106 protein-coding genes, 1 tRNA gene, 1 other RNA gene and 1 riboswitch (2 of these 109 only partly in view) are annotated in these 112,358 nt (G+C 66.8%); of the genes, 48 read left to right on the top strand and 60 right to left on the bottom strand.

Annotation, left to right across the window (positions count from 1 at the left end; genetic code table 11):
- The 3 genes in view from KPB06_RS11960 to hemC are tightly spaced (at most 2 nt apart) and all read right to left on the bottom strand, a layout consistent with a single transcriptional unit that may run on beyond the window.
- A protein-coding gene (locus tag KPB06_RS11960) for a heme biosynthesis protein HemY (protein ID WP_275905604.1) crosses the window boundary here: on the bottom strand, positions 1–622 show its 5' portion. Its footprint begins 566 nt before the window's first position; only the first 622 of its 1,188 coding nucleotides appear in the window; its start codon is at positions 620–622; its stop codon lies beyond the left edge, outside the window.
- 2 nt (positions 623–624) lie between these two features.
- Entirely contained in the window at positions 625–2,595 is a 1,971-nt protein-coding gene (hemDX, locus tag KPB06_RS11955) for a fused uroporphyrinogen-III synthase HemD/membrane protein HemX (RefSeq protein ID WP_059576648.1), read from the bottom strand.
- Positions 2,595–3,599, bottom strand: a complete 1,005-nt coding sequence (gene hemC / locus KPB06_RS11950; protein ID WP_059576651.1) for a hydroxymethylbilane synthase — start codon at positions 3,597–3,599, stop codon at positions 2,595–2,597. Before hemC ends, hemDX begins: the two co-directional genes overlap by 1 nt.
- Before the next feature lie 208 nt (positions 3,600–3,807).
- On the opposite strand from hemC, the gene ppc reads away from it, so the two are divergent.
- Positions 3,808–6,837, top strand: a complete 3,030-nt coding sequence (ppc, locus tag KPB06_RS11945) for a phosphoenolpyruvate carboxylase (RefSeq protein ID WP_059576653.1) — start codon at positions 3,808–3,810, stop codon at positions 6,835–6,837.
- A gap of 120 nt (positions 6,838–6,957) precedes the next feature.
- On the opposite strand, the gene KPB06_RS11940 is transcribed toward ppc, so the two are convergent.
- Positions 6,958–7,710 (bottom strand): class I SAM-dependent methyltransferase, encoded by a 753-nt coding sequence (locus KPB06_RS11940; protein ID WP_059576656.1) that lies wholly within the window; start codon positions 7,708–7,710, stop codon positions 6,958–6,960.
- Positions 7,711–7,936: 226 nt separating this feature from the next.
- Here KPB06_RS11940 and KPB06_RS11935 point away from each other — a divergent pair, with 226 nt between their 5' ends.
- The gene (locus KPB06_RS11935; protein ID WP_059576659.1) at positions 7,937–8,746 is read left to right on the top strand and encodes a helix-turn-helix transcriptional regulator; all 810 of its coding nucleotides are present in this window, start codon (positions 7,937–7,939) and stop codon (positions 8,744–8,746) included.
- A gap of 7 nt (positions 8,747–8,753) precedes the next feature.
- Here KPB06_RS11935 and KPB06_RS11930 read toward each other — a convergent pair whose 3' ends face one another.
- On the bottom strand, positions 8,754–9,749 hold the full coding sequence (locus KPB06_RS11930; protein WP_059576663.1) for a Csu type fimbrial protein: 996 nt from the start codon (positions 9,747–9,749) through the stop codon (positions 8,754–8,756).
- A gap of 296 nt (positions 9,750–10,045) precedes the next feature.
- On the opposite strand from KPB06_RS11930, the gene KPB06_RS11925 reads away from it, so the two are divergent.
- From KPB06_RS11925 to KPB06_RS11905, 5 genes are all read left to right on the top strand, one after another.
- A complete protein-coding gene (locus KPB06_RS11925; protein WP_059576666.1) occupies positions 10,046–10,582 on the top strand; it encodes a Csu type fimbrial protein in 537 nt (178 codons plus the stop codon).
- A gap of 6 nt (positions 10,583–10,588) precedes the next feature.
- Complete coding sequence (locus tag KPB06_RS11920) at positions 10,589–11,299, top strand: fimbrial biogenesis chaperone (RefSeq protein WP_059576669.1); 711 nt, start codon at positions 10,589–10,591, stop codon at positions 11,297–11,299.
- 70 nt (positions 11,300–11,369) lie between these two features.
- Positions 11,370–13,712, top strand: coding sequence for a fimbria/pilus outer membrane usher protein (locus KPB06_RS11915; RefSeq protein WP_059576908.1), 2,343 nt, complete (start codon positions 11,370–11,372; stop codon positions 13,710–13,712).
- A gap of 89 nt (positions 13,713–13,801) precedes the next feature.
- Positions 13,802–15,211 carry an argininosuccinate lyase gene (gene argH, locus KPB06_RS11910; protein WP_059576672.1) on the top strand — a complete coding sequence of 470 codons (1,410 nt, stop codon included), beginning with the start codon at positions 13,802–13,804 and terminating at the stop codon, positions 15,209–15,211.
- A gap of 104 nt (positions 15,212–15,315) precedes the next feature.
- Entirely contained in the window at positions 15,316–15,999 is a 684-nt protein-coding gene (locus tag KPB06_RS11905) for an HAD family hydrolase (protein WP_059576911.1), read from the top strand.
- An 82-nt stretch (positions 16,000–16,081) separates the two neighbouring features.
- On the opposite strand, the gene KPB06_RS11900 is transcribed toward KPB06_RS11905, so the two are convergent.
- The 5 genes from KPB06_RS11900 to apbC form a co-directional block, all read right to left on the bottom strand.
- On the bottom strand, positions 16,082–16,876 hold the full coding sequence (locus KPB06_RS11900; protein ID WP_059576675.1) for a lysozyme inhibitor LprI family protein: 795 nt from the start codon (positions 16,874–16,876) through the stop codon (positions 16,082–16,084).
- Positions 16,876–19,155 (bottom strand): arginine/lysine/ornithine decarboxylase, encoded by a 2,280-nt coding sequence (locus KPB06_RS11895; RefSeq protein WP_059576678.1) that lies wholly within the window; start codon positions 19,153–19,155, stop codon positions 16,876–16,878. Before KPB06_RS11895 ends, KPB06_RS11900 begins: the two co-directional genes overlap by 1 nt.
- Positions 19,156–19,236: 81 nt before the next feature.
- Positions 19,237–19,806 carry a dCTP deaminase gene (dcd, locus tag KPB06_RS11890; RefSeq protein WP_006398615.1) on the bottom strand — a complete coding sequence of 190 codons (570 nt, stop codon included), beginning with the start codon at positions 19,804–19,806 and terminating at the stop codon, positions 19,237–19,239.
- A 268-nt stretch (positions 19,807–20,074) separates the two neighbouring features.
- The gene (gene sodC, locus KPB06_RS11885) at positions 20,075–20,611 is read right to left on the bottom strand and encodes a superoxide dismutase [Cu-Zn] (RefSeq protein WP_059576681.1); all 537 of its coding nucleotides are present in this window, start codon (positions 20,609–20,611) and stop codon (positions 20,075–20,077) included.
- 133 nt (positions 20,612–20,744) lie between these two features.
- On the bottom strand, positions 20,745–21,836 hold the full coding sequence (apbC, locus tag KPB06_RS11880) for an iron-sulfur cluster carrier protein ApbC (protein ID WP_275905603.1): 1,092 nt from the start codon (positions 21,834–21,836) through the stop codon (positions 20,745–20,747).
- Positions 21,837–22,188: 352 nt separating this feature from the next.
- Between apbC and KPB06_RS11875 the strand changes: the two genes are divergently transcribed.
- Both KPB06_RS11875 and metG read left to right on the top strand, forming a co-directional pair.
- On the top strand, positions 22,189–22,836 hold the full coding sequence (locus tag KPB06_RS11875) for a YiaD family glycine zipper/OmpA-like lipoprotein (protein WP_059576687.1): 648 nt from the start codon (positions 22,189–22,191) through the stop codon (positions 22,834–22,836).
- Between the two features lie 379 nt (positions 22,837–23,215).
- Entirely contained in the window at positions 23,216–25,372 is a 2,157-nt protein-coding gene (gene metG, locus KPB06_RS11870) for a methionine--tRNA ligase (protein WP_059576690.1), read from the top strand.
- A gap of 91 nt (positions 25,373–25,463) precedes the next feature.
- Here the strand turns inward: metG and KPB06_RS11865 are convergent, their stop codons facing one another.
- Positions 25,464–29,516, bottom strand: a complete 4,053-nt coding sequence (locus KPB06_RS11865) for a translocation/assembly module TamB domain-containing protein (protein WP_060010235.1) — start codon at positions 29,514–29,516, stop codon at positions 25,464–25,466.
- Positions 29,517–29,556: 40 nt separating this feature from the next.
- Positions 29,557–31,371 (bottom strand): autotransporter assembly complex protein TamA, encoded by a 1,815-nt coding sequence (locus KPB06_RS11860; protein ID WP_059576695.1) that lies wholly within the window; start codon positions 31,369–31,371, stop codon positions 29,557–29,559.
- A gap of 248 nt (positions 31,372–31,619) precedes the next feature.
- Between KPB06_RS11860 and KPB06_RS11855 the strand changes: the two genes are divergently transcribed.
- The 4 genes from KPB06_RS11855 (at position 31,620) to panD (ending at position 34,215) form a co-directional block, all read left to right on the top strand.
- Positions 31,620–31,808 (top strand): DUF3460 family protein, encoded by a 189-nt coding sequence (locus KPB06_RS11855; protein ID WP_006484044.1) that lies wholly within the window; start codon positions 31,620–31,622, stop codon positions 31,806–31,808.
- 4 nt (positions 31,809–31,812) lie between these two features.
- Complete coding sequence (locus KPB06_RS11850; protein ID WP_012329011.1) at positions 31,813–32,685, top strand: segregation and condensation protein A; 873 nt, start codon at positions 31,813–31,815, stop codon at positions 32,683–32,685.
- 259 nt (positions 32,686–32,944) lie between these two features.
- The gene (gene panC / locus KPB06_RS11845) at positions 32,945–33,784 is read left to right on the top strand and encodes a pantoate--beta-alanine ligase (protein WP_059576698.1); all 840 of its coding nucleotides are present in this window, start codon (positions 32,945–32,947) and stop codon (positions 33,782–33,784) included.
- Between the two features lie 44 nt (positions 33,785–33,828).
- The gene (gene panD, locus KPB06_RS11840) at positions 33,829–34,215 is read left to right on the top strand and encodes an aspartate 1-decarboxylase (protein WP_006484038.1); all 387 of its coding nucleotides are present in this window, start codon (positions 33,829–33,831) and stop codon (positions 34,213–34,215) included.
- 134 nt (positions 34,216–34,349) lie between these two features.
- On the opposite strand, the gene KPB06_RS11835 is transcribed toward panD, so the two are convergent.
- The 4 genes from KPB06_RS11835 to KPB06_RS11820 all read right to left on the bottom strand — a co-directional run bounded on the left by KPB06_RS11835 (position 34,350) and on the right by KPB06_RS11820 (position 37,443).
- Complete coding sequence (locus tag KPB06_RS11835) at positions 34,350–35,009, bottom strand: ParA family protein (RefSeq protein ID WP_059576701.1); 660 nt, start codon at positions 35,007–35,009, stop codon at positions 34,350–34,352.
- Between the two features lie 147 nt (positions 35,010–35,156).
- Complete coding sequence (locus tag KPB06_RS11830; RefSeq protein WP_059576705.1) at positions 35,157–35,570, bottom strand: DoxX family protein; 414 nt, start codon at positions 35,568–35,570, stop codon at positions 35,157–35,159.
- Between the two features lie 150 nt (positions 35,571–35,720).
- Entirely contained in the window at positions 35,721–35,858 is a 138-nt protein-coding gene (locus KPB06_RS11825) for a hypothetical protein (RefSeq protein ID WP_180278209.1), read from the bottom strand.
- Positions 35,859–35,940: 82 nt separating this feature from the next.
- Positions 35,941–37,443: a cobyric acid synthase gene (locus KPB06_RS11820; protein ID WP_060010234.1), complete on the bottom strand. Its 1,503-nt coding sequence runs from the start codon at positions 37,441–37,443 to the stop codon at positions 35,941–35,943.
- Positions 37,444–37,518: 75 nt separating this feature from the next.
- Between KPB06_RS11820 and cobU the strand changes: the two genes are divergently transcribed.
- Genes cobU through KPB06_RS11800 form a run of 4 tightly spaced genes read left to right on the top strand, consistent with a single transcriptional unit; the run spans position 37,519 to position 40,964 of the window.
- Positions 37,519–38,073, top strand: a complete 555-nt coding sequence (gene cobU, locus KPB06_RS11815) for a bifunctional adenosylcobinamide kinase/adenosylcobinamide-phosphate guanylyltransferase (RefSeq protein WP_059576711.1) — start codon at positions 37,519–37,521, stop codon at positions 38,071–38,073.
- Positions 38,067–39,011 (top strand): adenosylcobinamide-phosphate synthase CbiB, encoded by a 945-nt coding sequence (gene cbiB, locus KPB06_RS11810; protein ID WP_059576714.1) that lies wholly within the window; start codon positions 38,067–38,069, stop codon positions 39,009–39,011. Before cobU ends, cbiB begins: the two co-directional genes overlap by 7 nt.
- A complete protein-coding gene (cobD, locus tag KPB06_RS11805; RefSeq protein ID WP_059576717.1) occupies positions 39,004–40,023 on the top strand; it encodes a threonine-phosphate decarboxylase CobD in 1,020 nt (339 codons plus the stop codon). The genes cbiB and cobD overlap by 8 nt, the downstream gene beginning before the upstream one ends.
- Positions 40,020–40,964 (top strand): cobalamin-binding protein, encoded by a 945-nt coding sequence (locus KPB06_RS11800; RefSeq protein WP_059576720.1) that lies wholly within the window; start codon positions 40,020–40,022, stop codon positions 40,962–40,964. Before cobD ends, KPB06_RS11800 begins: the two co-directional genes overlap by 4 nt.
- A gap of 92 nt (positions 40,965–41,056) precedes the next feature.
- On the opposite strand, the gene cobC is transcribed toward KPB06_RS11800, so the two are convergent.
- The 5 genes from cobC to KPB06_RS11775 form a co-directional block, all read right to left on the bottom strand.
- A complete protein-coding gene (gene cobC / locus KPB06_RS11795; RefSeq protein ID WP_059576723.1) occupies positions 41,057–41,641 on the bottom strand; it encodes an alpha-ribazole phosphatase in 585 nt (194 codons plus the stop codon).
- Positions 41,626–42,378: an adenosylcobinamide-GDP ribazoletransferase gene (locus KPB06_RS11790; protein ID WP_089465281.1), complete on the bottom strand. Its 753-nt coding sequence runs from the start codon at positions 42,376–42,378 to the stop codon at positions 41,626–41,628. The genes cobC and KPB06_RS11790 overlap by 16 nt, the downstream gene beginning before the upstream one ends.
- 13 nt (positions 42,379–42,391) lie before the next feature.
- Positions 42,392–43,447, bottom strand: coding sequence for a nicotinate-nucleotide--dimethylbenzimidazole phosphoribosyltransferase (gene cobT, locus KPB06_RS11785; RefSeq protein WP_275905602.1), 1,056 nt, complete (start codon positions 43,445–43,447; stop codon positions 42,392–42,394).
- Between the two features lie 61 nt (positions 43,448–43,508).
- Positions 43,509–44,324, bottom strand: coding sequence for an ABC transporter ATP-binding protein (locus KPB06_RS11780; protein WP_089465060.1), 816 nt, complete (start codon positions 44,322–44,324; stop codon positions 43,509–43,511).
- Positions 44,321–45,436 carry a FecCD family ABC transporter permease gene (locus KPB06_RS11775; RefSeq protein WP_124861238.1) on the bottom strand — a complete coding sequence of 372 codons (1,116 nt, stop codon included), beginning with the start codon at positions 45,434–45,436 and terminating at the stop codon, positions 44,321–44,323. Before KPB06_RS11775 ends, KPB06_RS11780 begins: the two co-directional genes overlap by 4 nt.
- A 42-nt stretch (positions 45,437–45,478) precedes the next feature.
- Positions 45,479–45,725, bottom strand: a riboswitch (cobalamin riboswitch).
- 154 nt (positions 45,726–45,879) lie between these two features.
- On the opposite strand from KPB06_RS11775, the gene KPB06_RS11770 reads away from it, so the two are divergent.
- The 5 genes from KPB06_RS11770 to KPB06_RS11750 all read left to right on the top strand — a co-directional run bounded on the left by KPB06_RS11770 (position 45,880) and on the right by KPB06_RS11750 (position 48,295).
- A complete protein-coding gene (locus KPB06_RS11770) occupies positions 45,880–46,230 on the top strand; it encodes an ATPase (RefSeq protein WP_006478092.1) in 351 nt (116 codons plus the stop codon).
- Positions 46,227–46,541: a cell division protein ZapA gene (locus KPB06_RS11765; protein WP_011352906.1), complete on the top strand. Its 315-nt coding sequence runs from the start codon at positions 46,227–46,229 to the stop codon at positions 46,539–46,541. Before KPB06_RS11770 ends, KPB06_RS11765 begins: the two co-directional genes overlap by 4 nt.
- Positions 46,542–46,622: 81 nt before the next feature.
- Positions 46,623–46,804: non-coding RNA, 6S RNA (gene ssrS, locus KPB06_RS11760), on the top strand.
- 108 nt (positions 46,805–46,912) lie between these two features.
- Entirely contained in the window at positions 46,913–47,374 is a 462-nt protein-coding gene (locus tag KPB06_RS11755) for an EVE domain-containing protein (RefSeq protein WP_059576737.1), read from the top strand.
- A gap of 180 nt (positions 47,375–47,554) precedes the next feature.
- Positions 47,555–48,295 carry an SIMPL domain-containing protein gene (locus KPB06_RS11750; RefSeq protein ID WP_059576741.1) on the top strand — a complete coding sequence of 247 codons (741 nt, stop codon included), beginning with the start codon at positions 47,555–47,557 and terminating at the stop codon, positions 48,293–48,295.
- 134 nt (positions 48,296–48,429) lie between these two features.
- On the opposite strand, the gene lgt is transcribed toward KPB06_RS11750, so the two are convergent.
- Positions 48,430–49,326 (bottom strand): prolipoprotein diacylglyceryl transferase, encoded by an 897-nt coding sequence (gene lgt, locus KPB06_RS11745; protein ID WP_059576743.1) that lies wholly within the window; start codon positions 49,324–49,326, stop codon positions 48,430–48,432.
- 89 nt (positions 49,327–49,415) lie between these two features.
- Positions 49,416–50,330, bottom strand: a complete 915-nt coding sequence (locus KPB06_RS11740) for a LysR family transcriptional regulator (RefSeq protein ID WP_059646287.1) — start codon at positions 50,328–50,330, stop codon at positions 49,416–49,418.
- A 137-nt stretch (positions 50,331–50,467) separates the two neighbouring features.
- Between KPB06_RS11740 and ilvD the strand changes: the two genes are divergently transcribed.
- Together ilvD and KPB06_RS11730 are read left to right on the top strand one after the other, a co-directional pair.
- Positions 50,468–52,141 (top strand): dihydroxy-acid dehydratase, encoded by a 1,674-nt coding sequence (ilvD, locus tag KPB06_RS11735; RefSeq protein WP_089465062.1) that lies wholly within the window; start codon positions 50,468–50,470, stop codon positions 52,139–52,141.
- A gap of 126 nt (positions 52,142–52,267) precedes the next feature.
- Positions 52,268–52,594: a c-type cytochrome gene (locus KPB06_RS11730; protein WP_059576751.1), complete on the top strand. Its 327-nt coding sequence runs from the start codon at positions 52,268–52,270 to the stop codon at positions 52,592–52,594.
- 142 nt (positions 52,595–52,736) lie between these two features.
- Here KPB06_RS11730 and KPB06_RS11725 read toward each other — a convergent pair whose 3' ends face one another.
- From KPB06_RS11725 to KPB06_RS11715, 3 genes are read right to left on the bottom strand one after another with little or no spacing between them, the layout of a single operon-like run.
- Positions 52,737–53,504 carry a DUF2486 family protein gene (locus KPB06_RS11725; protein ID WP_089465063.1) on the bottom strand — a complete coding sequence of 256 codons (768 nt, stop codon included), beginning with the start codon at positions 53,502–53,504 and terminating at the stop codon, positions 52,737–52,739.
- A 25-nt stretch (positions 53,505–53,529) separates the two neighbouring features.
- Positions 53,530–53,946, bottom strand: a complete 417-nt coding sequence (locus KPB06_RS11720) for a DNA polymerase III subunit chi (protein ID WP_006484796.1) — start codon at positions 53,944–53,946, stop codon at positions 53,530–53,532.
- Between the two features lie 34 nt (positions 53,947–53,980).
- Positions 53,981–55,492: a leucyl aminopeptidase gene (locus KPB06_RS11715; RefSeq protein WP_060010213.1), complete on the bottom strand. Its 1,512-nt coding sequence runs from the start codon at positions 55,490–55,492 to the stop codon at positions 53,981–53,983.
- A 122-nt stretch (positions 55,493–55,614) separates the two neighbouring features.
- Here KPB06_RS11715 and lptF point away from each other — a divergent pair, with 122 nt between their 5' ends.
- From lptF to KPB06_RS11700, 3 genes are read left to right on the top strand one after another with little or no spacing between them, the layout of a single operon-like run.
- A complete protein-coding gene (gene lptF, locus KPB06_RS11710) occupies positions 55,615–56,709 on the top strand; it encodes an LPS export ABC transporter permease LptF (protein WP_059576759.1) in 1,095 nt (364 codons plus the stop codon).
- Between the two features lie 3 nt (positions 56,710–56,712).
- Positions 56,713–57,861 carry an LPS export ABC transporter permease LptG gene (gene lptG, locus KPB06_RS11705; RefSeq protein WP_059576762.1) on the top strand — a complete coding sequence of 383 codons (1,149 nt, stop codon included), beginning with the start codon at positions 56,713–56,715 and terminating at the stop codon, positions 57,859–57,861.
- A 27-nt stretch (positions 57,862–57,888) separates the two neighbouring features.
- Entirely contained in the window at positions 57,889–58,272 is a 384-nt protein-coding gene (locus tag KPB06_RS11700) for a sirohydrochlorin chelatase (protein WP_059576764.1), read from the top strand.
- Between the two features lie 135 nt (positions 58,273–58,407).
- Here KPB06_RS11700 and cobA read toward each other — a convergent pair whose 3' ends face one another.
- From cobA to KPB06_RS11670, 6 genes are all read right to left on the bottom strand, one after another.
- Entirely contained in the window at positions 58,408–59,157 is a 750-nt protein-coding gene (gene cobA, locus KPB06_RS11695) for a uroporphyrinogen-III C-methyltransferase (protein ID WP_059576768.1), read from the bottom strand.
- Between the two features lie 94 nt (positions 59,158–59,251).
- The gene (locus KPB06_RS11690) at positions 59,252–60,568 is read right to left on the bottom strand and encodes a sulfate adenylyltransferase subunit 1 (protein WP_059576771.1); all 1,317 of its coding nucleotides are present in this window, start codon (positions 60,566–60,568) and stop codon (positions 59,252–59,254) included.
- Positions 60,569–60,590: 22 nt separating this feature from the next.
- Complete coding sequence (gene cysD, locus KPB06_RS11685) at positions 60,591–61,553, bottom strand: sulfate adenylyltransferase subunit CysD (protein ID WP_059576774.1); 963 nt, start codon at positions 61,551–61,553, stop codon at positions 60,591–60,593.
- A gap of 75 nt (positions 61,554–61,628) precedes the next feature.
- Complete coding sequence (locus KPB06_RS11680; protein WP_059646263.1) at positions 61,629–62,381, bottom strand: phosphoadenylyl-sulfate reductase; 753 nt, start codon at positions 62,379–62,381, stop codon at positions 61,629–61,631.
- On the bottom strand, positions 62,378–62,920 hold the full coding sequence (locus KPB06_RS11675; protein WP_059576779.1) for a DUF934 domain-containing protein: 543 nt from the start codon (positions 62,918–62,920) through the stop codon (positions 62,378–62,380). The genes KPB06_RS11680 and KPB06_RS11675 overlap by 4 nt, the downstream gene beginning before the upstream one ends.
- 25 nt (positions 62,921–62,945) lie before the next feature.
- On the bottom strand, positions 62,946–64,625 hold the full coding sequence (locus KPB06_RS11670) for a nitrite/sulfite reductase (RefSeq protein ID WP_059576781.1): 1,680 nt from the start codon (positions 64,623–64,625) through the stop codon (positions 62,946–62,948).
- A 214-nt stretch (positions 64,626–64,839) separates the two neighbouring features.
- Here KPB06_RS11670 and KPB06_RS11665 point away from each other — a divergent pair, with 214 nt between their 5' ends.
- From KPB06_RS11665 to KPB06_RS11650, 4 genes are all read left to right on the top strand, one after another.
- A complete protein-coding gene (locus KPB06_RS11665) occupies positions 64,840–65,781 on the top strand; it encodes a CysB family HTH-type transcriptional regulator (RefSeq protein ID WP_027785173.1) in 942 nt (313 codons plus the stop codon).
- Positions 65,782–65,903: 122 nt separating this feature from the next.
- Positions 65,904–67,079: an ABC transporter substrate-binding protein gene (locus KPB06_RS11660; protein WP_089465065.1), complete on the top strand. Its 1,176-nt coding sequence runs from the start codon at positions 65,904–65,906 to the stop codon at positions 67,077–67,079.
- 92 nt (positions 67,080–67,171) lie between these two features.
- A tRNA-Leu gene (locus KPB06_RS11655) sits at positions 67,172–67,256 on the top strand.
- Positions 67,257–67,429: 173 nt separating this feature from the next.
- Positions 67,430–68,644, top strand: a complete 1,215-nt coding sequence (locus KPB06_RS11650) for a tyrosine-type recombinase/integrase (protein WP_089446242.1) — start codon at positions 67,430–67,432, stop codon at positions 68,642–68,644.
- Between the two features lie 615 nt (positions 68,645–69,259).
- On the opposite strand, the gene KPB06_RS11645 is transcribed toward KPB06_RS11650, so the two are convergent.
- The 9 genes from KPB06_RS11645 to KPB06_RS11605 all read right to left on the bottom strand — a co-directional run bounded on the left by KPB06_RS11645 (position 69,260) and on the right by KPB06_RS11605 (position 76,248).
- Positions 69,260–72,121, bottom strand: coding sequence for a DUF927 domain-containing protein (locus KPB06_RS11645; RefSeq protein ID WP_179231739.1), 2,862 nt, complete (start codon positions 72,119–72,121; stop codon positions 69,260–69,262).
- A 127-nt stretch (positions 72,122–72,248) separates the two neighbouring features.
- Positions 72,249–72,575, bottom strand: coding sequence for a hypothetical protein (locus KPB06_RS11640; protein ID WP_013699103.1), 327 nt, complete (start codon positions 72,573–72,575; stop codon positions 72,249–72,251).
- A 10-nt stretch (positions 72,576–72,585) separates the two neighbouring features.
- Positions 72,586–72,933 (bottom strand): hypothetical protein, encoded by a 348-nt coding sequence (locus tag KPB06_RS11635; protein WP_009908645.1) that lies wholly within the window; start codon positions 72,931–72,933, stop codon positions 72,586–72,588.
- On the bottom strand, positions 72,926–73,138 hold the full coding sequence (locus KPB06_RS11630) for a hypothetical protein (protein ID WP_089465282.1): 213 nt from the start codon (positions 73,136–73,138) through the stop codon (positions 72,926–72,928). Before KPB06_RS11630 ends, KPB06_RS11635 begins: the two co-directional genes overlap by 8 nt.
- On the bottom strand, positions 73,131–73,433 hold the full coding sequence (locus tag KPB06_RS11625; protein ID WP_077188936.1) for a hypothetical protein: 303 nt from the start codon (positions 73,431–73,433) through the stop codon (positions 73,131–73,133). Before KPB06_RS11625 ends, KPB06_RS11630 begins: the two co-directional genes overlap by 8 nt.
- Positions 73,426–73,602, bottom strand: a complete 177-nt coding sequence (locus KPB06_RS11620) for a hypothetical protein (RefSeq protein ID WP_088510010.1) — start codon at positions 73,600–73,602, stop codon at positions 73,426–73,428. The genes KPB06_RS11625 and KPB06_RS11620 overlap by 8 nt, the downstream gene beginning before the upstream one ends.
- A 327-nt stretch (positions 73,603–73,929) precedes the next feature.
- Positions 73,930–74,454 carry a hypothetical protein gene (locus KPB06_RS11615; RefSeq protein ID WP_089465067.1) on the bottom strand — a complete coding sequence of 175 codons (525 nt, stop codon included), beginning with the start codon at positions 74,452–74,454 and terminating at the stop codon, positions 73,930–73,932.
- Positions 74,451–74,642, bottom strand: coding sequence for a helix-turn-helix transcriptional regulator (locus KPB06_RS11610; protein ID WP_089465283.1), 192 nt, complete (start codon positions 74,640–74,642; stop codon positions 74,451–74,453). The genes KPB06_RS11615 and KPB06_RS11610 overlap by 4 nt, the downstream gene beginning before the upstream one ends.
- 661 nt (positions 74,643–75,303) lie before the next feature.
- A complete protein-coding gene (locus tag KPB06_RS11605; protein ID WP_143328718.1) occupies positions 75,304–76,248 on the bottom strand; it encodes a hypothetical protein in 945 nt (314 codons plus the stop codon).
- Between the two features lie 679 nt (positions 76,249–76,927).
- Between KPB06_RS11605 and KPB06_RS11600 the strand changes: the two genes are divergently transcribed.
- Entirely contained in the window at positions 76,928–77,896 is a 969-nt protein-coding gene (locus KPB06_RS11600) for a reverse transcriptase domain-containing protein (RefSeq protein ID WP_069224411.1), read from the top strand.
- Positions 77,893–79,236 carry an AAA family ATPase gene (locus tag KPB06_RS11595; RefSeq protein ID WP_069224286.1) on the top strand — a complete coding sequence of 448 codons (1,344 nt, stop codon included), beginning with the start codon at positions 77,893–77,895 and terminating at the stop codon, positions 79,234–79,236. Before KPB06_RS11600 ends, KPB06_RS11595 begins: the two co-directional genes overlap by 4 nt.
- A 409-nt stretch (positions 79,237–79,645) precedes the next feature.
- Here the strand turns inward: KPB06_RS11595 and KPB06_RS11590 are convergent, their stop codons facing one another.
- The gene (locus KPB06_RS11590; protein ID WP_143328719.1) at positions 79,646–80,995 is read right to left on the bottom strand and encodes a hypothetical protein; all 1,350 of its coding nucleotides are present in this window, start codon (positions 80,993–80,995) and stop codon (positions 79,646–79,648) included.
- Between the two features lie 394 nt (positions 80,996–81,389).
- Between KPB06_RS11590 and KPB06_RS11585 the strand changes: the two genes are divergently transcribed.
- Positions 81,390–81,965 carry a recombinase family protein gene (locus tag KPB06_RS11585; RefSeq protein ID WP_060010189.1) on the top strand — a complete coding sequence of 192 codons (576 nt, stop codon included), beginning with the start codon at positions 81,390–81,392 and terminating at the stop codon, positions 81,963–81,965.
- Between the two features lie 369 nt (positions 81,966–82,334).
- Here KPB06_RS11585 and KPB06_RS11580 read toward each other — a convergent pair whose 3' ends face one another.
- Together KPB06_RS11580 and KPB06_RS11575 are read right to left on the bottom strand one after the other, a co-directional pair.
- Positions 82,335–83,429, bottom strand: coding sequence for an NmrA family NAD(P)-binding protein (locus tag KPB06_RS11580; protein WP_060010187.1), 1,095 nt, complete (start codon positions 83,427–83,429; stop codon positions 82,335–82,337).
- 185 nt (positions 83,430–83,614) lie between these two features.
- On the bottom strand, positions 83,615–84,532 hold the full coding sequence (locus tag KPB06_RS11575; protein WP_275905601.1) for a DMT family transporter: 918 nt from the start codon (positions 84,530–84,532) through the stop codon (positions 83,615–83,617).
- A 99-nt stretch (positions 84,533–84,631) separates the two neighbouring features.
- Between KPB06_RS11575 and KPB06_RS11570 the strand changes: the two genes are divergently transcribed.
- Together KPB06_RS11570 and KPB06_RS11565 are read left to right on the top strand one after the other, a co-directional pair.
- A complete protein-coding gene (locus KPB06_RS11570; protein ID WP_060010182.1) occupies positions 84,632–85,540 on the top strand; it encodes a LysR substrate-binding domain-containing protein in 909 nt (302 codons plus the stop codon).
- A gap of 672 nt (positions 85,541–86,212) precedes the next feature.
- Entirely contained in the window at positions 86,213–87,115 is a 903-nt protein-coding gene (locus tag KPB06_RS11565) for an SDR family oxidoreductase (protein ID WP_226094011.1), read from the top strand.
- 710 nt (positions 87,116–87,825) lie between these two features.
- Here KPB06_RS11565 and KPB06_RS11560 read toward each other — a convergent pair.
- Positions 87,826–88,728, bottom strand: coding sequence for a LysR family transcriptional regulator (locus tag KPB06_RS11560; RefSeq protein WP_089465069.1), 903 nt, complete (start codon positions 88,726–88,728; stop codon positions 87,826–87,828).
- A 120-nt stretch (positions 88,729–88,848) separates the two neighbouring features.
- Here KPB06_RS11560 and KPB06_RS11555 point away from each other — a divergent pair, with 120 nt between their 5' ends.
- Positions 88,849–89,586, top strand: coding sequence for an SDR family oxidoreductase (locus KPB06_RS11555; RefSeq protein WP_089465070.1), 738 nt, complete (start codon positions 88,849–88,851; stop codon positions 89,584–89,586).
- 43 nt (positions 89,587–89,629) lie between these two features.
- Complete coding sequence (locus tag KPB06_RS11550) at positions 89,630–90,529, top strand: SDR family oxidoreductase (protein ID WP_089465071.1); 900 nt, start codon at positions 89,630–89,632, stop codon at positions 90,527–90,529.
- 30 nt (positions 90,530–90,559) lie between these two features.
- On the opposite strand, the gene KPB06_RS11545 is transcribed toward KPB06_RS11550, so the two are convergent.
- Entirely contained in the window at positions 90,560–91,450 is an 891-nt protein-coding gene (locus tag KPB06_RS11545) for an alpha/beta fold hydrolase (RefSeq protein ID WP_275905600.1), read from the bottom strand.
- 106 nt (positions 91,451–91,556) lie between these two features.
- Here KPB06_RS11545 and KPB06_RS11540 point away from each other — a divergent pair, with 106 nt between their 5' ends.
- The gene (locus tag KPB06_RS11540; protein WP_089465073.1) at positions 91,557–92,444 is read left to right on the top strand and encodes a LysR family transcriptional regulator; all 888 of its coding nucleotides are present in this window, start codon (positions 91,557–91,559) and stop codon (positions 92,442–92,444) included.
- A 73-nt stretch (positions 92,445–92,517) separates the two neighbouring features.
- Here KPB06_RS11540 and KPB06_RS11535 read toward each other — a convergent pair whose 3' ends face one another.
- The 4 genes from KPB06_RS11535 to copC form a co-directional block, all read right to left on the bottom strand.
- A complete protein-coding gene (locus tag KPB06_RS11535; RefSeq protein WP_275905599.1) occupies positions 92,518–93,441 on the bottom strand; it encodes a LysR family transcriptional regulator in 924 nt (307 codons plus the stop codon).
- Positions 93,442–93,609: 168 nt separating this feature from the next.
- Positions 93,610–94,383: an SDR family oxidoreductase gene (locus KPB06_RS11530; RefSeq protein WP_089465075.1), complete on the bottom strand. Its 774-nt coding sequence runs from the start codon at positions 94,381–94,383 to the stop codon at positions 93,610–93,612.
- A 179-nt stretch (positions 94,384–94,562) separates the two neighbouring features.
- Positions 94,563–95,063: a DinB family protein gene (locus tag KPB06_RS11525; RefSeq protein ID WP_059576802.1), complete on the bottom strand. Its 501-nt coding sequence runs from the start codon at positions 95,061–95,063 to the stop codon at positions 94,563–94,565.
- A gap of 66 nt (positions 95,064–95,129) precedes the next feature.
- The gene (gene copC, locus KPB06_RS11520; RefSeq protein ID WP_275905598.1) at positions 95,130–95,504 is read right to left on the bottom strand and encodes a copper homeostasis periplasmic binding protein CopC; all 375 of its coding nucleotides are present in this window, start codon (positions 95,502–95,504) and stop codon (positions 95,130–95,132) included.
- 114 nt (positions 95,505–95,618) lie between these two features.
- On the opposite strand from copC, the gene KPB06_RS11515 reads away from it, so the two are divergent.
- The gene (locus KPB06_RS11515) at positions 95,619–96,335 is read left to right on the top strand and encodes a 16S rRNA pseudouridine(516) synthase (protein WP_275905597.1); all 717 of its coding nucleotides are present in this window, start codon (positions 95,619–95,621) and stop codon (positions 96,333–96,335) included.
- A gap of 107 nt (positions 96,336–96,442) precedes the next feature.
- Positions 96,443–96,631, top strand: a complete 189-nt coding sequence (locus KPB06_RS11510; protein WP_275905596.1) for a hypothetical protein — start codon at positions 96,443–96,445, stop codon at positions 96,629–96,631.
- Here KPB06_RS11510 and KPB06_RS11505 read toward each other — a convergent pair.
- Entirely contained in the window at positions 96,614–97,648 is a 1,035-nt protein-coding gene (locus tag KPB06_RS11505; RefSeq protein WP_059646655.1) for an NAD-dependent epimerase/dehydratase family protein, read from the bottom strand. The genes KPB06_RS11510 and KPB06_RS11505 overlap by 18 nt on opposite strands.
- 108 nt (positions 97,649–97,756) lie before the next feature.
- On the opposite strand from KPB06_RS11505, the gene KPB06_RS11500 reads away from it, so the two are divergent.
- The 3 genes from KPB06_RS11500 to KPB06_RS11490 all read left to right on the top strand — a co-directional run bounded on the left by KPB06_RS11500 (position 97,757) and on the right by KPB06_RS11490 (position 100,737).
- A complete protein-coding gene (locus KPB06_RS11500) occupies positions 97,757–98,788 on the top strand; it encodes a CDP-6-deoxy-delta-3,4-glucoseen reductase (RefSeq protein WP_006478058.1) in 1,032 nt (343 codons plus the stop codon).
- 295 nt (positions 98,789–99,083) lie between these two features.
- Positions 99,084–100,268, top strand: coding sequence for an acetylornithine transaminase (locus KPB06_RS11495; protein ID WP_275905595.1), 1,185 nt, complete (start codon positions 99,084–99,086; stop codon positions 100,266–100,268).
- Between the two features lie 13 nt (positions 100,269–100,281).
- Positions 100,282–100,737, top strand: coding sequence for a GNAT family acetyltransferase (locus KPB06_RS11490; RefSeq protein ID WP_059646226.1), 456 nt, complete (start codon positions 100,282–100,284; stop codon positions 100,735–100,737).
- Positions 100,738–100,922: 185 nt separating this feature from the next.
- Here the strand turns inward: KPB06_RS11490 and KPB06_RS11485 are convergent, their stop codons facing one another.
- The 7 genes from KPB06_RS11485 to KPB06_RS11455 all read right to left on the bottom strand — a co-directional run bounded on the left by KPB06_RS11485 (position 100,923) and on the right by KPB06_RS11455 (position 107,141).
- On the bottom strand, positions 100,923–101,639 hold the full coding sequence (locus tag KPB06_RS11485; protein WP_059576820.1) for an ABC transporter ATP-binding protein: 717 nt from the start codon (positions 101,637–101,639) through the stop codon (positions 100,923–100,925).
- Entirely contained in the window at positions 101,639–102,415 is a 777-nt protein-coding gene (locus KPB06_RS11480; protein ID WP_059576822.1) for an ABC transporter ATP-binding protein, read from the bottom strand. Before KPB06_RS11480 ends, KPB06_RS11485 begins: the two co-directional genes overlap by 1 nt.
- A 23-nt stretch (positions 102,416–102,438) precedes the next feature.
- Positions 102,439–103,608 carry an ABC transporter permease subunit gene (locus KPB06_RS11475; RefSeq protein ID WP_059576825.1) on the bottom strand — a complete coding sequence of 390 codons (1,170 nt, stop codon included), beginning with the start codon at positions 103,606–103,608 and terminating at the stop codon, positions 102,439–102,441.
- A gap of 19 nt (positions 103,609–103,627) precedes the next feature.
- Entirely contained in the window at positions 103,628–104,578 is a 951-nt protein-coding gene (locus KPB06_RS11470; protein ID WP_006478051.1) for a branched-chain amino acid ABC transporter permease, read from the bottom strand.
- 211 nt (positions 104,579–104,789) lie between these two features.
- Positions 104,790–105,434, bottom strand: a complete 645-nt coding sequence (locus KPB06_RS11465) for an amino acid-binding protein (RefSeq protein WP_089465076.1) — start codon at positions 105,432–105,434, stop codon at positions 104,790–104,792.
- A 268-nt stretch (positions 105,435–105,702) separates the two neighbouring features.
- Entirely contained in the window at positions 105,703–106,683 is a 981-nt protein-coding gene (gene ispH / locus KPB06_RS11460) for a 4-hydroxy-3-methylbut-2-enyl diphosphate reductase (protein WP_059576830.1), read from the bottom strand.
- Between the two features lie 2 nt (positions 106,684–106,685).
- Positions 106,686–107,141 (bottom strand): FKBP-type peptidyl-prolyl cis-trans isomerase, encoded by a 456-nt coding sequence (locus KPB06_RS11455; protein WP_275905594.1) that lies wholly within the window; start codon positions 107,139–107,141, stop codon positions 106,686–106,688.
- A 135-nt stretch (positions 107,142–107,276) separates the two neighbouring features.
- Here KPB06_RS11455 and radC point away from each other — a divergent pair, with 135 nt between their 5' ends.
- From radC to nadB, 4 genes are all read left to right on the top strand, one after another.
- Positions 107,277–108,050, top strand: coding sequence for a RadC family protein (radC, locus tag KPB06_RS11450; protein WP_059646221.1), 774 nt, complete (start codon positions 107,277–107,279; stop codon positions 108,048–108,050).
- Between the two features lie 237 nt (positions 108,051–108,287).
- On the top strand, positions 108,288–108,521 hold the full coding sequence (gene rpmB, locus KPB06_RS11445; protein WP_004186391.1) for a 50S ribosomal protein L28: 234 nt from the start codon (positions 108,288–108,290) through the stop codon (positions 108,519–108,521).
- Between the two features lie 17 nt (positions 108,522–108,538).
- Complete coding sequence (rpmG, locus tag KPB06_RS11440; RefSeq protein WP_006478046.1) at positions 108,539–108,706, top strand: 50S ribosomal protein L33; 168 nt, start codon at positions 108,539–108,541, stop codon at positions 108,704–108,706.
- 161 nt (positions 108,707–108,867) lie between these two features.
- Positions 108,868–110,454 carry an L-aspartate oxidase gene (gene nadB, locus KPB06_RS11435; RefSeq protein WP_059576836.1) on the top strand — a complete coding sequence of 529 codons (1,587 nt, stop codon included), beginning with the start codon at positions 108,868–108,870 and terminating at the stop codon, positions 110,452–110,454.
- 95 nt (positions 110,455–110,549) lie between these two features.
- Here the strand turns inward: nadB and nadC are convergent, their stop codons facing one another.
- A complete protein-coding gene (nadC, locus tag KPB06_RS11430; RefSeq protein ID WP_059576839.1) occupies positions 110,550–111,431 on the bottom strand; it encodes a carboxylating nicotinate-nucleotide diphosphorylase in 882 nt (293 codons plus the stop codon).
- Positions 111,428–112,358, bottom strand: partial view of a quinolinate synthase NadA gene (gene nadA / locus KPB06_RS11425; RefSeq protein WP_059576914.1) — the 3' portion only. It continues 206 nt past the right edge of the window; 931 of the gene's 1,137 nt are visible here — the last part of the coding sequence; its start codon lies off the right edge, out of view — the gene reads right to left on this strand; its stop codon occupies positions 111,428–111,430. The genes nadC and nadA overlap by 4 nt, the downstream gene beginning before the upstream one ends.

Below are 112,358 nucleotides of genomic sequence, written 5' to 3'. Positions count from 1 at the left end.
GCTTCAGCACCTCGGCCCAGTTCTTCAGTTGCTGCTGCGCCCGCAGCGCGACCTGCTGCGCATGAATGCGCTTGCCGCCGGCCTGCATGTCGGCCAGCGCGGCAAGCGCGCCGTCCGCGTCGCGGGCGTCCGCGCGCATGTCGGCCGCGGCGAGCAGCCGTGCATCCTGCCATTCGGGCGCGTCGACCTTCGACAGCCACTCGTCGCGGCGCGTGTACTCGTGCATGCGGTGCGCGGCCGTGGCCCCGACGAGACTCGCGGCGCCCAGGTTCGCGTCGACCGCCAGCGCTTCGCGCGCGGCCTTCTCCGCACGCGAGAAGCGGCCCGCGTACAGGTTCGAGATTGCATCGCGCAGCGACGCCTGCGCCTTCTCGTTGCGCGAACGCGCCCGATACGCGGCGACCCGCTGCGGCATGCGCCAGACGTTGCGCACGATGCGCAGCAGCGCGTACACGACGATGAACAGCACGACGATGGCGATCACGAACAGGTTCAGCGACACGTCGACCCGGTACGGCGGATAGACGAGCAGCACCTGCCCCGCGTCGAAACGGCCGACGGTGGCGAGCGCCGCGGCGATCGCGAACAGGATCGCGAGCCAGACGATTCCTCGAAGCGTCATCGTTACCCCCGGCTCTTGAACTGCTGAACGGCGTTCAGGCTCGTGTTCAGGTTCGGCACCGCGACCGTCAGCGCTGCGCCGTCAACCTGCTTGAGCAGATCCTCGACGGTCTGCGTGTCCTTCGACGCCTGATCGAAATACTTCGCGAGCGACGCCTGCGCGGCGTGCAGGTCGGCCTTCATCGCGCCGTCGTTGCGCGCGAGCAGCGACAGCCGCGCGGTGAGCAGGCGCAGCTTCACGTTCTCGCGCACGAAGTAGCCCTGGTCGGGCGACGCGAGCATCGCGTCCGCGTTGTCGATCCGGCGCACCTGCACGAGGCCCTTCAATTGCTGGCCGAGGCTGGCCGAGAAGCCGTGCCACCACACCTTCCAGCGCGGCTCGCCGGCGGCGGCCGACGACGCGGCGTCGGCCGGCGCGGCCTTCGGCGCCGCGTGCGGCACGATCGCCTCGCCGGACAGCGGCAGCGCGTCGATCCTGGCGATCGCATCGTCGAGCTTGATCGCGAGCCCGGTGAGATCGGCCGCCGGCGCGGCCTTCAGCTTCTCGATGTCCTGCGCGAGCGCCTTGCGCACCGTGACGGCCTGCGCGCTCTGCGACGTCGCGAGACGCGCGTCGGCGTTCTGCAGCGCGATCAGCGCGAGCTGCGTGTTGCCGGTCAGTTGAAGCTGCTGGCTCGCGCTCGACAGCATCTGGTCGACTTCCTCGAGCATCCACGCATCGCGGTTGCGCGACAGGTCCTGGTATTGCTGCTGCAGCGCCTGCTGCGCGCTCTGCGCATCGGCGAGCTTGCCGTCGAGCTGCGCGAGCTGCGTGTCGACCTGGTGCGTGCTGGCGAGCGCCTGCTCGGTCTTCGTCCGCGTTTCGGCCGCTTGCGCGTCGAGCGCCTTCTGACGGGCGACGAACGTGCCGTCGAGCCGGTCGATCTTGCGGTTCAGCGCGTAGCCGCCGACACCCGCCGCGCAGCCGAGCACGACGACGACGAGCCACAGCACCGCGCTGCCGCCGCGGCGCGCACGCGGCTCGGACGCGAGATAAGGAGGGCTGGACGGCGGTGCGGATGCAGCGGCCGGCTGGGAAGCGACGCTTTTGGAATCGTTGGTATCTGTCATGCGTTTAGTCACCGGTACGGCTGTCGCCGGTTGGACGGCCTCGTCGGCCATCGTTCGAAACGCGCGGACGATGCGCTCATCGCCCGCGCCGGTCAGCGTAATCCTATCAAAACCCAATGCGCGCGCGGTCTGCTCGATCCGCGGGTGCGGCGTCACGAGCGGCGCATGCTTCAGCGCGTCGATCTCGGCATCGTTCAGATGGGCCCGCGCGAGCTCGTGCAGGTTGCGCACGCCTTCCGAGCTCGTGACGAGCCATGCGTGCGGCTGGCCGTCGAGCAGCGCGTGCACGCGCTCCCACGCGCCGACGCGCGGCTCCGGCACGACGCGCCGGTAGGCCGCGACGAGCGTGACGTCCGCACCGGCCTCGCGCAGGCGCTCGGCGAGCCATTCGCGCCCGCCGTCGCCGCGCACGATCAGCACGCGCTTGCCCGCCAGCGCCTGCGCGCCGCCGAACGCGGCCTCGATGCTCGCGAACAGGCTCTCCGAATCGTAATGGGGCACGCCGCCGTCGGCCGGCGCTTGCGGCGCGATCACGCGATGCGCGGGCGCCGCGATGCCGTGACGCGCGAGCGCCGCGACGCTGCCGGGCCCGACCACGCCGACCGGCAGCGCGTTCGGCCAGATCGTGTCGTACCGCGCGAGCGCGCGGTCGATCGCGTTCGGCGACACGAAAATCACCAGCGCGTAGTCGGCCAGCGCCGCGAATGCGGCGTCGAGCGGCGCCGGATCGTCGACCGGCGCGATATCGATCAGCGGGAATTCGAGCACGTCGCAGCCGGCGTCGGCCAGTTGCGACGCAAGCGCATCGGACTGTCCGTCCGGACGCGTCAGGACAGCGGTGAACGCGCGCGCGCCGCCCGCCATCAGGCGTCGCCCTTGCCCGCGGCCTGCGAGCTCGCGAGCAGCGCCTGGACGATGTCGAGCGCGCCTTGCGCCTCGAGTTCGTCGGACACCGCGCGGCCGAGCGCGAGCGCATCGGCGACGGTCACGACCGCGCCGCACTCCTCGGCCGTCAGCACGCGCTTGCCGTCGGTGGTCGACACGCGGCCCGTCAGGTACAGCTCGCCCGCGCGCCACACCGCGTGCGCGGCGAGCGGCACCTCGCAACTGCCGCCGAGCGCGCGCGACACCATCCGCTCGGCCTCGACCGCGAGCGCGGTCTGCGTGTCGTGCAGCGGCGCGAGCCACGCGGCGACGTCGTCGCGATGCGCGGCGATCTCGATGCCGAGCGCGCCCTGGCCGGCCGCGGGCGGGCTCGCCTCGACGTCGAGCAGCGCGCGGATCCGCGCTTCGAGGCCGAGGCGCTTCAGGCCGGCGGCCGCGAGGATGATCGCCGCGTAGTCGCCGCGGTCGAGCTTCGCGAGGCGCGTGTCGAGGTTGCCGCGCAACGGCAGGACCTCGAGATGCGGATAACGCGAACGCAGCATCGCTTCGCGGCGCAGGCTCGACGTGCCGACGACCGCGCCGGCCGGCAGCGCGTCGAGCGACGCGTAGTCGTTCGACACGAAGGCGTCGCGCGGGTCTTCGCGCGCCATGATCGCGGCGAGCGAGAAGCCGTCGGGCAGCGCCATCGGCACGTCCTTCAGCGAATGCACGGCGAGATCGGCGCGGCCGTCGGCCAGCGCGGCTTCCAGTTCCTTCACGAACAGGCCCTTGCCGCCGACCTTCGACAGCGTGCGATCGAGAATCTGATCGCCGCGCGTCGTCATCCCGAGGATTTTCACGTCACAAGCTGGATATAATTTGCGCAGCGCATCACGCACATGTTCGGCTTGCCACATCGCCAGGCGGCTCTCGCGCGAAGCAATCGTCAACGTCGCGGGCGGTCGTGCCTGTTGCGGCCCGGCCGCGGGGGTCTCGGAATTCATTGCTGGAACATCGAAGGACGGGATTGAAGATCGAACAATGGTAGCACGCACGCTCCGGCCCGCCCGGGCCCGGAGCCTGCGCCCGGCCTGCTTCCGTGCGGGTCGCGGCGCCGTTGTGCGGATGTGCCGCACGTAGCTGGTTGCTTGACCGCAGTTCCCGCAGTTTCCGCAGTTCCTTTTGACTCGAGCTTTCCCAAGGAAACCCATCGTGAAGTCTTCCGGATCGGCGCGTACGGCGCGCCGCAATGCTGCCCTGTCCTCCTCCGACGCCTCGACGGACACCGTCGCCACCGCCGCGAACGGCCGTGCGAAAGCGGCAACGAAACCAACGGCAACGAAACCGAAAGACGCGATACGTCAGACAAAACGCACGACGAAAACCGCCGGCCCCGCGGCCCGCGACGCCGTCGCGCCGAAGGCCGGCACCCGCGCGCGCGACGACAAGGACCGCCCGCTGTTCGAGGACATCCGCTTCCTCGGCCGCCTGCTCGGCGACGTCGTGCGCGAACAGGAAGGCGATACGGTGTTCGACGTCGTCGAGACGATCCGCCAGACCGCGGTCAAGTTCCGCCGCGAGGACGACAGCGAAGCCGCGCAGACGCTCGAGAAGAAGCTGCGCAAGCTGACGCCGGAGCAGACGGTGAGCGTCGTACGCGCGTTCAGCTATTTCTCGCACCTCGCGAACATCGCGGAAGACCGCCACCACAACCGCCGCCGCCGCATCCACGCGCTGGCCGGCTCCGCGCCGCAGCCCGGCACGGTCGCATACGCGCTCGACCAGCTGAAAACCACCGGCAACGCGTCGAAGCGCCTGCTGCAGCGCTTCTTCGACGATGCGCTGATCGTGCCGGTGTTGACCGCGCATCCGACCGAAGTGCAGCGCAAGAGCATCCTCGACGCGCAGCACGACATCGCGCGCCTGCTCGCCGAGCGCGACCAGGAGCTGACCGCGCGCGAGCGCCAGTACAACGAAGCGATGCTGCGCGCGCGCGTGACCGCGCTGTGGCAGACGCGCATGCTGCGCGACGCGCGCCTGACGGTCGGCGACGAGATCGAGAACGCGCTGTCGTACTACCGCGCGACGTTCCTCGACGAACTGCCCGCGCTGTACGGCGACATCGAGGCCGCGCTCGCCGAGCACGGCCTGTCGGCCCGCGTGCCCGCGTTCTTCCAGATGGGCAGCTGGATCGGCGGCGACCGCGACGGCAACCCGAACGTGACCGCCGCGACGCTCGACGAGGCGATCAACCGTCAGGCCGCGGTGATCCTCGAACACTATCTGGAACAGGTGCACAAGCTGGGCGCCGAGCTGTCGGTGTCGAACCTGCTGGTCGGCGCGAACGACGCGGTGAAGGCGCTCGCGGCCGCGTCGCCCGACCAGTCGCCGCACCGCGTCGACGAACCGTATCGCCGCGCGCTGATCGGCATCTATACGCGGCTCGCCGCGAGCGCGCGCGTGCGTCTCGGCGAAGGTACGGTGCCGGTGCGCAGCGCCGGCCGCGGCGCGCCGCCCGTGCGTGCGGTCCCGTATGAAGATTCGGAAGCGTTCGTCGCCGACCTGAAGGTGCTGACCGCGTCGCTCGAGGAACACCACGGCGCGTCGCTCGCCGCGCCGCGCCTCGCGCCGCTCGTGCGCGCGGCCGAAGTGTTCGGCTTCCATCTCGCGAGCATCGACCTGCGCCAAAGTTCCGACATCCACGAGGCGGTGGTCGCCGAGCTGTTCGCGCGCGCGGGCGTCGAGGCCGACTATGCGGCGCTCGCCGAGGAAGACAAGCTGCGCGTGCTGCTCGCCGCGCTCGCCGATCCGCGCCCGCTGCGCTCGCCGTACATCGAATACTCGGCGCTCGCGCAAAGCGAGCTCGGCGTGTTCGAGAAGGCGCGCGAGGTCCGCGCGCAATTCGGCGCGCGTGCGGTGCGCAACTACATCATTTCGCATACGGAAACCGTCAGCGACCTCGTCGAAGTCCTGCTGCTGCAGAAGGAGACAGGCCTGCTCGAAGGCACGCTCGGCGTGCCGGGCAGCGACGCGAAGAACAGCCTGATGGTGATCCCGCTGTTCGAGACGATCCCCGACCTGCGCGACGCGTCGCGCATCATGCGCGACTACTTTGCACTGCCGGGCATCGACGCGCTGATCGCGCACCAGGGCGCCGAGCAGGAAGTGATGCTCGGCTACTCGGACAGCAACAAGGACGGCGGCTTCCTCACGTCGAACTGGGAGCTGTATCGCGCGGAACTCGCGCTCGTCGACCTGTTCCGCGAGCGCAAGATCACGCTGCGGCTGTTCCACGGGCGCGGCGGTACGGTCGGCCGCGGAGGCGGCCCGACCTACCAGGCGATCCTGTCGCAGCCGCCGGGCACCGTCAACGGCCAGATCCGCCTGACCGAACAGGGCGAGGTGATCGCGAGCAAGTTCTCGAACCCGTCGATCGGCCGGCGCAACCTCGAGACGGTCGTCGCCGCGACGCTCGAGGCGTCGCTGCTGCCGCAGTCGAACGCACCGGCGCAACTGCCGGCGTTCGAGGCCGCGATGCAGACGCTGTCCGACTCGGCGATGGCCGCGTACCGCGCGCTCGTCTATGAAACGCCGGGCTTCACCGATTACTTCTTCGCGTCGACGCCGATCACCGAGATCGCCGAGCTGAATATCGGCAGCCGCCCGGCGTCGCGCAAGCTGCAGGACCCGAAGCAGCGCAAGATCGAGGATCTGCGCGCGATTCCGTGGGGCTTCTCGTGGGGCCAGTGCCGGCTGCTGCTGACCGGCTGGTACGGCTTCGGCAGCGCGGTGAGCGCGTATCTCGACGGCGCCGGGGACGACGCCGAACGCGCGAAACGCGTCACGCTGCTGAAGAAGATGAACAAGACCTGGCCGTTCTTCTCGAACCTGCTGTCGAACATGGACATGGTGCTCGCGAAGACGGATCTCGCGGTCGCGTCGCGCTATGCGCAGCTCGTGCCCGATCGCAAGCTGCGCAAGCACGTGTTCGAGCGGATCGTCGCGGAATGGGAGCGCACGTCGCGGGCGCTCGCTGAGATCACCGGGCACGAAGGCCGCCTCGCGACCAACCCGCTGCTCGCGCGCTCGATCAAGAACCGCTTCCCGTATCTCGATCCGCTGAACCACCTGCAGGTCGAGCTGATCAAGCGTCACCGCGCGGGCGACACGAACGCGCGGCTGCGCCGCGGGATTCACCTGACGATCAACGGGATCGCGGCCGGCCTGCGCAACACCGGCTGATCCGCGGGCGGCGCGGGCGCGGTTTCGCGCCGGCCGGGATAACGAAAGCCGCGATACGCGTTCGTGCGTATCGCGGCTTTTTTCATGCGATCGCGAAACGGCGCGGCGCGCGCCGCCCGCTCAGTGCGCGTCGATCAGCAACGCGTCGTGCTCGAACGACCCGTCGGCCTGCACCGCGTAGTAGCCGCGCACCTCGTCCGGCGCATGCGCCCACAGCGCGCGAATGCCGGCAACGCTGTCGGCCGGCGTGCGGATGCGCGCGACCCACGTGTCGAAATCGATCGGCAGACGCCAGCGGCTGTGCACCCGCACGTCGAAACCGGCGGCGCGGAACATCGCGAGCCATTCGTCCGCGCGGTAGTCGCGCACGTGCGACGCGTCGCGCAGCACTTCCGCGGCCTGCAGGTACGTATCGAGGAGCGGATGGTCGTTGCCCGCGATGTCGATCATCAGCACGCGGCCGCCCGGCTTCAGCACGCGGCGCACCTCGGCGAGCGCCGCGCGCAGGTCGTGCCAGTGGTGCGCGCTCATCCGGCTCACGACCCAGTCGAACGTCGCGGTGTCGAACGGCAGCCGCTCGGCCGGGCCCTGCTGCGTGCGGATGTTCGCGAGCCCGCGCTCGCGCGCGGCCGCATTGACGGTCGCAAGCATCGGCGCGGCGAGATCGTACGCGACCACCTCGCGCACGTGCGGCGCGACCGCGAAGCTCGCGTGGCCGGCACCGCAACCGAGGTCGAGCACCGCGGCGTCGGGCGTCGCGCTCACCGCGTCGGCGAGCGCCCGCAGGTCGGCGCCCGTCGCATGGACCGTGCTCGTCAGATAGGCGGCGGCCGTCGTGCCGAACGCGTCGGCGACCTGCTCGTGGTGTTTCATCGTTCGCTCCTTTCCTTGATGCCGTCGGCCGAACCCCACGCTTGCGCGCGCGATCCGGCCCCGTGCAACGTATTGTGGGGGACGCCCGCTGCCCTGCCAGCGCGCGAGCCGCTACAATAGGCCTGCATTTGTACCAGTACAAGTTAAGCAGTTATTCTGGTATTCGATCCACCTGTCTGATCGTTCGATCGTTGCCGCGTCTTCGCTTCCACTTCGCCGTTTCCGCATGAACCAGCCGTCCTCCGCCCTCGTCCCGCCGCTCGACGCCACGCCCGCCCGCGCGCTCGGCGAATTCATCCGCGCCCATCGCGAGCGGCTGTCGCCACAGGCCGTCGGCCTGCCGCCCGGCCCGCGCCGCCGCACGCCGGGGCTGCGGCGCGAGGAAGTCGCGCAACTGTGCGGCGTAAGCCCGACCTGGTACACGTGGATCGAACAGGGCCGGCCCGTGTCGGCCTCCGCCGACGCGCTCGCCCGGATCGCCGTCGCGCTGCAGTTGTCGAAGGCGGAACGCGCGTACCTGTTCGAGCTGGCCGCGCAGCGCGACCCGGCCGAGCCCGACGTCGCGGGCGGCGACCTGCCGCCGACGCTCGCCGCGACCGTCGCCGCGATCGCGACGCCCGCCTACGTGCTCGACCGCCAATGGAACGCGCTCGCGTGGAACCCGCCGGCCGCCGCGCTCTTTTCCGGCTGGCTCGATGGCGAGCACGACCGCAACCTGCTGCGCTTCACGTTCATGTCGCCGGCTGCACGCACGCTGATCGTCGACTGGGAAACCCGCGCGCGGCGGCTCGCGGCCGAATTCCGCGCCGACGCGATCCGCCACCTGACCGACGCGCCGACGCGCGCGCTGATCGACGCGCTGACGGCCGGCAGCGACGCGTTCGCGCAGTACTGGGCGTCGCAGGACGTGTTCGAGCGCGAAGGCGGGCGGCGCGAATTCGACCATCCGGCCGACGGCCGCCTCGTGTACCAGCAGATCACGCTGAAACCCGCGCACCGCGAGGACCTGAAGCTCGTCGTGCTGGTGCGCGACTGAGCGCGGCTCAGAAGCTGATCGTCGCGGTAATCGTGTCGCTGTAGTTGCCGGGCGCCGGCGTCGCTTGCGCGGGCACGCGGCCGTACACGGTGATCGCCTGCGCGAACCCGCTGCCGGTGCCGGTCGCCATCGACGTGCCGGCGGTGCCGTCGCCCCATGGTTGCGTGAAGCCGCTGTCCTGATAGAGCTGGTAGCTGACCGACCCGCCGCCCGCGCGCTGCATCGTGCGTGCGGCGACGTTGCCGCTGCCGCCGCCGTTCAACGCGATCCGGAATGCGTCGCCGTTCGTGCAGCGCGCGCTGATCGAGCCGCTGGCGGTCAGCGCGGACGCCAGCACGCCTGCGGGCGGAAACGCGACGCCGGTCGCGCTGATGATGCAGTTGTTGATGACGGTGGCGGTCGTGGTAACCGTCATCGTGCCGGCCGTCGACTGCGACACACACGGTGTCGGCAGCACGCCAAGCAGCGAAAAACTGTAGCTGTATGCGGCCTGGTTGCCGCTGAAACTCTGTGTATAGACGGTGCTGCCGTTGTTCACGGTCGGCACGGTTGGCTGGTTCGGCGCGATGCGGCCATAGATGGTCACGTTCGCACTCGCGGACGTGCCGAGCGCCGGTTTCGTCAACGTCAGCGATATCGGCGTCGTGCCGCTGCTCACGGCGCCCCAGGCCTGCGAATAGCCGGCGTCCTGATACAGGTCGTACTGCATCTGGTTCGCCCCGTTGCTCAGGTAGCGCGGGCTGGTGCCGCCGAGGTTCACGCACACGAGCACGCCGGTGTTCAGGCTCAGCGCGTCCCACGTGCAGTTCACGGTCATCGTGGCGGTCGTCGTGTAGGCCTGTTGCGTGATCGGACTGACCGAGCCGAAGCTCGGCACCGGCGGCGTCACCGTGCACGTATCCGCACGCGCCGGCATCCAGGGCATGCCGAGCAGCGCCGCCAGCAGCAGGGACGCGAGCGCGCGCATCCAGCGGCGCGCCAGATCGAAGCCGTCAGCCTCCATGCATCTCCCCCGAAAAAAACGTCCGGACGATCGGGTTCGCGGATCCGGCCGCGCCCTCATCGTATCCATCCGCGCATCGATCGTTCGCACTGTTACTTGATCCGTGTCAAATAGGCCGATGGAATCCGTCCGCCCCCCGGGCAATGCATGCCAGGTCGGCGTTTTCTCCATTGCGCGCGACCAAAGCCGTGGAGTAGTCTTCCACCAACGACAGAGCGGTAACGGCGACCGGCAACAGACCACGCGGCAGGCACTCCGCGGCCGGGCGACCCCTTGAACGGCAGGAGACAATCATAATGATAGATTCCCGACGTCGTGTTTTTTCAGCCATGCTCGCAGCCACGTTCGCATTCGCGCCGGTGCTGCAGCCCGTCACCGTTGCCGCAGTCTATTCGAACGGCACGGCCACCGCGCAATTCAACGTCACGCTCACGATCCAGGCGAACTGCACGATCGCCGCGAACCCGCTTGCATTCGGCACCACCGGCGTGCTCGCGTCGACGGTCAACCAGCAGACGACGGTCTCCGTCACCTGCACGAACTCGACACCCTACAACATCGGACTCGACGCCGGCGCGGTAACCGGCTCGACCGTCGCCAGCCGGCTGATGGGCGGCACCACGACGGGCAATACCGGCACGACGGTCGGCTACCAGCTCTACCAGGACTCCGGCCACTCGACGATCTGGGGCAACACGCAAGGCACCGACACGGTCGGCGGCACCGGCACCGGTTCCGCGCAGGTGCTGAACGTGTACGGCCAGGTACCCGCGCAAGCGACGCCGAAGCCCGACACCTACCAGGCCTCGGTCACCGCCACCGTCTATTTCTGACGGGCCGTGCGATTGTTCCCGCGCGCCTTTGCCGCGCTGTGCGTCGGGTGGGCGGCGGCGGTTTCGCATGCCGCCACGCTGCAGATCACGCCCGTGACGATCGAGCTGCCGCCTTCGGCGGCAGCCGCGAGCATGACGCTCAGCAACCCGGGCGGGCGGCCGATCTACGGCCAGGTCCGCACCTATCGCTGGACGCAGGAAAACGGCACCGACGTGATGACGCCGACCGACGCGCTCGCCGCGTCGCCGCCGCTGCTGCAGATCGACGCGAACGCCGAGCAGTTGATCCGGCTCGTGCGCACGAGCCGCGGCACGCCGGCCGCAGAAGAGAGCTATCGCGTGCTGATCGACGAACTGCCCGCGCCGGGCGCGCCGGTCGACAACGGCGTGACGATCCGGCTGCGCTATTCCGTGCCCGTATTCGTCGAGCCCGACGCCGCGCAAGCGTCCCCGCGCCTCGACTGGCGCATCGAATCCGACGGGACCGGCATGCGGCTCGCGGTCGACAATCGCGGCGGACGGCGGGCGCAGATTTCCGCGGTCCGGCTGGTCGATGCGCGAGGCGGCGTCCACGAGATCACGCGCGGGCTACTCGGCTATGCGCTCGCGGGCAGCACGCGACGCTGGCCGCTCAAGCTCGACGCCGGCGCGCCCTTCGTCAAGATCCAGGCGACCGTCAACGCGCAGCCGGTCGAAGCCCGGCTGCCGGTGCCCTGAGCCACCCGGGCAGGATCGCACGACGTTGCCCGTGCCGACGCCGAGCAAGATCCTCCGGGCCGACTGCCCCGTGCGACACGCCGGGCCGGCCCGACCCACCGCCGCGCTGCTCGCGCTGGCGCTGATACTCGCGCTGCGCGCGCCCGCCGTATGCGCGCAGCCGGCGCCGATGCCGGCCGCCGCCGTGTCCGAAGCCGCGGCGCAAGCCGACGGGCTGTATCTCGACGTGTCGCTCAACGGCGAACCGACGCACCGGATCGCCCGGTTCCGGCAGATCGACGGGCGGCTGTACGCGGGCTCCGCCGACCTGAACGATCTGGGCATCGCGACCGGCGGCCCCGCGAACGCACCGTCGAACACGCTCGTCGCGCTCGATACGCTCGCGGGGCTGCACTACGATTACGACGCCGGGCGGCAGACGCTCGACCTGCGCGTGCCCGATGCACTGCGCATTCCGCACACGTTCGATACGCGCGCGCTCGCCGCCGCGCCGCCGGCGACGTCCGGCCGCGGCTTCGTGCTGAACTACGATGCCTACGCGCAAACCGTCGCACGCGCGCCGCTCGCGGTCTGGAGCGAGGCGCGCTATTTCGATCCGGCCGGCGTACTCAGCAGCACCGGCATCGCGTACCTGTACGACGACCGCCGGCGCTACGTGCGCTACGACACGTCCTGGACCCGCTCGAATCCCCGCACGCTCACGACGACCCAGGTCGGCGACACGATTTCGTCGTCGCTGTCCTGGACGCGCTCGCTGCGCCTGGGCGGCGTGCAGTGGCGCAGCAATTTCGGCCTGCGCCCCGACCTCGTCACGTTTCCGGTGCCCGCGCTGTCCGGCAGCGCGGTCGTGCCGACGTCGGTCGACCTGTACGTCAACAACGTGCGCCAGTTCAGCGGCGACGTGCCGAGCGGGCCATTCGTGATCAACAGCGTGCCGGGCATCACCGGCGCGGGCAACGCGACGGTCGTCACGCGCGACGCGCTCGGCCGCTCGATCGCGACGTCGATTCCGCTGTACGTCGATACGCGCCTGCTGGCCCCCGGCCTCGCCAGCTATTCGGTCGAAGCCGGTTTCCTGCGCCGCGCGTACGGCACCGATTCGTTCGACTACGCGCGCACGCCGGCGGCGAGCGGCTCGCTGCGCTACGGGATCAGCGAGCGGCTGACCGTCGAAGCGCACGGGGAAGCGACGGCCGGCGTCTACAACGCCGGCGCCGGCGTGCTCGCACGCCTCGGCGAGCGCGGCGTGGCGAACGCGTCGCTGGCGCTCAGCGCGCCGGGCAGCACCGGCGTGCAGGCGGGCGTCGGCTACCAGTACGTGACGCCGCGCTTCTCGATCGACGCGCAGACCCTGCGCGCATTCGGCGACTACATCGACCTGGGCAGCCGCGAAGGCGTGCCGGTCTCGCGCGCCACCGATCGCGTGACGGTGTCGTTCCCGTTCCTGCGCGCGCAAACGCTGTCGTTCAGCTATCTGGCCCTCGAGTATCCGGGCGTCGCCGCGTCGCGGATCGGCTCGATCGCTTACCTCGTCAATCTGGGCGGGCTGACCTCGATCACGTTCAGCGGCTTCCAGGACTTCCGGCAACGCGATGCGCGCGGCTTCTTCGTGAGCCTGAGCATCGGGCTGGGCGGCAACACGTCTGTCTCCGCGAACGCCGGGCGGCAGAACGGCGAATCGACCTACACGCTCAATGCATCGCGGCCGCCCGACTACGGCGGCGGCTTCGGCTGGAACGTGCAGGCCGGCACCCAAGCGGGCACGCGCTACGGGCAGGGCCAGCTGCAGTATCTCGGCCGCGCCGGCCAGCTCACGCTGCTCGCGCAATCGTTCGACGGGCGCGCCAACGCGGCGGTCGACGTCACCGGCGCGTTCGTGCTGATGGATGGCCGGGTGATGACGGCGCGCCGCGTCGACGACGGCTTCGCGCTCGTCTCGACCGACACGGGGCGCGTGCCCGTGCTACACCAGAACCGGCTGATCGGCGCGACGGACCACGCCGGCTACCTGCTGGTGCCCGACCTGAATGCGTACCAGAACAATCGCATCGCGATCGACGGCAGCGCGCTGCCGGCCGACGCGCGGATCGCCGACACGACGCTCGACGTCGTGCCGCAGGCCCGCTCCGGCGTGCTCGCGCACTTCGCCATCACGCGCTACAGCGCCGCGTCGATCGCGCTGCGCGCGTCGGACGGCACGCCGCTTCCGCCGGGGCTCGAGGTCCGCCACGTCGAAAGCGGCCAGCGCACGATCGTCGGCTACGACGGCCTGACCTTCGTCGACGGCCTCGTCGCGAACAACCACCTGGAGATCTCCGGCGGCGGCCGCGACTGCACCGTCGAATTCGCGTACCGGCGGCCGGACGACGGCACGCTGCCGCGCATCGGCCCGCTGACCTGCAGCCCGCGCTAGCGCGCGCCGGCCGCCCGCTTCGCGAATGTTAGAATCGCGGGATTCCCTCGGCGGCGCACGGCCGCCCAACTCCCCTTCGAAGAATCGCCATGACGTCCCAACTGCACAAAAAGGGCGAGGCCTGGTCGGCCCGCTTCTCGGAACCGATGTCGGAGCTGGTCAAGCGCTACACGTCGTCGGTGTTTTTCGACAAGCGCCTCGCGCTCGTCGACATCGCCGGCTCGCTCGCGCACGCGAACATGCTCGCCGCGCAGAAGATCATCAGCGCCGACGACCTGGCCGCGATCGAACGCGGGATGGCGCAGATCAAGGGCGAGATCGAGCGTGGCGAATTCGAATGGCAGCTCGACCTGGAAGACGTCCACCTGAACATCGAGGCGCGCCTGACCGCGCTGATCGGCGATGCCGGCAAGCGCCTGCATACGGGCCGCTCGCGCAACGACCAGGTCGCGACCGACATCCGCCTGTGGCTGCGCGGCGAGATCGACCGCATCGGCGGCCTGCTGAACGACCTGCGCGGCGCGCTGATCGACCTCGCGGAACAGAACGCCGACACGATCATGCCGGGCTTCACGCACCTGCAGGTCGCGCAGCCGGTCACGTTCGGCCACCATCTCCTCGCATACGTCGAGATGTTCACGCGCGACGCGGAACGCATGCGCGACTGCCGCACCCGCGTGAACCGCCTGCCGCTCGGCGCGGCCGCGCTCGCCGGCACCAGCTATCCGATCGATCGCCACGCGGTCGCGAAGACGCTCGGCTTCGACGGCATCTGCGCGAACTCGCTCGACGCGGTGTCCGATCGCGACTTCGCGATCGAATTCACGGCGGCGTCGGCGCTCGTGATGACGCACGTGTCGCGTTTCTCCGAAGAGCTCGTGCTGTGGATGAGCCCGCGCGTCGGCTTCATCGACATCGCCGACCGCTTCTGCACCGGCAGCTCGATCATGCCGCAGAAGAAGAACCCCGACGTGCCCGAGCTCGCGCGCGGCAAGACCGGCCGCGTGAACGGCCACCTGATGGCGCTCCTCACGCTGATGAAGGGCCAGCCGCTCGCGTACAACAAGGACAACCAGGAAGACAAGGAACCGCTGTTCGACACGGTCGACACCGTCGCCGACACGCTGCGGATCTTCGCCGAGATGGTCGCCGGCATCACCGTGAAGCCGGATGCGATGCGCGCGGCCGCGCTGCAGGGCTTCTCGACCGCCACCGACCTCGCCGACTACCTGGTCAAGCGCGGCCTGCCGTTCCGCGACGCGCACGAAGCCGTCGCGCACGCGGTGAAGATCTGCGACGATCGCGGCATCGACCTCGCCGATCTGACGCTCGACGAAATGAAGCAGGAACTGCCGAACGTCGCGCACCTGATCGGCGACGACGTGTTCGGCTACCTGACGCTCGAAGGGTCGGTCGCGAGCCGCAACCACCCGGGCGGCACCGCGCCCGACCAGGTGCGTGCGGCCGCCAAGGCTGCCCGCGCCGCGCTGGGCCAGTAACGGCCCGCGGTTCCGGACGGACGCCCGCGGCGTCCGTTTTTCATTCGGGCGGCCATCGTGCCGCTCGTCGCCTTCCCCGCTTCACCGCTTCACGGATGCTCCCGATGACCTTCTCCGCCGCGCTCTTCGACATGGACGGCCTGCTCGTCGATTCCGAGCGGACTATCATGAACACGTGGATCGACGTGTCGAACGCGCACGGCGTCGTGCTGACCGAGATCGATTACCTGCAGATCGTCGGCCGCTCGTTCGCCGAAGGCCAGGTGATCCTCGCGCGGCTGATCGGCGACCCCGCTACGTTCGACGCGGTGCGCGTCCGCGTGCGCGAGCGGCTCGCCGCCCCGGAGCCCCATCCGAAGTTTCCGCTGAAGCCGGGCGCGCTTGCGCTGCTCGACACGCTCGCGCAGGCCGGCATTCCGTGCGCGGTCGCGTCGTCGTCCGCGGGCGACGTGATCCGCGCGCGGCTCGACGCGGTCGGCGTGCTGCCGTTCTTCCGCGCGGTCGCGGGCGGCGACGAAGTCGCGCGCGGCAAGCCCGACCCTGCCGTCTACCGGCTCGCGGCCGAACGCCTCGGCGTGCCGGCCCACGCGTGCATCGCGTTCGAGGACAGCGACTTCGGCGCGCTCTCGGCCGCCGGCGCCGGCGCGGCGGTCGTCACCGTGCCCGACCTGAAGGCGCCGACGCCGGAGATCGTCGCGCTGAGCCTGCACGTGCTCGCGTCGCTCGACGATGCGCTCGCGCTCGTGCCGTCGTGGTTCGGGCTGCAGGGCATGTCGCAGCCGGCGTAGGCGATACACCGCGCCATGCAAAACGGGCACCCTCGGGTGCCCGTTTTGTCGTGTCGCCGGCTCGGCAGCGGCGCGGCAGCCGTTACCGATTGCCGGCCGTCTCCGACAGCCGCTTCATCGTCGCGATGCGCGCGCCGATCAGGTCGACGCGCCCGTCCTCGCCGACGAGCGGCGCCGTCGCATCGCGGAACGCCACCCACGCGCGCTGCGCGCGCACGAGCGTCGCGGCCGAATGCGCGGGCATCTTGCGGCGCAACTTCTGGTAATAGCGGTTCAGGTCGAACAGCGCGTGCTCGCACGCGGCATCCTGCGCACACGGCCGCACGCGGCGCAGCGCCGGCTCGCGGGGCGCGTTCGCCGACTTGGCGCCGCCCTGCGCACCGCTCGTCGCCGCCACCGGCACGGCAGCGGGCGGCGGCGCATAGCGATCGGCCGCCCCGCGTAGCGCCAGCGCGCGATCGCGCACCGGCTGCAGTTGCAGGTCGGCGCTCGACATCGCATACGCGGTGCCGCGTGTCGTGTCGTATACGGCCTTCAGCAGCAGCACCTCGTCCTTGCGCCACGTGAGCCAGCGGCGCTGGCTGTCCTGCCAGCCGCGCTTCGCGTCGGCCGGCGCATCCTTCAACAGGCGCTGGTACGCGCCGTCCATCACTGCCTGCCACTGCTGCTGCGCCTCGCCCATGCACTGGATCTGCCCGGCCGGCGACGACCGGTCGCGCCGCGCGAGGCATTGCCGCATCGCGACGTCGATCGGGTCGGCCGCCGCGACTTCCGCATGGGCGACACCGGCGCCCGCGAGCCCCGTCAATCCTGCCGCCCAGACGACGAGCGCGGCCAGCGCCGCGCGCATCGTCCGGATTCGTCCATGCGTCGCCATCAGTCGCGCACGCAGTCGACGAAGTACTCGACGCGGCCGTTCACCTCTTCCGCGACGAGGCCGTGGATGTCGGTGTGGAAGCCCGGGAAGCGCTCGTTGAAGTCGCGCGCGAACCGCAGGTAGTTCACGATCGTCTTGTTGAAGCGCTCGCCCGGGATCAGCAGCGGAATGCCCGGCGGGTACGGCGTGAGCAGGATGCTCGTCACGCGGCCTTCGAGCTCGTCGAGCGGCACGCGGTCGATCTTGCGGTGCGCGAGCTTCGCGAACGCGTCCGACGGCTTCATCGCCGGCTCCATGTCCGACAGGTACATCTCGGTCGTCAGGCGCGCGATGTCGTTCGCGCGGTACACGTCGTGGATCTGCGTGCAGAGGTCGCGCAGGCCGACGCGCTCGTAGCGCGGATGCTGCGCGACGAATTCCGGCAGCACGCGCCACAGCGGCTGGTTGTTGTCGTAGTCGTCCTTGAACTGCTGCAGCTCGGTCACCATCGAGTTCCAGCGGCCCTTCGTGATGCCGATCGTGAACATGATGAAGAACGAGTACAGGCCGGTCTTCTCGACGATGATCCCGTGCTCGGCCAGGTACTTCGTGACGATCGCGGCCGGAATGCCGGTCTCGCCGAACTCGCCGTCGACGTCGAGCCCCGGCGTGATGATCGTCGCCTTGATCGGGTCGAGCATGTTGAAGCCTTCCGCGAGCGGGCCGAAGCCGTGCCAGTGGTCGTTCGGCTTCAGCATCCAGTCCTCGCGCGAACCGATGCCTTCCTCGGACAGGTTGTCCGGGCCCCACACGCTGAAGAACCAGTCGTCGCCGTATTCGGCGTCGACCTTGCGCATCGCGCGGCGGAAGTCGATCGCCTCGGCGATCGATTCCTCGACGAGCGCGGTGCCGCCCGGCGGCTCCATCATCGCGGCCGCGACGTCGCACGACGCGATGATCGCGTACTGCGGGCTCGTCGACGTGTGCATCAGGTACGCCTCGTTGAAGCGGTGCTTGTCGAACGTGCGGTTCTCCGAATCCTGCACGACGATCTGCGACGCCTGCGAGATGCCCGCGAGCAGCTTGTGCGTCGAATGCGTCGCGAACACGAGCGCGCCGGTGCGCGGACGACCATCGCCGATCGCGTGCATGTCGCGGTAGAACGGGTGGAACGTCGCGTGCGGCAGCCACGCTTCGTCGAAGTGCAGCGTGTCGAGCAGGTCGCCGAGCAGGTCCTTGATCATCTCGACGTTGTAGACGACGCCGTCGTACGTGCTCTGCGTGATCGTCAGAATGCGCGGCTTCATGTCCGGGTTCTGGCGCATCGCCTCGCGCGCGAACGGGTTCGCCTCGATCTTCCTGCGGATGTTCTCCGGCTTGAATTCGTCGCGCGGGATCGGCCCGATGATGCCGAAATGATTGCGCGTCGGCGTGAGGAACACGGGGATCGCGCCCGTCATCGTGATCGCGTGCAGGATCGACTTGTGGCAGTTGCGGTCGACCAGCACGATGTCACCGGGCGCGACCGTCGCATGCCAGACGATCTTGTTCGACGTCGACGTGCCGTTGGTCACGAAGAACAGGTGGTCGGCGCTGAAGATGCGCGCCGCATTGCGCTCGGACGCCGCGACCGGCCCCGTGTGGTCGAGCAGCTGGCCGAGCTCGTCCACCGCGTTGCAGACGTCTGCGCGCAGCATGTTCTCGCCGAAGAACTGGTGGAACATCTGGCCGAGCGGGTTCTTCAGGAACGCGACGCCGCCCGAGTGACCGGGGCAGTGCCACGAGTACGAGCCTTCGTCCGCGTACTTGACGAGCTCCTTGAAGAACGGCGGCGCGAGCGAATCGAGATAGACCTTCGCCTCGCGGATGATGTGGCGCGCGACGAACTCCGGGGTGTCCTCGAACATGTGGATGAAGCCGTGCAGTTCGCGCAGGATGTCGTTCGGCAGATGGCGCGACGTGCGCGTCTCGCCGTACAGGAAGATCGGGATGTCCGCGTTGCGGCGGCGCACTTCGGTGACGAACGCGCGCAGCTCGATGATCGCGGTCGCGAGCTCGGGCAGCTCGCCGTCCGGGCCGGTTTCGCCGAGCATGAGTTCGTCGTCGTCGATCGACAGGATGAAGCACGACGCGCGGCTCGATTGCTGCGCGAACGACGTCAGATCGCCGTAGCTCGTGAGGCCGAGGACTTCCACGCCCTCCTTCTCGATCGCTTCGGCCAACGCCCGGATGCCGGAGCCCGAGATGTTCTCGGAGCGGAAATCTTCGTCGATGATGACGACGGGGAAACGAAACTTCATGGGCGATTCTCCAAAAAGAACGACCGCGGCGCGTCACGCGCAGCGGTCACCCGGAAACTGGTGAGACGTTATGCAACCAGATCAGGTTTTCGGCAGCGTGACACCGCGCTGCCCCTGATACTTGCCGCCGCGATCGGCGTACGACACGTCGCACACCTCGTCGCTTTCGAAGAAGAGCACCTGCGCGACGCCTTCGTTCGCGTAGATCTTCGCGGGCAACGGCGTGGTGTTCGAGAATTCCAGCGTGACGTAGCCTTCCCATTCGGGTTCGAACGGTGTCACGTTGACGATGATCCCGCAGCGCGCGTAGGTCGACTTGCCGAGGCAGACGGTGAGCACGGTGCGCGGGATGCGGAAATATTCGACGGTGCGGGCCAGCGCGAACGAGTTCGGCGGGATGATGCACACGTCGCCCTTGAAATCGACAAACGAACCCTCGTCGAAGTTCTTCGGATCGACGATCGTCGAGTTGATGTTCGTGAAGATCTTGAATTCGTCCGCGCAGCGGATGTCGTAGCCGTAGCTCGACGTGCCGTAGCTGACGATCCGGCGGCCGTCCTCGGACGCGCGGACCTGATCGGGCACGAACGGCTCGATCATCTTGTGCTCTTCGGCCATGCGCCGAATCCATTTGTCGGACTTGATGCTCATGCCAGCCTCCGCCGGGCCGTCCCAAGGGCGTAGCAGGGAATTCGCAGAGCACCGCTCTGCGCCTGCGCAGCCGGCCGGCTTTGCAAAGCCGGCCGTGGGCGGCTGGCCGTCCCGTCGGGGGACAACGAACGAAGTGAGCGTTGGGGTCGTTGCATATTCAGGGCGCCTGGAAACGCTGCGTGACAGTCGGTGGGGGCCTTACCCGCGAAGCGGCGGCCGGGAAAGGCGCACATTTTACGCGATCATCGGGCCACGCACGCGGCGGCCGTCAACGGATCACGCCGCACGCCAGCGCGGGCCCCGCGCCATGCTGCGCGAACGCCGGGTCGCTCGAGTCGCGGTGCACCAGCGCCGCCCGGTTCATCGCGGAGCGCACGCCATCGAGGGCCAGATCGGGCGCGACGATGAAGCCGGCCGCGACGCCGTTCGCATCCGCATGGATGTTGCCGAGATCGCCGGCGACGCGCGCCCCGGCGCGCAGCCGGTCGGCGGCTGGCGCGAACACGGGGCCTGCGCTCGAGCCGTCGCCGGCGTTGCAGTCGCCGCGTTCGTGCACCTGCAGCGCGTGATCGCTGTTCGGCGGCAGGCCGACCAGGTTGTAGGTGACCTGCACGCCGTCCGGGCGCTCGACGAATGTCACCGCGCCGCGCGCCTGCGAGCCGACCGTCGGCTGCAGTTGCGCGTCGGCCCGTTTTTCGTGCGACGAGGAAAAGGAGGTACAGCCGGCCAGCAGGCCCAGCGCGGCGGCGGCCAGCAGCGCGCGCCGCGCGCGGCCGGCGCGCACGCCGTGATGTCGTTGTTTCATTCGATCCTCATGCCGGCTGGCGGCCGTTTGACACGGCGGCCGCGCCGGGCGGGTAAAGGGACCCGGGAAAAGTCGCCATGATACCGCGCCTCGCGGCGCCGTAAACAGCGTAAGGCCCCGCCCCGCAAGGGTTTTACGTATTTTGAACAACGATCGACGGGAACTTCGACGTCATGTCGCGCGATCGCTCGGCAATCGCCAGCGCGACGCCGCGCGCGATGTCGCGGTAACGACGCGCGAGCGCGCCTTCGGGCTCGGCCGCGACCGTCGGCGTGCCGCTGTCGGCGCGCTCGCGGATCGCGATGTCGAGCGGCAGGCTGCCGAGCACGGTCACATCGTAATCCTTCGCCATCCGCTCGGCCCCGCCGGCGCCGAAGATGTGCTCCTCGTGGCCGCAGTTCGAGCAGATGTGGATGCTCATGTTCTCGACGATGCCGAGGATCGGGATCCCGACCTTCTCGAACATCTTCAGCCCCTTCTTCGCGTCGAGCAGCGCGATGTCCTGCGGCGTCGTGACGATCACCGCGCCGGTGACGGGCACGCGCTGCGCGAGCGTGAGCTGGATGTCGCCGGTGCCCGGCGGCATGTCGACGATCAGGTAGTCGAGCTCGCGCCAGTTGGTCTGGCGCAGCAGTTGCTCGAGCGCGGACGTCGCCATCGGGCCGCGCCACACCATCGGGTTGTCTTCCTCGATCAGGAAGCCGATCGAGTTCGCCTGCAAGCCGTGGCCGACGAGCGGGTTCATCGATTGATTGTCGGGCGACTCGGGGCGCTGGCCGTGGATGCCGAGCATCGTCGGCAGCGACGGGCCGTAGATGTCGGCGTCGAGTATGCCGACCGACGCGCCTTCCGCGGCAAGCGCGAGCGCGAGGTTCACGGCCGTCGTGCTCTTGCCGACGCCGCCCTTGCCCGACGCGACCGCGACGATGTTCTTCACATTCGGCAACAACTTCACGCCGCGCTGCACCGTATGCGCGACGATTTCCTGCGACACGGCGACGCGCGCGTCGCGCACGCCCGGCACGCCCTGGAGCGCCGCGGCGACGCGCGCGCGCACGTCGTCGTGCTGGCTGCGCGCGGGATAACCGAGCACCACGTCGAGCGCCACGACGTCGCCGTCGATCGCGACGTTGCGCACGCCCTTGTTCGCCGCATACGGGCGGCCGGTATTGGGGTCGACGACTGCCGCCAGCGCGGCGTCGACTTGTGCCCGGTCAATGCTCATCAAGACTCCGTGAAAACGTTTTTCTCGCGCGCAAACGTCAAAAAATATCAAATTACGCTGCGAAAATCGGGAAAAGTGAAAGAATCTGTTGCACGCCATTGCGCGAACGCACGACCCGGCGCACTCTTCGCGTGCGGCATGCTATAGGGCCAAATCGGCCACTCACCGCCTATATTGTAGAGGCTGACGCGTCGCCCCGCCCGAACAGCCCCGCTGACGGACAGGGCATGCGAGCGCCTCGGCGGCTGCCGCGAGCGCAGGCCGGCCCTCCTTTTTCGGACGGCCCGCGCAGGGAGCCATAACTGTTGTTTGTCGTCGTTGTCGACTCGTTCAACCAAGAGAGGAATCCAAGATGAACATGAAAATCGCGACTCGCCTGTCCGTCTTCGCACTCGCCGGCGCACTGCTGGCAGGCTGCGCCACGCAGCAAGGCAACAATACGGCCGTCGGCACCGGCACGGGCGCGGCGCTGGGCGCAGGGATCGGCGCACTGGCCGGCGGCGGCAAGGGCGCGGCGATCGGCGCGGGCGTCGGCGCACTGGTTGGCGGCGTGACGGGTTACAACTGGCAAGCGATCAAGAACAAGCTCGCGCCGTCGGCGGCGCAGACGGGCACGCAGGTCACCGAGCAGCCGGACGGCTCGCTGAAGCTGAACGTGCCGAGCTCGGTCACGTTCGCGACGAACCAGTACGCGATCACGCCGGCGTTCACGCCGCTGCTGAACGACCTCGCGACGACGCTGAACCAGAACCCGCAACTGACGGCGTCGATCGTCGGCTACACGGACAGCACGGGCTCGGCGCAGTTGAACCAGACGCTGTCGCAGAACCGTGCGCAAAGCGTCGTGAACGCGCTCGTGCAGCGCGGCGTGAACGGCGGTCGTCTGTCGGCGCAAGGCATGGGCCCGTCGAACCCGATCGCGGACAACGCGACCGAAGCCGGTCGCGCCCAAAACCGCCGCGTCGAGATCTATCTGCGCGCGCCGCAACAGCATCAGTAAGCACGGCCACGAGGGGAAACGTGCGGGTATCCTTCCCGCACAGCCCCGCCCGGCAAGGCTTCGGGCGGGGCCGGTAACAAATCGAAAAAATTTTCGAACTTCTGTCGCGGGCCGTGGTCAGTATTTACGGTACGCGGCTGGTGTTGCCGGCGCGTCACCATTCTCCTCTTGTCGTTGTTGCTCCGGGGCCGTATCCGCCCCGGTTTTTTTTTGCCCGCAGAATTCGTGCTGCAGCGCAGCACAACACGACCGGGCACGCCGCACGTGCGGCCTCGTCCCCGCTGCCGCCCCGTCGCGGCGCCTGCTCGCCGCGCTGGCCCGCGCGCCTGCTAGAATCGCAGTTTCCCGTCGTTTTTCCCGCTGTTCTTCTCCAAACCCTATGTCCGCATCCGACCTCACTTCCGTGCAGGCTGCGGCGCCGCAAGGCGGCCGCCAGATCCTCGTTACGTCCGCCCTGCCCTATGCAAACGGGCAGATCCACATCGGCCACCTGGTCGAGTACATCCAGACCGACATCTGGGTGCGGACGCTGCGAATGCATGGCCACGAGGTCTACTACATCGGCGCCGACGATACGCACGGCACGCCGATCATGCTGCGCGCGGAGGCGGAAGGCCTAACCCCGAAGCAGCTGATCGACCGCGTGTGGGCCGAGCACAAGCGCGACTTCGACAGCTTCGGCGTGTCGTTCGACAACTTCTACTCGACCGATTCGGACGAGAACCGCGTGCTGAGCGAGAAGATCTATCTCGCGCTGCGGGAAGCCGGCCTGATCGCCGAACGCGAAATCGAGCAGGCCTACGATCCGGTCAAGGAAATGTTCCTGCCGGACCGCTTCATCAAGGGCGAGTGCCCGAAGTGCCACGCGAAGGACCAGTACGGCGACAGCTGCGAAGTGTGCGGCTCGACCTACCTGCCGACCGAGCTGCTGAACCCGTATTCGGTCGTGTCGGGCGCGACGCCGGTGCGCAAGACCTCGAAGCACTACTTCTTCCGCCTGTCCGACCCGCGCTGCGAATCGTTCCTGCGCGAATGGGTGAGCGGCCTCGCGCAGCCCGAGGCGACCAACAAGATGCGCGAATGGCTCGGCGACGCCGGCGAAGCCAAGCTCGCCGACTGGGACATCTCGCGCGACGCGCCGTACTTCGGCTTCGAGATCCCGGGCGCGCCCGGCAAGTATTTCTACGTGTGGCTCGACGCGCCGGTCGGCTACTACGCGAGCTTCAAGAACCTGTGCGCGCGCAACGGCGTCGATTTCGATGCGTGGATCCGCCCCGGCTCGAAGGCCGAGCAGTACCACTTCATCGGCAAGGACATCCTGTACTTCCACACGCTGTTCTGGCCCGCGATGCTCGAGTTCTCGGGCCACCGCACGCCGACCAACGTGTTCGCGCACGGCTTCCTGACGGTCGACGGCGCGAAGATGTCGAAGTCGCGCGGCACGTTCATCACCGCGCAGAGCTACATCGACACGGGCCTGAACCCCGAGTGGCTGCGCTACTACTTCGCCGCGAAGCTGAACGCGACGATGGAAGACATCGACCTGAACCTCGACGACTTCCAGGCGCGCGTGAACAGCGATCTCGTCGGCAAGTACGTGAACATCGCGAGCCGCGCGGCCGGCTTCCTGATCAAGCGTTTCGACGGCCGCGTGCAGGACAGCGCGATGAACCATCCGCTCGTCGCGAAGCTGCGCGATGCCATTGCGCAGATCGCCGCGAGCTACGAAGCACGCGAATACGGCCGCGCGCTGCGCCACACGATGGAGCTCGCGGACGAAGTGAACGCGTACGTCGACGGCGCGAAGCCGTGGGATCTCGCGAAGGATCCGGCCAACGCGGTCGCGCTGCACGAAACCTGCAGCGTGAGCCTCGAGGCGTTCCGCCTGCTGTCGCTCGCGCTGAAGCCGGTGATACCGCGCGTCGCCGAAGCGGTCGAAGCGTTCTTCGGGATCGCGCCGCTCGCGTGGGCCGATGCCGCGAAGCCGCTGTCGTCGGCGCAGCCGATCAAGGCGTACCAGCATCTGATGACGCGCGTCGATGCGAAGCAGATCGAAGCGCTGCTGGCCGCGAACCGCGATTCGCTGCAGGCCGGGGCAACGGGTGCGGCCGCCGCGAGCGCGAACGCCGCGAAGGATGCGAAGAACAACGCGAAGGCGAACGCGAAGCCGGCCGCCGCGAATGGCGCCGACGACGCGCCGATCTCGATCGACGATTTCGCGAAGATCGACCTGCGCATCGCGAAGATCGTCGCGTGCCAGGCCGTCGAAGGCTCGGACAAGCTGTTGCAGCTCACGCTCGACGTCGGCGAGGAAAAGACCCGCAACGTGTTCTCGGGCATCAAGTCCGCGTACCAGCCCGAGCAGCTCGTCGGCAAGCTGACGGTGATGGTGGCGAACCTCGCGCCGCGCAAGATGAAGTTCGGCCTGTCCGAAGGGATGGTGCTCGCCGCGTCGGCCACCGACGAGAAGGCGGAACCGGGCCTCTACATCCTCGAGCCGCACAGCGGCGCGAAGCCGGGCATGCGCGTGAAGTAAGCGCAACGCGCTGCTGCCGGCGCAAAAAAGCCCCGCACGATGCGAATCGTGCGGGGCTTTTTTATCGTCGCCCGGTACGCCTTGCCCGCCCTCACCGCTGCCCGAACCACCGATCGAAGCGCCGCGTGTAGTTCAGGTCGACACCCTGGAACGTGCCGCCGTACGCCGACACCGACCAGAAGCGCGTCAGGTTGATCGTCGCCTTGAACGCGTTGCTCGCCGATTGCAGCCCCTGCTCGAAGCCGAGCACGAAGCGCTCGTTGATCGCCTTTGACACCAGCACGACCTGCGGATCGGTCAGGCCGACTTCGCTGCGGCCGACCGACACCTCGTCGAGACCGAAAGTCTGTGCGACACGCTTGCCGGTCACGCTGCCGAGCAGCCCGAGCGCCGCCGTCATCGCGCCCTGCTGGCCGACGTTGTTGCCCTGGTCGGTACCGTGCCCGAACAGCAGCCACGACAGCTTTTCGTTGTCGGTGACGTTCGGCTCCGACACGAGCTTGACCGTCGGCGACTGGATCGTGCCGACCACCTGCACGCCGGCCTCGACCTCCTGGTTGCGCCGCATCGCGAGGATGTTGACGCCCGGGTTCGACACCGGGCCGTTGAACGTGAAGAAACCGTTCTCGATCGCGAGCTTGCGGCCGAACGTCGTGTACGTCGAACCTTCCGTCACGCGCACGTTGCCGACCGCGCGCAGCGGCACGCCCGGCGCGCTCATCACGGTGATCGTGCCGCGCAGCCCGAGATCCGCGCCGTGGCCCTTGAAGCGGAAGTTGTTGCCGAGGCCGACGTCGATGTTCGCGCGCGGCGCCAGCGATGGCGCGGGCTTGTTCTCGACCGGCTTCGGCTTCGCGGCCGCGGTGCCGGTCGGCGTCTCGCCACGCACCGTGCCGTCCGGCTGCACGATCACGACGTCGTCGGACAGGTGCGGCGCCGATTGCTCGGGCAGGTCGAACAGCGCGCGATCGACCATGAACTTGCCGTCGATCGACAGCGCGCCGCGCGGCCCGTCGTTCGCGACGGTGGCCTTGCCCGACAGCGACAGCTTGCGGTCGGGCGCCGCGAACAGTTCGAGCTTGTCCGCGACGATGCTCGCGGTCAGGTCCGGCGCCTCGCCGTCGAGGCGCACGCGGCCGAGCGCGCGCAGCGTGCCGTCGCCGCCGTGGAACTCGACCTGCTGGAATTCGACGAGGTTGTCCGACAGCTTCACGCGCACGATGCCGTCCTTCAACTGCACGCCCTGATCGATCAGCGTCGCGGACAGCTCGTCGCCGGTCAGCGTCCCCGACAGGTTCGGTTTCACCGGCGTGCCGGAGACGGTCAATTTCAGCGCCGCGCGCCCGCCGAGCAGGTAGCTCGGCCCGAACAGGTTGCCGGTCGTCTTCAGCGCCGGGATGTCGGCGTCGATGCGGCCCGACAGCGGGCCGTCGTCGACGATGCCGAACACGCCGTCGCGCAGCGCGAACGGCACCGCGACGTTCGCGTCGAGCGTGCCGATCCGGCTCGCCTTCGCGAGCGCCGTCACGTTGAGCCGGTTGCCGGGCGCGAAGCTCGCGCGTGCGGACAGGTCGGTCAGGCCGAGCGACGCGATGCCGCGCCCGGTCTCGATCGTCACGTCGCCGCCGCGGCGCTTCACCTGCACGTAGCCCGTCGCGTTCGCGCCGAGCGAGAAATCCCAGTCGGCATCGAGCACGACGTCGGTCCGCACCGGCGGCCGCTGGCCGGTCAGCGCCTGGCGCACCTCGAGGAAACGCGCGACCGACGCGCCCGTCACGGCGCCCGCCGAGCGCATCTGGCCGCGATCGAACACGAACGATTTCAGGTCGATCGCCGCGCCTTCGAGCGTCAGCCGCGTCGCGCCGAGCGTCACGCGCCCGGCGCCGGCCGATATCGTCAGCGGCGCCTGCAGCGCGAGCGCCGGCGTGCCGCGATTCGCGAGCCGCGTGACGGTGCCGTCCCAGCGCATGCCGTCGCGGGTCTCGACCACACCGCCGTTCGCCGCGAGCGTCAGGTCGATCACGCGGCCGCCGGCCGCCCCGAGCGCCGATGCGTCGAGCGTGTGCTTCGCGCGCGTGCCGTCGAGGTTCGCGCGCAACGACTTCAACTGGAACGACCCGAGCGCGATGTCGGCCGCGTCGGCCGTGAACACGAGGGCGCCGTGCGCGCCGTCGCGGATGTCCGCGCGGCCCTGCGCGGTGCCGATCCGGTTCGAGCCGACGACGACGTGCTCGGCCTTGTAGGTGGCCGTCACGTTCGGATGCGCGAAGCTGCCGGTCAGGTCGCCCTGCGCCTGCACGAGCCCTTCGACACCGAAGCCGAGCCGGTCGAGCTGCGGCGCGTCGACGACGAAGCGCAGCCGGTCGCCGGGTGCGCCGAAGCTGCCGCGCAGGTCGACGTGGTTGCCGGCGATCGACAGGTTCGCGTTGCTCGGCAGGATCCGCGAGCCGGCGAGCTGCACGACGCCGGCGCCCGTCAGCGGCACGCCGTCGTACAGGCTGTCGGCGAGCTTGAAGGTGGCCTTCGTCGACACTTGCGGCGCAAACGCGCCCGACGCGGTCAGCGTGCCCGACACGCGCGTCTCGCCGCGCTTGGCCGGCGCCTTGGCGGCCTTCGCCGGCGCCTTGCCGCCGCCCGCCTTCGGCGCGCTCGCCGCGGCGAGCAGCAGCGGATCGAACGCGGTCAGCGTCGCCTTCGCGTCATAGGTCGAATGCGCGTCGTGGCGGAACACGCCCGTCAGGTCGATGCGCCCCTTGCCGGCCGTCACGCGCGTGTCGGTCAGCACGGTCTGCTGCCGCGTCAGCGCGACCTTGGCGCGCGCGCCGAGCGCGAGCTTCGGGTCGTTCAGGTTGAAATCGACGGTCGTCACGTCGCCCGCGAGCGTCACGCCAAGCGGGCCGCCGAGGCGCATCGGCCGCAGCTCGGCGACGAACGCGTTCAGGTCGAGGTTCGCGACCTTCAGGTCGAAGCGGCCCTTGCCGCCCGCGAGCGTACCGCCGCCGGTCACGCTGCCGTCGCGGATCAGCTTCAGCGCGAGGCCGTCGATGCGCTGCGCGTGCGCGTCGAGATGCACGGTCGCGTGCGCGTCGATCACCGGCAGCAGATGGTCGCCGAGCGTGCCCGGCTTCGCGTTGACGATCGACACCGGGCCCGTCACCGCGAAACCCTTCGCGGGCGCGGAGCCCGCCGACGCGCTCACCGGCGCGAGTGCCGCGCGCACCGCGAGATCGGCCGCGGGCGCGCCGGGCGACAGCGCCTGCGGGTTCACGTGGTCGAACGCGAGCGACGCACGCGTGAGCGGCACCGGGCCGAACGGCGCGGCCTCGACGTGCGCGCGCCCGTTCAGCTTCATCCCGCTCGCGTCGACGTCGGCGACGAGCGCCTCGAGCGAGCCCGACACACGGGCCCGCGCGTCGACCGGTTCGTCGGACAGCTTGCCGGCGTAGGTCGCCTCGCCCGTCAGCGCGAACGGCTTCACGCCGTCGAGCTTCGCGCGCGCAGTCAGCGCGCCGTACGGCGTATCGACGCCGTCGAGCACGAGTTCATGATGACGGCCGTCGCTGCGGCCGTTCAGCGCGAGATGGTCGAGCTGCGTCGTCGAGCCGCCGTCGTGAATGGCGAGGCGATCGACGCGCAGGTCGTCGATCCGCACCTGCAGCGGCAGGCTCAGGTTCTGCGGCGTCGTACTCGGCGTCGACGGCCCCGGCGCGATCCGCACGTCGATCGTGCCGGCGCGCAGATACGCGATGGACAGCCGCCACGGCGCGCGCGTCAGCGCCCAGCGGCCGTCGAGCCGGTCGATGCGAACCTCGGTGCCGGTGCCGTCGGGGCTCGTCCACGCGAACCCGCGCAAGCGCACGCCGGTCGCGAGCGAGCCGCCGTCGAGCGTGCCCGCGAGCCGCGTGCCGAGCACCTTGCCGGCCGCCTGCCACGCGAGCCGCGTGCCGCGCTCCGTCGTCACCGCCCCCACCACGAGCCCCGCCGCCAGCACGACGAGCAGCACGAGCGACACGAGCGTCCACGCGAAAACACGCCACGCGCGGCCGCGCCGCGGCGCGCGCGGCGGCCGCGGCGGCGTATCGGGCGCGCCGTCCGGCGAATCCGGATCGTGAGGCGGCGGCGTGTCGTTCGGGTCCTTCGTCATGCGGTTCGTCGTGCGGGTCGTCGTGAACAGGGCGACAGGTTCAGAAAGCGATGCCGAGTGTCAGGTACGGGCGCACGCTATGGTTGCGCAAGCCGTACGCGACGTCGACGTTGATCGGGCCGACCGGGCTGCGCCAGCGCGCACCGACGCCCACGCCCGGATAAAACACGCGCTCGCCCCACGCATCGGTCGCGGTGCCGATGTCGAAGAACGTCGCGGCGCCCCAGTCGCGGTTGAACCAGTGCTGGTATTCGGCCGTCCCCGTCATCAGGTACTTGGTCGGCAAAACGGAGCCGGCGACGCTGTTACCGATGCTCTGGTAACCGTAGCCGCGCACCGAATTCGAGCCGCCCGCGCGGAACAGCAGCGACGCCGGCACGCCGGACGAGCTGCCGCTCGTAAACACGCCGCCGAGCTCCGCGCGGAACACGAACAGGTCGCGCTTGCCGATCGGCAGATACTGCTGCCCGCGCGCGTAGCCGCGAATGAAGGTTTCGTCGGCCAGCACGTGCTTGACCGCGAAGCCGGCCTCCGCGTGAATCAGGTTGCCCGAGCGCGGGAACAGCGGATCGTCGACGTTGCGGCGGGTCCACGCCCACTGCGGCACCAGCGCGCGGCTCGTGGTCGGCCCCGCGCCGTTCTGGTCGAGCCGGTCCTGGTAGTACATCAGCGAATACGCATAGTCGATGAACTGGCCGGTGCGCGTGCGCTGCACGCCGACCCGCGCGCTGTAGATGCGCGTATCCGACACGTTGGTGTTCGTGTACGACGCGAGCACGCTGTTGGTCCAGCCCTTCTCGCCCGGCGGCATCGACAGCTGCACCTGCCCGTACTGCTGGATCTGGTCGACCCGGCCCGACACGGTCAGCGGCCACGCGGCGCCGAACGTATCGAGATACGTATAGGAACCTTGCACGTGCGGCCCGGTATCGGTCGCGAAGCCAACGCCGCCGCGAATGTTGTTGTACGGGAATTCGCTGACCTTCACGTGCACGGGCGTGCGCTCGGGCTTCGACGTATCGTCGCCGACGTCGATCGCGACGCTCGCGTAGTACGGCGTGTTCTGCAGTTGCCGCTGCAATTCGGCGATCCGCCGCACGTCGTAGATCTCGCCTTCCGACAGCGGATTGACGTTCGTGACGATCCTTTCCGGATAACGGCGCACGCCGTCGACGTCGACCTTGCCGATCGTAAACGTCGGGCCGCTGTCGAACGCGACCGCGAGCGTCGCGCGCTGCGTGCGCGGATCGATGCGCGCCTCGGACGACGCGATCTTCGCGCCGAGATAGCGGCGCGACTGCAGTTGCCGGAGCGCCGCGCTCTTCGCGTCGTCCCAGTCGGACTGCGTGAACGGGTCGCCAGGCTTCATCGAGAACGCGAAGCGCGTGGCGGTTTCCTGCTTCGGATCCTCGGTTTCGACAGGGCCCTTGAACGTCAGGTCGACCGTCGACACGACGGTCTGCTTGCCCGGATCGACCGCGATGCGCACGTCGCGCTTGCCGTCGCGGGTGCGCACGTCGGTGCGCACGATCGGCGAGAAATAGCCGGCCGTCGCGGCCAGGTCGCGCACCTGCTGCGGCGTGGCGGTCACGAGGAAGTCGAACTGGTCGTCGCTGATGTCGTCGCGCTTCGCGAAGCGGGCAATGTCGAGATGCGTCTTCAGGAGCTTGCGGATCGAGCGCGGCGCGTCGATGTCGACGTCGTACTTCGCATGGGCCGGCAGCGCGAAGCACGCGGCCAGGCAGCCCGCGAGGGCCGCCCGCGCGACGCGGGCCGCGGCGCCGGCGTGATCGCGCGCCGCGCGCGGGCCTGCATCATGCGCCGTGTGTGCTCGATGGTTCGACTGCCCCGCCAAATATGACCTCGCCGTGCTGGTTTGTTACGGTTTCGTGGAAAACCCTGTATTTGACCACAGGGCGCTGGCGTCACAGCCAAACGATTGTGAAAGAATGCCAGCCCCGGGCACGGCCGCCGCACGATCCCCGTCGGCACCGGCCCGCCGATTCGACGCGCGATTGGCGCCGGCTGTTCCCCGCGATGCGGTAAAATCCCGCCATCGTGAATCCGGCGCATCGTGCGCCGCCCGAAACGGAAGATCCAGCCATGCCGTACCAGTCCGACGTCACGCAGTTCCTGAACCAGCTCAAGCAGCAGAAGCCGACGCTCGAGGAAGAGCAGCGCAAGGGCCGTTCCCTGTTGTGGGACAAGCAGCCGATCGATCTCGAGGAGCGCGCCGAGCAGCAGGAATCGCGCGTGAAGCAGACGCCGTACGTCTACTACCAGAACTTCTGACGACGTGAGCGCCGCCGACGAGGCCAGCGCCGCCCGGCAGGACGACGCGATCGCCGCGCCCGCGGGCGCCGATTCGACGCCCGACACGGTCGACGGTGTCGCGGCGTTCGCTCGCCTGTACGGCGAGCCGCTCTTCAAGCTGCCGCAGGATCTCTACATCCCGCCCGATGCGCTCGAGGTGTTCCTCGAGACGTTCGAAGGCCCGCTCGACCTGCTGCTGTACCTGATCCGCAAGCAGAACTTCAACGTGCTCGACATCCCGATGGCGCAGGTCACCGCGCAGTATCTGGGCTACGTCGACCAGATCCGCACGTCGAACCTCGAGCTCGCGGCCGAGTACCTGCTGATGGCCGCGATGCTGATCGAAATCAAGTCGCGGATGCTGCTGCCGGTCAAGAAGGCCGACACCGGCGAGGAAGCCGAGGATCCGCGCGCCGAACTCGTGCGCCGGCTGCTCGAGTACGAGCAGATGAAGCTCGCCGCGCAGCGGCTCGACCAGTTGCCGCAGCTCGGCCGCGATTTCCTGCGCGCCGAGGTGTACATCGAGCAAAGCGTCACGCCGCGCTTTCCCGACGTCAATTCGGACGACCTGCGCGCCGCGTGGGCCGACGTGCTCAAGCGCGCGAAGCTCGTCCAGCACCACAAGATCTCCCGCGAGGAGCTGTCGGTGCGCGAGCACATGAGCCTGATCCTGCGCCGGCTGCAGAACGCCCGCTTCATGGAGTTCGCCGACCTGTTCGACACGTCGCGCGGCGTGCCGGTCGTCGTCGTGAACTTCATCGCGATGCTCGAGCTCGCGCGCGAATCGCTGCTCGAGATCACGCAGGCCGAGCCGTTCGCGCCGATCTACGTGCGTCTCGCATACCTGCCCGCGTAAGGACCGCCCCCGCCGCTTCCCGTTCCCGGTTCGTCCCGACGCTCGCCGCTTCGCCGCGGCGGAAGGCCGTCCGGCGGGTGTCCCGCACGTCCCGATATAAAGTGAACGATCGTTCTTTTATCGATGCGTCGCGCGGCCAAATCCTCTACAATCCGCCGACGCCCGATGCGCCGCCCGCGCGCCGGCGTTGTCCGCTTCGACCCCGGCGCCGCTGCTGCGGCGCCCACGCGCACCTGCGCGAGGAACCCGCTACCCGATCATGAAAGTCATCAGCTCGATCCAGGAACTGCGCGACCAGTTGCGCGGCCAGAACCGCACGGCGTTCGTGCCCACGATGGGCAACCTGCACGAAGGGCACCTGTCGCTGATGCGCCTCGCGCGCCAGCACGGCGACCCGGTCGTGGCGAGCATCTTCGTCAACCGGCTGCAATTCGGCCCGAACGAGGATTTCGACAAGTACCCGCGCACGCTCCAGGACGATATCGAGAAGCTGCAGCAGGAAAACGTGTACGTGCTGTTCGCGCCGACCGAGCGCGACATGTACCCTGAGCCGCAGGAGTATCGCGTGCTGCCGCCGGACGACCTCGGCGGGATTCTCGAGGGCGAGTTCCGTCCCGGCTTCTTCGCCGGCGTGTGCACGGTCGTCACGAAGCTGATGTCCTGCGTGCAGCCGCGCGTCGCCGTGTTCGGCAAGAAGGATTACCAGCAGCTGATGATCGTGCGCCGGATGTGCCAGCAGCTCGCGCTGCCGGTCGACATCGTCGCGGCCGAGACCGTGCGCGACGAGGACGGCCTCGCGCTGTCGTCGCGCAACCGCTACCTGACGGCCGACGAGCGCAAGGAAGCGCCCGAACTGGCGAAAACGCTGCAGCGCGTGCGCGATAGCGTGCTCGGCGGCGAACGCGACCTCGGCAAGCTCGAGCAGCACGCGCACACGCACCTGGCCGAACGCGGCTGGGCGCCCGACTACATCGCGATCCGCCGCCGCGCGAACCTGATCGCACCGAGCGCCGCCGAACTCGAAGCCGGCGAGCCGCTCGTCGTGCTCGCGGCCGCGAAGCTCGGCGCGACGCGCCTCATCGACAACCTGGAAATCTGACGGCCGGCCCGCCCGCGCCTCTCACGACGCATCACGGAGACCCCATGCAGCGCCACATGCTCAAATCGAAGATCCACCGTGCGGCGGTCACGCACTGCGAACTGCACTACGAAGGTTCGTGCGCGATCGACGAAGACCTGCTCGAAGCGGCGGGCCTCATCGAAAACGAACGGATCGACATCTGGAACATCAACAACGGCGAGCGCTTCTCGACGTACGCGATCAAGGGCGAGCGCGGCAGCGGGATGATCTCGCTGAACGGCTCGGCCGCGCGCCGCGCGCAGTTGGGCGACCTCGTGATCATCGCGGCGTTCGCGATGGTCGACGAAGCCGAACTGCAGGCCGGCTGGAAGCCGAAGCTCGTGTTCATCGACGAAGGCAACAAGATCAAGGGCCATCGCGATCACGTGCCGACGCAGAACTGGACGTAAGCCGAGCGGCACGCCCGCGGGCCGCGGCGCGCGGCTGCGGCGCTGCCGTTTGCCGCCGAAGGGCCGGATACCGTACGCCACGGGATCCGGCCCTTTCTCATTGGGTGTCGCGCCGGCCGGGACGGCCCGGGCGCTCAGGAAGCCTTCACGGCCTTCTCGGCCTTCGGCGCGCGGCGCTCGGCCCATTCGACGATCGGCCGCCACTGCTCGAGATCCTTCTCGACGCGACTTTTCGCGACGTCCCACAGCGTCAGGCCGTGCGCGGCGATCTGCACGTAGTTCTGCGTGTCGCGCACGTAGCCGAGCACCGGCAGGCCGAGCCCTTCGACGAACCGGTGCAGCTGGTCGGACGAACGCGTGCGCGCATCGACCCGCATCCCGACGATCCCGACCTCGACGCTGCCCTTGCGCACGGCCTTCTCGCCGGCGAGGCGCTCCAGAAACTGCTGCGTCGCGAGAATATCGAACATCGACGGCTGCAGCGGCACGATCACCTTGTCGGCCAGTTGCAGCGCGACGTTGAGCCGCGTGCCGTGCAGGCCGGCCGGCGTGTCGATCACCGCGTATTCGAGCCCGCGCGGCGGCTTCGACGGCGCCTCCGGATCGAGTTCCCACGCCTCGATCGCCGGCAAGCCGGCCGGCCGCAGGTCGAGCCACGCATGCGCGGACTGCTGCCGGTCCAGGTCGGCCAGCGCGACCCATGCGCCCTGCGCCGCGAAATAGCCGGCTAGATTGGTGGACAGCGTGCTCTTGCCCACGCCGCCCTTCGGATTCGCCACCACGATGACCGTCATGAATTCCCCCGAAAAAGCCGCGCGGCGCCGGCCGCATGGCAGGCGCCGCTCGATTGCGGATACAGGGAGCGATGATATCGGCAAACGGGGGGTCACCGGAACCGGTGGCGAGGAACCACGCCCCCCTTTCGTCCGCTTTCCTTCACGTCACGCGCGCTGGAGGGCTGTGTCCCGCGCGCCGATCGCGAACACGCCGCCGCCCAGCAGCGCCTGCACGGCCAGCGTGACGGCCCAGAACGCCGGATATTCCCAGCCGCCGTGCGGCGACACGAAGCTCCAGCCGTTCGGCAGGTGCGCGGCCACCGCGCCGAGCATGAACGGCAGCAGCACCAGCGCGGCGACGCGCACGCGGAACCCCGCGAGCAGCGCCACGCCGCCCGCCAGTTCGACGAACGTGGTGAGGTACGCGAGCCAGCCCGGCAGGCCGATCGACGCAAAGAACTGCGCGGTGCCGGGCAGCGTGAAGACGAACACCTTCTGCGCGACGTGCGCGAGGTACAGCACGCCGAGGGCGACGCGCAACAGCGTCGCGGCGAAGTCGTTCAGGCGGTTGGGGTTCATGACGAAGTCCTTCGGGAGTGGATGGGAATGGATCGCACTCTATTCGAATCGATTCGACCGATAAACACGCCAACCGGCTTAAATTGATTCTCCTTTGGAACGAATTGACGCGAAAAAAAAGGGCATGACCGATCATGCCCTGCGTCCCGCTCAGTAACCGCTCTTGCCTGGCGTGGCATCGCCGCCGGACTGGCCGCCACCCGGCGCATACGAATCGCACGCATGCGCCGCCGACGACACGCCCAGCAGCGCCGCAAGCAGTACGCTCCACCACCATCGAGCCCTCATCGTCACCCTCCTTCGGGCGGACCTCCGCCCTCCTTCGTTGTACGCGATGGCGCGGAAAAAGCGAGGGCGGACCGGCGCGGACTCAACGAAACTCGGCGTACAGCGCGTCGAGATCGAGGTGCTCGGCGAACGTGTCGGCCAGCCGCTCGAGCGACGCCTCGCGCAGCGCCGGGTAATCGATGCGGGCCGCGCCGTCGAGCCCCGCCCATGCGAGCAGCGCCGCGCAGGCGTCGGGCGCGTCGAACAACCCGTGCACGTATGTCGCGAGGATCTGGCCGTCGGCCGACATCGCGCCGTCGGGACGCGTGCCCTCCGCCGGGACATCGGCGGCCAGCGTCAGCGCGGGCGTCGCGAGCGCCGGCCCGCGCGTGTCGCCCATGTGGATCTCGTAGCCGTGCACGGCCGCCGCGCCCGGCAGCGCGAGGTGCCCCGTCACGTTCTTCAGCGTCTTGTCGGGTTGCAGCGTCGTGTCGAAATCGATCAGCCCGAGCCCCGGCACGCTGCCGGGCGCGCCTTCGAGGCCGAGCGGATCGTCGAGCGTGCGGCCGAGCATCTGCATGCCGCCGCAGATGCCGATCACCTTGCCGCCGTAGCGCAGATGGCGCCGGATCAGCGCGTCCCAGCCCGCGTCGCGCAGCCACGCGAGATCGCGCTGCACGCTCTTCGAACCGGGCAGGATCAGCAGGTCGGCGTCGGGCACGGGGCCGCTCTTCCAGTACGTGAATTCGACCTGCGGATGCGCGCGCAGCGGATCGAAGTCGGTGTGGTTGCTGATGCGCGGCAGCGCGGGCACCACGACGCGCAACACGCCGGCTTCGCCGCGTGCGGCGGCGCTGCGCGCTTGCCCGGGCAGCATGTCCTCCGCGTCGAGCAGCAGCCCGTGCAGGTATGGCAGCACGCCGAACACCGGCTTGCCCGTGCGCGCACGCAGCCAGTCGAGCCCCGGTTCGAGCAGCTTGAGGTCGCCGCGGAAGCGATTGATCACGAAGCCGCGCACGCGCGCGCGCTCGCTGTCGGACAGGCAGGCGAGCGTGCCGACCAGATGCGCGAACACGCCGCCGCGATCGATGTCGGCGACGAGCACGACCGGGCAGTCGACGCGCTCGGCAAAACCCATGTTCGCGATGTCGCCGTCGCGCAGGTTGATCTCGGCCGGACTGCCCGCGCCTTCGACGATCACCGTGTCGTAACCGGCACGCAGGCGGGCATACGACTCGAGTACCGCATCGAACGCGACCGGCTTGTAGTCGTGATACGCCCGCGCGTCGAGGTTCATGCGCGCCTTGCCGTGAATGATCACCTGCGCGCCGCGGTCGCTCGTCGGCTTCAGCAGCACCGGATTGAAATCCGTATGCGGCGCGACGCCGGCGGCCAGCGCCTGCAGCGCCTGCGCGCGGCCGATCTCGCCGCCGTCGACCGTCACCGCGCTGTTGAGCGCCATGTTCTGCGGCTTGAACGGCGCCACGCGCGCGCCGCCGCGGCGCGCGAGGCGACACAGGCCCGCGACGAGCGTGCTCTTGCCCGCGTCGGATGTCGTGCCCTGGATCATCAGCGTGCCGCGCGGCCGCGGCTCGGGTGCATTCATCGTGTAAAAGGTCGTCGCGAAGCAAAGGCCGCATTATCGCCCGCGGCGGGTCGCCCGCGCCGTTACAATCACGCGATGATTCCGCACGACCTCACCTTCGTCCTCGGCGGCGCGCGCTCGGGCAAGAGCGCGCATGCCGAGCGGCTCGCCGCCGCCAGCGGCCGCCCCGTCACCTACATCGCAACCGCGACCGCCGCCGATGCGGAGTTCGAACAGCGCATCGCGCATCACCGCGCGCGCCGGCCCGCCGAATGGGGGTTCGCCGACGCGCCCGTCGATCTCGCGGGCACGCTCGCGCGGCTCGACGATCCGCACGCCTGCCTGCTCGTCGACTGCCTGACGCTGTGGCTCACGAACCTGCTGTGCCCCGCCGACGGCGAACCGCTCGACGATGCGCAGTACGCGGCGCAGGTCGAGCGGCTCGAACGCGCGTTGCGCGGCGCGCGCGCGAAGGTGATCGTCGTCAGCAACGAGATCGGGCTCGGCGTCGTGCCGCTCGGCTCCGTCACGCGCCGCTACGTCGACGAGCTCGGCCGCCTGAACCAGCGCGTGGCGACGCTCGCGACGCGCGTCACGCTGCTGGTTGCCGGGCTGCCGCTCGACCTCAAGGCGGGCGCCCCGTCATGCTGATGCTGTCGCTGCCCGTCGTCGCGATGCTCGCGGTCGCGGCCGCGCTCGTCGACCGCGCGATCGGCGAGCCGGCCGGCTGGCATCCGCTTGTCGCGTTCGGCCGCTTCGCCGCGCGCATCGAAGCCGCGCTGAACACGGGGCGGCGCGGCCGCGTGGTCGGCGTCGCCGCGTGGCTCGCGGCGGTCGTGCCGCCGGTGGCCGTCGCGGCATGGCTCGTCGCCGTGCTGCCGTGGCCGTTCGCGGCTGCGCTGCACGTCGCGCTGCTGTGGTTCGCGCTCGGCGCGAAGAGCCTCGCCGACCACGTCGCGCCGATCGCCGCCGCGCTGCTGCGGCGCGACCTCGACGCGGCGCGCACGCTGACCGCGCGCATCGTGTCGCGCGACACGAGCAACGCTGACGAAGGGGCGCTGTCGCGCGCGGCCGTCGAATCGGCGCTCGAGAACGGCAACGACGCGATCTTCGGCGCGCTCCTCTGGTTCGTCGTCGCGGGCGGCCCCGGCGCGTTGCTGTTCCGGCTCGCGAACACGCTCGACGCAATGTGGGGCTACCGCACGCCGCGCTTCCTGACCTTCGGCTGGGCCGCCGCACGCATCGACGACGCGTTGAACTGGATTCCCGCGCGCCTCACCGCCGCGAGCTATGCGCTCCTCGGCGACACGGCCGCCGCGTGGCGCTGCTGGCGCACGCAGGCGCGCCACTGGGACAGCCCGAACGCGGGCCCCGTGATGGCCGCGGGCGCCGGCAGCCTGAACGTGCAGCTCGGCGGGCCGGCCGTCTATCACGGCGAGATCGAGGACCGCCCGGCGCTCGGCACCGGCGCCACGGCAACCGCCCTTCACATCGTCGCCGCGCTGTCGCTCGTCACGCGCACGCTCGCCCTGTGGCTCGCGCTGCTGGTCGCGAGCGGCGCAATCGTCATGGCCACCCATCATGTCTGATTCATCCATCGCGCACGGCGGCAACCTGCACGAGGCCGCCCGCCGCCACGGCATTCCGTACGACGCTTGGCTCGACCTGTCGACCGGCATCAATCCGGTCGGCTATCCCGTGCCGCCCGTGCCGGCCGACGCCTGGCGCCGGCTGCCCGACGACGGCGACGGCCTCGCGGCCTGCGCCGCGCAGTACTACCACGCACCCGATGCCGCGCACGTGCTGCCGGTCGCCGGCAGCCAAGCCGCGATCCGCGCGTTGCCCGCGCTGCTGCCGGCCGGCGAGGCCGGCGTCGCGGCGCTCGCGTATGGCGAATACGCGCCCGCGTTCGCGCGCCACGGCCATCGCGTCGTCACGCTCGACATCCGCGCGGATACACTGCCCGCGACGCTGCGCCACGTCATCGTCGGGAACCCGAACAATCCGACCGCCGAATGCGTGCCGACCGGGCGCCTGCTCGGCTGGCATGCGCAACTGGCCGCGCGCGGCGGCACGCTGATCGTCGACGAAGCGTTCGCCGATACGGGCGCGACGCCGTCGCTGGCGCCGCACGTCGATCGTCCTGGGCTCGTCGTGCTGCGCTCGGTCGGCAAGTTCTTCGGGCTCGCCGGGATCCGCGCGGGCTTCGTGCTCGCGTGCCCCGATCAAATCGTCGCATTGCGCGACAGGCTCGGTGCGTGGACGGTCGGCGGCCCCGCGCGCCACGCGGTCGCCGCGGCGTTCGCCGACCGCGCGTGGCAAGCTGCCGCCCGCGAGCGGCTTGCGGCCGACGGCGAACGACTGGCCGCGTTGCTGCGCGCGCACGGCTTCACGGTTCGCGCGACGCCGCTCTTCAGCTGGACCGACGACCCGCGCGCCGCGGCGCTGCATGCGGCGCTCGCGGCGCGCGGGATCTGGACGCGGCACTTCCCGACCCCGTCGAGCGTGCGCGTCGGCCTGCCGGGCAGCGAAGCCGAATGGCAGCGCCTCGGCGACGCGCTCGCGCATTGCGTGCCGCTGCTGCAGCGGGGCCCGGCATGAGTCCGCGCCGGTTCCGCCGGTTCCGCCGGTTCCGCCGGTTCCGCCGGCTTGCGCCGGCCGCGCTGCTGGCCGCGCTCGCCCACGCGCCGCTCGTCCACGCCGACGTCACGGCCCGCGACGACGCCGGCAATACGGTCACGCTGCCCGCGCCCGCGCAGCGCGTGATCAGCCTCGCGCCGCACGCGACGGAACTCGTCTACGCGGCCGGCGGCGGCGCGAAGCTCGTCGGCACCGTCACGTACAGCGACTATCCGCCCGCCGCGCAAGCGGTGCCGCGCGTCGGCGACAACAAGGCGCTCGACCTAGAACGCATCGCCGCGCTGAAGCCCGACCTGATCGTCGTCTGGCGGCACGGCAACGCGCAGCAGCAGACCGACGCACTGCGCGCACTGCACATCCCGCTGTTCTTCAGCGAACCGAAACATCTCGACGACGTGTCGTCGTCGTTGCGCCGGCTCGGCACGCTGCTCGGCACGCAATCGACCGCCGATGCCGCCGCGAGCGCCTTGACGCGGGACATCGCCACCCTGCGCGCACGCTACGCGGCACGCGCGCCCGTCACGATGTTCTTCCAGGTGTGGGATCGCCCGCTGACGACGCTCAACGGCACGCACCTGATCAACGAAGTGTTCGAACTCTGCGGCGGCCGCAACGTGTTTGCGTCGCTCAAGCCGCTGGCGCCCGCCGTGACCGACGAGGCCGTGCTCGCCGCGAATCCGGAAGCGATCGTTACGACGAGCGCCGGCGCGACCCGTTCGAACGAACCGCTGCCGAGCCTCGCGCGCTGGCGCGCGTGGCCCGCGCTGACGGCCGTGGCGCGCAACAACCTATTCGCGATCGACGGCGATCTGCTGACGCGGCCGTCGCCGCGGATCGCGCAAGGCGCGGCCGCGCTGTGCGAGGATCTGGATGCCGCGCGTGCGCGGCGGCCGGCGCGCTGATTTCCGGCGGGCTGCGGATGCATCGCGCACCGATGCCCGGATGTGTACGGTGTGCGAGACAGAGCGTCGTTCACATGCAGACGCAAGCGTGCCTATGCGTCCCAGTGCACGACTTCCCACGTTCGCGCGGCATCCTCCATGCGCAGCCACACAACTCCGCCCGTCGGCACCGGCCGCGAGAGCAACGTATCGAGCGGCACGCGCAGCACATGCGACGCGAATGCGCGGATCACGCCCGCGTGCGTGACGATCCATTGCGGCCCGTCGAACGCCGCAAGCGCGTCCGCCTGCCGTGCAACCCGCGCGGTGAATCGCGCGACGCTTTCCCCGCCGTGCGCGCAGGCATGCATCAGGTCGGCCGCCCACGCATCGAGCGCCGCGCGGTCGATATCGTCCCAGCGCCGCATTTCCCACGCGCCGAAATCCATTTCCTGCCAATCGCCATCGCGCCGCAGCGGCACGTCGAACGCCCGCGCGAGCCGTTCGGCCACCGATGCGCAGCGCGTCAGCGGGCTCGTCCACACCTGTTCCGGCGACGGCACCCCCAGTTCCGCCAGATGCGCGCGCACGGCCCGTGCGCCGTCATCAGCCGGTTCGGCGAGCGGCACGTCGCTGCGCCCGTAACAAACGCCGGGCTCGATGCCGACGGCCGGATGACGGATCAGGACGACGTCCATCCGAGCACCACGAGATAGATCGCCAGTTCGCCCAGTTGCTGCGCGAAACCGAGACAGTCGCCCGTATAGCCGCCGATCCGCTTCACGAAATAGCGGGCCAGCCACGCGCGCAACAGCACGAGCGCCACGCATGCGGCAACGCCCATGCGCCAGTCCGGCCAGAACAGCCACGGCAATCCGAACACCGCCGCGATGCACGCGGCACGTGCACCCATCCGTTGCGCGACCGGCTTCGCCTTGCCTTCTGGCCGCACGTAGTCGAGCGTCGTCAGCAGGCTCACGGCCATCGCGCGGCTCGCCGCATGCGCGGCGATCATCGTCCATGCGGCGCGCAGCGGCAGCATCGACGCGAGCGCCTGCCATTTCAGCCCGAGCGCGATCACGAGCGCGACCGCGCCGAACGTGCCGATCCGCGAATCGTGCATGATGCGCAGCACGTCGTCGCGCGTGTAGCCGCCGCCGAACGCATCGCAACTGTCGGCGAGGCCGTCTTCGTGGAATGCGCCGGTCGCGAACAGCGTCGCGGCCATCGACAGCCCGACCGCGATCGATGCCGGCAGCGCCCGCAGTGCAACGAGATAGACGAGCGCGCCCCATGCGCCGACGCAGGCGCCGACGAGCGGGAAATAACGCGCGGCCTGGTCGAGATCGCCGGCCGCGTAGCCGATCGAGCGCGGCACGGGCACGCGCGTGAAATAGCCGAGCGCGACGAAGAAGTAGCGCAGTTCGGCCCGCATGCCGCGCGCGCGCTCAGGCGTCACGATCGTCGACGCCGGCCGATTCGAAGCTCGCCATCTCGGCGAGGAACGCGGCCGCCGCGCGCACCAGCGGCAGCGCGAGCGCGGCGCCCGTGCCTTCGCCGAGCCGCAGGTCGAGCGCGAGCAGCGGCTTCGCGCCGAAATGTTCGAGCATGCGCCGGTGGCCGGCCTCGTGCGACGTATGCGAGAACACGCAGTAGTCGCGCACGCCGGGCGCGATGCGCTCGGCGACGAGCAGCGCGGCGGTCGCGATGAAGCCGTCGACGAGGATCGTCATCCGCTCGCTCGCGGCCGCGAGGTACGCGCCCGTCATCATCGCGATCTCGAAGCCGCCGAACGTCGCGAGCACGTCGAGCGGCGCGATCGCATGCGAGTGCTTGACGAGCGCGCGGCCGAGCACCGCGCGCTTGTGCGCGAGGCCCTGGTCGTCGAGGCCCGTGCCGCGGCCGACGCATGCGTCGATCGGTACGTCGAGCAGGCGGCTCATCAGGCACGCGGCCGACGACGTGTTCGCGATCCCCATCTCGCCGAAACCGATCACGTTCGTGCCGAGCGATGCGTGCACGCGCACACGCGCCGCGCCGGCTGCCAGCGCCGTCATCGCTTCTTCACGCGTCATCGCCGGCTCCGCCGCGAAGTTGCGCGTGCCGCGCGCGACCGGCAGCGACACCAGCCGGTCCGACAGCGGCAGCGGCGACGCGACGCCCGCATCGACGATCTCGAGCGTGCTCTGCGCGACGCCCGAGAATGCATTGATCGCCGCGCCGCCGGCCAGGAAGTTCGCGACCATCTGCGCGGTCACCGCCTGCGGGTAAGGACTAACGCCTTCGGCCGCGATCCCGTGGTCGCCCGCGAACACGATCGTCACGGGACGCTGCACGACCGGCCGCTCGGTGCGCTGGATCAGGCCGATCTGCAGCGCGAGCGCCTCGAGCTGGCCGAGGCTGCCGGACGGCTTGGTCTTGTGGTCGATCACATGCTGCAGGCGCTGGCGCAATGCGTCGTCGAGCGGCGCGATCGCGGGCGGGAATTGGGTCGGAGTCGTCATCGAGGAGCCGTGTCGTGCGCGCGGCATGCGCCGCGCATCGGAAAAGTCGGAACAGGAAAGGTCATGGTCGCGCAGGCCACGCCGGCAGCAGCGCATCGCGGCCGTTCTCGCGGATCAGCACGAGCGGATAGCCGAACGCGTCGCTCGCGCGCTCGGGCGTCAGCACGTCGTGCACGAGGCCGGCCCACGCATGGCCGCGGCCGTCGAGCAACAGCGCATGCGTCGCGAAACGCCGCGCGAGATTCAGGTCGTGACACGAAAACATCACCGTGCGCGAGCCGGCCGCGAGCCACGCAGCCAGCGCGGTCAGGCAGTCGATCTGGTGATGCAGGTCGAGATGCGCGAGCGGTTCGTCGAGCAGCATCAGCGGCGCATCCTGACACAGCGTCGCGGCCAGCGCGACCCGCTGCCGCTCGCCGCCCGACAGCGACATCACGTCGCGCGACGCGAGCGCGGCGAGGTCGAACGTCGCGAGCGCAGCGCGCGCGGCCGCGCGGTCGCCGTCGCGCTCCCAGCCCCAGCCGCCGAGATACGGAAAGCGGTTGAGCAGCACCGTGTCGAACACGGTCGCGCTGAACGCATCGTGTAATTGCTGCGGCATCAGCGCGCGGCGCTGCGCGAGACGTTCGGGGCGCCACGCGGCAAGCGGCCGGCCGTCGATCTCGACGTGTCCTGCGGCGGGCGGCCGCAATCCCGCGAGCGTGGCGAGCAGCGTCGTCTTGCCAGCGCCGTTCGGCCCGGCGACGCACCAGATCTCGCCGGGGCGGAACGCCTGCGTGAAGCCGTCGAGCAGCGTGCGCGCGCCGGCCTTCAGCGTCAGGTCGACGGCCGTGTAGCGCATGTCGCCGGCAGCGGCGTTCAGTGCGGCACCCGTCATCGCATCGGTCTCCTCAACAACATCCACAGGAACACCGGCACGCCGATCAACGCGGTCATCACGCCGACCGGCAATTGCGCGGGCGCGATCGCGGTACGCGCGAGCAGGTCGGCCGCCATCACGCCGCCGCCGCCCGCAAGCATCGCGGCCGGCAGCAGCATCCGCTGGTCGTTGCCGAACGCGAGCCGCAACGCATGCGGCACGACGAGGCCGACGAAGCCGATCGTGCCGGCCGTCGTCACGGCGGCCGCGGCGGCCAGCGACGCGACGAGATAGATCCGCACGCGCAGGCGCGCGACCGGCACGCCGAGCGCTTGCGCGGTGGCCTCGCCGCGCAGCAGCACGTTCAGTTGCGGCGCGGCCGGCAGCGCGACGCCTGCGCACAGCAGCAGCGCGCCCCACGCGAACCACGGCGCCGTCGCGCCGTTCAGGTCGCCCGTCAGCCAGAAGATGATGCCGCGCAGCCGCGCGTCGGGCGCGAGCGACAGCAACAGCGTGACGAGCGCGCCCCACCCCGCCGCGATCACGACGCCCGTGAGCAGCAGCCGCGGCGATGCATCGCGCGATTCGCCACGCCACACCTCGCGCCTCGCGAGACCGAGCACGAGCGCGACCGAGACGAGCGAACCCGCGAACGCCGATGCGTCGACGAGCCACCACGCGCCGCCCGCGATCATCGCGACGAGCGCGAAGCCGGCCGCGCCGCCGGACACGCCCAGCACGTACGGCTCGGCGAGCGGATTGCGCAGCAGCACCTGCAACAATGCGCCGGCCAGCGCGAGCAGCGCGCCGCACGCGAAACCCGCGAGCGCGCGCGGCAGGCGCAGCGTCGTCACGATATCGGCAACGAGGGTATCGCCGCCATGCGGCACGAGCGACGCGAGCGCCTGCCACGGCGACATCGGCACGCTGCCGATCGACAGCGACGCGACGAACAGCAGCGCGACCGTGGCGGCCAGCGCGGCCCAGATGGCGGCGGCGCGCGCGGGGTTCATGCCGCGCACGGCCGCACGCACGACGCGCGGCGCATCTGCTTGCGGGAGTCGGCCGGGCGCGACGTGGGCGCGTGGCGGACGATTGGGGTCGGCATCGAAGAACGTTCCGTGAAGCATTGCGCGCCCTGCTTCCCCGCAGGCCGCGCGTCATGGAGCCCGTGCGGGCTCCCCGTCTCGGCCGGTATCCGGGCTGGCGGCGGTCCGGCTCGCCTTCCCGCGCGACGACGCGCAGTGGCCCGCGCCCGCGTGCGACCTGCACGCGAAACGCGCCCGAGCCGGCCTGCGTCACGCGACGCGGCCGCTTACCGTTGCGGGGGCAGCGCAGGTTGGCGCGCGTGGAGCCCGCACCCTGCTTCCCGTTTAACCGCGCGTCCTGCGCGCGAGCACCGAGGCGGCGCCAGTTTAGGAGCCGGTCGTGCAAGCGTCAAGGAAGCGTCTGGACCCGCGCGAGACGCGCCCATTCGCGGCAAGAAGCAGGGGTGTTACGACTGGAAACGTTACAGATGTCGGATTGCGCGTTATTCCGCGCTAAAATGCTGGGTCTTTAGAGGACGCAGCAAATGCTCAACGAACTCGAAACCCTGTCTCAAAATATTGGCCGTCTGATTTCGCTGAACAAGCGCTATCACTCGGAACGGCTCGCGCTCGAGGAGCAGGTCGCGCAATTGCGCGCGGAAGCGGACACGGTCCGCGCGGAGCTCGCGCAGCTGCGCGACGAACGCAATGCGCTCGCGGCCGAGCGCGACACGTTGTCGGCGAAGATCGACGACGCCCAGGTGAAACTGAACGCGATTCTCGAAAAGCTGCCGCGCTCGAAGAGCGCGGAGCAAGCCGACAACCAGCTCGACCTGCTCGATGCGCAGGCGCGCACGGATGGCGATGACGCGGCCAGCCACGGAGAACATGCATGAGCACCAAGCAGATCGAAGTCTCGATTCTCGGTCAGGCCTATCGGCTCGCCTGTTCGGCCGAGACCGAAGCGGCGCTGCTCGAAGCGGTCGCGCGCGTCGACGCCGAAATGTCGAAAATCCGCTCGAACAGCTCGGTGCGCGGCACCGATCGCATCGCGGTGATGGCGGCGCTGTCGCTTGCATCGGAATTGCTGCGGCTGCAAACGAGCGTGCGGCACGGTGAAGCATTTCCGGCCGAGGAAATCCGTCGTACAATGCACCAGATGAACGAACAGCTCGGCGCGGTGCTCGCACAGCACGAGACGCAGTAACGTTTCAAACGATGTGTCGATTCCCCTTGATCTCGGCGGTCAACGGTGGTCAAATTGGCGCATCGAATCACAGTTCAGTCAGCTTCCCTGCCTGGTTCGCCAAGGTCATATATTCCTTGAACCAATGCCATGTGCACGGTTGCGGAAATTTGTAGCACGGGCGCGCGCGTCACTCTGTCTGATGTACCCGAAGTGCTGCTAACTGCGACCAATTCTGAACCTCAGGTTCAGGATGCCGGCCTAGCGGCCAAGGTGGGGGCCTATCCAACGGCATCGGGAACTCCCGATGCCGTTTCCTTTTTGAGGGCCTGCTTGCATGCGGCGCGCGCATGCAAGCAGGCCCTCATGCCCCTTCTGCGCCGATCACGACCATGCAATACTGGCTGATGAAGTCCGAACCGGACGAAGCAAGCATCGACGATCTCGCCAACGCACCGCAGCGCTCGCTGCCGTGGACCGGCGTGCGCAACTATCAGGCGCGCAATTTCATGCGCGACACGATGAAGATCGGCGACGGCGTGCTGTTCTATCACTCGAGCTGCCCCGAGCCAGGCATCGCCGGCCTCGCCGAAGTATCGTCGACGCCCTACCCCGATCCCACGCAGTTCGATCCGAAAAGCCCCTATTACGACCCGAAATCGACGCGGGAAGCGCCACGCTGGCTGCTCGTCGACGTGCGCTTCGTGAAGAAATCGCCGCTCGTGCCGCTCGCCGCGCTGCGCGAGCACGACGAGCTCGCCGACATGCGCGTGCTCGCGCGTGGCAACCGGCTGTCGATCACGCCCGTCACGCGCGCCGAATGGCGGTTCATCACCGAAAAGTTGATGAAGTAGGCGCGCGCCAAAGGTCAAATCTGGTCAGTACACCCTGCCGTCACGGAACTCGCGGCACGTTCGCACGGCCTAAGCAACCGCTGTCGGCCGATCGGGCCGGCTGTCGTTTTTTCGTCGCGCGGCACGCCCGCGTCGCGCACGCGTGATCCGCGTGCGCGCCCTCGCACAAGGAGTCCAACAATGACCAAGAAATCCGCACTCGCGCTGTCGCTCGCCCTCGCCGCCGCCGTTCCCGTCGCGCTGACGCTCGCGTCGCCCGCCGCACACGCCCAGACGGCGAACCCGCACTTTCCGGAGCCGGCGGGTGTGTTGTCGCTCTCGTCGCAGGCGAGCGCCGACGTACCACAGGACATCATCCACATCACGCTGTTCTACGAGCAGCAGGCCAAGGACCCGGGCAGCCTCACCGCGCAGTTGAACCAGCGTGCGGACGCGGCCCTGTCGCAGGCCAAGGGCGTATCGGGCGTCACCGCGCACACGGGCGCGTTCTCCGTGTATCCGAGCACCGATCGCGACGGCAAGATCTCCGCATGGCGCGGCCGCACCGAGGTCGCGCTCGAATCGCGCGATTTCGCCGCGGCGTCGAAGCTGGCAGGCCAGTTGTCGAACCTGATGCAGGTCGCGAACGTCGAGTTCTCGCTGTCGCCGGAAGCACAGCGCGCGGCCGAGCAGAAGCTCACGACCGAGGCGATCAAGTCGTTCCGCGCCCGCGCGGACGAAGCCGCGAAGGCGTTCGGCTACAGCAGCTACACGATCCGCGACGTGAACGTCGGTAGCGGCCGCAACGTGCAGCCGTACCCGCGCATGATGGCGATGGCCGCGGCGCCGATGGACAGCGCGAAGATGAGCGCGCCGATCGCGGTCGAAGGCGGCAAGGCCACCGTGTCGGTCACCGTCAACGGCTCGGTGCAGATGAAGTAACGCGCATCGCGCAGTCGCCGAAACGCAAAACGCCGGCCCGAGGGCCGGCGTTTTTCATGCGCATCCGGTATCGATGCTCGCGCCGATCGCGCGTGCATCGATACCGCGTCATGCAGCCACCTCGTGCAGCCGCCTCATGCGGCCGCATTCGCGTTCGCCGCGCGGCGGCGATACGCCCAGACCATCATCGCGATACCTGCGACGATCATCGGCAGCGACAGCCACTGCCCCATCGACAAGCCGAGCGCCAGCAGACCGAGGAAGTCGTCGGGCTCGCGCGCGAACTCGACCGTGAAACGTGCGAGGCCGTAACCGATCAGGAACAGCGCCGATATGGCGCCCATCGGCCGCGGCTTGCGCGCGAACAGGAACAGCACGAAGAAGAGCGCGATACCTTCGAGCGCGATTTCATAGAGCTGCGAAGGATGGCGCGGCAGCATCTGGTATTGCATGAACACGTCGGCGAGATGCCACTTCTCGACGAGTTCCGGATGTTTCGGCAGCCATGCCGCATCGTCGCGCATCGCGCCCGGGAACAGCATCGCCCACGGCGCCGTCGGATCGGTCACGCGGCCCCACAGTTCACCGTTGATGAAATTGCCGAGCCGCCCGGCCGCGAGCCCCGTCGGCACCATCGGCGCGACGAAATCGGTGACCTGCAGCCAGTGCCGCTTGCGCTGCCACGCGAACAGCGCCATCGCGAGCGTCACGCCGAGGAAGCCGCCGTGAAACGACATGCCGCCTTCCCACACCTTGAACACGTCGAGCGGATGCGAGAAGTAGAAATCGGCCTTGTAGAACAGCACATAGCCGAGCCGGCCGCCGAGCACGGTACCGAGCACGCCGTAGAACATCATGTCGTCGATGTCCTTCGCGGTCCAGCCCTGCGCCGCGACGTGCGGCAGCTTCAGGCGGATCCGGCCGACGACGATCGCCGCGATGAAGGCGACGAGATACATGAGGCCGTACCAGCGCACGGCCAGCGGCCCGAGATGGATCGCTACGGGGTCGAAATTCGGGTGAATGATCATGGGTTAGCGAAGAAGTTTTCGAATACGGTGCGGCCGTCGCACACATGCAGGACCGCGCATTGGACGGCGATCGCGCGCCGTCGTTCACGTCACGTGGCGAGGCCCTGCGCGCGCACGACGTCGATGAAGCCGGCGAGCACGGGGCTCACGTCGCCGGTGCGCCACACGAGGCCCGTCTCGACGACCGGCGCAACGCCGGCAAGCGGCCGGTAGACCACGCCGGTGCGCCGCAGGTTACGCAGCGATTGCGGCACCAGTGCGACGCCCATGCCGGCCGACACGAGGCTGACGATCGTCTGCATCTGGATTGCCTCCTGGCCGATGCGCGGGGTTTCCCCCGCCGCGCCGTAGCAGCCCGTAATGATGTCATAAAAGCCGGGCGCCAAACGACGCGGAAAGATCACGAGCGGCAACGCGGCGACCTCGGCGAGCTGCACGGGCGCATCCTCGGGCGCGTCGGACGCCCCGGCCGGCATCGCGACCACCAGCGGCTCGCGCACGACGGGCAGGTACGACAGGCCGGCCGCATGACGCGGCGGCACGGGCGGAATCACGAGCCCGGCGTCGATGCGCCCGGCGACGAGTTCGTCGATCTGCACGTCGCTCGTCGCTTCCGCGAGCTGCAGCCGCACCTGCGGATAGCGCGCGCCGAATGCGCGAAGCAACGACGGCAACAGCCCGTAATCGGCGGTCGACACGAACGCGAGCGACAGCGAGCCGGCCTCGCCGCGCGCGAGCCGCCGCGCGAGCGGCGGCAGCGCATCGGCCGACGCGAGCAGCCGGCGCACGTCCGGCAGCAGCGCCGCGCCGACCGCCGTCAGCGCCACCGAGCGCTTGGTGCGCACGAACAGCGCGACGCCGAGCGCATCCTCGAGCGCGCGGATCGCCTGCGACAGCGGCGGCTGCGTCATCGACAGGCGCTCGGCCGCGCGGCCGAAATGGCGCTCGTCGGCGACGGTCGCGAAATAGCGCCACTGGCGCAGGTCGGGCGTGGGTTCGGCCATGTTCAACTCATTCGCAAAACGACTTAATAGGCTATGAATAATATATTGGACATCCCAAACCGGACACTCCATTCTTGACCGATCCGAACCGGCACGCCGTTCGCGCCGGCGTCGCCAAAACTACGATGGAGCTCCCCATGTCGTACAACCGCCGCTCTAAAAACATCACGCAAGGCGTGGCCCGTTCGCCGAACCGCTCGATGTATTACGCCCTCGGCTACCAGAAGGACGATTTCGACAAGTCGATGATCGGCATCGCCAACGGCCATTCGACGATCACGCCGTGCAATTCCGGCCTGCAGCGGCTGTCGGACGCGGCCGTGGAGGCCGTGAAGGCGGCCGGCGCGAATCCACAGATCTTCGGCACGCCGACGATTTCGGACGGCATGTCGATGGGTACCGAAGGCATGAAGTACTCGCTCGTGTCGCGGGAAGTGATCGCCGATTGCATCGAAACCTGCGTGCAGGGCCAGTGGATGGACGGCGTGGTGGTGGTCGGCGGCTGCGACAAGAACATGCCGGGCGGCATGATCGCGCTCGCGCGCCTGAACGTGCCGGGCATCTACGTGTACGGCGGCACGATCCGCCCGGGCAACTGGAAAGGCCGCGACCTGACGATCGTGTCGTCGTTCGAGGCCGTCGGCGAATTCACCGCGGGCCGGATGTCGCAGGAGGATTTCGAAGGCGTCGAGAAAAACGCGTGCCCGACGTCGGGTTCGTGCGGCGGCATGTACACCGCGAACACGATGAGCTCGTCGTTCGAGGCGCTCGGGATGTCGCTGCTGTATTCGTCGACGATGGCGAACCCCGACCAGGAGAAGGTCGATTCGGCCGCCGAATCGGCGCGCGTGCTGGTCGAGGCGGTGAAGCGCGACCTGAAGCCGCGCGACATCATCACGAAGCAATCGATCGAGAACGCGGTGTCGGTGATCATGGCCACCGGCGGCTCGACCAATGCGGTGCTGCACTATCTCGCGATCGCGCACGCGGCCGAGGTCGACTGGACGATCGACGACTTCGAGCGCATCCGCAAGCGCGTGCCGGTGATCTGCGACCTGAAGCCGTCGGGACAGTACGTCGCGACCGACCTGCACCGGGCCGGCGGGATTCCGCAGGTGCTGAGGATCCTGCTCGATGCGGGGCTGCTGCACGGCGACTGCATGACGATCACCGGCCGCACGATCGCCGACGAACTGAAGGACGTGCCGGCCGTGCCGCGCGCGGACCAGGACGTCATCTTCCCGATCGACCGTGCACTGTACAAGGAAGGCCATCTGGCGATCCTGAAGGGCAATCTCGCGGAAGACGGCGCGGTCGCGAAGATCACCGGCCTGAAGAACCCGGTGATCACGGGCCCGGCGCGCGTGTTCGACGACGAACAGAGCGCGATGGACGCGATCCTCGGCGACCGGATCCGCGCGGGTGACATCCTCGTGCTGCGCTACCTCGGCCCGCAAGGCGGCCCGGGCATGCCGGAAATGCTCGCGCCGACCTCCGCGATCATCGGCAAGGGGCTCGGCGAATCGGTCGGCTTCATCACGGACGGCCGCTTCTCGGGCGGCACCTGGGGCATGGTGGTCGGCCACGTCGCGCCGGAGGCATTCGTCGGCGGCACGATCGCACTGGTGCAGGAAGGCGATTCGATCACGATCGACGCGCACCGGCTGCTGCTGCAACTGAACGTCGACGATGCGGAACTCGCGCGCCGTCGCGCCGCATGGCAACAGCCGGCGCCGCGCTATACGCGCGGGGTGCTCGCGAAATTCGCGGCGCTTGCCCGGCCGGCGAACCAGGGGGCGGTCACAGGCTGATACGGGGCGCGCATTGCATACGACCCCGATAAACGGGGCGGCCGGGGAACGCGCAAAACGTGCTTCCCCTTTGCTTCTATAATGCGCGGACCATGAAGCCGGCCGTCCCCGCCGGCGGAGAACCGCATGAAACAGACGATATTGCGCGTGCTGCTCGCCACGCTGCTGACCGGCAGCGCGGCGGCGGCCCGTGCCGACCAGGCCGGCGGGCTCGCGCTGGCGCAACGCAAGAACTGCATGGCCTGCCATGCCGTCGGCAAGCCGCTGATGGGGCCGTCGTTCCACGACATCGCCGGCAAGTACGCGGCGCGCGGCGACGCCGTCGATTATCTGGCGCAATCGATCGTGAAAGGCAGCGTCGGTGTATGGGGCAGCGTGCCGATGCCCGCCAATACGCAACTGACGAGCGCCGAAGCGCACACGCTTGCCCAGTGGGTGCTGTCGGTACGCTGACGCGGATACCCGCGCGGCGTGCCCATGCCGTGCAGGGCGTCGCAGGCCGGCGGCCCTGACCGGCGGACCGGCGCCTCACCGCCGGCTTCGCAGGCCCTTACCCAGCCGCTCCCTCTTTTTCACCGTCGCGAACGATGGCCGTTCAGCCGGCATGCCCGGCGCGACGACGGGCGATTTCTTCATCGACCGCATCGCGCACCCAGTCCATCACCTCGGTTTCCAGTGCGAGTGCGACTTCGCGCGTGACCTGGCCGACCAGCCAGGCCGAATGTTCATGCAGCGCATCGCGACAACGCGCTTCGATGGCCTCGCGCCCCGCCCCGGTCAGATAGTTCGTCAGGCGATGGCGCAGCCGTTCGGCGATGTGCTGCGCATCCTCGGGCGTGAGCGCGGCCGCGGCGGGTGCGTCCGGCAGCGGTGCGGTGCCCGACGGCCCCGCGTCCAGCACTGCCGTCTCGGGCGCGTGCACGGCCGCCTCGCGCGCAATCGCGGCGAACGTGGGCTGCGGCAACCCCTCATCGACCAGCGACGAGCGCAGCGGCGCCGTCATCGCCGCCGCCTCTTCGGCAACCACGTGCCCGGCGGCGCCCGGTTCGGCCGGCGCATCGGTCTCGCCCGCGTCCGCAGGCGTCACCACGTCTCCCTGCAACTCGACAGCCGGGACGTGCGGCGTCGGCACGGGTTCGACGACGACGGATTCGGGGTCGGCTTCGGTTTTCGGGGCAGCCGGCGCGGCGCCTGCGCCGGGGACGATCACGTCGGTGAGCACCGGAATCGCCGCGCTGTCGTGCGGCAGGGGTGCGGCCGACGCGGACACGGCGGCCGATGCGGACGAGCGAGCCGGCGCCGGCTTGCCCGGCACCAGCACGTCGGTCAGCGTCGGGATCGAGGATGAATCGGCTTCTGTCACGGGAACACTCCGTCGACGGTTGCGGCTAGCCGCCCTGCTTGTAATTGTTCAGCGCGTAGCCGCGGTCGCGGTAGAACCGGTAGCGGTCGCGGCCCGCGGCCAGCTCGTCCGGCGCGTTGCCGACCACTTCGAGCAGGCGCTCGAAGCGGGCGAACTGCGCGGGCACGGTCGCGCCGAGGTTCAGCAGCACGTGGTGATGCGGCGCGCGATCGAGATCGGCGGCCAGCACGATCGGCGTGCCGGCTGCGTGCTCGCTGTCGACGCCGCAATGCGGGATGAAATCGAGCGGCGAGAACGTCCAGAGCCGCTCGTCGAGCGCGCGCAGGCGCGCGGGCTCGGCGAGCACGACGACCGGCTGCCCGGCCTGATAGGCCTTGCGCAGCAGCCGGCACGCATACGCGAGCGAATCGCCGACGTTCGAGTGGAAATCGATCCGCGTCATTGCCCGCGCACCCGCTGCGTCGTCGGTACCGCCATCACTGGCCGGCGCGATCGATCAGGAACTGCGCGAGCAGCGGCACCGGACGGCCCGTCGCGCCCTTCGCGGCACCGCCCTTCCATGCGGTGCCCGCGATGTCGAGGTGGGCCCACGGATAGCTCTCCGTGAAGCGCGACAGGAAGCACGCCGCGGTCACGGCGCCGGCCGGACGCCCGCCGATGTTCGCGAGATCCGCGAAATTCGACTTCAGCTGCTCCTGGTACTCGTCGTCGAGCGGCATGCGCCATGCCGGGTCGTTCGCCTCGCGCGACGCGTCGAGCAGTTCGCCCGCGAGCGCGTCGTTCGTCGAGAACAGCCCGCTGTTGTGGGCGCCGAGCGCGATCACGCACGCGCCCGTCAGCGTCGCGACGTCGATCACGGCGGCCGGCTTGAAGCGCTCGGCATACGTGAGCGCGTCGCACAGGATCAGGCGGCCTTCGGCGTCGGTGTTCAGCACCTCGATCGTCAGCCCCTTCATGCTGGTGACGATATCGCCCGGCTTCGTCGCGTTGCCGCCCGGCATGTTCTCGCAGGTCGGCACGATCGCGACGACGTTGATCTTCAGGCCCATCTCGGCGACCGCGCGGATCGTGCCGAGCACCGAGCCCGCGCCGCACATGTCGTACTTCATCTCGTCCATGCCCTCGCCCGGCTTCAGCGAGATGCCGCCCGTGTCGAACGTGATGCCCTTGCCGACCAGCACGACCGGCGCGGCCTTCGCGGCGGCGCCCTGATAGTGCAGCACGATGAATTGCGGCGGCTCGACCGACGCGCGCGCGACCGACAGGAACGACCCCATCTTCAGCGCCTGGATCTGCTTGAGCCCGAGGACTTCGGCCTTCAGGCCCCAATCCTTCGCGATCTTCTTCGCGGTGTTGCCGAGATAGGTCGGCGTGCAGACGTTGCCCGGCAGGTTGCCGAGATCGCGGGTGAGATCCATCCCGTTCGCGAGCGCGACCGCCTGCTTGATCGCGACCTTCGCGGCCTTCTCGTCGGCCGGGTCGACGCTGAACACGACGCGCTTGAGCGTGTGCGACGCCGGTTCCGGCTTGCTCTTCATCTGCGTGAAGCGGTAGGTCTCGTTGCGCAGCGCGAGGATCGCGGCGCGCACGCCCCAGTCGGAGCTGCGCTCGTCGACCGGCAGCTGCGCGAGCGAGAACGTGACCTGGACGACCTTGGTCGCCAGCAGCGCGCGCCACGCGGCGGTGACCGCGTCGTTGTAGGCTTTCTGATTGAAAGCATCCTGCTTGCCGAGCCCGACGAGCAGCACGCGCGACGCGCCGATGCCCGATACTTCGTGCAGGAACAGCGTCTTGCCGCGCTTGCCGTCCATGTCGCCGGCCTTCACCACGCGCGAGATCAGCCCCTTGGTGGCCGTGTCGATGTCGAGCGCCGCGCCCGACAGGGTCTGCGCCTCGAAGATGCCGAGCACGATGCAGTCGGACTTCCCGGTCAGGAACCCCTTGGCCTCGCCTTTGCTCCAATCACAGCCTTTTATGCTAAAGTCCATCGCGCTTGTCCTCGGATAAAATCTGGGCTAAGGATGAAAGCCGCAATTATCCGCTATTTTTCCCGTGGCGGCGCGAGCGCTCCACCACGCGTGCGCAGCCTCCCGCCCTCTTCTCATCAAGAATGATCTTCGAACGCTCCCTCCAGCGCGAGCTTGCGTATACGGCTGGCGCCGTGTTCATGGTGCTGCTCACGATCATGCTCACGACGATGATGATTCGCATCGTCGGCTACGCCGCGTCCGGCGAAATCGATCCGCGCGACGTGCTCGTGCTGATCGGCCTGACCGTGATCGGCTACCTCGCCGTGATGCTCGTCGTCACGCTGTTCGTGTCCATCCTGTTCGTGCTGACCCGGTGGTACCGGGACTCCGAAATGGTGGTGTGGCTCGCGTCGGGCGTGAGCCTTACGCGCCTCATCAAGCCGATCGGCGTGTTCGCCACGCCGATCATCCTGCTGATCACCTTCTTCGCGTTCGTCGGCTGGCCGTGGTCGAACCAGCAGAGCAAGATGATCAAGGCGCGCTTCCAGCAGCGCGACGAGATCTCGCTGCTCGCGCCCGGCCAGTTCCGCGAATCGGCCGCGAATCATCGCGTGTTCTTCATCGAGAAGATGTCGCCCGACCAGAGCAAGGTGCAGAACGTATTCGTCACGTCGACGGAAAACGGCAAGCTCAACGTGGTCGTGTCGCAGACGGGCCACACGGAAACCTCGAAGGACGGCGATCGTTTCGTCGTCCTCGAGGACGGCCGCCGCTACGACGGCACGCCCGGCCAGCCGAACTTCAAGATCATGGAGTTCGAGCGCTACGGCGTGAAGATCACGAGCAAGCCGGTCGTCAACGTGCAGACCACCAACAGCACGCCCACGCCCGACCTGCTGCGCAACCCGACGCGCGACAACCTCGCGGAATTCGCGTGGCGCGCGGGGCTGCCGCTGATCGCGATCAACCTGATGGTGCTCGGCATCCCGCTCTCGTACCAGAACCCGCGTCGCAGCCGCACGATCAATCTCGTGATGGCCGTGCTGATCTACCTCACGTACTCGAACCTGCTGAACGTCGTGCAGGCGCAGATCGAGCAGGGCAAGATGTCGTTCGGCGTCGGCCTCGTCGGGCTGCACGTGCTCGTCGCGGCGATCGTCGCGTTCATTTTCTGGTTGCGCGTGCGCAATCGTCCGTTGTTGACACGCGCGCTGTTCGGCCGCTCGGGAGCATGATCGATGCGGCTCTATGAAAAGTACTTCGCGCGGCAGATCTACGTCACGTTCATCTTCATCCTGTTCGCGTTCTCCGGCCTGTTCTTCTTCTTCGACCTGATCAGCGAGCTGAACTCGGTCGGGCACGGCAACTACAAGTTCGGCTACGCGGTGCTGCGCGTCGCGCTGCAGACGCCGTCGCGCTTCTACGAGATCATCCCGGTCGCCGCGCTGATCAGCGCGATCTACGTGTTCGCGCAGATGGCCGCGAACTCGGAATTCACGATCTTCCGCGTGTCGGGCCTCGCGACCAACCAGGCGCTGCGCTCGCTGCTGAAGATCGGCGTGCCGCTCGTGATCGTCACCTACCTGATCGGCGAATTCGTCGGGCCGTACGCGGATCAATTGTCCGAGCGCGTGCGGCTGCAGGCGCTCGGCGCGTCGGTGTCGTCGAACTTCCAGTCGGGCGTGTGGGTGAAGGACACGCTCGCGGCCCGCGAGAACGGCGAGCAGGTCACGCGCTTCGTCAACGTCGGCAGCCTGTCGCCCGATTCGACGATCAGCAACGTGCGCATCTACGAATTCGATTCGAAATTCCAGCTGCAGAACGTGCGGATCGCGCAGACCGGCCGCTACGAGCCGCCTGGCCACTGGCTGCTGACGGGCGTGACCGAAACCGAGCTGACGCCGATCAAGCCGGTCAGCGGCCAGCCGGCCGATGCGCTGAACCCCGTGTACCGGTCGCAGCAGGTGTCGCTGCCCGAATACCGGCTGCGGTCCGACCTGACGCCGCAGATTCTGTCGGTGCTGCTCGTGTCGCCGGAGCGCATGTCGATCATCAACCTGTTCCGCTACATCCAGCACTTGCGCGAGAACCAGCAGGACACGCAGCGCTACGACATCGCGCTGTGGCGCAAGCTGCTGTATCCGTTCGCGGTGTTCGTGATGCTCGTGCTGTCGCTGCCGTTCGCGTACCTGCACACGCGGGCCGGCGTGGTCGGCGTGAAGGTGTTCGGCGGCATCATGCTCGGCATGAGCTTCCAGCTGCTCAACACGCTGTTCTCGCACATCGGCACGCTGAACACGTGGCCCGCGCCGCTGACCGCCGCGACGCCGGGCCTCATCTATCTCGCGCTCGGCCTGTTCGCGCTCAAGTGGGTCGACCGGCACTGAGCGCCGCGTCGCGACGGAGGCTTCGACATGCATTCGCACGGTATCGTCCTGTTCGGCCACGGCGCCCGCGATCCGCGCTGGGCCGAGCCGTTCGAGCGGCTCGCCGCGCGGCTGCGCGGCGCCGGCTCCCCCGCCACGCAGGTGTCGCTCGCGTTCCTCGAACTGATGACGCCGTCGCTCGGTGAGGCCGTGGCCGCGCAAGCCGCGGCCGGCTGCACGCGCATCACCGTGGTGCCGGTCTTTTTCGGCCAGGGCGGCCACGTGCGCCGCGATCTGCCGCAACTCGTCGACGCATGCCGCGCCGCGCATCCGGGCGTCGACATCCGCTGCGCGACAGCCGTCGGCGAAGACGACGGCGTGCTCGACGCGGTCGCGCGCTATTGCGTCGACCAGATCGATCGCGACGCGTGAGCGAAGCGGCGAGCCGTAGCGGCGAGCCGTAGCGGCGAGCCCAAACAAAAAAGCGCTGGCTTCGGTAGCCAGCGCTTTTTTTTCACCTATCGGACCCATCGCCGCATCGCCTGTCACGCGGACCACTCCGCCGACTCAAGCGGCATTGCGCAACGCGTCGCCCTCTTTCGCGATCCGTACGCGTTCGGCGAACGCATCGCCGATCATCAGCAGGCTCGGTTCGGCCGGGTCGAGCCACGCCTGCGCGTCGCCCGCGGCCATCTGCGCGAGCGTCAGCGTCAGCGTGCGCTCGCGCGCGGTGCTGCACGCCTCGACGATCGCGACCGGCGTCGCGGGTGCACGGCCCGCGTCAATCAGCTGCTGTGCGATGCCGGGCGCGCTGTCGCGGCCCATGTAGTAGACGATCGAATCGGCGCGCGCGGCCTCGCGGATCTCGTCGCTGCCCGGTGCGCGGCTGTGCGTCGCGAACGCGACGCTGCGCGACACGCCGCGCAGCGTCAGAGACCGCTTCAGCGTCGCCGCGCCGGCCAGCGCCGCGGTGATGCCCGGCACGACCTCGTAGTCGATGCCTGCCGCCTCGAGCGCGCGCATTTCCTCTTCCGCGCGGCCGAACAGCATCGGATCGCCGCCCTTCAGCCGCACGACGCATGCATGCTCGCGCGCCGCATCGACGATCTGCTTGTTGATGAAATGCTGCGCGGTCGAGCGCTGCCCGCAACGCTTGCCGACGGCGATCTTGCGCGCGTTCGGCGCGTAGTCGAGCATCGCCGGCTCGACGAGCGCGTCGTGCAGCACCACGTCGGCCTGCTCGAGCAGCCGCATGCCGCGCACCGTGATGAGGTCCGCGGCGCCCGGCCCTGCTCCGATCAGATACACCTTGCCCATGTTTGTCGCTTCGCTAGTCGTGCTCATGCGGATGCCGGCCGGCGCGCGCCGCCGCGTGGGCGGCGCTGAACGCCGGTCATGCCGCTCATGCGCGTTATGCCGAGAACGCCCGGATCATGCCGGCGGCGACCGTGTGATGCGTCGCCTCGTCGATCAGCACGAACGCGCCCGTACCGGGATGCGCATCGTACGTGTCGCAAACGATCGGCTTCTGCAGCGTCAGCGCCACGCGGCCGATGTCGTTCATCTTCAGTTCCTGACGGTCGGTCGCGTGCGACAGCGTATGCACGTCGAGCACCTGCTTGACCGCGCCGATCTTCGCGAACACCGTGCTGGTGGTCTGCTTCAGCAGGTACTTGCGCTGCGGCGACAGCGGCGCCTCGTCGAACCAGCACAGGTCGGCCTCGAGCTTCTTCGCCGGCTCGACCGGCTCGGCGGTCGTGACGAACATGTCGCCGCGCGACACGTCGACGTCTTCCTCGACGCGAATCGTCACCGTCTGCCCCGCGAATGCATGCGGCACGGCCGCGGTGCCGCCCGGCACCGGTGCGATGATCTCGGCGACCGTCGCGGTGCGGTTCGACGGCAGCACGACGATCGTATCGCCGACCTTCACTTCGCCCGACTCGATCCGGCCCATGTAGCCGCGGAAATCGTCGGCCGAGCTGCCGTCCTGGCGCGCGACCCACTGCACCGGGAAGCGCAGCGCGTCATGCGCCTGCGTCTCGACCGGCAGCGACTCGAGCACGTCGAGGAGCGGCTCGCCCGCGTACCACGGCATGCGCTCGCTCGCGCCGACGATGTTGTCGCCCTTGAGCGCCGACACCGGCACGAAGCGCACGTCGGTCAGGCCGAGCTGCTTCGCGAGCGCGACGTACGCATCGCGGATCTCGTTGAAGCGCGCCTCGCTGTAGTCGACGAGGTCCATCTTGTTGATCGCGACGATCACGTGCTGCAGCCCGAGCAGCTTGACGATCGCGCTGTGGCGCTTGGTCTGCGGCAGCAGATCGGCGACGCCGTTCTCGATCGTCACGCGCGTCGCGTCGATCAGGATGATCGCCGCGTGCGCGGTCGACGCGCCCGTGACCATGTTGCGCGTGTACTGCTCGTGCCCCGGCGTGTCGGCGATGATGAATTTGCGCTTCGCGGTCGCGAAGTAGCGGTACGCGACGTCGATCGTGATGCCCTGCTCGCGCTCGGCTTCGAGGCCGTCGGTCAGCAGCGCGAGGTCGAGTTCGTCGCCGACCGTGCGCTTGTTCTTCGCGCGCGACAGCGCGGACAGCTGGTCGGACAGCACGGCCTTGCTGTCGTACAGCAGGCGGCCGATCAGCGTGCTCTTGCCGTCGTCGACGCTGCCCGCGGTGATGAAGCGCAGCACGCCGAGGTCTTCGGTGTTCTCGATGATGCTCATGATGTGAATGTCCTCGTGTGCTTCAGAAATAACCTTGCTTCTTGCGCTGTTCCATCGCGGCTTCGGACGCCTGATCGTCCATCCGGGTCGCGCCGCGCTCGGTGATCTCGGTCACCGCCGTCTCGGCGATGATCTTCTCGACGTCGTCCGCGTCGCTCTCGACCGGGCACGTGCAGCTGATGTCGCCGACCGTGCGGAAGCGCACCTGCGCGAGCTCGCTCGTCTCGCCGTCACGCATCGGCGTGAGCGGCGTGACCGGCACGAGCAGCCCGTTGCGGCGCACGATCTCGCGCTGGTGCGCGTAGTAGATCGACGGCAGTTCGAGGTTCTCGCGCGCGATGTACTGCCACACGTCGAGTTCGGTCCAGTTCGAGATCGGGAACACGCGCAGATGCTCGCCCTTGTGCAGGCGCGCGTTGTACAGGCTCCACAGTTCCGGGCGCTGGGCTTTCGGATCCCACTGGCCGAATTCGTCGCGGAACGAGAAGATGCGCTCCTTCGCACGCGCCTTCTCTTCGTCGCGGCGCGCGCCGCCGATCAGCGCCGTGTAACCGTGCTGCTCGATCGTCTCGAGCAGCGTGACGGCCTGCGCGGCATTGCGCGAATCGGTCTCGCGGCGCAGCACGACCGTGCCGCGCTTGATCGAATCCTCGACGTGGCCGACCACGAGCTCGGCGCCGAGCTCCTGCGCACGGCGGTCGCGGAAGTCGATCACTTCCTCGTAGTTGTGGCCCGTGTCGATATGCACGAGCGGGAACGGCAGCGTCGTCTTGCGGTTCGCGCCGAGGCCGAACGCCTTCAGCGCCAGATGCAGCACGACGACCGAATCCTTGCCGCCCGAGAACAACAGCGCCGGCTTGCTGCATTCGGCCACGAGTTCGCGCAGGATGTGGATCGACTCGGCTTCGAGCCAGTCGAGGTGGCCCATGCGGCTGTCGGCGCCGGCGGGCGGGGCAAAGGCGGATTGCTCGAGCGTCGTGCTCATGATTTCAGTCCTTCTCTTCTGGGTTCGTGCCGCCCGCTGTCGCGGGCGGCGCAATATTCGGTTTCTTGTCGGCTTTCAGTGCGCGGCGCCGGCGTCGGCATTCGCGGGAATCGGCGTGATCGTCGTGACGTGCAGCCCGCATTCCTTCGTGTCGCGCGACTCCCACCACCAGCGGCCCGCGCGGCTGTCCTCGCCGGGGCGGATCGCCCGCGTGCACGGCTCGCAGCCGATGCTCGGATAGCCGCGCGCATGCAGCGGGTTGACCGGCACGTCGAACGCGTCAAGGTACGCCCACACGTCGGCTTCCGTCCAGTCGGCGAGCGGGTTGTACTTCGCGATCCCGCGCGCTTCGTCCTGTTCTTCCTCGTGCAGCTCCGCGCGCGTGACCGACTGCTCGCGACGCTGGCCCGTCACCCACGCGCCGACGTCGGCCAGCGCGCGGTTCAGCGGCTCGACCTTGCGGATATGGCAGCACGACTTGCGCAGCTCGACGCTCTCGTAGAACGCGTTCAGGCCGTGCTCGGCCACATACTGGTCGACCGCGTCCTGCCGCGGGTGGAACTGCTCGATCTCGTAGCCGTAGCGCTCGCGCACGCGGTCGATCATGCCGAGCGTTTCCGCGTGCAGGCGGCCCGTGTTCAGCGAGAAGATGCCGATCGGCACGCCCTTCGACAGGATCGCGTGCGTGAGCAGCATGTCTTCCGCGGCGAGGCTGCTCGCGAACTTCACCTTGTCGTGACGCTCGCCGATGCGCGCGAGCAGCGCGTCGAGGCGCTCGACCTTCGCGGCGAGTTCCGGCGTCAGCGCGGTGGCGGTCGCGGTGCTCATGCGCTCACCTTGGTGTCGGCCGCGGCCGCGCGGCGGCGGAACAGCGGCGCCGGCTCGTCGAACGCGCCCTGGTAACGCTGCGTGAATTCCGTGAACGCGTTCAGCGCGTCGTGGATGTCCTTGTCGGCCCGCACCGCGAATGCGTCGAAGCCGCAACGCGACATGTACAGCAACTGGTCGCGCAGCACGTCGCCGATCGCGCGCAGCTCGCCGGTCCAGCCATGCCGCTCGCGCAGCAGGCGCGCGATGCTGTAGCCGCGGCCGTCCGCGAAGCGCGGGAAGTCGACGGCGATCAGCGAGATCGCGCCGAAGTCGGCCACGAGATCGGCCGGTTCGCTATCCGGCGCGAGCCACACGCCGAGTTCGTCCTTCGTCTTCGCGGCGACGAGCGCCGCGCGCTCGGCCTGCCACAACGCGAACGGCACCAGCACCTTGCCGGCCGGCAATGCGTCGACCGCGGGCAGCGTACCGTCTTCCGCCGCGCGCACGACCTGCCATGCGTCGTCGATCACTGCGCGGTTCTTGATAATCGAAGCCATCTGCAAATTCCTTCTACCCGGTTGGTTACGCGTTCACTGCCTGGCGCGCCGCATACACGCGCTCCTTGAACGGCGCGATGCCGATGCGATCGTACGTATCGACGAAGCGCTCGCCGTCGATGCGTGCCTCGACGAACGTATCGATCAGCTTCGCGATCACGTCGGGCACTTCTTCCGCCGAGAACGACGGCCCGATCACGCGGCCGAGGCGCGCGCCGTTGCGGCCCGTGCCCTGCTCGCCGCCGAGCGACACCTGGTACCACTCGGCGCCGTCCTTGTCGACGCCGAGGATGCCGATGTTGCCGACGTGGTGGTGACCGCACGAGTTCATGCAACCGGAAATGTTCAGCGACAGGTCGCCGAGGTCGTACACGTAGTCGAGATCGTCGAAACGCTGCTGGATCGCCAGCGCGATCGGGATCGACTTCGCGTTCGCGAGCGAGCAGAAGTCGCCGCCCGGGCACGCGATGATGTCGGTCAGCAGGCCGATGTTCGGCGTCGCGAAACCGGCCGCCTTCGCCTTTTCCCACAGCGCGAACAGGTCGCGCTTCTTCACGTTCGCGAGAATCAGGTTCTGCTCGTGCGACACGCGCAGCTCGCCGAACGAGTACGCGTCGGCCCAGTCGGCGACCAGATCCATCTGCGCGTCGGTCGCGTCGCCCGGCGCCACGCGGTGATCCTTCAGCGACAGCGTGACGGCCGCATAGCCCGGCACCTTGTGCGGCGCGACGTTACGCTCGACCCAGCGCGCGAACGCCTTGTTCTCGAGCAGGTGCTGTTCGAACGACGCGTCGGTGTCGGCCAGCTTCTCGTAGACGGGCGGCTGGAAGTACTGCGACACGCGGTCGAGTTCGGCCTGCGTGAGCGTCGACGGGCCGTCCTTCAGGTGCTGCCACTCTTCCTCGACCTGCTGCGCGAACTTCGCCGGCGACAGCGCCTTCACGAGGATCTTGATCCGCGCCTTGTACAGGTTGTCGCGGCGGCCATAGCGGTTGTACACGCGCAGCACGGCTTCGCAGTAGGTGAGCAGGTGCTGCCACGGCAGGTCTTCCTTGATCACCGCGCCGACGATCGGCGTACGACCGAGGCCGCCGCCCGCGAGAATGCTCGCGACCACCTCGCCCTGCGCGTTCTTCTTCAGGTACACGCCGAGGTCGTGGATCTGCACGGCCGCGCGGTCATGCTTCGAACCCGACACCGCGATCTTGAACTTGCGCGGCAGCCACGCGAATTCGGGATGGAACGTCGACCACTGGCGCAGGATCTCGGCCCACGGGCGCGGATCGATCTCTTCGTCCTGCGCGACGCCGGCGAACTGGTCGGCCGTGATGTTGCGGATGCAGTTGCCCGACGTCTGGATGCCATGCATCTGCACCGACGCGAGCTTCGCGAGGATCTCGGGCGTGTCCTCGAGCTGGATCCAGTTGAACTGGATGTTCGAGCGCGTCGAGAAGTGGCCGTAGCCGCGGTCGTGCTCGCGGGCGATGCGCGCGAGCATCCGCAGCTGGTCGCTGCGCAGGTTGCCGTACGGAATCGCGATGCGGTGCATGTACGCGTGGCGCTGCATGTACAGGCCGTTCTGCAGACGCAGCGGACGGAACTCGTCTTCGCTCAACTCGCCCGACAGCCGGCGGCGCACCTGATCGCGGTACTGCGCGACGCGTTCGTCGACGATCGTCTGGTCGTATTGGTCGTACTGATACATTCGGGGACCCCAGGGTTTTCGTGGTGACCGCGCGACGTCCTAGCCACGTCGCGCCCGAATCTCCGTTCCGTCGTCACCGCCGCCAACCGCTGCCGGCTGGATTGCTAATGACGAAAACAGATATCCATATTTGAAAAACTCCGGTGAATCGTAATAAACTCGCCTTATATTTCAAACGACTAAAAAATTCTGTTGATATGCGGAAGGGTTATAAATGAACCTGCACCAATTTCGCTTCGTGCGCGAGGCCGTCCGGCAGAATTTCAACCTCACCGAGGCCGCCAAGGCGCTCTACACGTCGCAGCCGGGGGTATCGAAGGCGATCATCGAGCTCGAGGACGAGCTGGGCGTCGAAATCTTCACGCGGCACGGCAAGCGCGTGCGCTCGCTCACCGAGCCGGGGCGGATCATCCTCGCGTCGGTCGAGCGGATCCTGCAGGAAGTGGAAAGTCTGAAAAGGGTCGGAAAAGATTATGCGGCGCAGGATCAGGGCAACCTGACCATCGCGGCGACCCACACGCAGGCCCGCTACTCGCTGCCGGCCGCGATCGCCGAATTCAAGAAGCGCTTCCCGAAGGTTCACCTGTCGATCCTGCAGGGCAGCCCGACGCAGGTGGCCGAGATGGTGATTCACGACCAGGCCGATCTCGCGATCGCGACCGAGGCGATCTCCGACTACAAGGAGCTCGTGTCGCTACCCTGCTTCCAGTGGCATCATGCGGCCGTCGTGCCGGCCGACCACCCGCTGCTCGAACGCAAGCCGGTCACGCTGGACGATCTCGCCCAGTACCCGCTGATCACGTACGACGACGCGTTCGCGGGCCGCAAGAAGATCAACCATGCATTCGCGCTGCGCGGGCTGTCGCCGGACATCGTGCTCGAGGCGATCGACGCCGACGTGATCAAGACCTATGTCGAGCTCGGACTCGGCGTCGGCATCATGGCCGACATCGCGTTCAATCCCGAGCGCGACCGCGGCCTGCGGCTGATTCCGGTCGGCCACCTGTTCGGCAGCAACGTGACGCGCGTCGCGCTCAAGCAGGGCGCCTACCTGCGCAGCTATGTGTATACGCTGGTCGAGCTGCTGTCGCCGACGCTGAACCGCAAGCTGATCGAACAGGCGCTCAAGGGCGAATCCGAATCGTACGAGCTGTAAGCGCGCCCAGGCCCCGAGGGGCTCGGCAGAACCCGGGGCGGCCCGGCGTTTTCTCGAGCCCGCGTGTATAAACACAGGGGCGCATATCGCGCCCCTTTTTGCTGCCCGACGGAGATTCCCGCATGACGCTTCCCGCCCTGCCACGGCTTCCCGCCTCGTTGCGCCGCGCCGCCGGCGCCGCCCTCGTGCTGGCCTGCGCGGCCGCGCATGCCGACCTGAAGGTCGGCGTCGACCTGTCGTCCACCGGCCCGGCCGCCGCGATCGGCATCACGAGCAAGAACGCGATCCTGATGTGGCCGAAGACGATCGCCGGGCAGCCCGTGCAGGTCACGGTGCTCGACGACGCGTCCGACCCGGGCAACGCGGTGCGCAACATCCGCAAGCTGGTCGACGAGGATCACGTCGACGTCGTGGTCGGGCCGAACATCACGCCGGCCGCGCTCGCGGCGCTCGACGCGGTGGCCGCCGCGCAGACGCCGATGATCACGCTGGTCGGCTCCGGCGCGATCGTCGAGCCGCAGGAAGGCGCGCGGACCTGGGCGTTCAAGATGGCGCAGGGCGACCGCGCGATGGCCGACGTGATGACGCGCTACATGGCCAACCACGGCGTGAAGACGGTCGGCTTCATCGGCTTCGCCGACAGCTACGGCGACAGCTGGCTCAACGAATTCACGCGCTTCGCGGAGCTGCGCAAGATTCGCGTGGTCGCGACCGAGCGCTTCAACCGCACCGACGCGAGCGTCACGGGCCAGGCGCTGAAGCTCATCGCGGCGAAGCCCGATGCGATCCTGATCGCGGGCTCGGGCACGCCGGCCGTGCTGCCGCAGCGCACGCTGATCGAGCGCGGCTACAAGGGGCCCGTCTACCAGACCCACGGGATCGCGACGCCGGAATTCATCAAGCTGGGCGGCAAGGACGTCGACGGGACGCTGTTCCCGACCCAGCCGGTCGTCGTCGCGCGCACGCTGCCGGCCGACCATCCGGCCCGCCAGGCCGCGCTCGCGTTCGTCGACGCGTACGAGGCGAAGTACGGCGCCGGCACGGTCACGCAGTTCGCGGGCGACGCGGCGGGCGTGTACCCGCGCCTGGCCGATGCGGTCGGCCGTGCGTTGAAAACCGCGCAGCCCGGCACGCCCGCGTTCCGCACGGCGCTGCGCCGCGAGCTCGAACGCGCGCACGAACTCGTCGTGCCGAACGGCGTCGTCAATACGAGCGACAAGGATCACGTCGGGCTCGATCAGCGCGCGAGCGTGATGGGCGTCGTGAAGCAGGGTCGCTTCGTCTACCTGAGCCAGTGACTTGCGTGCGGATGCCGGGCAGCTTGCCCGGCATCCGGTTTTCCGCCATAATTCGCGTTTCGCCGCGTACGACCATGCGCGGCCAGGATCAAGCCCAGGTGGTGAAATTGGTAGACGCAGGGGACTCAAAATCCCCCGCCGCAAGGCGTGCCGGTTCGATTCCGGCCCTGGGCACCATGACATAGTTCCGGGAAATTCCCGGAAGTCCCAAAACCCGCGACAGCACAAGGCTTCGCGGGTTTTTTCATTCCGGCAAAGTGCCGTGTGGTGCGTAGACAGCCGGGGGCAAGCGGGGGCAACATTGGGGGGCAACCCAACCGAAATTGCCTTACCTGTTAGGAGTTGCCCCCGTGCCATTAACCGATACAGCCATCCGGAACGCCAAGCCTGCCGACAAGCCCGTGCGCCTGTTCGACGGAGGCGGCCTTTATCTGGAAATCGCCCCGAGCGGGGGCAAGTGGTGGCGCCTCAAATACCGATTTGGGGGCAAGGAAAAGCGCTACTCGCTCGGCGTCTACCCGGAAGTTACATTGGCGACCGCGCGGAAGAAGCGCGACGAAGCCCGCGAAAAGCTCGCTGCCGGCATCGATCCGGGTGAAGCGAAGAAGGCGGAAAAAAGGGCCAGCCTGCTCGCGGCCGCCCATTCGTTTGAGGTTGTCGCCCGTGGCTGGATGGCCGAGCGCAAGACGACCGTGGAGCCAGCGCAGCATGCCAAGACGCTCGCCCGCATGGAGAACGATGTATTCCCATGGCTCGGCAAGCGCCCTATCGCTGAAATCGACGCCCCGGAGATACTGGCCGTGCTGAAGCGCGTAGACGGGCGTGGAGCCAGATTTACCGCCCATCGCATCCGCAGCGAGATTAGCCGGGTATTCCGCTACGGCATCAAAGAGGGGCACTGCAAGGCCGATCCGGCCCGCGATCTGGTAGATGCAATCCCGCCCGCGCAGACAACACACTTTGCCTCGATCACTGAGCCGGAGAAAGTGGGCGAGATGCTTCGCGCGTTCGACGGCTTCACCGGCACGTTCCCGGTTCTCTGCGCGCTCAAGCTAGCCCCGATGCTGTTCGTTAGGCCGGGCGAGTTGCGGAAGGCAGAATGGGCGCAATTCGACCTCGACAAAGGCGAATGGCGCTATTTCGTCAACAAAACGAAAACGGATCACCTTGTTCCGCTGGCCGCGCAGGCTGTCACGATTTTGCGCGAGCTTCACGCCCTGACTGGCGAAGGCGTCTACGTGTTCCCCGGTGCTCGCGACCGAAATCGGCCGATGAGCGAGGCCGCTATCAATGCAGCCCTTCGTCGGCTCGGCTACGACACTCGCACCGAGATTACGGGTCACGGCTTCCGGGCAATGGCACGGACGATCCTGCATGAAGAGTTGGAGGAAAAGCCGGAAGTGATCGAGCACCAACTAGCGCATACCGTCCCTGACAGCCTTGGGCGGGCGTACAACCGAACAAAATTCATCAAGGCACGACGTTCGATGATGCAACAGTGGGCGGACTACCTCGACAAGCTCAAAGCCGGGGCGGAAATCATCCCGATCGCGGCGGCAAGATAGACCCGTGCCGCCACGCGTATGACCCCCTTGCGGCGCGCCTCCCACCGATTTTTCAGAGTTGGCACCGCACTGTCGGTCCCGTGCATGTCGGTATGAATATGACCCCCCTTAGGCGCGCCGAGAGTAGGAAAAACACGCGGGTGTGAGCCCCCGCGTCTTTGCCCTAGACGCAGGGTCCCCCGCTTTCCGCCCCCCCGACACTTGCGGTCGGCGCAACAATGTGCGATCGGGGCGCGTCGCGGACACCCCCCTCGAAAACACGTCGTCGATGCCCTTGGAATCCCGGAGAGCCGCGTCCCGTCTGGCTTCGTGGTCGACGCAGACGGTCGACGCCTGCCCGCTCAGTGCAAAACGAGTTGGAGATTTGGAGATAAACGCCTGAATCGGCCGCAAAGCCTTGTGGGGTAAGGCTTCGTGTGTCTCCAAACGATTTGGAGAACGCTGGAGATACTGGAGATAAACCGGGCTGGATTGTTACGGCTACGGCAAGATTCGCGGCCATCGCCGGCCCGGTTCCGTCTGGAGCGGATCGCTCAAAGTAACTTTGACGCACGGGCCAAAAATGCCGCGCAAAGGAATGCCCGCCACCGCCCTCCCGGACGGCGGCGGCGCATTTCACAGCTCAAGCGTGAAGATCGACGGCAGCACACGGTAGACCATGAACTTGCCGTGACCGGGGATGTATTCCTGCCGGTACGGATAGCCGTCACTACGCGGCATCAGCACGCCCCGCTTCATCAATGCCTTGGCGACGATCTTGTGATCGAAGCCGGCGCACACGTCCTTGCGGAACACGGCCGCTTCGATCAGGTATTCCGTCTCGACGCTTTCCGCATCGTCGGCGCTCATCTTGCCGCCGAACTCGGCGTAATACTCGCGATCGGAGGCGATGGGCGTTCGCCGCTCGTCGCGTTTCACGTGCTGCTTGAAGCCCGCTCGATGCGGCACGTTCGGCCGATGGTCGTCCTGCGCCCGGTTCATCCACACGAAACGGTTGTCGCCATGCGCGGCGAGGAAATGCTGCACCTGCCGCACGGCTTCGGCTTCGTCCGAGTTGCCGGTGCCGCCGCGCAGTTCGAGCCAGCCTTCGAAGCAGCGACGCGCAGCCTCGACCGCTTCGCCCTGCGGCCAGCCGGTCAGGCCGTGCGCCGTCGCCAACTCGCCGGCCACCGCAACGAGGCAGAACCGCTTGGCGACGCGCGCGACCTGCGAATGCGAGCCGTCCGGCACCCATTGCCCGACCAGCTCGTCGACGCGCATGCGCAGATGCTCGGCCAGCTCGCCGGCCTGCGACGACGCCCACTCGATGAACGCGGGGCCGGCCGTGCCGTAGTGCATGCCGGCGTGCCGCTCTAGATGCTCGATCAACGCGGCCGGCGTCGGGAAGCCGTGCAGTTTCTCGACGACGCCCATTTCGCCGACCTCGGCCGGGATCGCCGGCAAGCGCACCTCGATACCGCCTTTCATGGGCTTGTTGCCCTCGGCCATCAGCGCGGACACGCTCTTTTCGCCGTTCGACAGGAACAGCAGCCGCCACGTGAGAACCGGCTTTGCCGAGCCGCTACGTGACGCGCGGGCCTTGCCCGACTCGTTCGCGAGCATGTAGATCACATCGCCGACCAAGCGCGGCTCGACCTGTCCGATTTCGTCGAGGATCAGCAGCGCGTCGCTATGCTGCGTGGCGACGGCTTCGAGCGCGTTGTCGGTCGCCTTCCAGCTCCGCACGTAGTCCGGCGAGCCGAACACGGACGCGGCGATGACGCCGCCCGTCGACTTGCCCTTGGACGTCGTGCCGAGCAGGTGGAAACCGCCCGACTGAAGCCCGGAGAAGTGCAGCAGCGGACCAGCGAAGGCGGTAGCGACGCAGAACAGCAGCCGGCTATTGCCAACGCAGTAGGCCGCGACCTCGCGTTGCCAGTCGTCCAGCGTCCCGCGCTCCTTGAACTGGCTCTGGATCGGCGTGTCGGCCTGATAGATCAGCGCCTCTTTGCCGGTGCCGATGACGCGATCCGGCAGCACGAACGCGCCGTGATGCCAGCCGACGCGCGGCACGCAGCGCACGCGCTCGTCCGGCTGCGCCATCTGCACATAGTTCGCGATCTGCGTGCGGGCGATCTGCGTGACGCCGAGCTTCACGCCCATATCGAGCAGCATACGGCGCAGCTCCGTGCCGTCGCCGGCAAAGAGGCCGGCCGGCACCGCCCACCGTTTCAGGATGCCGTCGCGGTCCGTGAATTCGAGCAGGTAGCCCCACTCGCTGTTCATCTCGTTTCGCGTCTCCGCAATCACGTCGATACGCGTGCTGACCCAATGCGGCGGCAGCGGATCGCCCTGATTGTTGAAGCCGTGAAACCACACGCCCTTGTCGTCGACGACGAACCGCGACTTGCCGTCCTGCGCGCGGGCCGTTTTCGGGCGCTTGGCGGGCTTCGCGACGGCTGGAGCGGCCTTGCCCCTGCCGGCATCCGCTGAGCCGGCCGGTGCGAGCGCAGCGCGCACGGCGGCGGCTACCGCATCCGGGCCGACATGCGCAGCCAGGTCGTTGAAGTCGGTGCCGGCCGGAGGACGGTTTGAGCCGAAGTCGGGCACGGCGACGATGCCGGCGACGGCCTCGGCCGCCGCGCGAGCCTTCGTCACGCCCGGATTGCCCTTCGTCGTGTGGTCGTCGTCGGCGCACACGACGATGCGGGCGTCCGGATACTGGCCGCGCAGCGCCGTCGCGACCGCGTACAGGTTGCCGGCGTCGAACGCGACAGCGGCCGGATAGCCGGTCGCGGCCGCGAGCGTCGCGCACGTGGCGTAGCCCTCGCCAATCAGTACCGTCGACGGAGCGGAAGATAGCGGCCCGCCGATCAACGAGAAGCAGCCCGCCTTGCGGCCGTTCGGCAGATAGCGTTTCTGGCCGTCCGTCAGGACGAACTCCAGCGTCCATAGCTTGCCGTCCGCGTCACGTGCCGGGATGACCAGTGCTCCGTCGCATGCGGCCGTGCCGATGCACAAACTGCCGCGATAGACGCGCAGCGCGTCGACCGGGATGCGCTTGCGAACGAGATACGGATGATCGGCCGGCGCGGGCTCGGCCGCCGACCAGATCGATTCAGCGAGGGCCGATGCGGCTTGCTGCTTCTCGGTCAGTTCGGCCAGCTCGGCCGCCTCGCGGGCCGCGCGTTCGGCCTTCTGCCGCTCGCGTTCCGCTGGATCGACGGGCTTGGCTCGATGCGCACGCGGATCGAAGCCACCTTGCTTGGCAAGGTGAAACAGCGTGTTGATGGTGATCTTGCCGCCTTTGAACGACTTCCACACATCGCGCGCGTCCTTGCCGTTGTAGTTCTGCGCGCCTTGGCTCCATTCGTTCCAGAGGGCGAAGCCCTCCTCGCCAAACTCGGCCTTGAGCGCCATCCCCACCTGACGCCACGTGTCGCGGTCGTCGGGCGGAACATAGCCGAGCGCGACTCTCGCCCGCTCGAATTCGGACATGGGTGCGTTACTCATAGGTTCCCACTGGACGCGCGTCGGTCGGCTTCCGATTAGTAGTCCATATCGGGCAAGCAGCTACCCGACGCGCGAAGAATTGAATGATGCGGCGATGCCTAGCGGCGCAGCGTCAGCCGGCCGCGCGAGGCACCGACAGAACCGCCCCGCCGGCCGTGACGTCGTTGCTGTAGACGTAGCGGCCGAGCCGCGACTCGCCAAGGGCGTCGTTGGCCGCCTCCAGCGCTGCGCCGATCGACGGCAGGGACGCGCGGAACAGGCTCAGCACAAGCCAGTAGTCGTCATCGGACATGGCCTTGTCGGCCGCCCAATGCAGGCTGTCCAGCAGCTCCATCGCATCGCTGATCCGTGTCCCGATGCGGGTGGGATCGGGGCGGTTCACCTCGGCCACGAAGTGCGACGCGAGCGGTTGCACGGCATTCTTGTTCGTCTTTGCCATGACCGACCCCTCAGTGCGTTGTACGCGGTTCGCGCGTGACGAGGCCGAGCGCCGCGAACAGGTGCTGTTGCACGCGCCCCATCAGGCCGGCCGCGAACGCTTGCCGGCTGATCGTCACGCGGTGCGCGTCGACGTCGCCTGCGTCCTGCATGGCGGCTTCCATGCCGCGCGCGAACGCGGCGGCCTGATGCGCCGCGTAGTCGTGCAGTCGCACGTCGCCTTTCAGGTCGAGCCATGCGTCGGCGCAGATCGCGCCAAGGTCGACGGCGAATTGCAGCTCGATCGGTGCGCCCGTATCCAACGGCGGTGCGTTGTCGAATCCGTCGACAACCGCGGTTCGGATGCGCTGGTCAGTCATGGCACACCTCCGGCTGCGCGGTGCGGCGCATTTCGGCCGAATACCGGCTCGCGACGCTCTGCCCCATGTCGACGAGCGCTCGCTCGTAGGTGCCCTCCGCAAGATGCGAACGGACAGCATCGAACAGGGCTTCGAGGTGGGCGAACTGATGGGCCGCACACATGGCGATCATCGTGACTTCGTTCGGCAGGCGGTATTTAGACATGGCGCACCTCCAGAATCGACGCGAGGAGGTGCCGGACGTCGACCGTGCAATCCAGCTCCGCTTCGCCGCGAATCGGCGTGAGGTTCCAGTCATAGACGGCCGCGTGCGCGAAATCGCCAGACCGGCGACCGCAGACGCTACGCCCCGAGACAGGGCCGCCCAAGATCCGCACACGCCAATCGTGATCGGGCGTCGGACGAGCCGACGCCACCTCGACCAGCATGCCGATACGCGAGCGCGCATCGCATTTCGTGACGATCGCCAGATCGCCGATCTTGCAGCGCAGGTCAGCCATGGCGCACCTCCGCACGGACGAGCGCGGCGATTGCGGCCAGCGCCGCTCCGGTTGCGTCGAGCGCGTCCTGATACGTGCTGGCGGTTGCCGCATCGCGCAGTGCTGCGCGGACGATGGATTGAATGAGGTGGGATTGCTGCCCGGTACGGGCGTGCGTGGGCTGGCGCATTGGGTGCGACCTCCTTGGACGGGTTGACGAACCCGGTCCCGCTGTCAAACGGGGTGGCCGGGCACATGGCAGGGTTGACAGACCGGCGTCCAAGGGAACCGGCGTGCGCGAACGCACCCCCACCAAGGCCCGACCATAGAAGGCGCAAGGTGTACGGACGTAAAAAAACCGCGCGAAGGCGGTTGTCCGCCTTGGAACTATTCCGGCTGTCACCCCGGGCCGCTGTTGTCTCAGCGACGCGCACAGGATACCGCGCGATGCTGGACGACGCAAATCGCGACGCCCCTCGCCGCGTATTGCCTAGTGCAAAGCGACTTTGGGGGAGCATCAGGCGGCCTCCCCCTTGAGCACAGCGGTCGCCAGCTTGAGCTGTTCGATATCCAGTCGCGAGCTGCCCTGCGCCAGTGATTGGCCGAGCGCGACGCCTCGCAGCAGGGCGCTAACTTGCAAACGGCGCGTCCCGTCCGTGCACTGCGCATCGAAGTCGTTGTAAAGCGCACGATAGGCTTTCCGCAGCTGTTGGTACTGTTGACGACGATAGTTCGCCGAATCCTGTTCAGCAGCGGCAATCGCCTGGACGAACTTCTCGCAGGCGGTGCCAAGTTGCTTTGTCGTCAGACGCGGGGCTTCGAGCGCGAGCGTCGAGGCAAGCGTTACGGCGATCGCAACGAGCTTCCCGGCGTCGTCGCCACGGTTCCAGAAGCAGCCCTCGATGTCATCGAGGATTCCTGCGAGCTTGCGGAGTCGGGCGTCGCGGCAACGCACGAACGCAGCGTCGCGGGCCGTGACGGCGGCGCCCATCGCCCGACCATACGGGCCGCCGCGATCGATCATAAGGGAGGGCGCGCTCATGCTTGCTCCCGCGTCGATTGGCGGGATTCGACCCAGTTCTGGACGTCTTGCGCGCGCCAGCCGACGCTCCTGGCCCCTAACTGGACCGGCGCTGGAAACGTGCCTTCACGAATCCAGCGATACAGCGTCGTTTTCTTGACGCCGACGCAATCCAACACACCAATAAGTCGAAGAATCTTAAGAGCCATTTTCTGTTGAGAAATGGCCTGTTCCGCAAGAAGGAGGAAAACGGTGGCAATAAACCGCGCCCGTACTATCAAAGTACGGGCGCAATGAAGTTCGCGGGAGAGGCACAAAGTAACTTTGCAAAGTTACTTTGCACGGCGCGCCGTGCGCGGTATCATTCGTCCCAACAAGAGCTATGCGTTTCCTAGGCGCGGTGGCTCTTGTGGTTCCTCCAATTATGGAACAGGCAGCCAAGCCAAAAAATCGCCGGCGGGATGTGTTGGTAGCACACCCCCGGCACCCTCTCGTCAGCGCGACGAAATATGTTCAACGATTGAGCATTCCCCGCCTTTTTCCCTTGTATCGCCCACATATTCCTAGAGCCGTGTTCGATTAGGTGCCAACAAGTACCGTCATTATATCGAAAGGTCTGCCCCCATAAAAGGTTTGTCTCGGATTATCTAAGACCTCGATACATGGTGTCGCTGTTCGGCCATGAGCGCTCATTCGTCGATCACTACGCACAGACGTTTGAGGAGAGAGTTCTGCTTGAGATAACAGACATTCGCGAACATGTTTGGATATCGGCGGATCGACCAGAGGGAATCACATGCACCCCGCAAACCAGAACGCGAAGTCCGCCACCCGAACGGCATACCCAACGACCACGACCTGCGCGAACCGTCAAAACTTGGACTCTTGACGAATCGATATCGTGCGATTGCCCCCATTCACTTTCATCGCGGCTTGCTCGGCTACCCAACTATTGACGAGATCGGTTACCCACTGAACCGTCACAAATGTACATGCCCGTGTGCGACCATTCGTCATCACGCCTACAAGGAAGTAATTGAAGTTATTCCTTCCAATGGGAAGTCTGAGGAAGACGGGGCCTCCGCTCAACCCATTTATATCCGAGACCGGGCTGCCTTGCTCAAAATCGGCAGTTATCGAATGCGGAAACGGTCCGGGTCCACTCACATACCCTGTCAGATGAACACCCTGTTGAATGATCGTTGCTGATTCATAAGCGATTGACGATTCCGTACCATTGAGGGGAAAGCCCCGCGCGCGAAGCCTTATTTTTTCGGATGTTCGGTTATTTTCAACGACGCTATCAAACCAAGTGCCTGCCGGAGGTAACTTTATCGCATTCGCGAGCACTGCCGAGCTAGCGCGACTAGAGAGACCCGTCAATGGCAATACTGCGATATCGAATTCACCGTTTTGCGTAAATTCGTCGGTGCGTTCCAAAGCCTTCGCAGTTAGCACCTCGCTGAAGGTAAGCCAGAAGTCCCCCCGCGGGCTGCGGTCAGTGTTCGTAGTATGCTTTCGCCGCCCGTGCGTGCCCGCTTTCTTCGTTGAGATCAGCCCCCGCTGCTTAAGTCCTCTGGCATGCTTGCGGAAAGGAGCGGGAATCAGCAAGTTACGAACGTTATCTGCCAGAGACTGTCCGGGCTTCCAAATGCAATGGAGCGATGTTACGACAAAACAATGTTCACCAGACCGGACGAAGAAACCGGACCCGTGCATGCCCGTCGACATTTCGACTCCGGGTATATGGGAAATGATTGGAAAGGCGCAAAGCTGCGGTAGTCCTGTATGTTTGAATGAAATGTCTGCGTCCATATACACCGCTTCTCGTTTGATCCCGCTCGGACGCGGGCGGTCCGACAGCAATCCAACACCGTTCTCGGGCAAGGACTCTAGCAGGTCGGCTTACCGACCTCAATGCATATGGGGTCGGCTCATGAAGTGGCCGTTGTGGCTCAGCAGCCGCGTTTGCGTTTTCAAAGCTAGCGCCGGCTGAGCTGGGTCGTCCTGCGCCGGTCGAGCGTGACACGGCGGCGGCCGGCCGCGGCGGCCATATGGGACAATCGTTCGACGCATTGTTCAGGCATTCAAAAGGCCCCTTCACTCAGCAAGCGGTCATTCGATTGTTGAGAGCGCGACCTTCCCCCTCTTCAGCAGGGCCAGCCGGCGCCGCTGAGCGTTTGCACTGGGCGGCGAGTTGCGTTAAGCTCCCAACATGCCAGCGACTAGGAGCATCTCCAGTCTCACGTCTGGCCTCTCCCGGCTCTGCATCTACTTTACGATTGGGCGGTGCGCCTCCTCTAGGCCGCCGCCCAAATTGTAACCGCTGTCAAAAGCGACCTTCTCGCTCTCCCACTCTGCCACCCGTTCCGTCATCTTTTATGTGACGATGGCGTTGCATCGGCAGTACGTACATGCCGGCAGCACAATCGCACTCGGTCGGTCGTTTCGCGTGTCGCGAGACGGGTTCGTTGACCTTACTTCACTCGTCTCCATGACTAAGAAGCCACTCGCAGAGCTGTTTCGGGCGATGTATCACGGCAAATACGACTATCGTGACTTCATAGGCGAAGCCCTGGATTCCCGATACAAGCCGCTCAACGTGGGCGGAACCCAAGCGTCGAAGGAACGCCTTGTCTACGCACCAGACAAGACAATGAAGATCTATCATAGTTTCCTCAACCTGTTTCTGTTCGAGTACCTTGATGTCAATGAACAGGTCGTGTTTTCCTACCGAAAAGGCGTAAACGTTCTCGGGGCCGTGAGAAAGCACGCGCATAACAAGCACTTCTTCCAAGCCGACATCCAGGATTTTTTCCCGAATATTGATTCGACGATGGTGCGTGCAGTCGTTGAGAGTGCCGCGGCGCGCACGCCGATCTCCGACCTCTTGGATCATGTCGATCGCATTATCGAACTGGTTACGATCGACGGCGCCTTACCAATTGGCTTTCCTGCCTCCCCGCTCATCAGCAATGCGGTGCTGCGTACCTTCGACGATCGCTTCGAGGGCTATTGCGCGGAGCACGGGATGGTCTACACGCGATACTCCGATGACATCATCGTCTCTTCGCAAAACAGGGATGACCTCACCAATCTCGCAGCCATTATCGAAGTGATGCTTCAGTCCGTCGGATTAGCTCAACTCAAACTCAATCCGGAGAAAACAAAAATTACGAGCGTTGGCCGGAAAATCAAACTTCTCGGCTTGGTGATACTACCGAATGGAGCCGTTTCTGTCGACATCAAATTGAAGCGACAAATCGAGACGATGCTTCATTTTTACATTACGGATAGTGCGAAATTCCGTGATTTTTCAGATACAGATCTTGCCAAAGCTACGGAGCAACTTTCCGGCTATGTGAACTACGTGAACACTGTCGACCCAGCATACCTCGATAAGCTCCGTAAAAAATATGGCGTCACCGTAATCGACACCCTTATGCACCAAGGATCAAAATGAAGCTGATCCTGAAAATTGAGAACGTGCAGCACATCCGCTCGGCAGAGCTAGCTCTTGATCTAGACGAGAATGGAATCACCTGCCTCGTTGGGCGCAATGGGATTGGGAAGACCACTCTTATTAAGGCGTTGCGCAATCTTCGTATAGCGGATACATTCAAGAAAACGGCCATCGACAGTATTTTTTCGACGTCGAGCAAGATCGTTTACTCGTGCGATCCGTATGAATACGCCTTTACTTTCGACCCTAAACTTAAGAGCCTCAACTGCAAAGCAGTCGTCGCACAGCAGCTTCGCGATAGCCTCGAAGTTGAGCTTCCAATGCCCTATGGTGATCGTTTCAACTTTTTCCAGAGTATCAGCGATGCCGACCGCGAAATCCGACGTAACATCGTCATTGAAAATTATACGCGCCCCGATGAGCTGATCGATCTTCTCGGTGCGATCTACGACAGCAATAAATTTGACAATCTGCGTTGCATCACCATCAAGAAGAGAACTTACTATTGCCTTATTCTTGACGAAAGTAGATATATCCGGGAAGACTATCTCAGCTCCGGAGAGTATTTTCTGATATCACTCTACCGAAACATCGTTTCCGGCAGAAAGCTGATCGTTATCGATGAGATTGATATTTCCCTTGACGCTGCCGCTCAGGCAAAGCTTGCGGAGCAGCTGAGGCTGTACTGTCAAAAGTATGCGGTAAACATTATATTCACGACGCACTCGCTTGCGATCATGGGAACCCTACGCTCCGATGAGCTACATTACATCGAGTCGCAAGACGGGGTGCTCGACATTCAACCCGTTTCTTTTAACTATGCAAAGAGCCTATTATTCGGATTTTCAGGGTGGGATAAGTACATCCTCACCGAAGACGATGTACTTGAAAATTTCATTGAATTTTCCATCAAAAAATATCTCCCAAGGACATTTTACAAATACAAAATTATATTTATCGGCGGCGGAACTAATACAGTCAAATTGATGGACAGAAATTCCGATCAACACTTTCTTTCCACCGAAGATAACGTCATTTCTGTTTTGGACGGTGATCAGCGCGGATTTCGCTACGCTCGAGATCGGAGAAATATCGAGTTCCTGCCGTGGGATAGCATCGAAAAACAGATTTTTATCGAATATATGAATGGAAAATACTGGCCGCGTTTATCTACGGAAGAAAACCCGGGCATCGACAATCCAGATGGAAAGAATTTATACGCCGCATTGATTCGAAACAGGATCGTGTCACAAGAGGAAATGTTCCTGCACTTGTGCACTACATACGATGAGCAGGCACGTGCATTTGCACATTCGCTGTCTGGTTTTTTGAATAATTAGTTGCGCATCCGGCTCCAGAGACTGCGCAACGGGTGGATACCCGCACTAAATCGACCGGTAGCAACGCTCGCGTCCTTGTTTTCCATCACCTTGTCGCCGTGATGCGTCTCCAGTGACGGAGTATGTATGAACCAGCAACCCTCACCACCCCGACCCGGCGGGCAACCATCAATCGAATCGCGAGCGGCAGTTCTGGGTCGACTTCTGCCGTCGGCGACCACGGCCACCAACGATGCGTGCAAAACTACATCGTCGGTCCGGGTTCGGCCAACTGCGGACTCTCGTTGCTCCGACGCGGAAGTCCGCTGTTGTATAGCCAACGGACGGCTGTCGTCCGAAAAGGAGAGGACTTGCCGCTGGTCGTTTGCGTCCGATCCGGCAACTCACAATCAGGAAAGCAATCGCGATATCACCAACGAACCTTCCACATTCCTCCACCAGTACATGCCCCGCAATGTTGGATACTTTTCCAATTGCTTCTTCCTACTAGTTTTTCTACCCCCTTCTTCGCTTTTTCTGCTTTTGAGGCGCTTTGCCAACTTGTGTGGCCGCAGTCCTTAACCTCAACAAGCACATCGTAAGCAGGTTTGCTGTGAGCTTTTTTGTAATAACGTATTTCGCCGCCCTTCGGTTCAGGCGGCACATGCGCCATGGCTGCTGGTTGAGCATCAAGATCGGGACCCTTGATCTGCTCTAGAGCATATTCCGCCGCTTCAGCACGATTACTTAGAATCGCAATATCGTTTTTTGCCTGTGCGAGATCAGCTTTGAGTTGCTCGTTATCGTCAAGATACATCTTCGCGATCTCGAGTTCCTCAGAATTTGCGGAGGCCCGTTTCTCGAGTTCCGTCAATCTGGAGCGAGCTGCTTCGCTCTTAATCTGCCTAATTTCCGCCGGCGGTACAACCGTCAATGCCGCAACCGACATAACTTTGTGGCGCAAAGTTGAGCGAAAGCGCAACGCCCCCTTCCCATCGTGGTCGTTAGACAAGAGCGCGGATGCGGTCCAGACGCGTCCAAAGAACTGGGCCGTAGCAGAACTGCTAGTTGTAACCGGCCAGTAGAGCCGTACTGCACCAAGGTAGCACGAATTTTCCTTCCCAACCTCATCTGTAAGCATCCAAGATGCTTCGTCATCGATTGTCACTACATGCGCCAACCCAGCTAGATCGTATGCAAGTGCTTCGTCGAATTTCGACCATAATATCTCTCCGTCGTTCTTGGAAACTACAACAATTGGCATACGTCGCTTGCTGGAGCGCAGTTGGTCAAGTAGCGTCCGTGCTCCATCTTCACCAACAAGCGGAGTGAATTTCCCAATGGGTATTCGGTTCCCATTCATTGACCAACCAACGTCAAGCGCAAGCAACTGCCGAACTACCGCTGGGCAACGGGGATCAATGTATACCGGCGCGATCAAGCTAACCGTATTTGTAACGGATAGCGTCACATGGACAGAGACGTCGGATGACGATCGGGCGACCGTAAGTGTCGTCGAAAATATCTGCCCCGCTTTCGAAAATTCGTCTAGCCTAATTTCTTCTAAATCACCCCCGTCCGCGACTGTACGCTCTCTGGCAAATTTTCCTTGACCATTCTCCGTTAAAGAATTGAAAGTACCTTCGTTACAGGTGGGATCGCTCACACCTTTGTCAGATAACCATTGAAAAATGACGCCTGTGACATCATTTTTAAGTTTTTCGGCCTCGTTAATGGGAAGGCTGCGAGCTTCGAGGAGGTAGGCAGAGATATGTTGCATATTTGATCGGCGGGGCTAGTTTGGAGAGTTGGTCGGAAACGATCTACCATTACCATGGATATTCAGCATAAACGATACCAACTTTTAAGGGCAAGCATGTGCTTCTCTATTCGCTTGCACGAAATTCCCAATGTCTGGTAACAGCTGAGTGGCGGGCGGTTGGCCATCGGTCATGACCGGCCGCTCCGGGTCGGTTGTTGTCGTTCGAATAGTGGCACCTTCCTACCTGTCCCCGCGGCCGACCGGAAGGCAATCGGCCTCCAATCCAATCCGCCAGTCCAAAACCGATCCCTTGCGGACAGAGGCATTTTGCCCTGTCCGTAAATAAGGGTTGAAATGTTTTGGACATCGCCTTATATTCGGACATCTATTTCGTACAGATTGAGTGCCCGATATGTCCCGAACCTTTGCCTATGCCCGCGTCAGTACGTCCGACCAGACCACCGCGAACCAGTTACGCGAGATCGAGGCGGCCGGCTTCTCGGTCGACAAGCGCCGCGTTGTGTCGGAAAGCATTTCGGGGAGCGTAAGCGCCGATCAGCGGCCGGGGTTTGCGCAGTTGCTCGTCAAGATGGAAGAAGGCGACGTGTTGATCGTGACGAAGCTCGACCGACTCGGCCGCAATGCGATGGACGTGCGGGCCACGGTCGAAGGATTGGCCGAACGCGGTATCCGCGTTCATTGTCTCGCCCTCGGCGGCGTAGATCTGACGAGCGCGGCAGGCCGGATGACGATGCAGGTATTGAACGCGGTGGCCGAATTCGAGCGGGATCTGTTGATTGAGCGCACGCACGCTGGTATCGCTCGCGCGAAGGCGGAAGGCAAGGCGATGGGGCGGCCGTCCGCCCTGTCGGACAAGCAGCGGGCGGACGTGCTGCGCGAGTTGGACGCGGGGGCAAGCGTGGCCGCGCTTGCTCGGCGATTTGGCACGAGCCGCCAGACGATCATGCGGGTACGCGACGCAGTCTAAGCGCGCGCGCCGTTCAACTCACGCCCTGCTAGAGCCCGGCTCGCTGGGTGGTGGAGCGAGCAGCTTAAAGGCGCGAGGCGGCGCATGCGCGGTTCCGGATGGATATCGGTCCGCATTGCCCAAGTGGCAGCACTCCAAAAGTGCGTCCAGTCTCTCATCTGTATAGGACTGGACCAGACCAAGCAGACAGTGTCAGGTTGTCTGACTCAGTTCGGCCATGTCCGGACATTGGCATGTCGTTCCTCGTTGGCCGCCTTGCCGACAGCTTCGGACGTTGAGCGTCGACGATCTTCGCCGGCATCGCAGCGTGAGAAAACGCGTGGCAAGTAGTGAGGCGTTTTGCAGTTGAGCCAGAAGTTCGCGAGGAACTTATAACGCGCCCTTCCTCTTGTCTTCGGACAGCTTCAAGACAGGCGGCGATCTGAGCAGATTTTCAGGCTGAACCCGTTCCCAGAGGCCTCCGTTGCCCAGTGCTCGTCCCAACTGATCTTCGCGCCTGAGCCATTGTTCGACCGTCCTGATTCGCCCGGGATGAATTTCGTCGAGCAATGCGTAGTCTCTCTTGACGATCCCGTACTTCCACAGATTCCAGAAGCCAGTGAAGTTTTCGCGGAAGCTCATCGTACTTTTGTCGCGGAGATCGGCGTTATATCCGGACGGCAAATCGGCTGCGGCCTTGAGCGGTCCGCTCCAGTATGCTTCGAGGTCGGTATCAATATATTGCGCGGGATGTCCGGTCACGGCTTCGAACGCCTCGGCAAGCTTCGCATACTCGACATGCTCGATCGCGACCTCGAGATTCATGCCATTCGCACGCTCCGGATTGTCGAAAAGCCAACGTGCGTAGTACCCGCAGTCCTCAAGCGCTACATGCGGAACGGCGCCGTCACCGAGTGGCACCCGCCACGTAACGACGCCGCTTTCCACGGACGGCGTCATTGGTGTCATTGCCGAGACGGCCATCTCCATATACGGACCGGTCGTAAGCAGCGCGGCGCCCATCCGGTCCCGGTTTGTCAGGTTCTGGAACAGAATCCATTCCCCTACGCGGCCCTTGCCATCATAGTGGCCTGTCCGAAACCGGGAATCGTATCCGGACCTTTTGAGCGCGTAATCGAGGTTTCCGTATACGAAGAACTTGACTCCTTCTTCGATGGCTATTTCATAGCATCGGATGGCCCAATAAATCTCAGTCTTCTCCCCGGTGTTGAATCCATCGAGATTGATATACGCTGCGCTGCAATTACGAAAACCGTCACGCAGGACCGCTTCATCGGCAAACGTGCCCTTCACGATCGAGACGTTCCCAAGAGTGGAGAGCTCGATGGCCCGTCGCGATTCAGGATCTCGGCTCAAGGCGCGCACGGCATATTTGCCGTCGGCGACGAGCGCCCGGATGACGGGCAATCCCTGTGCGCCCGTTCCACCGATGACGAATATGGTCGAGGGGACCCGTGAAGACATGTTTGTTTACGCTGGTATGAGTTGGATAGATTTGCCGACCGCTGCGCGCCGATGGCACGGATGTCAGCTTCATATGGCATCGGGCACCGGTACGCCGACCACTCGCCCGTGAACTTCTGTCGAGATGCCGAATTGCGGTCTGCGCGATATTTCATCGAAGCATTCATTCATACGACACTGCGGCCCTAACCGGCCGCCTTCGCCGGACCGCGCGCCGCGACTGCGCGTGGTTGCCGGCTACGTTGCAGCAGAAACACACCACCGAGGATTGCGCCCATCGCGAACAGTTCGACTGCGCCGATCGGTTCCTGCGCAAGCCACGAACCCATCAGCAACGCAACGACCGGTGGAATGTACGTCACGCTGGACGCGGCCACTGCTCCGAGCCGTCCGACGATGAAGTAATAAAGGATGTAAGCGATCCCGGTGCCCGTCAGACCGAGTCCCAGGACGAGGCCGAGCAGCGCTCGCGCATCGCCCGTCACACGCACGACGCCGTGGAAATCCGTGACGCAGCCGATCAGGACCAGTGCGAAGCCGATCTGCCACGTCGACAGCGCGAGCGGTGAGAGGTCCAGGCCGGAAAGAAAGCGGCGCGCGTACACGAACGAGCAGCCCACGCTGAGCGAGCCGGCGATCATATAGCCGACTCCGAGCAGGTTGACGCCAGCCGCGTGCGCATTCCACGGACGCGCGATCAGCAGTACGCCGACGAATCCGCAGACGATGCCCGCGATCATTCGCGCGTTCGGGCGTTCCTCGCGCAGCAGTGCCCATGCGCACAGGAAGGAAAAAAGCGGGATGGCGCCGCTTAGCATCCCGGCAATGCTCGAGAACAGCAGCCCGGCCCCTTTCGCGAACGCATAGTAGTAAATCACGGTCGCAAGCAGCGACATCACCACGAAGTGGTGAGCGTGCCGAAGATGGCGCCATTTGAGCGCCTTAGTGAATAGCGCGACCGTGAGCAGCGGGATGAAGCCGAAAAGCACGCGCAGGAAGACGATCTGACTGGCAGCCAGATCGACGCTCGCCCACTTCATGAACAGGAAGTTGGTGCCCCAGATGAACCCGAGGGCGGCGAAGGCGAAATAGGCGGGATTCATGTCAGCGCACCAGGAAAGCGGATGAAGTCCCGATTGTGTTCCGCACCGGTGTGCTCTACAAATGATTTAATGTCGACTATGGAATAGAAAAACTGAGCTATGCGATCGACTCCTCCGCTGAAAGCCCTGCCTGCCTTCGAAGCTGCCATGCGGCACGGCAGTTTTACTCTTGCATCCCGAGAACTGAACGTGACGCCTGGTGCGATAGGGCAGCAGATTCAGAAGCTTGAGGAATGGCTCGGCGTTGCCCTGTTCGTGCGCCAGATACGGCAGGTAACGCCCACAGAGGATGGTCGCGCCTACTTCGCGCAGATTCAACCCGCCCTGGCAGAGCTTATTCATGCGAGCCATCGCATTCGTGAGCGTCGCGGTAGCGGCGTGCGGTTGTCGATGCCGCCGAGCTTCGCTGCCAAGTGGTTCGCCCCACGCATGGCCGACTTCCTGCAGGCAAACCCCGGGATTGCGCTGAGCCTGAGCACATCGACAACGATGGTCGACTTCGAACTGGATGGCGTCGATCTCGCGGTTAGGCATTTCGACGGGATGGATGCACGACTATCCGTTCAACTGCTGTGCCATGACGAGGCACGCGCGTATTGCCATCCGGCATACGCGAAGCAGCGCCGATTGAAGCGCCCCGACGATTTGCGCACGGCGACACTGCTCCATAACACGCTACACCCGCACTGGGCCACGTGGCTTGCTCGATTCAGCGGTCTCGACGGTTCGCAGATTGACACCATTACCGGTATCAGGTTCGACCAGTCGTTGATGGCGATCGACGCCGCAGTGCGCGCGCAAGGCGTTGTGCTTACCGGCCCCCTGCTGGTAGAAGCGGAACTGGCTCGTGGAGAACTGATCGAGCCATTCGATAATGCGCTGGCCTTGGACGCCGGATACTACCTCGTCCATCCCGCCAGTGCCGGAACCAAACAGGCGGTTCAATTGCTCAAGGCGTGGTTTGTCGGCAGCATCGCTGTGGGATGTGCGCGACGTGGGGGCATTTAGTCGTCGAATTATTGTCTCAATGACTGCTGTCGGCTCTAATTCCGACGCCGGATAATGCGATTCCGACCGGTAACAATGGGTCGACTTCCGCCGTCGGCGACCACGGCCACCAACGATGCTGCAAAACTACATCGTCGGTCCGGGTTCAGCCATGAAGCGTCATTGGTTTGCGTCAACGGCGAGACGTTGAGGCGTCCCGTCTGGCTCAGGGAGCGGACACCCAAGTCAGGCTATGCGAATTTTCCGATTGGTTGCCCGGCAGGAAGTTCGTGCGTGCCGCGCCAGGCATCGCTAACCATTGACGCAATAACGTCTGGACAAGGTTCATCGCGGATTGCGCGAAGAGAGCGCCGCGATGGATCACCAAGCTGCGCGGCATGGCGTCGGTAACCGCCGGCCGCATTCGTCGGTTTGCGGCCACTTGCAGTGGTTAAGCCACGTCGGGATGGGTTGCCTAAGCAGCCGAAAATTTACACCGGTGAGTTTACTTTTCGCCAAGAAAACTACACTATGCGGTGTACTTCACCGAAGTCATCCCTGCGGGTCCACCCGGACCGTCCAACACCAGACCCATTTCTCAGCTGCACGTGCGTTGTCGGCTGAAGCTGAACGCCTGCCGGCTGTCCGCGTCAGAGCCCCGCTTTATCGAATGAACTCATAGGAGAAACGCGAATGTACAAACCTCTTGATCAGCGGGGGCGCCGTATTGTAATTACCGGAGCCAATAGCGGCACCGGCAAGGAGGCGACTAGGCGATTGGTGGCGGCTGGTGCCGACGTCATCATGGCTGTACGCAACGAGTCGAAAGGCGATGCCGCCCGCCGGGATATACGCAAGGAGTTTCCAGGGGCATCGATTGAGGTCCGCACGCTGGATCTCTCAAGCCTCTCGAGTGTGAGGAATTTTGGTCGCCAGTTGCTCGAGGAGGGACGCCCTCTCGACGTGCTCGTAAACAACGCAGGGATCATGATGCCGCCGACCCGTGTACTGAGCTCCGACGGATTCGAGCTACAGTTTGCGACCAATTTCCTAGGCCACTTCGCACTGACCAATCTGCTGTTGCCGCTTCTGCTTGGAGCGAAGTCTCCTCGCGTCGCCACGATGACAAGCAGCGCCGCAATTGGTGCCAAAATCAATTTCGACGACCTTCAAGGCGAAAGGTCGTACAAGCCCATGACGGCGTATGCGCAGTCCAAGTTAGCCTGCCTGCTGTTGGCAAATCGATTGGCAGAAATTGCGCGCGAGCGTGGCTGGCCCCTGCTCAGTACGAGTGCCCATCCAGGCCATACACGCACCAACCTTCAGACGACCGGTCCGAATATGGGTACTGATTCAACCCGCAAGAGGCTATCGTTCCGACTTGTACCGTCCATGGATGTGAAATGGGCCACGGACTCGCTCTTGCAGGCGGCAGTCGACCCCACAGCGACTCAGGGCGCATTCTACGGCCCCCGCTTTCTGCTCGTCGGGAACTCGCACGTTGCCAAACAGCCCCGATCCGCCACGAGCGCGGATTCGGTTCGCCTGTGGCAAGTAGCAGAAGCATTGACGGCGACGAGTCCACCGCAGGTGTGATGTGCACCCGCTGCGCGGCCAGCCAGCCCCCGAATCAATCTTGTCGCGATTATGCCGCGCGTCCTCGTGCCGATCACTGACGTGATGCGACGGTTGCAAAGTAACTTTCTAGCGTAACGCCGGCTCGGGGGTGTGGGCGCGCGGGGCGTTCTTTGCGCGCAGCGTTCCAGAAGGCAGGGCAACTCTCAACGTCGTCGTGCGGACGCCATAGCTCAGCAGTCTGTCTCCAACTTTATCTCCAAGAAAATGTGTACTTTGGAGATAGACTTGGAGATAACCACAGCCTTGCCAGACAAGGCTTACAGGCCGATACAACCGTCTATCTCCAAATCTCCAGATATTTTTGCTTCCGGCGGCACAGCAACGTTCCGCACGGCACCGGCCTTCGACTGATCGAGCCTACGCTGATACGCTTGTTGATATCTTCTGAACGACCTCGCCCGAACGGCACACGCAGCAGAGCGATATGAATTCTGCGGCTGCCAGAAGCGCGGGGGGCAACTCTGGGGGCAACTCAGCAACACCACACAAGCAACACCCTTATACTACGGGCCTCACATAGAATTATTTCATTCCGGCCCTGGCACCAGTCTTTCGCAGCATCCCGTGCTGCCACTGTCGAAACCCGCGCAAGCTCGCCGCTTCGCGGGTTTTTTGTTTTGGCCGCGCGTTCCTCACCGCGTCGAGTGACCGACAGCGGCCTGCCGTCCTCAGCCCGTCAACTCGCGAACGAAGTCGAGAAACACCCGCACCTTCGCGGCGACGAGGTTCGACGCGTGGTGATACGCGTAAAGCGGGAAGGTCTCGTCGGTCCATTCCGGTAATAGCAGGACCAACCGCCCTTCGGCGAGGATGTCCCGCGCATAGAGCTCGAGCAGTTGCGCGATGCCGACGCCGCCCAGGCACGCGCCGAGCAGCCCGCCCGTATCGTTGACCATCAGCCTGCCGGCGGCGTCGACCGGCACGACTTCCTTGCCGCGATGAAATTCCCATCCGTACGGTCGCCCCGTCACCGGATCGCGGATCAGCACGCACCGGTGACCGTCCGCGAGATCCCGAGGGTGCCGCGGCTCGCCGTGACGCGCGACGTAGGCCGCCGACGCGCAGGTCAGCACGCGCGTCTCGAGCAGCAGTCGCGCTCGATACGACGACGGCTCCGGGATGCCGAAGCGCACGGCCACGTCGAAGCCGTCGGCGACGAGGTCGCCCATCCGGTCCCGCACGCTGATCTCGACCGACAGATCGGGAAAGCGGTCGAGAAATTCCGCCATCCGCGGCGCCAGCACGTAGTGGCCGAACGTGCCGTCAACGTTGACCCGCAGCCGCCCCCTCACGCGTGCCTTCGACTGGCCGGCGTCGAGCGCGGCCTCCTCGATGCCGGCCAGCAGCGGCGCGACCGCCTCGTAAAAGCGTCGCCCTTCGTCAGTCAACGTGATCGCGCGCGCCGTGCGATTGAAGATCCGGATGCCGACCCGCTCTTCCAGCCGCGCGACCGCGCGGCTCACCGCCGGTTGCGTCAGCCCCATCGCCTCGCCCGCCCGCGCGAAGGTGCCGGCCTCGATCACCGCCGAGAGCACGCCGATACCACTGAGCAACCTGCTGTCGAATCCCATGAGACATACTTTTAGTCATTCATCTACTTATCATTATTCATTATTTTTATTGATCGAGGAAGCCTACAGTAGTCCTGTCGCCGGATCGAACGGCATTCACCCATTCACCAGGAGCAGGACATGAGCACATCGGAACAGGTCGCCCTCGTCACGGGTTCGTCGCGCGGCATCGGCGCGGAAATCGCCCGCCAGCTTGCCCGGGACGGCTTCCGGGTCGTCGTCAACTATGCCGGCAGCGCCGGCCCGGCTCGCGAAGTGGTCGACGCGATCGTCGCCGACGGCGGCCATGCCGTCGCGGTGCAGGCGAACGTCGCCGACCCGGCGGCCGTGGCCGCGCTGTTCGACGCCGCCCACGACGCATTCGGCGGCCTGGACGTGGTGGTCAATTCCGCGGGCGTGATGAAGCTGGCGGCCATCGCCGACTGCGACGATGCGCTGTTCGACGAAACGTTCGCGATCAACGTGAAAGGCACGTTCAACGTCTGCCGCGAAGCGGCCAGGCGGGTGCGCGACGGTGGACGCATCATCAACCTGTCGACCAGCGTGATCGGCATGCGCATGCCGACTTACGGCGTGTACGTCGCCAGCAAGACGGCGGTCGAAAGCCTCACGCAGGTGCTGGCGCAGGAAATGCGCGGGCGCGGCGTCCGCGTGAACGCGGTCGCGCCGGGGCCCGTCGCGACCGAGTTGTTTCTGCAGGGCAAGAGTCCCGAACTCGTCGATCGGCTCGCGAAGCTGAACCCGCTCGAGCGGCTCGGCCAGCCCGACGACATCGCGCGCGTCGTTGCATTCCTCGCCGGCCCGGACGGCGCGTGGATCAACGGCCAGATCCTGCGCGCCAACGGCGGCATGTGCTGACCGACCGCTCGCGGCCATTCGTCTTTTCGCCAGGAGATCGCTCATGAAGGAAGTCGTCCTCGTCACCGGTGCGTCCAGCGGCTTCGGCTTGCTGACGGCCCAGGCGCTCGCCCGCGCCGGTCACACGGTCTACGCGTCGATGCGCGAGCTCGCCGGGCGCAACGCGCCGCGCGCCGCCGCCGTCGCCGCCTATGCGCAAGAACACGGCGTCGATCTGCGCACCATCGAACTCGACGTCGGCGACGACGCATCGGTCGATGCCGCAATCGAGCGCGTGATCGCCGACCACGGCCGTCTGGACGTCGTCGTTCACAACGCCGGCCACATGGTGTTCGGGCCGGCCGAAGCCTTCACGCCCGAACAGCTCGCGCAGCTCTACGACGTCAACGTCGTGTCGACCCAGCGCGTGAACCGCGCGGCGCTGCCGCACCTCCGCCGTCGAGGCCGCGGCCTGCTGGTGTGGGTGTCGTCCTCGTCGGCGCGCGGCGGCACCCCGCCGTTCCTCGCCCCCTACTTCGCCGCGAAAGCCGCGATGGACTCGCTCGCGGTGTCCTACGCGGCCGAACTCGCCCGCTGGGGCATCGAAACGTCGATCGTCGTGCCGGGCGCGTTCACCCGCGGCACGAATCACTTTCTCCACGCGGGCAAACCGGCCGATACCGCCGTGCAGGCCGCCTACGACAGCGGGCCGTACGCGGGCGTCGCCGACCAGGCATTGACGGGCCTCGCCGCGCTCGAGCCGGCGGACGCCGACGCCGGCGCCGTCGCCACGGCGATTGCCGAGCTCGTCGCGGCGCCGGCCGGCAAGCGCCCCTACCGCGTGTTCGTCGATCCGTCGCAGGACGGTGCCGAGGAAGTGTTCCGCGTCGGCGATCGCATTCGCCGCGAAATGTTCAGGAGCATCGGGCTCGCCGACCTGCTCGCGCCGCGCGTCGGCGGCTGATCCTTCGCGCGCCGGGCCGGCCGGCGCGCGTCAACCCGGCTCGCAGAACCCGAGAATCGCGTCCGCGACCGCCGCCGGCGCCTCCCGCTGCGGGAAGTGCCCCAAGCCGTCCAGCACCTGCCGCGCGTAGCGCCCGGCGAAGAACCGCTCGCGCCCGGCCGAGCTGTCCGGATGATTGCAGGCGTCCGCGCCGCCGTGCAGCACGAGCGTCGGGACCGCCAGCACGGGCGCCGGGTTCAGCCGCGCGTCGTCGTCGGCATAGGCCGGCGTGCCCGGCGCGAAGCCCCAGCGCTGCCGATACGAATGCAGCACGACGTCGATCCAGTCGGGCCCATCGAACGCGACGGCCGCTGCGTCGAAATCGCTGTCGCGATACCAGCCCGGCGGCGACCACGTATCCCACATCAGGCGCGCGAACGCGCGCCGATCGTCGCGCAGCGCCTGCTCGCCGCGCGGCGTCGCCATGAACCAGTGATACCAGTAGTTGCGCGCCTGCTGCAGTGACAGCGGCTGAGCGGGATCGTTGGTGCCGTACCCGACCGACAGCATCACGAGCTGGGATGCAACACCGTCTTGCAACCCGCACGCGTTCGCGGCCGCGCGGGCGCCCCAGTCGTGCCCGACCAGCACGGGCCGCTCGATACCGAGCGCATCGACGAATTCGAGCAGGTCGCGCCCGAGCGCCGCGAGCTGGCCGCTGCGCGGCACGGACGCGTCGCGAAAGCGCGTCGGCGCGAAGCCGCGCAATGCGGGCGCCAGCACGCGATAGCCGCGCGCGGCGAGCGCCGATGCCACCGGCTCCCAGCCGACCGGGCTGTCCGGCCAGCCATGCAGCAGCATGGCCACGCGTTCGCCGCGCGGGTTCCATTCGAGATAGGCAATGTCGAGCGACGCGGTCGTCGCATGCGCATAGGTCGTCATCGTGTACTCCGCCAAAGGGGCTTGAACATACGATGGTATGCCGGCCTTTCATCACGATTCACGGAGTATCATCATTCATTACTCATATATTGCGTCGAATCGATCCATGGAACCGTCGCCCTCGCCCGCCTCGACCGCGCTCGACATCGCGTTGCTGCGCACGTTTCTCGAAGTCGTCGACAGCCGCGGGTTCGCGCCGGCCGCGGAGCGCCTCGCGCTGACGCCGTCCGCCGTCAGCGGCCACATCAAGCGGCTCGAACAGGCGGCCGGCACCGTGCTGCTCGCGCGCACGACCCGCCGGATCGCGCTGACGCCGGCCGGCGAGACGCTGTACGCGTACGCGCGCAACATCGTCGACATGGAGCGCGAAGTGCGCGCCCGGCTGCGCGGCGCGCCGGCGCACGGGCCGCTGCGGGTCGGGGCGTCCGAGGATTTCGCTTGCACGTGGCTGCCGCAGGTGCTGCGCACGTTCCGCGACGGCCATCCGCACACCTCGATCGAACTGAAGGTCGGCATCACCGCGTCGCTGCTGCGGGAGCAATCGCTCGGCCGGCTCGACGTCGTGTTCGGCAAGCAATGCCGACAGGTCGACACGCCCGGCGAGCTGCTGTGGGAAGAGCCGCTCGTGTGGGCGTTCGCGGCCGATACGGCGCTCGACGCCGAGGAACGCGTGCCGCTCGCGCTGTTTCCGGAGCCGTGCGTGTACCGGGAAGCCGCGGTGTCCGCGCTCGCGGCGGCGCTACGGCCGTTTCGGGTGCTGTTCGAAAGCGCGAGCATGGCCGGCTGCATGTCGGCCGCGCTCGCCGGCTTCGCGGTCACGGCGCTCGCGCGCAGCCAGTTGCGCGACGGCCTGCGCGCGTGCGGGCCGCAAGACGGCCTGCCGGCGCTGCCGGCCGCGCGCTTTTACGCGTTCGCATCGAAGCCCGCGGGCGTCGGCGCCGCGTTGATCGACGCGGTACGGGCGACCGGGCGCACACGGCAGTTCGCCGCCTGAGCGCCCGCGGCGCGCTCGTCTCACGGGCCGACGAACGGCGGCACGGCCCGCGGAAACCCGCGCGTTGTCGCCTTCAATCGCCGCTCGCGCCCGCGCCGTTCAATGCATCGGCCATCAACTCCCCGAACCACTCGACGAACGCGTTGAGCCGCCGGGAGCGGTGCCGCCGGTGCGGATACACGGCCGACACGTCCATCGGCTCGGCGCGATGGCCGGGCATCACGTCGACGAGCGCGCCGCTTGCCAGCAGATGCTCGACGTCGAAGCGCGGAATCTGGATCAGCCCCATTCCGGCGATACAGCTCGCGATATAGGTTTCTGCGTTGTTGACGATCACGCGGCTCGGCAGCGTCAGCACGTGCCGCTGCCCGTTGGCGCAGTATTCCCAGCCGAGCTCGCGCCCCGTCGTCGGCGACGCATAGCCGATCGCCCAGTGCCCGCGCGCGAGCGCATCCGGATGCTCGGGCACGCCGCATTCGCGCAGGTAGTCGGGGCTCGCGCAGTTGATCAGCGTGAACTGCCCGAGCGGCCGCACGACGAGGCTGCTGTCCGCGAGCCGCCCGACGCGGATCGCGCAATCGACGCCCTCCTGCACGAGATCGATCGCGCGGTCCGTCGAGCCGAGCGACAATTGCAGCTTCGGGTGGCGGCGAAACAGCGACGGCAGCGCGGGCGCCACGACGCGGCGCGCGATCCGGCTCGGCACGTCGACGTTCAGCCGCCCGACCACGTCGCGGTCGCGGCGCCGGAACAGGCGGTCGAGGTCGTCGGCTTCCGCGAGCAGGCGCCGGCCGCGTTCGACCAGCAGCGCGCCGTCGGCAGTCAACTGCACCTGGCGTGTCGTGCGGTGCAGCAGCCGTGTGCCGAGCGCCGTCTCGAGCTGCAGGACGGCCGCCGACACGGTCGCGCGCGGCACGTCGAGCGCATGCGCGGCCTTGATGAAGCTGCCCATCTCGGCAACCTGCAGGAAGATCCTGACCTGATCCAGCTTGTCCATCGGCGGGAAACCCGGGTTCGAACGACGGTCGCCGCCGGCTCGCCGCGCATCGCGGCCGGCTTCGGCGGCACAGAGAAAACGGGCGCGCGGCCTCGTGGCTGCGCGCCCGTCCATTGTCCACGCAAACGCGCCAGTGCGGTGCGCCGCGCGGCCGCAAGCGGCCCCCGGTTACTTGGTCGTGTAGCCGCCGTTGATCAGGATCGTCTGGCCCGTGATCCACCAGCCGTCGGTCACGAGATGGCGGATGAACGGCACGACGTCCTCGATGTCGGTCAGCCCCGTCTTGCTGAACGGCGACAGCGCGGCGGCCGTCTTGTGATACGCGACCGCGTCGGCACCTTCGGCCGGATAGAAGAACGGCGTGTCCATCGGCCCCGGCCCGACGGCCGTCACCGAAATGCCGCGTGCGCCGTACTCCTTCGACGCCGCGCGCGTGAAGTGCTCGACCGGCGCCTTCGATCCTTCGTATGCCGCATAGAACGGCGTGAACGCGCCGAGCAGCGACGTCACGAGCGTGACGAGCTTGCCGTGATCCTCGAGATGCTGCCCGGCTTCCTTGATGAAGAAGAACGCCGACTTGCTGTTGACCGCGAACATCTCGTCGTACTCGGCTTCGCTGATCTCGGTGAACGGCTTCTTCAGCACCTTGCCGACCGTGTTGATCGCGATGTCGATCTTGCCGAAGCGCTGCTTCGCGTCGTCGAACAGCTTCTCGACCGCGGCCGCCGTCGTCAGGTCCGCCTGGAACGTCTCGGCCTCCGCGCCGGCCGCGCGCACCGCGGCGGCCGTTTCCTCGGCCTGCGCCTGCGACGCCGCGCTGTTGTAGTGAATCGCCACCGCCTTCGCGCCGTGGCCCGCCAGGTCCCGGGCGATCAGGCCGCCGAGATTCTTTGCGCCGCCTGCGATCAGGACGACCTTGTCTGCGAGCGTATGAGTTGCCACGGTTGACTCCTTTTTTCGTTGAACGAAGCTAGGAGTGTAGGCACACGCGCCCCGCCGATCAGCCGGCCGCGGCTGGATGGATTATCCAGAAAATCGGTCCAGTCGAAGCCGCGCAAGGAGGTCTTCCGCACCGACGGCGACGCCGGATTCCGCTGTCGATCGCGCGGCCGCCGGCCGGTTCAGCGCGCGTACAGCGCCGCGTCGATCTTGCCGAGCAGCCACTGCATGCCGGCCAGATGCTGCTGGTCGTGACTGCACAGGTAATGGACGAGCCCGCGCACGGTCAGCGAGCCGTAGCCGTCGAATTCGCCGGTACGCTCGAACTGTTCGGGCGTGAGGCGCGACAGCAGCGCCAGCGTTTCGCGCCGTGCGTCGCGGATCGCCGCGAGCACGTCGGACGCATACGCGTCGTCGTAGCGCCGCTGAACCGCGAGCGCGTCGCCGTCGATCGACACGAGCAGCGGCCGGTCTTCGTCGAGCATGCGCCGCAGCCGCACGTGATAGCCGTCGATCTCGATGTCGCGCACGTGGCAGAGCTGCCCGAGCGGCGAGAAATGCTCGCTCGGAATGCCGGCCCAGTCGTCGGGCGTCCAGCGCGCATAGCCGTCGGGCACGGCCGCGAAATGCGCTTCGAGTTGACGGGGGAAATCGGCGAGTGCGTCGAGCGTCGTCGGATTCATGCGGAAGACTCCCTGTCGGATAGAGGCGGGCAGCAACCCTGGCACGGGCCTGCCGCCGCCGTTGCGTCACTTCACGCCGAAGCCGTACGCGCCCTGCGTGCGATGCCCGTCGGTCGCGACGGCCACCCACTTCACCGTGTACGCGCCGGTGGCGAGCGCCGCGAGCGGCACCGTCATGCGCTTGCGGTTCGACGCGTCGATGCGCGCGCGGCCGTTCGACACCGTCTTGCCGTCGCCGTCGACGACGACGATCGAGCTGAATGCCGGCTCCAGCGGCTCGGTGAAGTCGATCGTGACGGCGGCCGGTGCGGCAGCCAGCATCGCGCCCGACGCCGGGTCGCTCTTCGCGAGATGCGCGTGCGCGAACGCGGCCGACGAAACGGTTGCAGCGACGATGACGGCGGCCGCGTGACGGCCGAACGGGAATGAATCGAAACGCATGAACTGTCCGTGAAGAATGGGCGGGCGCCGCGCACCGCACGGCGTTCCGGCAGCTTACCAGCGCATGCGCGTTCATGCCGGCCCTACGCCGCCGCTTGATAGAATGCGCGCGCTATGGATCTCGAAAGCATTCTCTACACCCAGGGCTTCGGCTCGCGCCGCCAGTGCCGCGGCCTGATCGAGGCGGGCCGCGTCGCCGTCGCGGGCGCCGCCGTGACCGACCCGGACGCCATCTTCGACACCGACGACCTCGTGTTCGAGGTCGACGAGGCCGCATGGCCGTTCCATGCGCGCGCGTATCTCGCGCTCAACAAGCCGGCCGGCTACGAGTGTTCGCGCGATCCGCAGCACCATGCGAGCGTGTTCAGCCTGCTGCCGGCGCCGCTCGTCGCGCGCGGCGTGCAGTGCGTCGGGCGGCTCGACCAGGACACGACCGGCCTGCTGCTGCTGTCGGACGACGGCCAGTTCGTGCACGCGTACACGTCGCCGAAGCGCAAGGTGCCGAAGACCTACGTCGCGACCGTGCGCCACCCGCTCGACGACACGCAACTGCACGCGCTGCGCACCGGCGTGCAACTGCATGGCGAGCCGAAGCCGATCGCGGCCGTCGCCGCCGACGCCCGCGCCCCGCACACGCTCGCGCTGACCGTCCTCGAAGGCAAGTACCACCAGGTCAAGCGGATGGTCGCGGCAGCGAGCAACCGCGTCGAATTGCTGCACCGCGAAAGCATCGGCGGCTTCACGCTGCCGGCCGATCTCGCGCCCGGCGCATGGCGCTGGCTCGACGAAGCCGACCTTTCCGCGCTGCGCAATCCCGTCGAAACCCTGTAAGGGAAAATCCGCACGACCGTTCGGTGTCCGGCCGCCTCTCGGCCGCAGGTTCCCCCGCTATACTGAAATCACAAGCTGCAAGAGCGGCGATGCAGGGGGGAGACATCATGAACATCAACCATTCTTTCGAACTGTCGTCCGTGATGATCGCGTTCGCGGTCATCGGCGTCATCGTGATCGGCGGGCTGCTGGCCATGATGCATCTGAAGCACAAATATCACCCGAACCTGATCGGCGCGCTGATCGGTGCGCTGCTGTGCTTCCTGCTGATCGAGGCGTTACCGGCGCTCACCTGACGCGCTGCCCGGCGCGAGCGTTTGAAGGAAATCGTCTACGGTCGGATAGCGCAACGTCACGCACAATTCGGCCTTGAGCCGTGCGTTGGACAGGCGCCGCGACTCGCGCATGAACGACAGCAGCGTCGGCTCGAGCAGGCGTTCGGCGTCCGCGCGGCTCACGCGCGGCGGCCTCGGCAGGCCCAGCGCCTGCGCGACCCGGTCGAAATACTCTCCCATCCGCAGTTCGGTGTCGTCCGACGCGTGCACGACGCGCGCCGGCTTGCCGCGCTCGGCCGCCCGACGCAGGATCGCCGCGAGATCGTCCGCGTGGATGTGGTTCGTGTAGACGTCGTCGGCCGGCTCGAGCGCCGGCGTGCCGCGCTCGAGCCGCGCGACCGGCAGACGGTTCGCCGCGTAGATGCCCGGAATGCGCACGATGCGCGCGGACAGCACGCCGCGCACCGTCGCCGCACGCAGTTGCCGCTCGGCCGACACGCGCCGGAACGCGCGCGGGTTCGCGGGGCGCAGCGGGTGCGTTTCGTCGATGCGCGCGCCGCCGCAGTCGCCGTAGACGCCCGTCGTGCTGGCGTAGACGAGCCTCGGCGCGCGAAGACCGTCGGGTACAATACGCGCTGCCCGAACGGGCGCGCCGGCCTGTCGCGCCGCGGTGCGCAGCCGTCGCAGCCGGCCGACCGCCGGTGCCGTCGGAGACGGCCGACGCGCGGGCATGGACGTTGCGGCGATCAGCGCACGCGTGCGCCGGTCGTCGTGGCCGTCGGATGGCGGCGGCGCGAGATGCAGGATCGTGCGGGCGACGCCCGCGACGCGACGGAGCGTCGCCGGGCGATCGAGATCGCCGACGATCGGCGTCGCGCCCGCGGCGCGCAATTCGCTGCGGCGAGCCGGGTGGCTCGTCAGCGCGAGGATGCGCAGGTCGGGGCGCGCGTCACGCCATTGCGCGACGCAGCGCATGCCGACGTCGCCGCAGCCGACGATCAATACGCGCGGCCGGCGCAGGATTCGTGTCGCGATCATGTTGGTTGCGAGATTCAGTAGCCGCCGTTGCGCGACGCGCAACGGTTTTGCATTGTAGCTGCCGTGCGCGACATGCACGGTCCCCCCATTTTGTTCTAGTTTGGTTCTATGGCATTCAACGTCACTCTCAAGCAAAGCGGCCGGCAATTCCAGGTCGAGTCGGACGAAACCGTGCTGGCGGCCGCGCTGCGCCAGAACGTCCACCTGCCGTACGGCTGCAAGAACGGCGCGTGCGGCTCCTGCAAGGGCCAGATCGTGTCGGGCCAGATCGAACAGGGCCCGCACGCCGCGTCGGCGCTGTCCAACGACGAACGCACGCGCGGCCTCGCGCTGCTGTGCTGCTCGAAGGCGCAATGCGATCTCGAGATCGACGTGCGAGAAATCGCCGGCGTCGACGGCGTGCAGGTCAAGAAGCTGCCGTGCCGGATCGCCGCGCTCGAACGCAAGGCGGACGACGTGATGGTCGTGAAGCTGCAGTTGCCTGCCAACGAACGCCTGCAGTACCTCGCGGGCCAGTACGTCGAGTTCATCCTGAAGGACGGCTCGCGCCGCAGCTACTCGATGGCGAACGCGCCGCACGAGGAAGGCCCGATCGAGCTGCACATCCGCCACATGCCGGGCGGCAAGTTCACCGACCACGTGTTCGGCGCGATGAAGGAGCGCGACATCCTGCGCTTCGAAGGCCCGCTCGGCACGTTCTTCCTGCGCGAGGATTCCGACAAGCCGATCGTGCTGCTCGCGTCGGGCACCGGCTTCGCGCCGATCAAGGCGATCATCGAGCACGTGAAGCATTCGGGCATCACGCGCCCGATGACGCTCTACTGGGGCGCGCGCCGCAAGAAGGACATCTACCTCGCCGAGCTCGCCGAGCAATGGGCGCGCGAGATCCCGAACTTCAAGTACGTGCCGGTCCTCTCCGAACCGGACGACGCCGACCAGTGGACCGGCCGCACGGGCTTCGTCCATCGCGCGGTGATCGAGGACCTGCCCGATCTGTCCGGCCACCAGGTGTACGCGTGCGGCGCGCCCGTGATGGTCGAATCCGCGCAGCGCGATTTCACGCAGCACCACGCGCTGCCGGCCGACGAGTTCTACGCGGACTCGTTCACGAGCGCCGCCGATCTCGCGCATCCGGTCTGAGCGCCGGGCGCCTGAACGCGCCCCGCTGCGCGCCGCCCGTGTCACATCCGTGGCATCGCGGCGGTTTACAGTGGGGCGCGGGATGCCTTATGCTTGCGCACATGAACCGCTTCCTGTCCGCTCTCCGACGTCGCCGCTCGCCGCTCCGCCCGGATGCCGCCGGCTCGTCACGGACTCGCGCGTAACCCTCCTCCGCTTCACCGGTTACGCACAAGCTGTTCGACCCACCAGCCACGGCCTTCCGTGGCTTTTTTATTGCCCGTTTCCCTTTCAACGCCCGCTGGAGTCTGCTGCCATGCCCCTGAACGATTACCCGATCGACTCGCTGATGTACATCACGAACCGCCCCGACATCGTGTTTACGCACGGCAAGGGTTCGTGGCTCTACGATCACACGGGCAAGCGCTATCTGGACTTCATCCAGGGCTGGGCGGTCAACAGCCTCGGCCACTGCAACGACGGCATCGTCGAAGCGCTGAAGACGCAGGCCGAAAAGCTGCTGAACCCGTCGCCGGCGTTCTACAACGAGCCGATGGCGAAACTCGCGGGCCTGCTCACGCAGCACAGCGTGTTCGACAAGGTGTTCTTCACGAACAGCGGCGCCGAGGCGAACGAAGGCGCGATCAAGCTCGCGCGCAAGTGGGGCCGCAAGTTCAAGAACGGCGCGTACGAGATCATCACGTTCGACCACAGCTTCCACGGCCGCACGCTCGCGACGATGTCGGCCAGCGGCAAGCCGGGCTGGGACACGATCTACGCGCCGCAGGTGCCGGGCTTCCCGAAGGCCGAGCTGAACGACATCAACTCGGTCGAGAAGCTGATCACCGACAAGACCGTCGCCGTGATGCTCGAGCCGATCCAGGGCGAAGGCGGCGTGATCCCGGCGACGCGCGAATTCATGCAGGCGCTGCGCGCGCTGACGAAGCAGCACAACCTGCTGCTGATCGTCGACGAAGTGCAGAGCGGCTGCGGCCGCGCGGGCACGCTGTTCGCGTACGAGCTGTCCGGCATCGAGCCGGACGTCATGACGCTCGCGAAGGGCATCGGCGGCGGCGCACCGCTCGGCGCGCTGCTGTCGAAGGCCGACGTCGCGGTGTTCGAGGCCGGCGACCAGGGCGGCACGTACAACGGCAACCCGCTGATGACGGCGGTCGGCCATTCGGTGATCTCGCAGCTCGTCGCGCCCGGCTTCCTCGAAGGCGTGCGCGCGCGCGGCGAGTATCTGAAGCGCAAGCTGCTCGAGCTGTCGGAAGAACGCGGCTTCGAGGGCGAACGCGGCGAAGGTCTGCTGCGCGCGCTGCTGCTCGGCAAGGACATCGGCCCGCAGATCGTCGAGAAGGCGCGCGACATGCAGCCCGACGGCCTGCTGCTGAACGCCGCACGGCCGAACCTGCTGCGCTTCATGCCCGCGCTGAACGTGACGACCGACGAGATCGACCAGATGATGGCGATGCTGCGGTCGATCCTCGACACGCTGTAAGGAGACCGCCGCGATGGATGCCGCCGCCGATGCTGTCGCTATCCGCCCGTTCGAACGCGCCGACACCGATGCCGTGCTCGCGGTATGGCGCGACGCGTTCCCGCATTACGACGAAGCCGGCGCGCCGCCGCACCGCGATCCGCTGCGATCGATCGAGCTGAAGCTCGCCACGCAGCCGGAACTGTTCTTCGTCGCGACTTGCGGGGCGCGCGTCGTCGGCACGCTGATGGCCGGTTTCGACGGACATCGCGGCTGGCTCTACTCGTTCGGCGTCGCGAACGACGCGCGCCGGCTCGGCGTCGGCCGTGCGCTGATCGCGCATGCGGAACGCGCGCTCGCCGCGCGCGGCTGCCTGAAGATCAACCTGCAGGTGCTGCCCGGCAACGACGACGCATGCCGCTTCTATGCGGCGCTCGGCTATCGCGTCGAGGAGCGCATCTCGTTCGGCAAGACGCTGCCGGCCGCGTAAGACCGCCGCCGGCCGCGGCGCGATTCGGCGCGTGATCGGCCCCGCGTCCGGCAGCGGATCGCCGAGCGCGTCGGTCGGCACGATCGGAATCCCGCCACACGAAAAAAAACCGCCACGGTTTCCCGTGACGGCTTTTCGACAGCCCGGCTGCGCCATGCGCGGCCGCGCCCCGTTCATTCGATCGCTTACTCGCCCAGATACGCGGCGCGCACCTTCGGATCGTCGAGCATCTGCTTCGCGTCGCCTTCCATCGTGACCATGCCCGAATCCATCACGTAGCCGCGGTCGGCCGCCTGCAGCGCGAGGCGTGCGTTCTGCTCGACCAGCAGCACCGTGATGCCCTCCTTCGAGATCTCGCGCACCACTTCGAAGATCTTCTCGACCATGATCGGCGACAGGCCCATCGACGGCTCGTCGAGCAGCAGCAGCTTCGGCTTCGACAGAATCGCGCGCGACATCGCCAGCATCTGCTGCTCGCCGCCCGACAGCGTGCCCGCGAGCTGCGTCGCCCGCTCCTTCAGGCGCGGGAAGAAGCCGAACATCCGGTCGACGTCCTTCTTGATCTGCTCGTTGTCGTTGCGCAGGTACGCGCCCATCTGCATGTTCTCGATGATCGACATCCGCGCGAAGATCCCGCGGCCTTCCGGCACCATCGCCAGGCCGCGCTTGAGCAGCTCGTGCGGCGGAATGCCCTTGATCGACGTGCCGTCGTACTCGATGTCGCCCGCCGAGTACGGCTTCAGGCCCGTGATCGCCTTCATCGTCGTGGTCTTGCCGGCGCCGTTCGCACCGATCAGCGTCACGAGCTCGCCCTGACGGACTTCCATGTCAACGCCCTTGACGGCCTGAATGCCGCCGTAGTTGACCTGCAAGCCCTTGATTTTCAACATTGCCGCTGCCATCAGTGCACCCCTGCGCCGAGATATGCCTCAATCACCTTCGGATTCTTCTGCACGTCCTGCGGCAGACCCTCGGCGATCACCTTGCCGTAATCGAGCACCGTCATCCGGTTGCACAGCCCCATCACGAGCTTCACGTCGTGCTCGATCAGCAGAATCGTGCGGCCGTCCGAGCGGATCTTGTCGAGCAGGCGCGTGAGTTCGACCTTCTCGGTCGCGTTCATCCCGGCTGCCGGCTCGTCGAGCGCGAGCAGCTTCGGGTCGGTGGCCAGTGCACGGGCGATTTCCAGACGACGCTGGTGACCGTACGACAGGTTGCGCGACGTGTAGTCGGCGTACTGCAGCACGCCGACGTAGTCGAGCAGCTCGATCGCGCGTTCCTTGATCTCGCGCTCTTCCTGGCGTTCGGCCGGCGTCTGGAACACCGCGCCGAGCAGCCCGTGCTTGGTGCGCACGTGGCGGCCCACCATCACGTTCTCGAGCGCCGTCATCCCGCCGAACAGGCGGATGTTCTGGAACGTGCGCGCGATGCCGGCCTTGGCCACCTGGTGCACGGCCGTCGGCGTGTAGTTCTGGCCGTCCAGCTTGAAGTCGCCGGAGTCCGGCGTGTAGAGGCCCGTGATCACGTTGAAGAACGTGGTCTTGCCGGCGCCGTTCGGGCCGATCAGCCCGTAGATCTCGCCTTCCTTGATCTGCAGGCCGACGTCGGACAGCGCCTGCAGCCCGCCGAAGCGCTTGTTCACGCCCGAGACGGACAGTCGGATTTGCTTGTCGCTCATGTGGTTATCCCCTTGTCCGTAGGTTAAGCGCGCACCGGCTTCTTGCTGTTGCGCTTCGCCAGTTTCGCGATCTTGTCCTCATGCTTCGGCGCGGGCCACAGGCCTTCCGAGCGGTACAGCATGATGATGACCATCGCGAGGCCGTACAGCGCCTGACGGATCACTTCCGTATCGACGATGTCATGACCGAACAGCGCATGCTGCAGCGGGCTCATCGTCGAGCGCAGGAATTCCGGGAAAATCGCGAGCAGCACCGCACCCAGGATCACGCCCGGGATGTGGCCCATGCCGCCCAGCACCACGCAGGCGAGCACGACGATCGATTCCCAGAACGTGAACGACTCGGGCGACACGAAACCCTGGAACGCGCCGAACATCGAGCCCGACAGGCCGCCGAACGACGCGCCCATCGCGAACGCGAGCAGCTTCACGTTACGGGTGTTGATGCCCATCGCCTTCGCGGCGATCTCGTCTTCGCGGATCGCGGCCCACGCGCGGCCGATACGCGAGTGCTGCAGACGCGTACACACCCAGATCACCAGCAGCGAGCAGAGCACGAACAGGTAGTAGTACATGTACACCGACGGCAGCTGGAAGCCGAACAGCGAGTGCGTCTGCGACAGGTTGAAGCCGCCGACGTGCACCGGATCGATGCCCGTGATCCCCTTCGGGCCGTTGGTGATGTTCACCGGACGGTCGAGGTTGTTCATGAAGATCCGGACGATTTCACCGAAGCCGAGCGTGACGATCGCCAGGTAGTCGCCGCGCAGGCGCAGCGTCGGCGCGCCGAGCAGGATCCCGAAGGTCGCCGCGAGCGCCATCGCGATCGGCACGATGATCAGGAACGGCACGTGCAGCCCGTTCGGCGCGAGCGCCGCGATCCACTCGAACTGCGAGGTCAGGTGCGGCGAGCTCAGCAGCGCGGCCGTATAGGCGCCCACCGCGTAGAACGCGATGTAGCCGAGGTCGAGCAGGCCGGCGAAGCCCACCACCACGTTCAGGCCCAGCGCGAGCATCACGTACAGCATTGCGAAGTCGAGCACGCGGACCCAGTAGTTGCCGCCGGCCGAGCCGATCACGATCGGCGCGGCGATCACGAGGACGGCAGTGAGGAGGCCGATGACGACGGTCTTGGCGGTGTTGCGCTCTTCGACGAGCGACGTCGACGATTCGATCGGTTGAATGGATGTCATGTTGTTTGCTCCCCTTCCGTTACGCGCGGTCCGCGACACGTTCGCCCAGCAGGCCCGACGGACGGAACACCAGCACGATGATCAGCACGACGAAGGCGAACACGTCCTGGTAGTTGCTGCCGAACACGCCGCCCGTGAGGTTGCCGATGTAGCCGGCCCCGAGCTGCTCGATCAGGCCGAGCAGCACGCCGCCGACCATCGCGCCGCCGAGGTTGCCGATCCCGCCGAGCACCGCGGCCGTGAACGCCTTCATGCCGGGGATGAAGCCCATGTAGAAGTGCACGTTGCCGTATTCGGACGCGATCATCACGCCGGCCAGCGCGGCGAGCGCGGAGCCGATCATGAACGTCGCGGAGATCACGAAGTTCGGGTTCACGCCCATCAGGCTTGCCGTATTCGGGCTTTCGGCGATCGCGCGCATCGCGCGGCCGAGCTTGGTCTTGTGCACGAGCAGCAGCAGGCCGCCCATCACGATGAACGCAACCGCGATGATCACGATTTCGGTGACCGAGATCACGGCGCCGGGCGTCGTGTCGGTGGCCTTGATCACGTTGATCGGGTCGGTCGGCAGCAATTGCGGGAACGGCAGCGGGTTGCGCGACCAGATGATCATCGCGGCCGTCTGCAGCAGGATCGACACGCCGATCGCGGTGATCAGCGGGGCGAGGCGCGGCGCGCGGCGCAACGGCCGGTACGCGACGCGCTCGATCGTGAAGCCGACGAACGCGCAGACGACCGCGGCGATGCCCAGGCCGATCGTCAGCGTCGCGACGTTGCCGAGTCCGGGAAAGTGGTTCTGCAGCACGGTGATGGCCGACAGCGCGACCATCGCGCCGATCATCAGCACGTCGCCGTGCGCGAAGTTGATGATGCCGAGAATGCCGTACACCATCGTGTATCCCAACGCGATGATGGCGTACACACTGCCGAGCACCAGCCCGTTGAGAACCTGCTGGACGAAAATATCCATTTAAAGCTCCTTGGCCCGTGCTGCCGGAGGACGTTGCGCCCCGCGGGTAAGCGAGGAATCGCGCCTTCTCGGCGGCACTGCGGGTACTAGTCGATACCGGTAAGGGTGGATCGTCCCGGCGCGCGCCGCCCGGCCTGTACGGCCGGACCTGCCGCCGGAGCGGATACAAAAACGGCACCGCACTGTTCCGGTGCCGTCATGAGTCCCGTCGCTAAATCGTCACGACGTCGAGGACGGTGTTCGTGGCCTCCTTGAAGTCGTGGGGCAGCATGCCGAGACGGCCGTCATCCGGTTTCCCGGCATCCGTGCCTTGGCCCGTCCAGTGCCATGCAAGCATCGCGCCAGGACGGGTCGGATTCCGCGCCGCGTCGCCCGGGAAGGCGTTGCGACGGGCGCGCCCGACTTTCGTCAGGACTGCATCGGAATCCATCGTACGAACCAGGCTGCGCACCGCGACACGGTCGGTCGCGGCAGCACGCTGTTTCGTCGAATCGAATTGAAGGGGAGACAATGGCTTCGGCACGCTACCGGCAGCGCCGCGATCGTCCGCCATCCGTGGACCCGCCCCTTGCCGCGCTACAACCTGCATGTCCGCTGCCGGCCCGATCGCCAGGCCATGCGTGTTGATTTCCTCGATCGTCAAACGTGCCCCGTTTTCCTTGTCCCTGCCCAGTTGCGCGATACGGCGCGCCGATGGCGCCGCAGGTCCGGTTCCGGCGACGCGCACGCCGGTGGCCGCCGGTGCCGCGTACACCGCAGCCTCCCTGGCCGCCCCGCCGTCGCTCTTTTTGCTGCAGCCGGCAAACATTGCAACCGGTGCGGCGACGGACACGGCGTAAGCCAACTTCACATGCATCGAATGGTCTCCCGCGCCTTGCCAAAACCCGTTTCAAAGCCATTCCGGCTTGAAAACGGGCGCATTGTAACTCCATTTATAGGACGCCAATAATCCTGATTCGATGGGGTTTTCCTGCATTGCAACCAATTTTGAGACACGATTGGGCGCGCTCGGAGCAACCGGGTTGCACCACGCTTGGGAATAACGGTTGCGATGTGAATTTCGAGGCACAAAAAAAGCGCGCCGACGGGCGCGCTTCGGTATTCCGCAGGGTGCGATGCGGCAATCAGGCCGCGGGCGGCAGGTTCAACCCGCGCGGCAGCGGAAACGACACGTTTTCCTCGATGCCCTCGAGTGCGCGGACGTTGCGCACGCCGAGCTCGCGCAGCCGGGCGATCACGGCCTGGGCGAGCACTTCGGGCGCCGACGCGCCGGCCGTCACGCCGATGCGGCGCTTGCCGGCAACCCATGCCGGATCGATCTGATCCGGCGCATCGACCATGTACGCGGCCACCCCGCGCTTTTCGGCCACTTCCCGCAGCCGGCTCGAGTTCGAGCTGTTCGGACTGCCGACCACGATCACGACGTCGCATTGCGGCGCCATGAACTTCACCGCATCCTGCCGGTTCTGCGTCGCGTAGCAGATGTCCTGCTTCTTCGGCTCGCGGATCTTCGGATACTTCGCCTTCAGCGCGCCGATGATCTCGGCCGCGTCGTCGACGGACAGCGTCGTCTGCGTGACGAGCGCGATGCGCTCGGGATCGGCGAGCTCGAGCTTCTGCACGTCCTCGACGCTTTCGACGAGGTGCATGCCCCGCTCGACCTGGCCCATCGTGCCTTCGACCTCGGGATGGCCCTTGTGCCCGATCATGACGATGTCGACGCCGTCCTGGCGCATCTTCGCCACTTCGACGTGCACCTTCGTGACGAGCGGGCAGGTTGCGTCGTAAATGCGCAACCCGCGCACGTCCGCCTCGTCGCGGACGGCTTTCGACACGCCGTGCGCACTGAAGATCACGGTGTTGCCGGCCGGCACTTCCTCGAGCTCCTCGACGAAGATCGCGCCCTTCTTCTTCAGATCCTCGACCACGTACTTGTTGTGGACGATTTCGTGACGCACGTAGATCGGCGCACCGTGCATCGCGATGGCGCGCTCGACGATCTCGATCGCGCGGTCGACGCCCGCGCAGAAACCGCGCGGCTGGGCCAGCAGGATTTCGGCGTCGGCGGCGACGGTCTGCGCGGACAGCGTATCGGTGGTACTCATGATTACAGGATTCCGATGATTTTCACTTCGAACGTGAGCGCCTGGCCCGCGAGCGGATGATTGAAGTCGAACAGCGCCGAGGTCTCGCTGACTTCCTTCAGCACCCCCGCGTAGCGGCCGCCATCCGGTGCGTTGAACTCGATGAGCTCGCCCGGCGTGAAATCGTCGCCGACCATCCCGTTCTCGCGCAGCGTCGACAGCGTCACGCGCTGAAGCATGTCGGGATTGCGGGGGCCGAACCCCTGATCGGGCGCTAGCTGAAAAGTCGAGTGGTCGCCGAGCCTGAGCCCGAGCAGAATCTGTTCCAGCGACGGCGCCAGTTGCCCCGCGCCCAGCAACAGCGTGGCCGGCTTGTCCGAGAAGGTGTTGACGATGTCGGCGCCGTCGGCCAGTGCCAGCCGGTAATGCAACGTGACGTGGGAACCGGGCTTCACTTCGGATAGATCGATGAGGCTCATGAATTACTCGTTCGGTCGGCGCCCGCTACGGCCGAATGGCCCGGCGCAAAGCCAATATTGTAAGTCACCTGAGCGTGCAAGGCGGAAAGTGCGACGACGTCGCGCACGCCGCCCGCCGCCAATGGAGTTCAGACCATGCTGTCACCCCGCCTCATCCTGCCGTCGGCCGAATGCCGCGACACCACCGATGCGCCGGCCGATCCGCCCGCCCGCGTCATCCCTATCAACCGGCGCAGGCGCCGCCCGGGCGACTGGCGGCCGGAGCGGCCGCGCGAGCGGCTGCTGGAACGCGGGCCGGCCGCGCTGACCGACGACGAACTGATCGCGCTGCTGCTCGGCACGGGCAAGCCCGGTCACGACGTATTCGTCATCGCCCGCGATCTGATCAAGCAGTACAAGTCGCTGCGCGGATTGCTCGAAGCGGGCGCCGACGATTTCGAGGCGCACCCCGGCATCGGCCCCGCGCGCTCCGCGCGGCTGGTCGCGGTCACCGAGATCGCCCGGCGCATGCTGGAGGAGAAGGCACGGGACGGCATGCAGATCGATTCGCCAGGCGCCGTCGAGGATTGCCTGCGAATGAAGATCGGCACGCTCCCGCACGAAGTATTCGTCGCGGTCTATCTGGACGCCCGCAACCGCATGATCGACATGGAGGAACTCGCGCGCGGCTCGCTCACGCGGATGGCCGTCTATCCGCGCGAGATCGTGCGCCGCGCGATGCAACAGAACGCTGCGGCGCTGATCGTCGCGCACAACCATCCGTCGGGCGCGGTGCAGCCGAGCGCGGAAGACCGCCGCCTGACGCGCGTGCTGAAAGACGCGCTCGAGCTCGTCGACGTGCGGCTGCTCGATCACGTCGTCGTCGGCGTCAGCGATACTTTCTCGTTCGCGCGGGCCGGTTGGCTGTAGACTGTGGCGCGGCGGCCCGTCCCAGGGCGCCGCAACGGCGAAGCGAAATTAGGTTTGATTTTTCTGAACTTTTTCTGCTAGAATCGCCGTCTGTCTTTTTTCCAACCAGTTCTAGCCATCGAAGGGCCTTGTCTGTAAGGGCTACGGCGTTCTGAGTGCAGCCATGGATCACGTGGCGGTGCGATGGAACCTTCACCGGCGATCGAACCCCGAATTTAGCGTATTAGGAGTGCTCTCATGGCACGCGTATGCCAAGTAACTGGGAAAGCGCCGATGAGCGGCAACAACGTTTCCCACGCCAACAACAAGACGAAGCGCCGCTTCCTGCCGAACCTGCAAAACCGCCGGTTCTGGGTGGAGAGCGAAAACCGCTGGGTGCGTCTGCGCGTCTCGAACGCCGGCCTGCGCCTGATCGACAAGAACGGCATCGATTCCGTGCTCGCTGACCTGCGCGCACGCGGCGAAGCCTAAGCCCAAGGAGCACAATCATGGCAAAAGGCGCCCGCGACAAGATCAAGCTCGAGTCGACCGCTGGTACGGGTCACTTCTACACGACCACGAAGAACAAGCGCAACATGCCGGAAAAGATGGCGATCAAGAAGTTCGATCCCGTCGTCCGCAAGCATGTGGAATACAAAGAAACCAAGATCAAGTAATCTCCGGTTTCTGCCAGCTTGACGGTGACCGAAAAGCCCCGCACATGCGGGGCTTTTTGTTTTGCGCGCACGCGCGGGCCCCCGACGCGGTATGCTCTCCCCTTTCCGCGGCGACAGCCGACGGAACGCAAGATCAAAAAGCGTAACGATGGAGATGCAGCATGAAATTCGACGTGGCGATCGTCGGCAGCGGCCTGGCAGGGCTGTCGGTCGCACTCAATCTGGCCAGCACGCGACGTGTCGCGCTGATCGCGAAACGTTCGATGATGGAGGGGGCGAGCGATAACGCGCAGGGCGGCATCGCAGCGGTCCTCGACTCGGCGGACAGCATCGAGAACCACGTCGACGACACGCTGGTCGCCGGTGGCGGCCTGTGCGACGAAGGCGCGACGCGCTACATCGTCGAGCACGGCCGCGAAGCGATCGAATGGCTGATCTCGCAAGGCGTGCCATTCACGAAGGACGACGCGGCCGAACTCGGCTTTCACTTGACGCGCGAAGGCGGTCACAGCCACCGCCGGATCATCCATGCGGCCGATGCGACCGGCCATGCGGTGCTCGCGACACTGTCGGAGCGGGCGCGCCAGCATCCGAACATCACGTTCCTCGAAAACCACCACGCGATCGACCTGATCACGTCGGACCGGCTCGGGCTGCCCGGCCGCCGCTGCCACGGCCTGTATGCGCTCGACGTCGACAACGACCGCACGATCACGATCGAGGCGCCGCACACGGTACTCGCCACCGGTGGCGCGGGCAAGGTCTACCTGTACACGACGAACCCCGATACCGCGACCGGCGACGGCATCGCGATGGCATGGCGTGCCGGCTGCCGCGTGTCGAACATGGAATTCATCCAGTTCCACCCCACCTGCCTGTTCCATCCATACGCGAAATCGTTCCTGATTTCGGAAGCCGTGCGCGGCGAAGGCGGCCTGCTGAAGCTGCCCGACGGTACGCGCTTCATGCCCTCGCACGATCCACGCGCCGAGCTCGCGCCGCGCGACATCGTCGCACGCGCGATCGACTTCGAGATCAAGAAGCGCGGGATCGACTGCGTGTATCTCGACATCAGCCATCAGCCGGAAGCATTCCTGCGCGAGCACTTCCCGACGATCCATGCGCGCTGCCTCGAATTCGGCATCGACATCGCGAAACAGCCGATCCCCGTCGTGCCGGCCGCGCACTATACGTGCGGCGGCGTCGTCACCGATCTCGCGGGCCGCACCGATCTCGCCGGCCTGTATGCGGTCGGCGAAACGTCGTACACGGGGCTGCACGGCGCGAACCGGCTCGCGAGCAACTCGCTGCTCGAATGTCTCGTGATCGGCCGCGCGGCAGCCGGGGCGATCGAGGCCGCCGGCTTCGACGCCGACACGCCGGCCGCGCTGCCCGCCTGGGACGAAAGCCGCGTGTCGGACGCGGACGAGGAAGTCGTCGTGGCGCACAACTGGGACGAATTGCGCCGCCTGATGTGGAACTACGTCGGCATCGTGCGCACCGACAAGCGTCTCGAACGCGCGAAGCACCGGCTGTCGCTGCTGCGCGACGAAATCCACGAGTACTACGCGAACTTCCGCGTGACGCGCGATCTGCTCGAACTGCGCAACCTCGTCGACGTGGCAACGCTGATCGTGAAGAGCGCGTACTCGCGCCGCGAAAGCCGCGGGCTGCACTACAGCCGCGACTGGCCGCATACGCTGCCGAAGGCGCTGCCGAGCGTGCTCACGCCGCGCTCGCGCCGCTAAGCGGCGCGCCGCCCTTCCCGGCTGCGGCCGCACAAGAAAAAGGCCGTTGGCGTTTGCGCGCCAACGGCCTTTTTGTCCGATCGGACGCGAATCGGTCAGTCGACGATCCGCATCGAATAGTCCGTCGCCCGCACGTCCTTCGTCAGCGCGCCGATCGAGATGCGATCGACGCCCGTCTCCGCGAACGTGCGCACCGTATCGAAATTGACGCCCCCGGACACTTCGAGCACGGCCTTGCCGGCCGCGACGCGTACCGCTTCGCGCATCATGTCCAGCGTGAAGTTGTCGAGCAGCACCGATTGCGCGCCATGCGCGAGTGCCGTGTCGAGCTGCGCAAGCGTCTCGACTTCGATCTGCACCGGCACGCCCGATTCGAGCGCGAACGCCGCATCGAGGGCTTCACCGACGCCGCCTGCCGCCGCGATGTGGTTCTCCTTGATCAGGATGCCGTCGTACAGCGCGAGACGCTGGTTCTCGCCGCCGCCCACCCGGACCGCGTACTTCTGCGCGAGCCGCAGCCCCGGCAGCGTCTTGCGCGTATCGAGGATCTTCGCGCGCGTACCTTCGACACGATCGACGTAACGGCGCGTCGCCGTCGCGACGCCCGACAGCAGCTGCAGGAAGTTCAGCCCGTTGCGCTCGGCCGTCAGCAACGCGCGCGCCGGCCCCTCGAGTTCGCACACGGCCGAATCGGGCATCATCCGGTCGCCTTCGCGATAGCGCCATTGCACGACGATCGACGGATCGATCCGCGCGATCACGGCCTCGAACCACGGCACGCCGCACAGCACGGCTTCCTCGCGCACGATGATCCGCGCACGGCGGCGCTCGGCGGCCGGCACGAGCCGCCCGGTCTGGTCGCCGGCACCGACGTCCTCGGCGATCGCGTCGGCCACGTTGCGCGCGATCGCTTCGTCGAATGCCGCCCCGTATTGGGCGCGGACGGCGTCGAACAGCGGGGAGACGGCGTTGCTCATGCGGCCCCCACGTTCGCGAACAGCTGCTGGTCGCGCTGCAGGTCGCCGCTCGCCTGCACGCGCTTCTTGTGCGCGGCCGCGAATTCGAGCATCCGGTCGATCGGCAAGCGCGCGCGTTCGCCGATCGCGGGATCGACGAAGATCTGGTTGTGACCGCGCTCGAGCACGTCGGCGAGGTTCGCGAGGCCGTTCATCGCCATCCACGGGCAGTGCGCGCAGCTCTTGCAGGTCGCGCTGTTGCCGGCCGTCGGCGCGGCGATGAAAGTCTTGCCGGGCGCGGCAAGCTGCATCTTGTGCAGGATGCCGAGGTCGGTCGCGACGATGAAGCGCTTCGCGTCGAACTTGACGGCCGCGTCGATCAGCTGCGTGGTCGAGCCGACGACGTCGGCCTGCGCGACGACGTTTTCCGGCGATTCCGGATGCACGAGCACCTTCGCGTCCGGATATTCGGCGCGCAGCAGGTCGAGCTCGATGCCCTTGAACTCGTCGTGGACGAGGCACGAGCCCTGCCACAGCAGCATGTCGGCGCCGGTTTTCTTCTGGATATAGCTGCCGAGATGGCGGTCCGGCGCCCAGATGATCTTTTCGCCGCGCGCGTGCAGGTCGGCCACGATCTCGAGGCCGATCGACGACGTGACCATCCAGTCCGCGCGCGCCTTCACGGCCGCGCTGGTGTTCGCGTAGACGACCACGGTACGGTCCGGATGCGCATCGCAGAATGCCGAGAATTCGTCGACCGGGCAGCCGAGGTCGAGCGAACAGGTCGCGTCGAGATCGGGCATCAGGATGCGCTTGTTCGGGCTCAGGATCTTCGCGGTCTCGCCCATGAAGCGCACGCCGGCGACGACCAGCGTCTGCGCGTCGTGATCGCGGCCGAAGCGGGCCATTTCGAGCGAATCCGCCACGCAGCCGCCCGTTTCGTCGGCC

This window comes from Burkholderia semiarida (genome assembly GCF_029268935.1).
Taxonomy (GTDB): domain Bacteria; phylum Pseudomonadota; class Gammaproteobacteria; order Burkholderiales; family Burkholderiaceae; genus Burkholderia; species Burkholderia semiarida.
Note: the sequence above shows the minus strand (reverse complement) of the source record. Positions and strands in the feature narration are given on the sequence as shown.

What these genes read in the sequence shown, in the direction of transcription:
- KPB06_RS11575 (WP_275905601.1), bottom strand. Translation starts at nt 84,532, where the DNA reads ATGAATCCCGCCTATTTCGCCTTCGCCGCCCTCGGGTTCATCTGGGGC.
- KPB06_RS11675 (WP_059576779.1), bottom strand. Translation starts at nt 62,920, where the DNA reads ATGGCTTCGATTATCAAGAACCGCGCAGTGATCGACGACGCATGGCAG.
- argH (WP_059576672.1), top strand. Translation starts at nt 13,802, where the DNA reads ATGACGTCCCAACTGCACAAAAAGGGCGAGGCCTGGTCGGCCCGCTTC.
- KPB06_RS11475 (WP_059576825.1), bottom strand. Translation starts at nt 103,608, where the DNA reads ATGACATCCATTCAACCGATCGAATCGTCGACGTCGCTCGTCGAAGAG.
- KPB06_RS11640 (WP_013699103.1), bottom strand. Translation starts at nt 72,575, where the DNA reads ATGGCAAAGACGAACAAGAATGCCGTGCAACCGCTCGCGTCGCACTTC.
- KPB06_RS11660 (WP_089465065.1), top strand. Translation starts at nt 65,904, where the DNA reads ATGACGCTTCCCGCCCTGCCACGGCTTCCCGCCTCGTTGCGCCGCGCC.
- ispH (WP_059576830.1), bottom strand. Translation starts at nt 106,683, where the DNA reads ATGAGTACCACCGATACGCTGTCCGCGCAGACCGTCGCCGCCGACGCC.
- KPB06_RS11595 (WP_069224286.1), top strand. Translation starts at nt 77,893, where the DNA reads ATGAAGCTGATCCTGAAAATTGAGAACGTGCAGCACATCCGCTCGGCA.
- lptF (WP_059576759.1), top strand. Translation starts at nt 55,615, where the DNA reads ATGATCTTCGAACGCTCCCTCCAGCGCGAGCTTGCGTATACGGCTGGC.
- apbC (WP_275905603.1), bottom strand. Translation starts at nt 21,836, where the DNA reads ATGAGCATTGACCGGGCACAAGTCGACGCCGCGCTGGCGGCAGTCGTC.
- lgt (WP_059576743.1), bottom strand. Translation starts at nt 49,326, where the DNA reads ATGATCATTCACCCGAATTTCGACCCCGTAGCGATCCATCTCGGGCCG.
- KPB06_RS11730 (WP_059576751.1), top strand. Translation starts at nt 52,268, where the DNA reads ATGAAACAGACGATATTGCGCGTGCTGCTCGCCACGCTGCTGACCGGC.
- KPB06_RS11535 (WP_275905599.1), bottom strand. Translation starts at nt 93,441, where the DNA reads ATGGACAAGCTGGATCAGGTCAGGATCTTCCTGCAGGTTGCCGAGATG.
- panC (WP_059576698.1), top strand. Translation starts at nt 32,945, where the DNA reads ATGAAAGTCATCAGCTCGATCCAGGAACTGCGCGACCAGTTGCGCGGC.
- cobU (WP_059576711.1), top strand. Translation starts at nt 37,519, where the DNA reads ATGATTCCGCACGACCTCACCTTCGTCCTCGGCGGCGCGCGCTCGGGC.
- KPB06_RS11770 (WP_006478092.1), top strand. Translation starts at nt 45,880, where the DNA reads ATGCTCAACGAACTCGAAACCCTGTCTCAAAATATTGGCCGTCTGATT.
- KPB06_RS11485 (WP_059576820.1), bottom strand. Translation starts at nt 101,639, where the DNA reads ATGGCAGCGGCAATGTTGAAAATCAAGGGCTTGCAGGTCAACTACGGC.
- radC (WP_059646221.1), top strand. Translation starts at nt 107,277, where the DNA reads ATGCTGTCACCCCGCCTCATCCTGCCGTCGGCCGAATGCCGCGACACC.
- KPB06_RS11665 (WP_027785173.1), top strand. Translation starts at nt 64,840, where the DNA reads ATGAACCTGCACCAATTTCGCTTCGTGCGCGAGGCCGTCCGGCAGAAT.
- KPB06_RS11930 (WP_059576663.1), bottom strand. Translation starts at nt 9,749, where the DNA reads ATGGAGGCTGACGGCTTCGATCTGGCGCGCCGCTGGATGCGCGCGCTC.
- KPB06_RS11765 (WP_011352906.1), top strand. Translation starts at nt 46,227, where the DNA reads ATGAGCACCAAGCAGATCGAAGTCTCGATTCTCGGTCAGGCCTATCGG.
- KPB06_RS11480 (WP_059576822.1), bottom strand. Translation starts at nt 102,415, where the DNA reads ATGAGCGACAAGCAAATCCGACTGTCCGTCTCGGGCGTGAACAAGCGC.
- KPB06_RS11550 (WP_089465071.1), top strand. Translation starts at nt 89,630, where the DNA reads ATGAAGGAAGTCGTCCTCGTCACCGGTGCGTCCAGCGGCTTCGGCTTG.
- KPB06_RS11690 (WP_059576771.1), bottom strand. Translation starts at nt 60,568, where the DNA reads ATGAGCATCATCGAGAACACCGAAGACCTCGGCGTGCTGCGCTTCATC.
- KPB06_RS11790 (WP_089465281.1), bottom strand. Translation starts at nt 42,378, where the DNA reads ATGCGGGCCGAACTGCGCTACTTCTTCGTCGCGCTCGGCTATTTCACG.
- lptG (WP_059576762.1), top strand. Translation starts at nt 56,713, where the DNA reads ATGCGGCTCTATGAAAAGTACTTCGCGCGGCAGATCTACGTCACGTTC.
- rpmG (WP_006478046.1), top strand. Translation starts at nt 108,539, where the DNA reads ATGGCAAAAGGCGCCCGCGACAAGATCAAGCTCGAGTCGACCGCTGGT.
- KPB06_RS11600 (WP_069224411.1), top strand. Translation starts at nt 76,928, where the DNA reads ATGACTAAGAAGCCACTCGCAGAGCTGTTTCGGGCGATGTATCACGGC.
- KPB06_RS11580 (WP_060010187.1), bottom strand. Translation starts at nt 83,429, where the DNA reads ATGTCTTCACGGGTCCCCTCGACCATATTCGTCATCGGTGGAACGGGC.
- dcd (WP_006398615.1), bottom strand. Translation starts at nt 19,806, where the DNA reads ATGAGCATCAAGTCCGACAAATGGATTCGGCGCATGGCCGAAGAGCAC.
- cysD (WP_059576774.1), bottom strand. Translation starts at nt 61,553, where the DNA reads ATGAGCACGACGCTCGAGCAATCCGCCTTTGCCCCGCCCGCCGGCGCC.
- KPB06_RS11720 (WP_006484796.1), bottom strand. Translation starts at nt 53,946, where the DNA reads ATGACGCGGATCGATTTCCACTCGAACGTCGGCGATTCGCTCGCGTAT.
- KPB06_RS11465 (WP_089465076.1), bottom strand. Translation starts at nt 105,434, where the DNA reads ATGCATGTGAAGTTGGCTTACGCCGTGTCCGTCGCCGCACCGGTTGCA.
- metG (WP_059576690.1), top strand. Translation starts at nt 23,216, where the DNA reads ATGTCCGCATCCGACCTCACTTCCGTGCAGGCTGCGGCGCCGCAAGGC.
- KPB06_RS11800 (WP_059576720.1), top strand. Translation starts at nt 40,020, where the DNA reads ATGAGTCCGCGCCGGTTCCGCCGGTTCCGCCGGTTCCGCCGGTTCCGC.
- nadB (WP_059576836.1), top strand. Translation starts at nt 108,868, where the DNA reads ATGAAATTCGACGTGGCGATCGTCGGCAGCGGCCTGGCAGGGCTGTCG.
- KPB06_RS11515 (WP_275905597.1), top strand. Translation starts at nt 95,619, where the DNA reads ATGGATCTCGAAAGCATTCTCTACACCCAGGGCTTCGGCTCGCGCCGC.
- rpmB (WP_004186391.1), top strand. Translation starts at nt 108,288, where the DNA reads ATGGCACGCGTATGCCAAGTAACTGGGAAAGCGCCGATGAGCGGCAAC.
- KPB06_RS11750 (WP_059576741.1), top strand. Translation starts at nt 47,555, where the DNA reads ATGACCAAGAAATCCGCACTCGCGCTGTCGCTCGCCCTCGCCGCCGCC.
- KPB06_RS11825 (WP_180278209.1), bottom strand. Translation starts at nt 35,858, where the DNA reads ATGAGGGCTCGATGGTGGTGGAGCGTACTGCTTGCGGCGCTGCTGGGC.
- KPB06_RS11875 (WP_059576687.1), top strand. Translation starts at nt 22,189, where the DNA reads ATGAACATGAAAATCGCGACTCGCCTGTCCGTCTTCGCACTCGCCGGC.
- KPB06_RS11615 (WP_089465067.1), bottom strand. Translation starts at nt 74,454, where the DNA reads ATGAGCGCGCCCTCCCTTATGATCGATCGCGGCGGCCCGTATGGTCGG.
- KPB06_RS11715 (WP_060010213.1), bottom strand. Translation starts at nt 55,492, where the DNA reads ATGGACTTTAGCATAAAAGGCTGTGATTGGAGCAAAGGCGAGGCCAAG.
- cobD (WP_059576717.1), top strand. Translation starts at nt 39,004, where the DNA reads ATGTCTGATTCATCCATCGCGCACGGCGGCAACCTGCACGAGGCCGCC.
- KPB06_RS11500 (WP_006478058.1), top strand. Translation starts at nt 97,757, where the DNA reads ATGGCATTCAACGTCACTCTCAAGCAAAGCGGCCGGCAATTCCAGGTC.
- KPB06_RS11935 (WP_059576659.1), top strand. Translation starts at nt 7,937, where the DNA reads ATGAACCAGCCGTCCTCCGCCCTCGTCCCGCCGCTCGACGCCACGCCC.
- KPB06_RS11610 (WP_089465283.1), bottom strand. Translation starts at nt 74,642, where the DNA reads ATGGCTCTTAAGATTCTTCGACTTATTGGTGTGTTGGATTGCGTCGGC.
- KPB06_RS11455 (WP_275905594.1), bottom strand. Translation starts at nt 107,141, where the DNA reads ATGAGCCTCATCGATCTATCCGAAGTGAAGCCCGGTTCCCACGTCACG.
- panD (WP_006484038.1), top strand. Translation starts at nt 33,829, where the DNA reads ATGCAGCGCCACATGCTCAAATCGAAGATCCACCGTGCGGCGGTCACG.
- KPB06_RS11855 (WP_006484044.1), top strand. Translation starts at nt 31,620, where the DNA reads ATGCCGTACCAGTCCGACGTCACGCAGTTCCTGAACCAGCTCAAGCAG.
- KPB06_RS11680 (WP_059646263.1), bottom strand. Translation starts at nt 62,381, where the DNA reads ATGAGCACCGCGACCGCCACCGCGCTGACGCCGGAACTCGCCGCGAAG.
- KPB06_RS11505 (WP_059646655.1), bottom strand. Translation starts at nt 97,648, where the DNA reads ATGATCGCGACACGAATCCTGCGCCGGCCGCGCGTATTGATCGTCGGC.
- KPB06_RS11490 (WP_059646226.1), top strand. Translation starts at nt 100,282, where the DNA reads ATGGATGCCGCCGCCGATGCTGTCGCTATCCGCCCGTTCGAACGCGCC.
- KPB06_RS11555 (WP_089465070.1), top strand. Translation starts at nt 88,849, where the DNA reads ATGAGCACATCGGAACAGGTCGCCCTCGTCACGGGTTCGTCGCGCGGC.
- cobA (WP_059576768.1), bottom strand. Translation starts at nt 59,157, where the DNA reads ATGGGCAAGGTGTATCTGATCGGAGCAGGGCCGGGCGCCGCGGACCTC.
- KPB06_RS11895 (WP_059576678.1), bottom strand. Translation starts at nt 19,155, where the DNA reads ATGAAGTTTCGTTTCCCCGTCGTCATCATCGACGAAGATTTCCGCTCC.
- KPB06_RS11525 (WP_059576802.1), bottom strand. Translation starts at nt 95,063, where the DNA reads ATGAATCCGACGACGCTCGACGCACTCGCCGATTTCCCCCGTCAACTC.
- KPB06_RS11625 (WP_077188936.1), bottom strand. Translation starts at nt 73,433, where the DNA reads ATGGCTGACCTGCGCTGCAAGATCGGCGATCTGGCGATCGTCACGAAA.
- KPB06_RS11620 (WP_088510010.1), bottom strand. Translation starts at nt 73,602, where the DNA reads ATGCGCCAGCCCACGCACGCCCGTACCGGGCAGCAATCCCACCTCATT.
- cobT (WP_275905602.1), bottom strand. Translation starts at nt 43,447, where the DNA reads ATGACGACTCCGACCCAATTCCCGCCCGCGATCGCGCCGCTCGACGAC.
- KPB06_RS11925 (WP_059576666.1), top strand. Translation starts at nt 10,046, where the DNA reads ATGATAGATTCCCGACGTCGTGTTTTTTCAGCCATGCTCGCAGCCACG.
- KPB06_RS11605 (WP_143328718.1), bottom strand. Translation starts at nt 76,248, where the DNA reads ATGGACGCAGACATTTCATTCAAACATACAGGACTACCGCAGCTTTGC.
- cobC (WP_059576723.1), bottom strand. Translation starts at nt 41,641, where the DNA reads ATGGACGTCGTCCTGATCCGTCATCCGGCCGTCGGCATCGAGCCCGGC.
- KPB06_RS11545 (WP_275905600.1), bottom strand. Translation starts at nt 91,450, where the DNA reads ATGACGACCTATGCGCATGCGACGACCGCGTCGCTCGACATTGCCTAT.
- KPB06_RS11700 (WP_059576764.1), top strand. Translation starts at nt 57,889, where the DNA reads ATGCATTCGCACGGTATCGTCCTGTTCGGCCACGGCGCCCGCGATCCG.
- KPB06_RS11560 (WP_089465069.1), bottom strand. Translation starts at nt 88,728, where the DNA reads ATGGGATTCGACAGCAGGTTGCTCAGTGGTATCGGCGTGCTCTCGGCG.
- KPB06_RS11565 (WP_226094011.1), top strand. Translation starts at nt 86,213, where the DNA reads ATGTACAAACCTCTTGATCAGCGGGGGCGCCGTATTGTAATTACCGGA.
- KPB06_RS11645 (WP_179231739.1), bottom strand. Translation starts at nt 72,121, where the DNA reads ATGTCCGAATTCGAGCGGGCGAGAGTCGCGCTCGGCTATGTTCCGCCC.
- hemDX (WP_059576648.1), bottom strand. Translation starts at nt 2,595, where the DNA reads ATGGCGGGCGGCGCGCGCGCGTTCACCGCTGTCCTGACGCGTCCGGAC.
- nadC (WP_059576839.1), bottom strand. Translation starts at nt 111,431, where the DNA reads ATGAGCAACGCCGTCTCCCCGCTGTTCGACGCCGTCCGCGCCCAATAC.
- sodC (WP_059576681.1), bottom strand. Translation starts at nt 20,611, where the DNA reads ATGAAACAACGACATCACGGCGTGCGCGCCGGCCGCGCGCGGCGCGCG.
- KPB06_RS11740 (WP_059646287.1), bottom strand. Translation starts at nt 50,330, where the DNA reads ATGGCCGAACCCACGCCCGACCTGCGCCAGTGGCGCTATTTCGCGACC.
- KPB06_RS11585 (WP_060010189.1), top strand. Translation starts at nt 81,390, where the DNA reads ATGTCCCGAACCTTTGCCTATGCCCGCGTCAGTACGTCCGACCAGACC.
- KPB06_RS11510 (WP_275905596.1), top strand. Translation starts at nt 96,443, where the DNA reads ATGAACATCAACCATTCTTTCGAACTGTCGTCCGTGATGATCGCGTTC.
- KPB06_RS11635 (WP_009908645.1), bottom strand. Translation starts at nt 72,933, where the DNA reads ATGACTGACCAGCGCATCCGAACCGCGGTTGTCGACGGATTCGACAAC.
- KPB06_RS11495 (WP_275905595.1), top strand. Translation starts at nt 99,084, where the DNA reads ATGCCCCTGAACGATTACCCGATCGACTCGCTGATGTACATCACGAAC.
- KPB06_RS11865 (WP_060010235.1), bottom strand. Translation starts at nt 29,516, where the DNA reads ATGACGAAGGACCCGAACGACACGCCGCCGCCTCACGATCCGGATTCG.
- KPB06_RS11470 (WP_006478051.1), bottom strand. Translation starts at nt 104,578, where the DNA reads ATGGATATTTTCGTCCAGCAGGTTCTCAACGGGCTGGTGCTCGGCAGT.
- KPB06_RS11820 (WP_060010234.1), bottom strand. Translation starts at nt 37,443, where the DNA reads ATGAATGCACCCGAGCCGCGGCCGCGCGGCACGCTGATGATCCAGGGC.
- KPB06_RS11775 (WP_124861238.1), bottom strand. Translation starts at nt 45,436, where the DNA reads ATGCTTCACGGAACGTTCTTCGATGCCGACCCCAATCGTCCGCCACGC.
- KPB06_RS11835 (WP_059576701.1), bottom strand. Translation starts at nt 35,009, where the DNA reads ATGACGGTCATCGTGGTGGCGAATCCGAAGGGCGGCGTGGGCAAGAGC.
- hemC (WP_059576651.1), bottom strand. Translation starts at nt 3,599, where the DNA reads ATGAATTCCGAGACCCCCGCGGCCGGGCCGCAACAGGCACGACCGCCC.
- KPB06_RS11755 (WP_059576737.1), top strand. Translation starts at nt 46,913, where the DNA reads ATGCAATACTGGCTGATGAAGTCCGAACCGGACGAAGCAAGCATCGAC.
- KPB06_RS11940 (WP_059576656.1), bottom strand. Translation starts at nt 7,710, where the DNA reads ATGAAACACCACGAGCAGGTCGCCGACGCGTTCGGCACGACGGCCGCC.
- KPB06_RS11830 (WP_059576705.1), bottom strand. Translation starts at nt 35,570, where the DNA reads ATGAACCCCAACCGCCTGAACGACTTCGCCGCGACGCTGTTGCGCGTC.
- KPB06_RS11670 (WP_059576781.1), bottom strand. Translation starts at nt 64,625, where the DNA reads ATGTATCAGTACGACCAATACGACCAGACGATCGTCGACGAACGCGTC.
- KPB06_RS11570 (WP_060010182.1), top strand. Translation starts at nt 84,632, where the DNA reads ATGCGATCGACTCCTCCGCTGAAAGCCCTGCCTGCCTTCGAAGCTGCC.
- KPB06_RS11540 (WP_089465073.1), top strand. Translation starts at nt 91,557, where the DNA reads ATGGAACCGTCGCCCTCGCCCGCCTCGACCGCGCTCGACATCGCGTTG.
- KPB06_RS11590 (WP_143328719.1), bottom strand. Translation starts at nt 80,995, where the DNA reads ATGCAACATATCTCTGCCTACCTCCTCGAAGCTCGCAGCCTTCCCATT.
- KPB06_RS11630 (WP_089465282.1), bottom strand. Translation starts at nt 73,138, where the DNA reads ATGTCTAAATACCGCCTGCCGAACGAAGTCACGATGATCGCCATGTGT.
- KPB06_RS11780 (WP_089465060.1), bottom strand. Translation starts at nt 44,324, where the DNA reads ATGACGGGTGCCGCACTGAACGCCGCTGCCGGCGACATGCGCTACACG.
- cbiB (WP_059576714.1), top strand. Translation starts at nt 38,067, where the DNA reads ATGCTGATGCTGTCGCTGCCCGTCGTCGCGATGCTCGCGGTCGCGGCC.
- ilvD (WP_089465062.1), top strand. Translation starts at nt 50,468, where the DNA reads ATGTCGTACAACCGCCGCTCTAAAAACATCACGCAAGGCGTGGCCCGT.
- KPB06_RS11905 (WP_059576911.1), top strand. Translation starts at nt 15,316, where the DNA reads ATGACCTTCTCCGCCGCGCTCTTCGACATGGACGGCCTGCTCGTCGAT.
- copC (WP_275905598.1), bottom strand. Translation starts at nt 95,504, where the DNA reads ATGCGTTTCGATTCATTCCCGTTCGGCCGTCACGCGGCCGCCGTCATC.
- KPB06_RS11900 (WP_059576675.1), bottom strand. Translation starts at nt 16,876, where the DNA reads ATGGCGACGCATGGACGAATCCGGACGATGCGCGCGGCGCTGGCCGCG.